The organism is Pseudomonas khavaziana, assembly GCF_019145205.1.
Taxonomy (GTDB): domain Bacteria; phylum Pseudomonadota; class Gammaproteobacteria; order Pseudomonadales; family Pseudomonadaceae; genus Aquipseudomonas; species Aquipseudomonas khavaziana.
This window is the reverse complement of record NZ_JAHSTT010000005.1, coordinates 400,855-513,728: the sequence shown is the minus strand read 5'-3', so window position 1 is coordinate 513,728 and position 112,874 is coordinate 400,855. Positions and strand designations below refer to the sequence as shown.

The following is a 112,874-nucleotide window of genomic DNA, read 5'->3' as shown; positions in this document are numbered from 1 at the left end:
TGGACGTGTTCGCCCAACACCTGGCGCAGTGCAGCGTGCAGCAAGTGGGTGGCCGAATGGTTCAGCGAGGTAGCGTGGCGCACGTCGGCGTCCACCTGGGTGTCCACTGGCGAACCGACGGTCAGGCTGCCCGATGCCAATACGCCATGGTGCAGAAACGCGCCACCGGTCTTGGTGGTGTCGCGCACGTCAAAGCGACCTGAGGTGGCCTTGAGGAAACCACAGTCACCGATCTGGCCACCGGACTCGGCATAGAAAGGCGTCTGGTCCAGCACCACTACGCCATCATCGCCTTCATTCAAGACGTCGACGGACTGACCGTCCTTATACAGCGCAACCACCTTGGCCGAGCCGCTGGTGGCCTTGTAGCCAGTGAATTCGGTGGCCACATCGACCTTGACCAGGCTGTTGTAATCCATGCCGAAAGAGCTGGCGGAACGCGCACGCACACGCTGGGCTTCCATCTCGCGTTCGAAACCTTCCTCGTCGAGGGTCAGGTCACGCTCACGGGCGATATCGCCGGTCAAGTCCATCGGGAAGCCGTAGGTGTCATAGAGCTTGAACACCACGTCGCCTGGCACCACGGTGCCTTGCAGGTTGGCGAGGTCCTGCTCGAGGATTTTCAGGCCCTGTTCCAGAGTCTTGGCGAACTGCTCTTCTTCGGCTTTGAGCACGCGCTCGATGTGCGCCTGGTTCTGCTTGAGTTCCGGGAAGGCTTCGCCCATCTCGGCGACCAGGGCCGCCACGATCTGGTAGAAGAAGCTGCCATTGGCGCCCAGCTTGTTACCGTGACGGCAGGCACGACGGATGATGCGACGCAGCACGTAGCCGCGACCCTCGTTGGACGGCAGTACGCCGTCGGCAATCAGGAAGCCGCAGGAACGGATGTGGTCAGCCACTACTTTGAGCGACGCCTGGTCTTCATTGGCGCAGCCGATGGCCTTGGCCGCGGCAGCCAGCAGGCTCTGGAACAGATCGATTTCGTAGTTGGAGTGCACGTGCTGCATCACCGCACTGATCCGCTCCAGGCCCATGCCGGTGTCTACCGATGGCGCTGGCAGCGGATGCAACACGCCATCGGCGGTGCGGTTGAACTGCATGAACACGTTGTTCCAGATTTCGATATAGCGGTCGCCGTCTTCTTCCGGCGAACCCGGTGGGCCGCCCCAGATGTCGGCGCCGTGATCGTAGAAGATCTCGGTGCAGGGGCCGCATGGACCGGTGTCACCCATGGTCCAGAAGTTGTCGGAGGCATACGGCGCGCCTTTGTTGTCGCCGATGCGCACCATGCGCTCAGGCGGCACACCGACTTGCTTGGTCCAGATGTCGTAGGCTTCGTCGTCAGTGGCGTAAACAGTGACCCAGAGCTTTTCCTTCGGCAGTTTCAATACGCCGGTCAGGAAGGTCCAGGCAAAGTTGATCGCGTCCTGCTTGAAATAATCGCCAAAGCTGAAGTTGCCGAGCATTTCGAAAAAGGTGTGGTGACGGGCGGTGTAGCCGACATTTTCCAGGTCGTTGTGTTTACCACCGGCGCGTACGCACTTCTGGCTGCTGACTGCGCGGGTATAGGCGCGTTTTTCCTGGCCCAGGAAACAGTCCTTGAACTGGTTCATGCCCGCGTTAGTGAACAGCAGGGTTGGGTCATTGCTTGGGATCAATGAGCTGGAGGCTACACGGGTGTGGCCTTGCTCTTCGAAGAAGCGAAGGAAGGCTTCACGGATTTCTGCGCTTTTCATTAGGTTATTCCACGGAGGCTGCGGCCAAAGGCCAGTGCGCAACATCATCAGACGGAGCGACGGCAAAGGGCCGCATTATATCGGCCCTTTGCCGGTGGTACAGCGTGTTTATGTGATAGATACACTCAATTAGACGGCGTGCACTGTCATTTTCGCGAAAACTCGACGAATGTCTGCACGACTTGCTCGATCTGCGCCCGACTGACATCCAGGTGCGTGACCATGCGCAACCGTGGCGCAGCACTCAACTTGACCCCACGCTCGGCAGCAAAGGCTTTCAGGGCCTGGGCCTGGTCACCGACCGGCACATACACCATGTTGGTCTGCACCGGCTCCACGGTGTAGCCGGCCTTGCGCAGCTCATCCCCCAGCCATTGCGCATTGGCATGGTCATCAGCCAGGCGCTGTACCTGATGATCCAGGGCATACAGCCCCGCCGCCGCCAGAGAACCGGCCTGGCGCATGCCACCGCCAACCATCTTGCGCAGGCGCCGCGCCTTGGCAATCAGCGCCGTAGAGCCGCACAACACCGAGCCGACTGGCGCACCGAGGCCCTTGGACAGGCACACCGACACCGAATCGAAATGCTCGGCGATCTTGCGCGCATCGACTCCCAGCTTGACCGCAGCGTTGTAGATCCGTGCACCGTCCAGATGTAAGGCCAAGCCGTGCTCACGAGTGAAGGCGCGGGCTTTGGCCAGGTACTCCAGCGGCAAAACCTTGCCCTGCATGGTATTTTCCAGCGCCAGCAGGCGTGTGCGGGCAAAGTGGAAATCGTCGGGCTTGATGGCTGCGAGCACATGGTCCAGATCGAGCGAGCCGTCCGCCTGCACTTCCAGGGGCTGTGGCTGGATCGAGCCAAGCACCGCTGCACCGCCGCCTTCGTATTTGTAGGTGTGGGCCTGCTGGCCGACGATGTATTCCTCGCCACGCTCACAGTGGGCCATCAACGCCAGCAGGTTGCTCATGGTGCCAGTGGGCACGAACAGCGCGGCGGCAAACCCCAGGCGCTTGGCCAACTCGGCCTCCAGGCGGTTGACGCTGGGGTCCTCACCATAGACATCATCACCGCTGACGGCACTGGCCATCGCGTCAAGCATGCCGGGGGTGGGTTGGGTCACGGTGTCGCTGCGCAGGTCGATCACGGTCATGAAGGGGGCCTCTAACGGAATGGATAAATCCTCTTGTGCGTGATTACTGCGGGCAAAACCGCGGAATATCAAGCCCCGCCTGCATTCAATCGAATACCAACCAAACAAACCGATATAGGTTATCGATACGGCACTCGTGCAGTTTCTGAAAAACCATGTTAAAAACTCTCCGCCGCCAGGGTTCTGGCGGCAACGTTCTCAGGGCGGGGTGTAATTCCCCACCGGCGGTAATTGCACGCAATGTGCATAGCCCGCGAGCGCTTGGCGCCTCGGACTGCTCACGCGGGACGGCGACAAGGTCAGCAGACCCGGTGTGATCCCGGGGCCGACGGTCATAGTCCGGATGAAGAGAGAACGGGATTGGCACCTAAGGGCCGCAAGCGCTGACTTCATGCCTGCATGACGTCGTTGTTCGTACCCTTAAATCCCATTCGATTCATAACGCCCTGTTTTTTTCTTAAACAGGAGTCAGAACATGCAACCCACCGCAATCGACAGCAAAAGCAAGAACCATCACGGCGAGCGCGTAGCGTTTATCCAGGCCTGCTGGCACAAGGATATTGTCGACCAATCGCGCAAAGGCTTCCTCGCCGAAATGATCGCCCAGGGCTACCAGGAGTCGGACATCGATTTCTTTGAAGTCGGCGGTGCCTTTGAACTGCCCCTGCACGCCAAGCTGTTGGCCAAGACCGGCCGTTATGCCGGCATCGTTGCCGCCGCCCTGGTGGTGGATGGCGGCATTTATCGTCACGAATTCGTCGCACAGTCGGTGGTCAGCGGGCTGATGCAGGTACAACTGGAAACCGAAGTGCCGGTGTTCTCGGTGTCCCTGACGCCGCATCACTTCCATGCCGGCAGCGAACACACCACGTTCTTCTACGAGCACTTCGTGCATAAGGGCCAGGAAGCTGCGCGTACGTGCGCCGATACCCTGCACAAAGTACGGGCGATCCATCGTAGTGAGCCGCGCGCTCTAGCGGTCTAAGTAACACTGCAAAGACAATGTGGGAGGGGGCTTGAACCCGATAACAGAGTGTCAGTCAGCTCATCTGGAACTGATACACCGTCATCGGGAGCAAGCCCCCTCCCACATTTGGATCCGGCTGGGCTTAAGATTTAAGCCAACCCGGCATCCGTGGCAGGCACGATAAGAATCCCGGCGCGCAGACCATTCTTCACCTTCGGGTTGGGGAAGATGATGCGGGCGCCCTCCTCCTCGATCACCCAGCGGGTCTTGGCCACGTCTTCGGCCAGCAGGTAGCCTTTTTCCAGTTCCGAAAAATTTTCCACATCTGCTGGCAGATGCATCAGGAAGGCATCGCTGTGCTTGATGACTTCACGGGACACGGCAAACAGTTGCAAGCCATCCAGGCTGTCAGTCTCCGGCTCGTTGCCCTCAATCATCTGCTTCAGGCGCGTTTCCAGGCGTGACACGTCCACGCCTTCGTTCTGCCCGAACGGCCGCGCCTTGCCCAGTTCGAGGGTGAAGGCCTCGGCTTCCAACTGCTCGTAGGTATAGGCGGTGAAGGTGATCGAGGTTTTGTTCTGCAACAACACCGCTTGCATCCCGGCTGCGCTCAGGCGTTCCAGTTCACGACGTGAATGCTGGCGCCCCTCCTTCCACGGGTAGAGGGCAAACTGCTCGATCTTCGAGCCGCGAATCGCGGTATGCAGGTCGTAGTGCAGGCGTGAACGGCCGGGCTGGCTGAAAAAGCTGCGGGCCAGCTGCTCAAGCTCGGCGGCACGCATGGCTTCGGGGCCGATGTTTTTTTCATGCCGGCCGTTGAACAGCCGGTTGACGTCCAGTTCGAGGTAACGCTCACCGCGACGCATGGCCTCGGGGTTGCCGAACAGGAACAGAATACGGGTACGGGGCTTGATCTCCCCGCGGGCAATGCCATGCAACAGTCGGTCGAGCAACTCGATCGGCGCGGTTTCGTTGCCATGAATGCCGGACGACAGCAGCAGGTCGCTGCCATTGTCACGCGCCTCAGGTGGGCGTACTTCAAGCGCGCCCTCACTGAGCCAGCGCATCTGCACGCCGTCGACAGTCAGTTGAATTTTTTGCGCCGGTTCACGACCGGCGAGGGTCAGTTCAAGCAGTTTGCCGAGGGCGAGCATAAGCAGCTTCCTTAGTGGTTGCAGCCAGGACCATGGACGTGATCGTCATCATCACCTTCAACGTCGGCCGGTTCCATTTCCAGTTGCAGGCTCATCAGGTTGGTAGCCAATGGGCGCATCAGCAGGTTGGCGTATTCGGCATCGCCCTCTTCCACATCCACACCGATCAGCAGCTGGCCGCGACCGTCGTGCTGGATCCAGATCTCCTTGCCCTGCCACACCACGGCAACGCGAGTGCAGGACGTTTCCAGCTGGGTGCCGTCGGTGTCTTCAAGGATCAGTTTCAGGGTGTCGGTGGTCATAAATAGTTCTCAGCCGTACGGCGTTAATTGATCTGGAAAAGATAAACCGAGCCCAGTTTAAGGATTTGCGTCAGTTCATCCAGTGCCGTCCGGCACTCAAGCAGCAACTGCGGATCAGCCAGGTCGGTTTCGCGCAGACTGTCGCGGTAGTGTTTGTCGACCCATTGGGTCAGCGTGTCGTACAACGGCGCGGTCATGATAACGCCTGGATTCACCGCTGCCAGCTCGGTTTCGTTCAACGCCACGCGCAGACGCAGGCACGCCGGCCCGCCACCGTTCTGCATGCTTTGCTTGAGGTCGAAGACCTTGACTTCGCGGATCATCCCACCGGAGGCGGTCAAGCCCTGCAGGTATTGCCACACGCGCTCATTGGCGCGGCACTCTTCCGGCACAATCAGCAGCATCGAACCGTCAGGGCGGGTCAGCAACTGGCTGTTGAACAGGTAGGAACGCACCGCGTCCTCGACACTGACCTGTGCACGGGGCACGCAGACGGATTGGAAATTACCGCCCAGCTTGCCCAACTTGCCGTGCAGCTCGGCGAGCATTTGTTCGGTATTGAGGAACGCGTCCTCGTGATAGAACAGCATTTCGCCGTTACCCACCGCGATGACATCGTTGTGGAACACGCCGGCATCGATCACCGCCGGATTCTGCTGGGCGTAGACCACACCGCTATCCTTCAGGCCGTGCAGGCGCGCGACGGCCTGGGACGCTTCGAGGGTCTGGCGCGCCGGGTATTTTTGCGGGGCCGGATAACGGGTGTCGAACGCACTGCGACCAAACACAAAGAACTCAACGCCAGCTTCACCGTACTCACGGCAGAAACGTGTGTGGTTGGCAGCACCTTCATCGCCGAACTGTGCCACCGCCGGCAAGGCGGCGTGGTGGGCGAAGTGTTTCTGATCGGCGAACATCGCCCCCAGCACGCGACTGGTGGTGGGGTGTTCGATGCTGCGGTGATACTTACAGTTGAGGTTCGCGGCGGTGAAATGCACGCGACCATCTGCCGTGTCGGCGCTCGGGCTGACGGTTGCGGCGTTGGCCACCCACATGCTGGATGCCGAGCAGCTGGCCACCAGCAACGGCATGGCCTGATTGGCCGCTTGCTGGATGACCTGGGCGTCGCTGCCGCTGAAACCGAGGTTGCGCAAGGCGATCACATCCGGGCGCTCCTGAGGCGCCAACACACCTTGCACAAAGCCCATGTCCATCAGGGCTTTCATCTTCTGCAGGCCCTGCAACGCCGCTTCCTTCGGGTTGGAAGACTGCTGGCTGTTGCTCTGGGACGCGACGTTACCGTAGGACAAACCGCCGTAGTTATGGGTCGGCCCCACTAGACCGTCAAAATTGACTTCATAGGATTTCATCGGCGAGGCTCCACGAACATCTGTTTTTATAGGCATCAAATTACTTGAATACACCCCTGAACCGGTGTGGGAGAGGGCTTGCTCCCGATAGCAGTAAGTCAGTCACCTGATTGATCAACTGATAGATAGCTATCGGGAGCAAGCCCCCTCCCACATTAGATCAGTGTAATGCCGGGGGTTAGCGTGGCTGGAACCACCAGGCTTGGAGTCTCCAGCGACGCCACCGGGTACGCGCAATAATCCGCCGCGTAATACGCACTGGCGCGATGGTTGCCCGACGCCCCTACCCCACCAAATGGAGCGGTGCTGGCGGCGCCGGTCAACTGTTTGTTCCAGTTGACGATGCCGGCGCGGCTTTCCAGCCAGAACTGCTGGTAACGCGCTTCGGAATCCGACAACAAACCAGCGGCCAAACCGTATTGAGTGTTGTTGGCCTCGGCGATCGCCCCGGCAAAATCAGCGTAGCGGATCACCTGCAACAGGGGGCCAAACAGTTCTTCGTCTTCGCGTTCGGTCACGCCAGTTACGTCGATAATGCCTGGGGTAAGCAGAGCCGCCTGATCCTGTGGCTGGGTCATCTCCAGCAGCGCCACCGCGCCATTGGCCAGCATCAGTTCCTGCGCTTCCATCAGCGCTTTGGCCGCCGCCAGGGAAATCACCGAGCCCATGAACGGTGCCGGTTGCTGGTCGAATGCGCCCACTTCAATGCTCGCGCTGACCGCCACCAGCCGTGCCAGCAACGCATCGCCCCAGGCGCCTTGCGGCACCAGCAAGCGACGGGCGCAAGTGCAACGTTGGCCCGCCGAGATGAACGCCGACTGGATGATGGTGTAGACCGCCGCATCCACATCGGCCACTTCGTCCACGACCAGCGGGTTGTTGCCGCCCATTTCCAGGGCCAGGATCTTGTCCGGGCGCCCGGAGAACTGCTGGTGCAGATGATTGCCGGTGCGGCTGGAGCCAGTGAAGAACAGGCCGTCGATGCCCGGGTTGGCCGCCAGGGCGATGCCAGTTTCCCGCGCGCCTTGCAGCAAGTTCAACACACCCGCCGGCAAACCGGCTTCGACCCAGCACTGCACAGTCAGCTCGGCGACTTTCGGGGTCAGCTCGCTCGGCTTGAACAGCACGGTATTGCCCGCCAGCAACGCCGGGACGATATGGCCGTTGGGCAAGTGCCCAGGGAAGTTGTAAGGACCAAACACCGCCACCACGCCGTGAGGTTTGTGGCGCAACACGGCAGTGGCGTCGCCCAGGGGGCCGCTCTTCTCGCCGGTACGCTCGCGGTAGCTCTGTACCGAGATCGCGATCTTGTTGGCCATGCTGGTGACTTCAGTGGCCGACTCCCACAGCGGCTTGCCGGTCTCCTCACCGATGCAGCGGGCGATTTCATCGGCGCGGCTTTTCAGAGTAGCGGCGAACGTTTCCAGCACACTGATGCGTTCTTCCAGCGGGCGCCTGGCCCAGGCCGGGAATGCCTGGCGCGCGGCCTGCACGGCGGACTCGACCTGTTCGACGCTGGCGCCATTGCCGGCCCACAGCACCGCCTGGGTCACCGGGTTGCGCGATTCAAACAGTTCACCCTGGCCGGCCAGCCAGCTACCTGCGATATACAACGAATTCATTATTTCGACTCCCGAGCAGCGGACAACGCAACAGCACGCACTTGATCACCCACCACCAGCTGCAGGCGCTTGGCGGTCTGCGGATCGACCACCAGGGTGCCTGCGGCCAGGCGAGCTGGAGCGGCGGTAATACGGCACTCTTCACGCTTGCGGTTATGAATCAGGAACGGCGTGGCGTCGTCCCCCGGCGTGCCGATGGCCAATACCAGTGACTGGCTGTCGCGCACCGCGCGGATTTTGCTGGTCTCACATTCCACCGCCGGGCCAGCGTCAAAAATATCGACATAGCCCTGGTAGCTGAAGCCTTCGCTTTTGAGCATGCTCAGCGCCGGTTCGGTGTCCGGATGCACCTTGCCGATCACATTGCGTGCGTCCTCGGAAAGAAAGCAGCTGTACAACGGAAACTTCGGCATCAGCTCGGCGATAAATGCCTTGTTGCCCACGCCAGTGAGGTAGTCGGCCTGGCTGAACTCCATCTTGAAGAAGTGCCGACCCAGGCTTTCCCAGAACGGCGAACGTCCGGCGTCGTTGGACACTCCGCGCATCTCGGCAATGATCTTGTTGCCGAACAGTTGCGGGAATTCGGCAATAAACAACATACGTGCCTTGGCCAGCATGCGGCCGTTGAGGCCGTTGCGGTAATCGGCATGCAGAAACAATGAGCACAATTCGGAATTGCCGGTGAGGTCGTTGGCCAGGAACAGCGTCGGAATCTCACGGTAGATATTCAGTTCCTGGGACGCGCTGACAGTCAGCCCCACCCGGAAGTTGTACCAGGGCTCACGCAGGCCAACGGCGCCTGCGATGGCGGAGATACCGACCACACGGCCTTCGTCGTTCTCCAGCACGAACAGGTAGTCGGCATCGCCGCGCCCGGCATCGCCGCGAAAGGTTTTTTCCGCCCAGCCAACCCGGTGGGTCAGGCGCTCTTCGTTGGCCGGCAAGGTGGTAAGGCCGGTGCCGGTGCTGCGCGCCAGATCAATCAGGGCCGGTAAATCGCTGCTGCGTACGGGACGAACGATCATGCTATCTCCTCGAACGGGTCGCTTTACAGCCACCCGCGAAACTCTGTTTATACCGGCGCTTAAACTGCAACCAGACGCACACTCGCGCCTTCGCCGACGCCCAGGGCCTCGGCGGTTGCAAGGTCCAGAATCACCGGTTTGCCCGGTGCGTAGTCCAGTTCCAACATCACCGCACGGTAGTCCTGCAACTGCGCGTTGCTCACCAGATACTGGCGGCCGACGCCCTTGATCATCTCGCCGACTTTCACCGGCACCACGCGGCTCTGGGCAATCGAGCGGATGCCCGAAACCTTTGCGTGCAAGGTCGGACCACCGTCGAAGATGTCGATGTAGTGATCGGTCTCGAAGCCTTCACGCATGAGGATATCGAAGGTGATCTGCGCACGCGGGTGCACCTGGCCCATGGCTTCCTGGGCCGCGTCCGGCAGCAGCGGTACGTAGATCGGGTAATGGGGCATCAGCTCGGCGAGGAAGGTCCGGCTTTTCAACCCGCACAGGCGCTCGGCGGCGGCGTAGTTGAGGTCGAAGAAGTTGCGGCCGATGGCATCCCAGAATGGCGAATCACCGTTCTCGTCGCTGTAGCCGACAATCTCGGTCACCACCGAATCGGCAAAGCGCTCGGGGTGGCTGGCGACAAACAGCAGGCGGCCGCGGGAATTGAGTTCCGACCACGGCGACCCCACCAGCTCAGGCACCACATAGAAACTGGTGAGCAGGCTGTTGCCGGTGAGGTCGTGGCACTGGGAAAGCACGTGGATCTTGTTGTGGATCTTCAACTCGCGGGAGGCGTGCACGAAGGTTTCATTACGGAAACTGTAGAACGGCTCGGAGTAACCGGCCGAGGCGACGATCGCAGAACAGCCGGCGAGCTTGCCGGTCTCGGTATCTTCGAGCACGAAAAAATAGCTTTCTTCGCCGTTGAAACTCACCTCGGCCGCGAAGGAGGCTTCGCTGGCGGCGATCTTGTCGCTCAAGCGTTCCACATCATCCGGCAAGGAGGTGACACCAATCGGGCTGTCCGCAGCCAGACGCTGTACCTCGCCCAGGTCAGCCATTTGCGCGGGGCGCATCACCAGCATGGTGTCACTCCTTAACTCGAAAACTCATAGGAAAAAATACCGGACAGGCCTGAAAACAACACCTATCCCCAAGTAAGGCTAATTCCAATGTGGGAGGGGGCTTGCCCCCGATAGCAGTGTGTCAGTTGATGAATCAAGTGACTGATCCACCGCTATCGAGGGCAAGCCCCCTCCTACATTTGGCCCGATCAGGCCAATCAGGCTTGCGTCAATGCTTTTACAGCACGCTCAAAACGATCCAGGCCTTCGTTGATATCCGCCTCTTCCACCACCAGGCTTGGCGCAAAACGCACCACGTCCGGGCCGGCTTGCAGAATCATCAGGTTCTGTTTCTCGGCGGCGTTGAACACGTCCTTGGCCTTGCCCTTGAACGCATCGCTCAGCACGCAACCGATCAGCAGGCCCATGCCGCGCACTTCGGTAAAGATGCCGTACTGCTTGCCTATCTGCTCCAGGCGCGCCTTGAACAGGTCGTGCTTGGCGTTGACGCCAGCCAGCACCTCGGGAGTGTTGATCACGTCGATCACCGCTTCGGCCACCGCGCACGCCAGCGGGTTGCCGCCGTAGGTGGTGCCGTGGGTACCGACCACCAGGTGCTTGGCCAGGTCTTCACGGGTGAGCATGGCCGCAATCGGAAAACCGCCGCCCAGGCTCTTGGCGCTGGTGAGGATGTCCGGCACAACACCGTAGTGCTGATAGGCGAACAGATGACCGCTGCGGCCCATGCCGGTTTGTACTTCATCGAATACCAGCAGTGCGTTGTTGGCGTCGCACAGCTCACGGGCACCTTGCAGGTAAGCCAGTTCAGCCGGCAGCACACCGCCTTCACCCTGGATCGGCTCCAGCACCACGGCACAGGTCTTGTCCGACACGGCGGCTTTCAATGCAGCGAGGTCGTTATAAGGAACGTGGGTAATCCCGGTAATTTTAGGCCCGAAGCCGTCAGAATACTTCGACTGACCGCCGACATTGACGGTGAACAGGGTACGGCCGTGGAAGCTGTTCAGCGCAGCGATGATCTCGTACTTCTCGCTGCCGAAACGGTCGAACGCCACGCGACGGGCCAGCTTGAACGCGGCCTCGTTGGCCTCGGCGCCGGAGTTGCAGAAGAACACACGTTCGGCAAAAGTGGCGTCGATCAGCTTATGCGCCAGGCGCAGGGCCGGCTCATTGGTGAACACATTGGAGACATGCCATAGCTTGTTGGCCTGTTCGGTCAGTGCACCGACCAGCGCCGGATGGGCGTGGCCCAATACATTAACCGCGATGCCGCCGGCAAAGTCGATCAGCTCGCGACCGGCCTGGTCCCAGACGCGTGAACCTGCGCCACGTACGGGGATGAAGGCGGCAGGTGCATAGTTGGGCACCATGACCTGGTCGAAATCGGCACGTTGCACCGGGGCTTGCTCAACGGACATCGGAGTCTCCTGAAGAGGAACGCCTGCCTGGAACTGGCGGGCGATGCAGGGATTGTAAGGACAGTTTTCAGCGCCACCTTGCCGCCAAGCGACAACTTCTTATAGCGCCAACCCCGGTTTTACGCGGGTTTACGGCAATGCGACATATTGCGTCGCAATGGCGCAGTGTAAACCAGCACAGCTTGTTTCGGCAGGACACCCAAAAAACAGATCACGCCGCGCTCGTTGCAATAACCCAGTAGCCCCCCCGCCTCCTCGTGCGCCGATTTACTGGTGCTTTACCACGCACAAGGATTGGCACCATGCCTGACTCTGCAGAACCTACTCCGCACACCAGTCCCTCGTCCCAGCCCGACAGCCACTATGAACCGCTGATAAATGCGATTCCGCGCTGGCTGGGCGAGACCTCTCTACGCCGTCGCGAAGCACTGGGGCTGGTGCCTCCAAGCCTGCCGCCAGCATTGCGCGACGCCTCCTTGGTCAGCCAGGACGAGCTCAAGCAGCTGGCCACCGCTCACTGGGAGGCGCAAAACAGCGTTGAAAAAGCACTGGCCGGCCTGTTGAGCGCCAAGGACTTTGCCGAGCCGATTCTCACCCTGGCCCTCAAGACCCAATTCGGCCTGGAGCTGGATGTACGCGAAACCTTCCTGCGCCTGTACATCCCGCAGACCATTCCCGGCTTTCCCATCCGTTCGGGGGCCGCCCGCACCTGGACCGTGTCCCTGCTGGACGCTGCGCTGCACAACTTCGAACACAAGGAAACCCAGGCCGACGCCCATGAAGCCGTTTCGACCTTTATCACCCGCCCTGATGCCAGAGGCCACTTCGACACCTTGCCGGCCATCAAGCGCGTACTGTCGATCAGCGCCTTCATCCAGTTGTGCCGGGATCTCGACATCGGTGCCCTGTATGCGGTTTACCTGCGAGAACAATTGGGCTTGAACGAACCGGTGGCCGAAGCCGCCTTGCGCCTGAAAGTCGAACGCAGCCAGAAAGCCCAACTGCAGGCCGCCCTGCAATGGGCATTGATCACAGGTGACATCCAGCCCGGCTACCAGCGCCTGATCCAAGGCCTGCTCGACGGCGTGAGCGGGCTACGCCTGAACGGCCAATTGCTGCGCTACCACGATCTGAAACTGATGGATGCAAGCCTGCCCGGCATCATCGTGTTCGCCCCTGACCTTGAGCTCTCGCGCACGGCGACGCGGGTGGTGGCGTATGTGCCGGGCGACCCCGAGCATCCGATCAAGGAATACTCCTCGTCCCAGGCGATGCAAAAAGAACTGGTGCGCCAACTGCGCGATGAACAGTACCAACGCTTTTTCAGCCGGTTTGTACCCCATGAACAACGCGGGCATTTCTTCGCCAACCTCAGCCAACTGCTCGGCCAGGTCACCTGGCATCCGCCCGAGGCCGGCAGCAGCCAGCCAAGCTGGCGCCAGACCCCAACCGACAACCCCCGCGTGCGCTTTGTCGCGACCCCTGGCGGCAGCGACTTTTGGCGACATCAGTACCAGCGTAGGCTCAATCAACTACTCAACGACGCGCGCAGCACCGCCGTCAGCACGGCAAGCGCCGACCGCAAGGCGCGCTGGGCGCTGTGGGATTCATTCGTGAATGTCGCGTCCTCGATCCTGAATGCGGCCGCGTTGATCGTCGCCCCCTTCGTGCCCTTCGCCGGTGAATTGATGATGGGCTACATGGTTTATCAACTGCTGGATGAGGTGTTCGAAGGCGTCATCGACTGGGCCGAAGGCTTGGGCACCGAGGCTGCAGGGCACCTATTGGGAGTGGTCGAGGCACTGGTGCAATTGGGCGCCTTCGCCGTGGGCGGCCAGATCGCCATCACTGAGTTTCGCAAGGCCCTGCCCCAGAGCGTCATCGCCTTCATTGACCGCTTTACGCCAGTGCGACTGCCCAAGGGCCAGGTCCGTTACTGGAAACCCGACCTCAGTACCTACGAACACGCCATCAGCGTGCCGCCTGGCAGCTACCGCGAGCCGACTGGGCTGTACCCCTACCAGCGCAAGAAGCTGCTGGCGCTGGATGGAAAAATCTATGCGGTGGAAAAAGACCCGGTGTCTTCCACGCTGCATCTGCAACACCCGTCCCGCCCCGAAGCCTATCGCCCGTGGGTACGCCACAACGGCCACGGCGCCTGGCACACAGAACTGGAAGCCCCGTTGCGGTGGGACCAAAAAACCCTGCTGCAGCGCCTGGGCCATCCGGTGGATGGGCTCAGTGACGCCGACCAGGCCCTGGCGCTGAACATCAGTGGTGTAGACCCGGACGTGCTGCGCAAAATGCACGTCAACGGCGAAGCACCTCCGGCGCTGCTGCTCGACACCCTGGACCGGCTGCGGGTCGACCGCGAGATTCAAAACCTGATCACGCGGCTCGCCAGCGATGACCCCGCGCAATATGGCCGCGTTGACCCGCAAGCCATCCTGCAATTGCTCACCAGCTACGGCGACTGGCCGCACCGTCACTGCCTGCAATTTATCGATGGGCAGGGCAACACAGCCTGGACCTTTGGCGACGAGCAAATGCCCGTCATCCGCATTCCTGAAAGCCAGTTGAACAACGGTGACCTGCTCAAGGCCATCCTCAAGCACTTGCCTGCCCAGGACGCCGCCGAGGCCTACGGTGCCCCTGTTGGCGATACAAGCCTGAGCCTGGAGACACGCGCCAGCCATCTGCGCAAGAAGCTCGCGGCCACCGCCAAGGAGAAACGTGCGGGGCTGTTCGAGTCCCACTACGGCACCCTGCAAGCCACTCATAACCCACGAGTCCAGCGCCTGATCGATGCCGCCCCTGGGCTGCCCGCTAAAGTCGCGCAAGCCCTGCTGGAGAACGCTACCGTCGAAGAGCTGCAAGCGCTGGGCAACCAGCAAACGCCATTGCGCCTCCGGCTACTGGCACGCAGTGCGCAGGCCGAAGTGCGGGTGTGCCGTGCTTTCGAAGCCTTGCACTTCGGCGCCTCGACCTGGGACAGCGAGCGCCTGGCCTTGCACTCCTTGACCCAACTGCCGGGAGGGTTGCAGTCATTGCGCCTGGAGGTACGCAACTACAGCGTCGATGGCCCCGTGCGCGACCGCATCGGCGACCCCGAGGCGTCGCAAGTACGCACCCTGGTACGCAACGATAATGGCCAATACACGCCCTACAACGGCAGCGACGCGTTGTCACCTCCGTCCGACCTGTACGCGGCCATCCTGAGCGCCCTGCCAGAGGCCCAGCGCAATACCATCCGGATAGAATCAGGCTCCGGTTCACGACTGCGCGAGCGCCTCCTGCGCCATCCCATCATGCGGAACACACTGCGCGAGCTGCTTGCCGCCGACCCCGTGCGCAAACCTTACTATGACCCGCAGACCATGAAGCTGCTGGGCGGTATGGACGGCTATCGCGCCCAGCCCGCCCTGGGCGACAGGTTGCCCACAGCCGCCGAACGATTGCGCGAGCTGTTTCCTCAACTGGACGATGACCAGATACAGGCCGTGCTCGAACATATGCAATCTCTGCCAGGCGGAGCCCCCAACCAACTCGGCCTGCTGCGCGCAGAGCGCCAGACGCTGCGCAACAACCTGCAGGCGTGGCAGGCCGCCATCCCGACGCATCTGCCTGCCGAGCAACGCTATTACGAAACCCATACGCGCCGTCTGATCGCCGACCAGCTGGAACAATGCTGGCGCCGGGAAACCGAGCGGGATGACTACTTCATGAACACCGAGCTGGACGGTTTTACGCTGAGGCTTCACGCCCCGCTATTAACCAGCCTGCCCGAACTGGGCACAGCCTTTCGTCATGTGTCACTGCTATCGGTGGCCGGCGGCAGCGGCCTGGAAGGCGTCGAAACTCTCTTGCGCAATTTCCCCTGGCTGCGCAGCCTGGAACTGCGCAATATCCCACTTGGCGACCTGCCGCCCCCGATCTTCACAATGCCCAGGCTGAACAGCCTGACTCTGGACGACTGCAACATAACCCTGACCGGGCAAAGCCATGCGCAGTTGAACGCGATGAAGGGTTTGAATTCGCTGGATCTGCACCAAAACCCCCTGGGTTTGATACCGGATGTCGAGGGCATGCCCGACCTGACACTGCTGGACTTATCAAACACACAGATCGAGCGCTTGCCCAACGGCCTGCTGAGCCGCCCTCGTCTGAAGGCCGCGTGGCTGAACAACAACCGCATCACCGAATTGCCCCTGGGCCTGTTCAGCCTGACGCCCGACATCGCACATGGTTTCGATCTGTCCGGCAACGAGCTGAAACCGCCGGCCCTGGAACAGATCAAGCGCTATGCCCAGAACTACAATGAGTCATTCACCGCTCAGGCGCCCAGCGCGGAGCGCGCCAGGGTCCTGCAGTTGTACCCGACCTTTCTCGAGGCCGAAGCCGATCACTTTCTCTTTCGCCTGCCCGGGACCATGGCCGACATCGCCCCTGCCCTGGCCCGCCTGGAAGCCGAATACGCGCAACTGGACACCGACCTGCAGCAGTGGGCCCTGGACGTACCGGCTCGCCACCCAATCCTGGACATCAGCCTCGACGAACAAACCGCCGCCGAGGAGCAACTGGCGCGCCGACGCTTCAAAAGCTTGCTGGAAGATGCCTGGCGCCGCGAAAGCGAACAGGACGAGGAAAACCTGGAGGAGCAATTCACCCACGCAGTGGTGATCGAGACCAGCACCATGGGCCCACTGCCGCAATTGCACGCCCGGTTTGATCATGTGACCTCCCTGGAACTCATCGGCAACGGCCTTACCAATGGTGTCGACGGAACCCTGCGCTGCTTCCCCAAACTGCAAACCCTGATACTCAGCCGGTGCACCCTGGGCAAGATCCCCGACGCCGTTGGCCAAATGCCCGGGCTCACCACCCTGAGCCTTGAGCACTGCGAGGTCACCCTGACCCCGACGGACGTAAACGTGCTGGATAACGTACCCAACCTGGGGTTTCTGAGCCTGCGAAACAACCGGCTGGTGGTCGCCCCGAATGTCAGTGGGCTCAACCACTTGGGCGCGCTCTACCTGGGCAACACGCAGATCAACGAAGTGCCACACGGGCTATTCCAACTCCCCGAGCTGCATACGATAGACCTGAGCAATAACCTGATCAGCGAAATTCCGGCCGATCTGCTGGAGTCGACCACACCCTACAGTGAAGACTGTGATTTCAGCGGCAACCCCTTGTCGCCCCAGAGCCTGGATTATCTGCGACAGCACTACGTGCGCACTGGCATAGACTTTCAAGTGACAGAAGCCACCGTCGACGCGCAAGGCGTGCCCCTGGTGGTAGAAACACCGCCGCCGATGGAGGAGTGATCAACCGCGCTCGGAAGGCACCGAGGACAGTTCGAAGGGGCTGCTGCTGCGGCGTTGGTTACGATCTTCACGCGGGGTGGCGCCGAAGAAATTGCGATAGGCGCTGGAGAAGTGCGGCCCCGAAGAGAAGCCACAGGACAGGCCGATCTGGATGATCGACTTGCTGGTTTGCATCAGCATCTGGCGGGCCTTGTTCAGGCGCAGCTCCAGGTAGTACTGACTGGGGACGCGATTGAGGTATTGCTTGAAGATCCGTTCAAGTTGTCGTCGCGATACACATACGTGCTGGGCGATTTCGTCGGTGGTCAACGGCTCTTCGATATTCGCCTCCATCAGCAGCACTGCCTGGGTCAGCTTCGGATGGCTGGAACCCAGGCGGTTTTGCAGCGGAATGCGCTGGCGCTCGCCGCCCTCACGGATGCGCTCCACTACCAGTTCTTCCGACACCGCACCGGCCAACTCGGCGCCGTGGTCACGGGCCAGCACCGCAAGCAGCAGGTCAAGCACCGACATGCCACCGCAGGCAGTAAGGCGATCACGGTCCCAGTCGAACAGATGGCTGGTAGCGATGACCTTGGGGAAGCGCTCGGCAAAATCGTCCTGCCAGCGCCAGTGCACGGCGGCGCGGTAGCCGTCGAGCAAACCCAGCTGGGCCAGCGGGTAGACACCGGCAGACAAACCACCGATCACACACCCGGCACGGACAAGCTGCTTGAGTGCAGTGCCGAGTTGGGACGCAATGACGGTAGGGGGTTCGTCCGCCAGCAGGAACAGCTTCTGGAAGCCCTCGAGCTTACCGGCCCATGGCTCGCCGGGCAGTTGCCAGGCCCCTGGGGCGGCCGGCTCGGCGAGCAGGAACGACAGCTCGTAGACCACGTCCGGATGCACCCGCTGGGCAACGCGCAAGGCCTCCTCAGCCAGCGCAAGCGTGAGTGCTTTTGTGCTGGGCCAAATCAGGAAACCAATTTTGTGGGCGGTCATGGAGTGCTATCCGAAGCGAAAACAGTGAAAGAAGCCGTGGGCCAATGCTAGCCCGTAAACCAACACAAATCTCAAAAACAATGAAGACCTGCTCTCCTGTAGGAGCGAGCTTGCTCGCGAAAAACCTTAGAACGCCGCCGGGTATCAGGCTTCCCGCGTTATCGTTGACGATCTTCGCGAGCAAGCTCGCTCCTACAGGGGTTGAGTGGCAGTCTTGATTATTTCAAGCTACCGGAGAGGAACTGCTGGAGACGCTCGGACTGGGGATTGACCAGCACTTCCCGCGGATTGCCGCGCTCTTCAACAATGCCTTTGTGCAAGAACACCAACTGGTTCGACACTTCACGGGCAAAGCCCATCTCATGGGTCACCACCACCATGGTGCGGCCTTCCTGGGCCAGGTCCTGCATGACCTTGAGCACTTCGCCCACCAACTCAGGGTCGAGCGCCGAGGTCGGCTCGTCGAACAGCATCACCTCCGGCTCCATCGCCAGGGCACGGGCGATCGCCACGCGCTGTTGCTCGCCGCCGGACATATGCCCAGGGAACGCATCCTTGCGATGGCCTACACCGACCTTGGCCAGATAGTGTTCGGCTTTTTCACGGGCGTCTTTCTTCGACATGCCGAGCACATGCACTGGCGCTTCCATCACGTTTTCAAGCGCGGTCATGTGCGACCACAGGTTGAAATGCTGGAACACCATGGAGAGGCGCGAACGCATGCGTTGCAGTTGCTTGGGGTCGGCTGCCTTCATCGCGCCGTCCTTATTGGCCACCAGTTTCAGCTCTTCGTTATTGAGCAGAATCTTGCCGGCATGGGGCTGCTCCAGCAGGTTGATGCAGCGCAAAAAGGTACTTTTGCCCGAACCACTGGAGCCGATGATGCTGATCACATCACCGGCCGCGGCGGCCAGGGACACCCCTTTGAGCACTTCATGACTGCCATAGCGTTTATGCAGGTCTTGGACTTCAAGTTTGTACATGCGGTCGGTTCTCACAAAAACAGGTGGTCAGTCGTTGAGCAAGCGCCCGTGACGCAGCGCTTCGCGCCCCGCCACCTTGGCCAGCCAGAAACCCGCTTGGGCATAACGTAGCCGTTCAACGGCAAACAACACCCCCGAGGTGCCAGCGCAGATAATGCTGACGCGGTCTTCCAGGGGATCAATCACTTCAAAAATCGGCTCGCCACTTTCCACCCAGTCACCGGCCTTGCGCAGGTAGCTGATCACCCCGGCGTGGGGTGCAAAGAGCAATTCGGTGCCTTCGAAGGGCACGCCTTCACAGGGTTCGTGTTGCGGCGCAGGCCACTCTCCCTTGATCAGCCCCTGTTCGGCGAGAAACGCCAGGATGCCTTCGGCGTGGAAGATGGCTTCATCGCGCCCGGTGTCGGCCTGGCCGCCCAGTTCCAAGGTCGTGGCCAGGCACGCCAACGGAATCTGCGCCTCGGGGAACGCCCGGGACAAACGCAGCCAAGGCAACGAGCACGCCTCATCAAACGAGCTGCCACCGGAATCTTCCGCCAGCAGGCCGACCTTTACATTCAAATGTGCCGACAACGAGCGCCACTGCGGCCAGTGCTGGGGCAGCGCGTACATGTGCAACGCCGCTTCGGCGTCGCAATGCAGGTCGAGCACTATGTCAGCGGTACAGGCGTGGCTGAGCAGGATGCGCTGCATGCCCTGCAATTGGCTGCTCGGCTCGGGCAAGGCGCTGAGCGTATCGCTCATGGCCTGGCGGATCATGCGCACGTTGGCGTGTGGGTCGTCACCCAGTTTGCCTTGCAGCAATGCGCCGACCGGCTCACTCAACTCAACGAAGTCGCGATTGAAGTTCTTGCCGCTGCCTACCTCGAAACGCCCCTGGTGGCTGCCCTGCAACAACTGGCCAAGGCCCATCGGGTTTGCCACCGGCACCAACTCGATCACGCCGTTAAGGGCGCCCTGCTGTTCCAGCTCTGTGAGGCGTTTTTTCAGCTCCCAGGCGGCGCGCATACCCGGCAACTCATCGGCATGCAGGCTGGCCTGGATATAGGCCTTGCGCTCGCCACTGCCGAAGCGGAACACGCTCAGCTGGCGCTCGCAGCCCAGGTGGCCCCAGGGCAACAGATGATCAATACGTTCCATATCAGTGCTTCCGTGGAGCCAGGTAGCTCAGCCAGCGGCGCTCGGCCAACTTGAACAGGCGCACCAGGATAAAGGTCAGGCACAGGTAGAACACACCAGCGGTGATATAGGCTTCAAACGGCAGGTAGTACTGGGCGTTCACCGTGCGCGCGGCACCGGTGATGTCGATCAGGGTCACGATGGAGGCCAGGCTGGTGGTCTGCAGCATCATGATCACTTCGTTGCTGTACTGCGGCAGCGCGCGGCGCAGGGCCGACGGCAGCAGGATCCGGCGGTACAGTTTGTAGCGCGACATACCCATCGCCTTGGCCGCTTCGATCTCACCGTTAGGCGTGGCCTTGAGGCTGCCGGCAATGATCTCGGCAGTGTAGGCGCTGGTGTTGATCGCAAAGGCCAGGCACGCGCAGAAGGTCGCGCTGGACAACAGCGGCCACAGGAAGCTCTCGCGTACCGCTTCGAACTGGGCCAGGCCGTAGTAGATCAAAAACAGCTGCACCAGCATCGGCGTGCCGCGAATCACGTAGGTGTAGAGCCAGGCCGCGCCGTTGACGATCGGCTGCTTGGACACCCGCATCAGGCCCAGGGGCAAGGCCGCGAGCAAACCGAAGAACAGCGAGATGGCCAGCAGTTTCAGGGTGGTCAGCAAGCCGCCAACGTACAGCGGCATGGCCTCCCAGATGACGTTGTAGTCGAAGATCATAGATCAGCCGCCCTTACGCCTACCGAGTAGCGCTTCTCGAGGTAACGCAAGGCCAGCAACGACACGCTGGTGATCACCAGGTACATCGCCGCCACTGCGAGGAAGAAGGTAAAAGGCTCGCGGGTGGCATCTGCCGCCTGCTTGGCCTTGAACATCATGTCTTGCAAACCCACCACCGAAATCAGCGCGGTGGCCTTGGTCAATACCAGCCAGTTGTTGGTAAACCCGGGGATCGCCAGCCGAATCATCTGCGGCACCATCACCCGGAAAAACACCTGGAAGCTGCTCATGCCATACGCCAGGCCGGCTTCGGCCTGGCCCTTGGGAATGGCCATGAAGGCGCCACGGAAGGTTTCCGAAAGATAGGCGCCGAAGATGAAACCCAGGGTGCCGATACCGGCGGCCAGGGGGTTCAAGTCGATATAGTCGTCAAAGCCCAGTAGCGGCGCGACGCGGTTAAGCAAGTCCTGGCCGCCATAGAAAATCAGCAGGATCAGCACCAGGTCGGGTATCCCGCGGATCACCGTGGAGTACAAGTCACCCAGCCAAGCCAGCCAGCGCACCGGCGACAGGCGTAACGCGACCCCGATCAGACCCAGAACAATGGCCAAGGCCATGGACGACAAGGCGAGCTGAAGCGTCAACCATGCGCCATCGAGGATAACGGCCCCGTAGCCTTTCAACATGATTCAGGTCCTCGAAAAGGGGGATGAAAAAATGGCGCAAACTTCAGGATGACTGTTGCTTGCGCCATTTCGGACAGACAGCTGCGACTATTTACTTGGCATCAGCACCGTAAATATCGAAATCGAAGTACTTGTCCTGGATTTTCTTGTATTCGCCGTTGGCGCGGATCGCGGCAATCGCTGCGTTGATACGCTCAAGGTTTTCCTTGTCGCCTTTACGCACGGCGATACCAATACCGTCGCCGAAGTATTTGGCTTCGGTGAACGACGGGCCTACAAACGCGTAGCCTTTGCCGGCGTCGGTTTTCAGGAAACCGTCCTGCAGCAAGGTAGCGTCAGCCACGGTACCGTCAAGACGACCGGCAGCAACGTCCAGGTAGATTTCGTTCTGGGTGCTGTAACCCTTGATATCCGCACCTTTTGGCGCCAGGACTTCACGGGCGAAACGGTCGTGGATGGAACCGCGCTGCACACCGATCTTCTTGCCCTTCAATTCATCCAGGCTGTCGCTGACGGTGGTGCCTTCCTTCATCACCAGGCGCGCTGGGGACAGGTAGTAGCGGGTAGTGAAGTCCACAGACTTCTTGCGGTCATCAGTGATGGACATGGACGACAGGATTGCGTCGATCTTGCGCACTTTCAGCGCCGGGATCAGGCCATCGAATTCCTGCTCGACCCAGGTGCATTTCACGTCCATCTGCTTGCACAGCGCGTTGCCGATGTCGTAGTCAAAACCGACGATGCTGCCATCCGGCGCCTTCGAGGCAAACGGAGGGTAAGCCGCTTCGATACCAATTTTCAGTGGCTTGCCTTCGGCGAAAGCCTGCATGGACAGCACGGACAGCGCCAGGGCGCCCAACAGCACGAGTTTCTTCATCTTGGGACTCCATCGGTATAGGGCAAAAACAGCAGTATGAGCCATGGCCCACGATGCGGCGAAGGTGTAACCGAATAGCGGTGCTGCGTCCTGCGCGGGCGACACCTGCGACGACGAGCGAGTGATCGGCATTCTAACGACAGGCCGGAAGCCGATATTTCCTCAATGCGACAACTATTTACAGAAGCACTGAGAAAGCGGTTCCAGCTCATTGACAGCCTCTGGATTTTGTGCAGAGACAAAAGATATTAAACCCATTGGTACTGCAAATTGCGGGCCTATTATTCGCAAACCCTTCTGGCACGGCAAGTGTGGCGTTTAATCTTATTTATTGGGGTGTCTAAAGCGCGGTTTTTAGGAGCGCAGGCGTGGTGCAATGCCCCAGGTTTGGCCGGGGGGTTACACATTTGCGCCTGGCGGTAACATTCTGAAACGTCCTACCGTGGAAATCGATATTTATTGGTTTGGTGGTTATGCGTCATCAACGCTCGCCATGGAGTGCAATCCAAATGTGGGAGGGGGCTTGCTCCCGATAGCGGCGGGTCAGCCGGTATATCTGGCACTGACCCACCGCAATCGGGAGCAAGCCCACATTGGTTTCTTGTTAGTTTCAAGACCTCATTAAAAAGCCCCACCCGGCTCACACCGAATGGGGCTGTGTCCCACCAACTACGCCTTACGCGACGTTCATGGTCTTGTGCGTCTCAATCAAATGCGCCACCACCCCTGGATCGGCCAGGGTGGAGATATCCCCCAACCCGTCATATTCAGCCGTGGCGATCTTGCGCAGGATGCGCCGCATGATTTTCCCCGAACGCGTCTTCGGCAGCCCCGGCGCCCACTGGATCACATCCGGCGAAGCAATCGGGCCGATTTCCTTGCGCACCCAGTTCTTCAGTTCCAGGCGCAACTGCTCGCTTGGCTCCTCGCCACCGATCAGGGTGACGTACACATAGATGCCCTGCCCCTTGATGTCATGCGGCACACCCACCACCGCCGCCTCGGCGACTTTCGGGTGGGCGACCATGGCGCTCTCGATCTCGGCAGTGCCCATGCGGTGGCCGGACACGTTCAACACGTCATCCACACGCCCGGTGATCCAGTAGTAACCGTCCTCGTCACGACGGGCACCGTCACCGGTGAAGTACATGCCACGGAAGGTCTTGAAATAGGTATCGACGAAGCGGTCATGGTCGCCGTACAGCGTACGCGCCTGGCCCGGCCACGAATCGAGGATCACCAGGTTGCCTTCGGCGGCGCCTTCGATCAGGTTGCCCAGGTTATCCACCAACGCCGGCACCACGCCAAAGAACGGGCGTGCCGCCGAACCCGGCTTGAGCGCATGGGCGCCCGGCAGCGGGCTCATCATGTTGCCGCCGGTTTCGGTCTGCCACCAGGTGTCGACGATCGGGCAACGGGATTGGCCGACGTTCTTGTAGTACCAGTCCCAGGCTTCCGGGTTGATCGGCTCGCCCACCGAACCGAGCAGGCGCAGGCTGCTGCCGTCGGCGCCTTCGCAGGCGGCAGTGCCGGAAGCCATCATGGCGCGGATCGCGGTCGGAGCGGTGTAGAGGATATTGACCTTGTGCTTGTCGACAATCTTCGCCACCCGGGTGATGTCCGGGTAGTTCGGCACACCTTCGAACAGCAGCGTGGTCGCGCCATTGGCCAGAGGGCCGTAGACAATATAGGTGTGGCCGGTGACCCAACCGACGTCGGCGGTGCACCAGTAGATTTCGCCTGGGCGGTAGTCGAACACACGCTCGTGGGTCAGGGCTGCATACAGCAAGTAGCCGCCGGTGGTGTGCTGCACGCCCTTAGGCTTGCCGGTGGAACCGGATGTATAAAGGATGAACAGCGCTTCTTCGGCGCCCATTTCTTTGGGCGCGCACACGGTGCCCGCCACTTTCATCAGGTCTTCATACCAGATGTCGCGATGCTGGTTCCACTTGATCGCACCATTGGTGCGCTTGCACACGATGACCTTCTGGATGCTGCTGGTTTCCGGGTTGGTCAGAGCGTCGTCGACGTTGGCCTTCAGAGGAATCTTCTTACCGGCGCGGATGCCTTCGTCGGCGGTGATCACTACCTTCGACTTACAGTCGATGATGCGACCGGCCAGGGCTTCCGGGGAAAAACCGCCGAACACCACCGAGTGGATCGCACCGATGCGGGTACAGGCCAGCATGGCGACCACGGCTTCGGGGATCATCGGCATATAGATAGTCACCACGTCGCCGCGGTGCACATCCTGGCCACGCAGTGCGTTGGCGAACTTGCAGACTTCTTCATGCAGCTCGCGGTAGGTGATATTGCGGCTCTCGGCAGGGTCATCGCCCTCCCAGATGATCGCGATCTGGTCGCCACGTTCGGCGAGGTGACGGTCCAGGCAATTGTAGGAAACGTTCAAGGTGCCATCGGCAAACCACTTGATGTCGACATGGTGGTCGTCGAACGAGGTCTGCTTCACCGCGGTGAAAGGCTTGACCCAGTCAAGGCGCTTGGCTTGCTCACGCCAGAAGCCATCGGGGTTGACCACCGACTGCTGGTACATGGCCTTGTAGGTTGCCTCGTCGGTCAGCGTGTTGGCTGCTACTTCGGGGCGAACGGGGTACAGGGAAGCCGCACTCATCTTTCTTACCTCGGTGACATAGTTGTTGTTGTATGGCCCCTGTTGTAGCCGGGGTGGGCCTATAGAACCATTCGACGATGGTAGTAACAAGACCCTACAAATTGCCCTGCTATGCCGGGTTACCGCTCTGGCCCGCAGCCTGTGGCGCTTTGCGGGTGACTGAAAAAACTTTGATCGACCGATTGTTACAAAAACCGCCAAAGGTGTTTATCAAAAGCACGGGTATATGAATATAACGCGCAGGCTTAGAATCACTTCCGCCAACCAAGGCACTGTGATTAACAACGTAACAGCCCCCACGAAGGCACGTTAATCCGAACTTCCCAACTTTTAAGTTACACACGCGGCCTCACAAGGGCCCCGTGACCCCTTTCGCCCTGAAGAAGGTAATGAAGAAATGAAAGCTCTATTAGTTATGGTCCTCAGCAGCTTGTGCGCCACCGCCGCCCTGGCCGACGAGGCCCCGACTGAGCTGGCTGGCCAGAATGCACCGATCGTTGAGGACTACACCTATAGCACTCACTTGGATGTGGCCAAAGTAGTGTCCATGAGCAACATCCCGGAAGTATGCGAAGTTGTACCGGTGAAGATGGAATATGAAGATTCGCAAGGTCAGCGGCATATTCTTAATTATCACGTGATGGGGAATGGTTGTTCTAACGGATAACAGCAATTCAAGTTGGAAGCTTATTCGCCGCAAGAAATCGCTCTTGCGGCAAAGGCTCGATTCCTGTCACCCCCGCGATCAAACTGTGGGAGGGGCGGTGAGACGATTCGACTTGCTCCCGATAGCGGCGCCAGCCGTACCGATGCCATCCGATCTTTCAGTGAACCCAGTCCTCGTAAGACAACCCCGCTACACGACTGAATTCCCGGACGTTGTTGGTTACCAACGTACATCCCGCAGCAATTGCATGCCCGGCTATCGCCGTGTCATTTTGACCGATGATCGACCCTTGCCCAGTCAAGCTTCGCTTCACCTCAACCGTCGCGTCCACCGCTGCCAAGCCCCAAGGCAATACCTCATCGAGCCGCTTCACAAACTCATCGACTAACGTCTTGTGTTTGGGCGAAGCCTTTTTCCCAATCTGTCCATATCGCATTTCGGCATAGGTTATGGCCGAAATCACGATTCGATTGCTCCTCGCGACCTCCAATGCCAGTCGCTCAAGCACACACTCGGGCCGTTCACGCATGATGAATGAGCAAATGCAGGTATCCAGCATGTATGTCGTCACAGATTGAACCTGCCTTCATCGCCAATAACGTCCTGACGCTCCTGAAGAAAATCTTCGTCCGCCTTGGGCAGTTCACGCAACGACCCCCAGCTAGGTCGTACAGGTCGCAACGTAATCGTATCTCCGTTGCGGGTGATTTCGAGTTCGCCGACTCCCTCATAGGCCATGTCGTTTGGGAATCGAATAGCCTGGTTCTTTCCGTTTTTAAAAATCGAGACTGTGCGCATGATTCAGCTCCTACCTATGCCTGACATATGCAATGTAGAGATACGTAGAAGCCTATGCAAGACATATGGCAATTCGCCGACAATCGGAGATGTGTGCCAGTTGCTAAAAAACTTGCGGCAGCAACACCCCGTAAACTCTCACCCCGGCTTAAAAAGCGTCCTTTTTGTTTCTGATCAGTGACCATCCGCCACAACACAAACCCAAATTTTTCCCTATAATGCGCGGGTAAATCGGGCCTGCAATATCCCTTTACACAGGGATGAACAGCCAGACCTGAGGCATCCCGCACCTACTGCTGCGCCCCTCAAGCCTCACGCAGAGCACCCGTAGCCCTATTCCGTTTAATGCGTGCGCTAGCTGCAACAAACGATTCCTTAAGATCCACCGCGGCCTTTGGGCCGTGTGAACACCCAACCATCCGGTTTCACACGGGCACCTTTGAGCCCTCACGCAGGAGACGACACGTCATGCTGAGCTGGGACGAATTCGACAAAGAAGAAGAAGGCGAAGTAGCCGCCAAAGGCGCCAACGCCGGCCACGCCACCGAAGCCAACATGGACCGCCTCGACGGTGCCGGCGCCGCCGCCGCCATCGAAGCCCGCGCCGTCACTGCCAGTGATTCGGCCGCCATCGTGCGCGCCAAGGCCGCCCTGGACAAACTCGACGTCGCCGAAGGCCTCGCCGAACTTGAAGGCGCCTCCGCCCGCGTCGCTGTTGACGAAAAACGCATGATCAACTGCCGCGCCGACCTCAATCAACTCGTACCCTTCAAGTACGACTGGGCCTGGCAGAAGTACCTCGACGGCTGCGCCAACCACTGGATGCCGCAAGAGGTCAACATGACCGCCGACATCGCCCTGTGGAAAACCCCCGAAGGCCTGACCGACGACGAACGCCGCATCGTCATGCGCAACCTCGGCTTCTTCTCCACCGCCGACTCGTTGGTCGCCAACAACCTGGTGCTGGCCGTCTACCGCCTGATCACCAACCCGGAATGCCGCCAGTACATCCTGCGCCAGGCCTTCGAAGAGGCGATCCACACCCACGCCTACCAGTACTGCATCGAATCGCTGGCCATGGATGAAGGCGAGATCTTCAACATGTACCACGAGATTCCATCGGTCGCCAAAAAGGCAGCCTGGGGCCTCAAGTACACCCGCTCGATCTCCGATCCGAAGTTCGAAACCGGCACGGTCGAGACCGACAAGGAACTGCTGCGCAACCTGGTCGCCTACTACTGCGTACTGGAAGGCATCTTCTTCTACTGCGGCTTCACCCAGATTTTGTCCATGGGACGCCGCAACAAGATGACCGGCGTGGCCGAGCAGTTCCAATACATCCTGCGCGACGAGTCGATGCACCTGAACTTCGGTATCGATGTGATCAACCAGATCAAAATCGAAAACCCGCACTTGTGGGATGCCGAGATGAAGGAAGAAGCGACCCAGATGATCCTGCAAGGGACTCAGTTGGAGATCGAGTACGCTCGCGACACCATGCCTCGCGGCGTGTTGGGCATGAACGCGGCGATGATGGAGGACTATTTGAAATTCATCGCCAACCGTCGTCTGTCGCAGATTGGTTTGAAGGAAGAGTACCCAGGCACGACTAACCCGTTCCCGTGGATGAGCGAGATCATGGACTTGAAGAAAGAAAAGAATTTCTTTGAGACTCGGGTGATTGAGTATCAGACGGGTGGGGCGTTGAGCTGGGATTGATTTCTGAGCCAAGCAACACCATGAAGCCCTGACTTGTTCAGGGCTTTTTTATGCACGATGAATTGCCACTTTTTGAAGTACATCACATCAAGCACCTGGCCCAGAAGGGTTCGGATCGCATCACCAATGCTGTAGCCTTGTGCCCCAACTGCCATCAGCGTTGTCACTGGTCGAGTGATCGGGACGCTTTCACCGAAGGGCTTTACGCCAAAATCGGAAGGTTGGCACGGGAGTAGACTCCTGCTGTCACACCTGATGCATGCACAAAAAATACTAGATAGGAACGAGGCCAACCCGTGAACCCAGACATGCTCGAAGCCGGCCCCGCAGACGCCAAAGTACTTTCCGTCTTTGACTTCGACGGCACCCTCACCCACCACGACAGTTTCGTGCCCTTCCTCAAGTTTGCCTTTGGCCCCGGTGAGTTTTATGGCCGGATGGTCAAACTGGCGGTACCGGGGCTGCGCTTTTTGGTGCGGCAGATCAGCCGGGATGAGTTGAAAGCGCAGTTGATCCGCACCTTTATGACTGGGGTGGAGAAGACGTGGGTGCAGCAGAAGGCCGAGGAGTATTGCCAGCGCAATTGGGCGCGGTTGATGCGCCCGGCGGGGGTGTTGTCGGTGGAGCAGGAGTTGGGCTCGGGAGCGGTGGTGACGCTGTGTTCGGCGTCGCCGGCGTTGGTGTTGCAGCCGTTTGCAGATCGGCTTGGGATCCGCTTGATCGGGACTGAGCTTGAGGTTGTCGACGGGGTGTTGACCGGCAAGCTCACCGGGAATAATTGCCGTTGTGAGAACAAGGTGCTGCGGCTTGAGGCGGTATATGGGGATTTGGGCGAGTATCGGCTGAGGGCCTGGGGCGATACGCGGGGGGATAGGGAGTTGCTGGCGGCAGCGCAGGACGCGCATTTTCGGCATTTTCATGCGAAGAAGAAACGGCGGGCTCGGTTGCAGCGGTGATGCGGGTGGGTGGGGTTGGCGGGGGGACCGAGGCGATCCCTTCGCAGCCTCGCTGGGGCTCGACAGCTCCCACAGTTGACCTGTGTAGCTCGGGAGAGCTATGTCGTAGCTTTGAGGTCCACGCCCAAGGCTGTTGCGAAGGCTTTTACCATCGGGCTTCTCGGCGCGTTGTGGCGCAGGATCAGATTGAAAGCGGTGTCCAGATGAACCTGCTCCGAGCACAGTGCGCGCAGGCGCCCTTCCCTTACCAGCGTTGCGGCGTAGTGTTCTGGCAGGAAACCGATGAAGCGGCCTGTAAGGATCAGGATGGCGACGGCTTCGACCTGGGAGGCTGAGGCGCACTGGCTGTCGTAGTGGACGAAGTTGGGCTTGTCGCGGTGGATCGCGTAGCGATGGTTGACCACTTCGTATTGGCGCAGCACGTCCGGGGTGATGTCGCTCGAGGTGAACAGCGGGTGCCCTACGGCGCAGTAGGCGTGGGCCTTTTCTTCGTAGAGCGGGAAGTAGTCGAATTCTTCGCGGCGCTGGTACACGGGGACGATGCCGACGATCAGGCGGCCTTCGACGACGCCGCGTTCAACTTCGTCCAGTTGCGAGGCATGCAGGCGTAATCTTATTTTTGGCGATTGGCGATGTAAGTTACCCAAAGCGGTAATCAGCGGGGAATTAACGTCAGAAACGGTGTTATCAATAACGCCGACACTAAGGTCGCCAATAAGCTCATTTTGAGCCGAACTAAGCTTGTCGCGAAAACTGTCCACCGAGGTGAATAACTCAATGGACGCTTGATACACCAACTTGCCTTCCTCGGTCAGCCCGAACCCTTCCCGGCCCCGTGTACACAGGCGCATGCCGATGCGGATTTCAAGGTCGGAGATCTGTTTGCTGATCGCCGCCAGGCCCACATTCAGTTCGTTTTGCGCGGCACTGAAACCACCGGCTTCGACCACGGCCATAAATACCCGCAGCAGTTTGAAGTCCAGCCCGCTCAGTTGCAGGGGCGGTCTAGTGCCGGGTTTGGGTGGCAGGTTTCCAGAAGTGGAAAGTGGAGTTTCCATAATACGCGTTGACCTCAAGTGCCATATTCAACAGGCTTCAACCCAATCCTTGAACATAGCCAGGCGGCGATAATGAACATAAACATCCGCCCTTGGCAACCTTGAATACGGCGCGTCAGACGCTGGTTCTGCATCGATGAAATTCTGTTGCTACTGCCTCCGACTCTTCTAAAAACAAGCGTGAGGAATATCCATGTCCCAGCCCACCGACCGCCTTTGGGGCGCTCGTTTCAAGACCGGTCCGTCTGCCGCCTTGGCGGCGTTATCCCGTTGCCCTGAGCGTTATTTCCGCCTGACACCCTACGATTTGGCCGGCTCCCGTGCCCATGCCCGGGAGTTGCAGCGCGCAGGGTTGCTGGATGAGTCGGAGACCCTGCGGACCCTCGAAGCCCTGGACCGTATCGGTGATGATTTCGCCGCCGGCCGCCTGCATCCGACCCTGGATGACGAGGACGTGCACACCTTCATCGAACGTGTATTGACCGAGCGCCTGGGCGCCCTGGGCGGCAAGTTGCGCGCCGGACGTTCGCGCAATGACCAGACGGCCAACGATTTGCGCCTTTTCCTACGCGACCATGCGCGCACCATCACCACCGAGGTGTTGGGTTTGCAGCAAGCATTGGTGGCGCAGGCCGAGCAGCATATCGAGAGTATCTGCCCCGGCTTTACCCACTTGCAGCAGGCGCAACCGATTGTATTCGCCCATCACTTGCTGGCCCATGCGCAGTCGATGTTGCGGGATGTGCAGCGCTTGGTGGACTGGGATGCGCGTACGGCATTGTCGCCGTTGGGTGCAGCGGCGATGGCAGGGTCAGCGATTGCCCGCCAGCCGGAGCATTCGGCCAAGGAAATGGGCTACACCGGACCGTGCGAAAACTCCATCGACGCGGTCGCCAGCCGTGACCATGTGGCGGAATTCCTGTTTGTCGCGGGCATGCTCGGGGTAAATATTTCGCGGCTGTCGGAGGAGTTCTGCCTGTGGTCATCGCGCCAGTTTCGCTGGGTGGTGCTGGACGATGCCTACGCTACCGGCAGTTCGATCATGCCGCAGAAGAAGAACCCGGATATTGCCGAGTTGGCGCGAGGCAAGGCTGGGCGCTTGATTGGCAACCTGACCGGGTTGATGTCGACGCTTAAATCCTTGCCGCTGTCGTACAACCGCGATTTGAGTGAAGACAAGCACAGCGTGTTGGACAGCGTAGATACGTTGCTGCTGGTGTTGCCGGCGATGGCCGGGATGGTGGCGACCATGAAGGTGCAGGTGGAGGAGCTGCGGCGCCAGGCGCCCATGGGCTTTACCTTGGCGACGGAAGTGGCGGATTGGTTGGCGACCCGTGGCGTGCCGTTCAAGGAGGCGCACGAGATTACCGGCGCCTTGGTGCAAGCTTGTGAGAAGCATGAAATTGAGTTGTGGGAAGCCTCACCGGCGATGTTGGCTGAGGTAGATGCGCGGCTCACGCCGGAAGTGCGCGACTGCTTGACCTTAGAGGCGGCAATTGCGGCGCGTAGTGGCTGGGGTGGCACGGCGCCGGAGCGAGTTCGCGAGCAGATTGGGCGGTTGAAGGTGGCGTTGGCGGCTCAGCAGAAATGGGTTGAGAGTTATCAGGGATTCAGGATTTAAGGCAGAGAGATTTGTGGTGTTTGGGCTGGCGCTTTCGCGAGCAAGCCCGCTCCCACATTTGGACCGCGTTACAGCCGTTAGAGCGTTAATAGTTTTGGAGAATCACCATGAACCAAACCCCGGCCGAGCGCTTGGAAATAGAGCGCAAGTTGTCCGAGAACCAGTTCGATATCACCCAGTACGAACACGTACCGCGGCGTTATTACGGGCGAATGTTTTTTGCCACGTTGATCGTGATCGCGTTGGCCGCGCTGTTACGCGCATTCGCCAATGGCCAGATCGAATGGTCCTACATCGGGCAGTTTCTGACGTCTGAGGCGATCCTGTGGGGCTTGGCCAATACCATCATCATGTCGATCCTGGCGATGGCGCTGGGCGTGGTAATCGGCGTGATCACGGCAATCATGCGCATGTCGGCCAACCCGATCCTGCGCTACGTAGCCATCACCTACACCTGGCTGTTTCGCGGCACACCGCTGATTCTGCAGCTATTGCTGTGGTTCAACCTGGCGCTGATTTTCCCGGTGATCGCGATTCCCGGCCTGTTCAGCATCGACACCGTCGACCTGATGACGCCGTTCGTAGCCGCCCTGCTCGGCTTGAGTATCAACCAGGGTGCCTACACCGCCGAGGTGGTGCGCGCCGGTTTGCTGTCGGTGGATACCGGCCAGTACGAAGCCGCCAAGTCCATCGGCATGCCGAGCCTGCAGGCGCTGCGTAGGATCATTCTGCCGCAGGCCATGCGGGTGATCATTCCGCCGGTAGGCAACGAGTTCATCAGCATGGTGAAAATGACCAGCCTGGCCAGCGTTATCCAGTATTCGGAGCTGCTGCACAACGCGCAAAACATCTACTACGCCAACGCGCGGGTCATGGAGCTGCTGATCGTGGCGGGTATCTGGTACCTGGCGGTGGTGACCGTTCTTTCATTTGGTCAAAGCCGCCTTGAGCGTCGTTTTGCCCGCGGCGCCGGCAAGCGTTCGTAAGCCTGGGTTGAGGAGATTTGCCCCATGAGAAGCATCGTCAAGGCCGTCAACCTGAACAAGTATTACGACCAGTATCACGCGCTGCGCGACATCAATATCGAGGTCGAGCAGGGCGAGGTAATGTGCATCATCGGTCCATCCGGCTCGGGTAAAAGCACGTTGCTGCGCTGCGTCAACCAGTTGGAAAAAATCGACAAGGGCGGCCTGTGGGTCGATGGCGAGCTAGTCGGTTACCGGGTGGTCGGCAACAAGTTGCATGAAATGAATGAGGTGCAGATCGCACGCCAACGCCTGGCGACCGGCATGGTGTTCCAGCGCTTCAATTTGTTCCCGCATATGACCGTGTTGCAGAACATCATCGAAGGCCCGTGCCAGGTGCTCAAGCGCTCGCCCAAGGAAGCCATCGAAGATGCCCTGGAGCTGCTGGCCCGCGTCGGCCTGGCGGACAAGCGCAATGCTTACCCGGTGGAGTTGTCCGGCGGGCAGCAGCAACGCGTGGCGATTGCCCGTGCGCTGGCGATGCGCCCCAAGCTGATGTTGTTTGACGAACCCACGTCAGCCCTTGACCCGGAACTGGTAGGCGAAGTGCTGTCGGTGATGCGCGACTTGGCTACCACTGGCATGACCATGATCGTGGTCACCCATGAGCTGGGCTTTGCCCGCGAAGTCTCCAACCGCATGGTGTTTATGGATGCCGGCCAGATTGTGGAAGCCGGCAGCCCGGAAGAAATTCTAATAAGCCCACAAAACCCGCGTACCCAAAGCTTTATTTCTGCCGTTCGCACTTAACTAAAAAACTAACGAGAACGCCCCCATGAAAAAATTGTTTATCCCCACCTTGCTCGCAGGCCTGATGGCCTCCTCGTGTGTATTCGCGGCATTGCCGGCGACAATCAAGGACAAGGGTGAGATCAGCGCGGCCATCGTGCCGAACTACCCGCCGATGGATTTCAAGGACCCGGCCACCAACAAGCTCACCGGTCTCGACTTTGACCTGGGCAACGCTCTCGCCGAGCGCTTGGGCGTGAAGATCAAGTGGCAGGAAACCGGCTTCGAGCAGATGCTTAGCGGACTGACCACCAAGCGCGTGGACATCGTGTTATCGGGCATGACCGACACCGCCGAACGCCAGAAGGCGGTGACCTTCATTGACTACTTCACCAGCGGCCCGCAGCTCTACACTTTGGCCAAGCGTGAAGACCTCAAGGAATTGACCGACCTGTGCGGTAAAAAAGTCGGCACCAGCCGCCGTACGACCTGGCCGTCGGAAATTACCGCGTGGAGCAAGGCAAACTGCGAAGCAGCAGGTAAGCCGGCGATTGTGGTGATCGGCACCGAAGGCTCGGCGGATGCGCGGGCGCAGTTGCAGCAAAACCGCTTGGATGCGGCGATGCAGGGCAGCGAGACCATTCCTTATCTGATGTCGCTGGATAAGGGTAAGTACAAGCCGGTGGGTCAGGCGATTTCCAAGCAATTCACCGGGCTTGGGATTGAGAAGAGCAATACCGAGTTGGTCACGGCGATCAGTGAGGCGTTGCAGGGAATGATTGACGACGGGACCTACGGCAAGATCTTGAAGAAGTGGGATCTGGAGCAGGGTGCGGTGGAAAAAATCACCATCAATTCTGGTCAGTAAAACCAAGGTCTAAAAAATGTGGGAGGGGGCCTGCTCCCGATAGCAATGGTTCAGTCACCTGATGCTTGTCTGAAGTACCGCCATCGGGAGCAAGCCCCCTCCCACATTTGACCTGTGTTGTCTTTTTGATCTGTGTTGTCTTCAAGTAATTACTAGGACTCTCGCACCTACCGTGGTCACCTATTCCCTGGTAATCCGCCGCCTGATGATTTGCTCGGTGACCATCGTGGTCAGCCGCGCCATGACCAGTCCGTTGCTGGCCCTCTGGCTGAGCACACGCCTGGGCCTCGACCAGCAGGACATTGGCCTGTTGATGGGCACCGCCGTGTTCATCGCCACGTTGCTGGGCTTGTACGGCGGCTACATCATCGACCGCCTGGAAAAGCGCAAGCTGCTGATCCTGGCCATGCTCTCCAGCTCCATCGGTTTTCTGTTGCTGACCTTTGCCAGCAACCTCTACCTCACCACCCTGACCCTGGTGATCACTGAAGCCGCGTCGGCGCTGTTCCTGATCGGCTCCAAGGCGATCATCAGCGAGAACCTGCCGGTGGGCGAACGCGCCAAGGTGTTCTCCCTGCGCTATACCCTGACCAATGTCGGCTACGCAACCGGCCCGATGCTGGGTGTGGTGATCGCCGGCCAATTACCCTGGGCACCGTTCCTGCTCGCCAGCGCCATTGCCTTTGGCAGCCTGTTCCTGATGATCGGCATTGCACCGACCCAGCGGGATGACAGCCATAAACCCCAGAGTTTCCTCAGCACCCTGCGCACCTTGCGCAGCGACCGCACGCTGATCCTATTTACCAGCGGCAGCCTGTTGAGCACCATTGTCCATGGGCGCTACACCCTGTATCTGTCGCAGTTTTTGCTGGTGGCCTACAAACCTGGGCAAGCGTTAAAGACTCTGTCGGCGGTGCTGGCCTGCAACGCCATCACGGTGATTTTGATGCAGTACCAGATCGGCCGCTTCCTCAAGCGTGAGCAATTGCGCCACTGGATCGTACTGGGCACCTTGCTGTTTATCGGCGGGTTGGTGGGGTTCAGCCAGGCCGACAGCCTGGTCACCTGGTGCCTGGCGATGTTCGTGTTCACCTTGGGTGAGATGATCATCTACCCTTCTGAATTTCTATTTATCGACACCATCGCGCCGGATGCACTACGGGGCAGTTACTACGGCGCGCAGAACCTGGCAGCGTTCGGTGGAGCAATGAGCCCGGTGATTTGTGGCTATTTGCTGATCAACGCTGCGCCGACCAGCATGTTCTATGCCCTGGCCGCCCTCACCGCCGTGGGCGGCACCCTGTGTTTCTTGAGTGGCCGACGCGTGGCAGGTTCTTGCTGATATTTAGCTAGGATCCCGCTATTAATAGCGAAACTTCTCACGGACCCGAGCCCATGAAATTCGACACGGCCTACAGCCTGAGTCTCGATGACAAATTGTCGATCTACGATGTTCGAGAGCTGAATTTCGACGAAACCGCCGATTTCGATTCCGACAAGGACAGCTTCCTCTGCCCCAACGATGCCTGCCGCGCCATGTTCGATGCGAACAATGTGTTGAGTACCTTCAACGCCAAGAACGTCAACTACCTGCGTACACCGCACTTCAAGAACAAACCCGGCACCCGGCATATCGACGGCTGCCGCTATGCCAGCAACCAAAAAACCGCGACCGGTGAAAATGACGACGAGCGCGAGGACAATTTCCCATCGGAATTTGTGCTGACACGCCGTCAGTACGCACGTAGGACAGCTGTTGTCGGCACCGATGCAAACGTCTCTCCAGAGCCAACGAAAGCGCCTTCAAACCGCATTACAACAGGCCATGACCACAGCGACACAACCCCGGACAAAACCAGCGTGTTCGCCCACCCGGTGGAGTGCTATGTGTCCAACATTGATGACAAGGACAAGCTCAAGGCCATGCCCTTGAAGATCGGTGAGCACACGGCGACCTACTGGACGTTTTTCAAGAAGATCGAATACCTGCAAGACAACAAGGGCCTGATCTACTGGGGCAAGATCAAGGCAATCAAAGACTACACCAGCAGCTTTCGTATCGATTTCGAAAAGAAGGTGTGGCTCGACAAGAAGCCGTACTCGGTCAACGTCTACCTGAGCAAAAAACTCATCGAGCATTATCGCAAGCGCAGCGCATTCCTGGAGCAGATCAAGGCGGCGGCCTGCAGCGAACGGCCGCTGTATTGCTTCTTCTACGGGGTTACGCCGCAATTCAAGCAGGTGCCCAGCAAGAACAACCCCGAGCAAACGTTCGGGGTATTCAGCGCGAATATCGAGAACCTGGATCACTTGATCATCCGGGAGGCGCCAGGGCTGGAGTGATCGGGGCTGAAACGCCCACGAAATAATCCAGATGATGAGCGGTACAAACAACTGTACAAAAACACAGTATAGTTGCGCCTCAACCGTCGAACCTGGAGAACCCCCATGTCCTCTCTGGCAATGAGCTCTTTCGTAGAACAGCAGATCGTGCTGCATCAATTCACCGCCAAACACTGCGCGCAGGCCCGCCTCATGCTGGGCTGGAGCCGCGAAGAACTGGCTCGCCAGGCGGGTGTGGCGGTGGCGGCGATTCAACAATTGGAAAGCCACGGCGACGTCGACGATCAAACCCGTTTGATCCTGGCGTTTCGCCTCGAGGCTGAAGGGCTGGTATTTTTCCCGGGGTTTGCGCCGGGCTGGGGCATGAGTGCACGCCGGTTTGACACACCAGCAGCCGAACCCACAAATCAGGGCCTTATGTCTCGGTTGCTGGGCACAACAACGGCAACAATTGACTCACCAACGCCTCAACCGAATGGTGCGTAGAGTCCAACCGTAGTACCGGGCAATGCAGTGGTTCCAACCAGGTTTCGTGCCGACGCAGGCTACGGAAACTGTGGTTTCCGGCATCGTAACGTGCCGCCCAGGTGAGGAAAGCGACGCTGTTTTGGTGACGGCTTCCACCTTCCAGGATCTGCTCGCCGTAGCGCTCCACCTCCCGCAAGCGCAGGCGGTGCAGGCGCACCTCAGGATCCAGGCGCAGGAACACTACGTGGGTGAACTGCGCGATCATGGCGTCGCCCCATCCGCACAAAGAGCCAGACAGCACCCAGCTTTCATGGCCGGCAGTGTGTTCCTGCAGTAGCTGAATGCGTTCGTCCCGGGGTCGGGCGATGGTGAAGGGTTCCGGGGTTTGCTGCCAGTAATAGAAATCCGAGTCGAAATAGGCAATGTTCAAATGTTCAGCCAGGGCCTTGCCCAAAGTAGTTGTGCCGGCTCCCGCAGCGCCGAGGATGTGGATTCTATAACTGTCCATGGCTTTTCCCCCCTGGCATAGAGTGTAGCCGTGGCCGCGTCATGCCTGCGATGGCGATACGGAGAAATTGAAGTCGCCCCTTAGGCAACCTCTGCGGGCATCAGCCAGCAGAGGTTGATTCAAACTCAAGCGCCAGTGGCAGAGACCTCAACGGTTTCATCTGCACTTACCGGGGCCGGCGTGAAGGGAGCCCCTGGCAGAAAAGCCGGTTTCTGAATCGCTTGCGTGGCTTGTTCATAACCATAGGCGACTGAGAGCAAGGTGGCTTCGCTGTTGCCCGAACCATGAAAGTAGAGCGCGGTCGGCATGCCTTCATCATCCATTCCAGAAGGAACCGACAGGCCTGGGTAGCCGGCTGCCGCACTGAAGAAATAATTATGGGATAGGAAGTTCGACACCATCGCGTCGAGTTTGTGTTCCCTCATTGGATCGTCGATGGTTTTCTGAAAGATGGGAAGGATCTCCTCCCACAACTTGTCGCGCTGTTCCTGAGTCGTTTCCAGGCTGTTGATCAGTTCCAACAGCTTCTGGTCAGGCTCACCCGGCTGCTGGTTGCGCTTGATAAAAGCAATCAGCTCCGAAAGTGATTTGACCGGCAAACCTTCTCGTCCAGCCAGGTAGTCTTCCAGTTGTTGCTTGACCTCTGCGAACAACACTTCGATGTAACGCTCGTAGGTCTCATCAGTGACGCCCTCCTCCAACCGCCTCACCGGCACCAGGATCGCACCTTGGTCCTTCAACACATCGAGCGCCTTTTCGTAATGCTTGCGATCTGCGCGTTTGGCCGGGTCCTTGGCTTCCTTCTCGGAAAATTCAGGCAAAGGCGTATAGCCAATTCGCTTACCTTTCAAGGCGTCGGCATGCAGGCCATCGGTGTAGGCATTGGTTCCGGTCATTGCGTTGAGGGCCTCTGCCGCATCACAGACATTACGAGTGAAAGTACCGATCGCATCCAGGCGCGTACTGGTCATGACGCCCTCGGTGCTGAGCAGTCCTACCGTGGTTTTCAGGCCAAAAACGCCGTTGTAGGCTGCTGGACTGATAATCGAACCGTTGGTTTCCAACCCCAAGGCCAATGGCACATGCCCTTGGGCAACCGCCACTGCCGAGCCTGAACTCGACCCTGCCACCTGCCCTCCCAGGCGATGCGGGTTCAGCGTCTGGCCGCCGCGGGAACTCCAACCGTCCGCTGGTGATTGAGAGCGAAAGTTGGACAATTCACTCATATTGGTTTTACCCACAATCACCACCCCAGCCTTCAACAAATTGTCGACAACCGTGGCGTTTCTAGTGGCAGGCGCTCCAACCAACGCCTTCGAGCCTGCGCTGGTCTGCATGCGATCATTGGTTTCAAATACATCCTTGAGCGCTATCGGTACGCCGTGCAAATGCCCACGCACATGGCCGTTGGCACGCTCCTGATCACGTGCCTTCGCATCACGCAGGGCGTCCGGGTTTGTTTCCAAAAACGCATTGCCGCCTTGTAGCCCACGATCAATGTTGGCAATTTGCTTGAGCGAGTCCTTCAACAGCGACTGCGCGGTGACACCGCTTCCCTGGGCCATTTCCACTGACATTTGACAGGCGCTCTTAAAGCCTTGTGGTGGGTTTGAAAGCTCCTGGAACAAGCCTGTCCCCCATCCGCCTGTCGACACGGGTCCGATCATGAAGTGCCTCTCTACTTGACTGAGTGCGAGGGTTAACGGTCGATAACCCCACACCAGTCTAAGAAACGCCGCCGCCGCACTATTTCAGGCGAATCCGGCCACGCCGTCCTATCATTCCCCGTCTGGCGTAGGCGCCAATACAAATTTTGGTCTTAGCTGGCGGTAAGCGCGCAACAGGGCCGTCAAGCGATCACCCGCCCAACGGGCGCCGTAAAACCAGACTTTCGATCCATCCTCCAGCGTTTCACAGACACTGGGGTATCCGCTTCTGCAGGCGTGCTGAAACCCTGCATTTGGATCGTCTGACACCAGAGCATCAAGGCGAAGACCAGCTACCAGCTCATCGATTTCGTGACAGGCCTGGACGCTGTCGCTGCCACGCTGCACGTCTACCGCCACCCATTGCGCGCCGGCCCGGCGCAGGGTGTCGAAGACTCGGCGCAAACCTGCACCGTGTTCGACGAGTTCAGCCTGCTTACCCTGTACATAACGTTCGGCGTAGCCCAGACGGTAGCCTGCCAGCTCTAGTGAAGCGGTGAACGTAGTGTTATTCAATACCAGGGGGACCCCCACCATCACGGGTTCGGTAGGGTCCATGCCACTGATGGCGATAAGGGATAGCGCGGGGTCACGCACCGGGTTTATCTGGGGGGCCAGGGCGTTATACCCGGGTATGGGCGTATTACCAGCGCGTTGCCCGGTGCTAAAAACGATAGAAACCGGAGCAACATTGAGCAATGGAGCAGGAACGTCGGCAGCGTTGACGGGCACGGGTGAGGGCTGGCCGAAGGCACAAGGCAAGCCCGTCTTCCAAAGATTCTTACAATGGCTGTCCATCGGAACATCCTCCCCGAAATAAAATTTCCGGAGATCATCGCACTCTAGTCTGACGTTTGTCGCAGGGCTGAAATCCTATGAAAAGCTCTTTTCCTTACGGGGCCTGGCTCAGCCTGCTGCCGGCTCCTGCACAGGTTGAGACTCCACCTCCAACCACCAGGCACACCCACGCTCGGGCTGGTTCAAGCGGAACGCCTGCCCCATCGCCGGGGTGGTGATCGATATATTGCGTTCCCAGGCCAGGGCCATGATGCGGTCGAAGGGTTCATGCCAGGCGTGGAATGCCAGGTCGAAGGTGCCGTTATGGATTGGCAGCAACCAGCGCCCCTTGAGATCGATATGCGCCTGCAGCGTTTCCTCAGGCTGCATGTGTACGTGGGGCCAATCGAGGTTGTAAGCACCGGTTTCCATCAGGGTCAGGTCAAACGGACCGTATTGCTCGCCGATACGTTTGAAACCGTCGAAATAGCCGGTGTCGCCACTGAAAAAGATTCTGCGCGCATCGTCAATCATCACCCAGGAACACCACAGCGTCTGGTTGCTATCAAACAGGCCACGCCCGGAGAAATGCTGCGCCGGGGTGGCGATAAAACGAATGCCTTCCACCTCGGTGCCCTGCCACCAATCCAACTGATGGACTTTGCTGGCGTCTACCCCCCACTTGATCAGTACGTCGCCTACGCCCAAGGGTGCCAGGAAGTAACGCGTCTTCTCAGCCAATCGAACCACCGCCTTGCGGTCAAGGTGGTCGTAGTGGTTGTGGGAAAGAATAACTGCCTCCAGGGGAGGCAACTCTTCAAGGCTGATGGGCGGCTGGTGAAAACGCTTGGGGCCGGCCCAACTGAACGGCGAGGCACGCTCGGCGAATACCGGGTCAGTGACCCAGAATTTACCGCGCATTTTCAGCAATACGGTCGAATGCCCGAGGCGATACACGCTGTGATCAGGGGCGGCCAACAACTGTCCACGGGTCAGGGGCTGAACCGGAATCTGCCCCACCGGCCGTGTGGTGCGCGGCTTGTTGAACAGCATGTTCCAGAAAATACGCAGGGTCTTGCCAAAGCCGCCATGCTGAATCGGGGCGTCATTGCTGAAATGCCTCTGGCCCTGCCTGGCAGGCTTGAGCGCTACAGGCGCAGGGGCGGGACGGTTTGAAATCGTGGCCATTACAGAGTGACTCCTACGGTCCGCACAAGAATTACACTGCACAGTGTAGTTTCTAGATTGCAACAAAAGCCGGAGCAAGTAAACTGCCGAGTGTAATTTCCATTTTGAGTCGAATGTTATCCATGACTGCCCCCAAGCGCCTCACCGTGCGTAAACGCGAAGCCATCGTGGCGGCGGCTATCGCCGAATTTCGCGAGAACGGCTTCGAGGTTACCAGCATGGACAAAATCGCCGCCACTGCCGGTGTTTCCAAGCGCACGGTGTACAACCACTTCCCCAGCAAGGAAGAGCTGTTCGCCGAGATCCTCCACCAGCTATGGGCCAACAGCGTCGCGCAACTGGACGTGAACTACGCCAGCGACCGCCCTTTGCGCGATCAACTGCGCAGGTTGCTGGAAGCCAAAATGAAGATGATGTCGGATGCCAACTTCCTCGACCTGGCACGTGTGGCTATCGCTGCCACCATCCATTCGCCGGACCGCGCGCAAGACATGGTCAACCGCCTGAGCGCACGGGAAGAAGGTTTTACCCAATGGGTACGCGCCGCACGGGAAGACGGCCGTCTCAACTGCGCCGACCCGGCTTTCGCTGCCCACCAGATCCAAAGCCTGCTCAAGGCTTTCGCATTCTGGCCGCAGATAACCCTTGGCCAGCCCACCCTCGACGCTGCCGCCCAGGCCGATGTCATCGAGTCGGCCATCGACCTGTTCCTCGCCGGCTACGAAGTCAGCGCACCACGCCCGCACTAAGTCCTGTTGCCTGGGCGACATTCCAGGTCGTATTTGGCGCATTCACCCGCTGTTTTGCGCAAATGGCCTGGAAGGACACTGATTATTCCCACAGGAATAATCGACAATCGCTCGCATTTACCGATCAGCGGTTCCGCCCGCTGATGCATGCGACTGTACCCGCACAAAACAGCTGACCCAGGACACTATGGAAAACAGACGAGGCAAAGGGCTTTCATTTGCCAGGCGTATCTACAAGCCAAGGATTATCGGCCTTGGCATCGGCAGCATCAGCGTGGTTGGCGCGTTGTACCCCTTGTCCATGCCCGCTTGGGTCTGGGCGTTGCTGTTGTTCAATGGCTTGGCCTGGGCGCATGTGGCGTACCAGCTCTCAACTCGCTCGCCGTTCCCCTACCAGGCCGAGCAACGCAACCTGTTGTATGACTCGTTGGCCGGCGGTTTCTGGGCGGCCGCCACCCAGTTCTCACCACTGACCACCGTCACCATTCTGTCGATGATGGCCATGAACAATGTCGCAGCCGGCGGCAAACGCCTGTTCCTGCTCGGGCTGCTGGCGCAGGCGGCCGGTATCGCGGTGGCCTGGGGCCTGTTCGGGGTCAAGTTCGACACTGGTGTCAGCCTCATCGAGGTCTATTCCTGTTTGCCGATGCTGACGCTCTACCCAATGGCCATCGGAATGGTCTGCTATCAGTTGGCGATTAAACTGTCGGACCATAAACGCGCCCTCAGCGCCCTGAGCCGCATCGATAGCCTTACCGGGCTGCTCAACCATGGTTCGTGGAAAGACCTGCTCAATCTCAAGTTCCATAAGTGCCAGCAGCAACAAGGCCAGGCGACCATCGCCTTGATCGATATCGATCACTTCAAAAACATCAATGACATCCACGGCCACACCGTCGGAGATACGGTACTGCGCCAGTTGAGCCACGAGTTGCGCCAACACTTGCGGGAAGACGACCTGGCCGGCCGCTACGGAGGCGATGAGTTCTGTGTGATCCTTCCGAGGATGCCGCTGGAAGAAGCGGCGCAAGTCATGGAGCGGCTCCGCGAAACTTTCGGTAACTATCGCCATCCGCACATCCCTGAGCTGCGCGTCAGCCTGAGCATTGGCCTGGCGGACTTCCATCCCTCTTTCAACGATGCGGTCGCGTGGCTCAACGCCGCGGACCTCGCGCTGTACGCCGCCAAGGACAGCGGTCGCGACCGCGTCAAGACCAGCGACTGGATAGCCGCCTATCCAACCTGAGTTGTCCGATAACACCTCGTCCGAATCCAGCCCCGCCTACCTGCCGCAATAGCATAATGCCGCCATTGGTCGCCTGCCCAATAATGGTCCTGCCCAACGGGCGAACTTCTTGGCAGGCTGATTACTCTGAAACCGTTGTTCCACCCCCTCTGTCAGCATCAGGAAGCTGGCAATGAGCAAGTCAACCGTACGGCCAGGAGCCCTACGGGGTCAGGCGCAAATACATGGATACCGCATATGCTTGCATGCCCGAGCTCTCTAACATGCTATTCAACGCCCACAAGAAAACCATCAACGCCCTGCAACACCGCATCGCCCAACAAACCAGCTTGCTGGACGCGATCGAACGCTCCATGGCCGTCATCGAATTCGACCTGCAAGGCAACGTGCTGCGGACCAATGACAACTTCCTCAAGACCATGGGTTATCGCGCCGAACAAATCCTGGACCAGCCCCATCGGATGTTCTGCACGCCCGCATTCGCCCGCAGCGCCGACTACAACCAGCTGTGGACGCACTTGCGCAACGGCCAATTCCAGTCGGGCACCTTCGAGCGGGTGGGCGCCGATGGCGCATCGGTGTGGTTGGAAGCCAGCTACAACCCGGTGCGGGATGAAGCCGGTCGCGTGATTAAAGTGGTGAAGTACGCCATGGATGTCACGCCGCGCCTGCAGGCCGAAAGTGAAGCCAACGCAAAGCTTGCAGCCATAGACCGCGCCATGGCAATGATCGAGTTCAACCTCGACGGCACTATCATCAGCGCCAACGCGAATTTCCTGCAGCGCATGGGCTACAGCCTGGCGCAGATCCAGGGCAAGCATCACCGCCTGTTCTGCAAACCGGAATTGGCCAACAGTGCCGCCTACAGCGAGTTCTGGAAACGCCTGAACCAGGGTGAGCTGTTCAACGGCCAGTTCGAGCGGGTGGATAAAAACGGCCAGGTGGTGTGGCTCGAAGCCAACTACAACCCGGTGTACGACGCCAGCGGGCGCCTGTGCAAAGTGGTGAAGTTCGCCTCGGACGTCACTGCCCGCGTGCAACAACATGCCACCGACGCACAGAGCGCGGCACAGGCTTATCACCTGTCCTTGAACACCCAGGACATGGCCGAAAAAGGCGCCGAAGTGATTCAGAAAACGGCCAGCGGCATGCGCGAAATTGCCCAGGATATCGACACCTCTTCGCAGCTGATCGCCAAACTCGGCGAGCGCTCGCAACAGATCACCGCCATCGTCAATACCATTCGTGGCATTGCCGACCAGACCAACCTGTTGGCGCTCAACGCCGCCATTGAAGCCGCCCGCGCAGGCGAGCAAGGCCGTGGCTTTGCCGTGGTTGCCGATGAAGTGCGGCAGCTGGCGGCACGCACCAGTGGCTCCACTGCGGAGATTTCCGGGATGATCGCCATGATCCAGGAAGAAACCCGCCAAGCCATCGACAGCATGGACGCCACTCGCGACCGCGCGGCTCAGGGCGTAGACCTGGCCAACCAGGCAGGCACCGTGATCCTGCAGATTCGCGAGGGCACCGGCGAAGCGGTGCAGGCGGTGAGCGCGTTTGCCAATGAGCGGGGCAATCGCTGACCGGTTATTCATGTGTGTGCCTGGGGGCTCGGTCTATAGTGTTGGCTGTTTTTACACCAAGGATCCGAGCCAGCCATGACCCCAGACAAGCCAGACGCCTCCCCCATTGACCACCTGCGCTTCCACCGAGGTCACGCGCACCTGGCACCGACCTTCGGCAACGACACTTTCGCACTCAAGGCCGAGGCTTTCGCACGCTTCTTTGGCACGCCAACCTTTCTCGGCGCTCAAACGGCGATCGTGGTGTTGTGGGTGGTGCTGAACATGACCGGCGTCACCCACTTTGACGTCTACCCTTTCATCCTGCTCAACTTGGCCTTCAGTCTGCAATCGGCTTACGCCGCGCCGCTAATCCTGCTGGCTCAGACACGCCAGGCCGCGCGGGACAAAGCCCAGTCCGACGCCGACGCGCAACACCGCGAAGCCCTCGCCACCGCCAATACCGAACGCCAGGCCCAGGCAGCACAGACCACCAAACAGCTGATGGAACTGCTGGAGCAGAACACCCGGTTGACGGAAATGACCAAGCAACTGACCGAGCGCATCGAAACCCTGACGTGTGAAATGCATGAACAGTTTGTGCGTAAAGCCTAAGGTCGCAACCCGCGCACATGCCGTCCCAACTCATCAAACAGCGTCACCACCGAACGCAACGCCCGGCAATCAGGGCGCGTCAACAGCCACAGCGAAGTGTCGTGCCCCGCCAGCGCAGGGCCCAGTGGTTGCAAGCCATCGCCCATTAGAAAATCCGGCAACGCCGCCACGCCCAGCCCGGCGCGCACCAGTTCAGTCACCGACTGCATGCTGTTGCAGCGGTAACTGGGGCGCACGCCCGGCAAATGCTCACGGCGCCAGGCCACGGTGGGGTGGTCGGGCAAAAAGTCATCCGGCGCGATCCAGGCCAGGTCGGTCAGGTCCTGGCCCGCATGCCGACGTGCATAGTCGGCACTGGCGCACACTTGGTACGCCACGGTCCCCAGGCAACGTCCGACCAGATGCTCTGGCGGCTTGCTGGTCAGGCGCAGGGCGATATCCGCATCACGCCGGCTGAGGTTGGCGAAGTCATTGGATGTGGTCAGTTCCAGGGTCAACGCTGGATAGGCCGGCATGAACTGCGCCAGGGCCGGCAGCAGCAGGCCTTGCAATACCGCGTCGGTGCAGGTCAGGCGCACGGTGCCGCTGATTACCTCACCGCCCTGCTCCACCCCAATGCGCGCAGCTTGCAGTGCGAGTTCTGCCCGTTCGGCCTGTTGCGCCAGGGTACTCGCCAGGCTGGTGGGCAAGTAACCGGCGCGGCTTTTTTCAAACAGGGTCTGGCCCAGGGCCGCCTCCAGCCGCCGCACTGCACGGAATACCGTGGACACGTCTACCCTCAACAACGCAGCCGCCCGCGCCAGGGTGCCGCCACGCACCAGGGCAAGGATCAATGACAGGTCGGGGTAGTCGATTTGATAGTGCGCGGCTGCATTGAGCATATGGGCAAACGCCAATATTGATTGCGTGAACGCCAATCTATAGTGCGTATCAGCCCACCGCAAGCCAAGGGACGTACACGATGACACCCCCCGCTCTGCACCTCGCCCTGATCGGCGACTACAACCCTGACGTGATCGCGCACCAGGCTATCCCGCTGGCTCTGCAGCAGGCCGCCGCCGAACTGGACCTGAACATCCATGTGCAATGGCTCGACACCGACACACTCACCTGCACCTCTGCCCTGCAGGGTTTTGACGGTTTCTGGTGCGTACCCGCCAGCCCCTATCGCGACACCGAGGGCGCATTGCGGGCGATCCGTTTTGCCCGCGAGCAAAAACGCCCTTTCCTCGGCACGTGCGGTGGTTTTCAACATGCCGTGCTGGAATATGCCCGCAACGTACTCGGCTGGGCAGATGCCGAGCATGGCGAGCTGGCCCCGGATGCAGAACGCGCCGTCATCGCGCCACTGAACTGCTCTCTTGTAGAAGTGAACGACACCGTGCGCCTGTGCCCGTACACGCGCATTGCCCAAGCCTACGCCAGCGTGGACATCCACGAAGGCTACCGATGCCGCTACGGCATCAACCCCAGGTTTGCCGACGCGCTGCTGGCAGGCAATCTGATTCCCAGCGGTCATGATTCGGCGGGCGATCTGCGTGCGGTGGAGTTGCTCGACCATCCGTTCTTCGTCGCCACCCTGTTCCAGCCCGAACGCGCCGCGCTGAAGGGCATCACCCCGCCCTTGGCACTGGCTTTGCTCAAGGCTTGCCGAGGGGCATCGGCATGATCGCCAAGACACCGGCCCCGCCTTATTACGCGGTAATTTTCAGCTCGCTGCGTACCGACGTCGACCAGGGTTATGGCGAGGCCGCCGCACGCATGCTGGAACTGGCACAGCAGCAACCGGGGTTTCTCGGCGTGGAGTCGGCGCGGGAAGAGGGGTTGGGTATCACCGTGTCCTACTGGGCCAGCGAGGCGGCGATCCTGGCGTGGAAGCAACAGGCCGAACATCGGCAGGTGCGTGAGCAAGGACGCGCCACCTGGTACAGGGCGTTTCATACACGGGTGTGCAAGGTGGAACGGGCCTACACCTTTTCAAATTGAGAGGTTTCCATCCGGTAGGATCGCCCGGGCAGGTTGATCGCTCAGCTCACCAAACTGCGCAACGCACTGATCTGCGGAATCTCCACCCGACGCATGTACACCCGCAACGGTTCGGTGACGTTGATACGGTCGTCGATATTCTGGTCCAGCAGCAACTGTATGCGTTTACGGCACAGGGTCATGGTGTGGTCGGCGGCGGGCAGCCAGACGAATTCGGCGGTGGGGATAATGCCGTCATCGGCCACGTCCATGCCGAAGGCATCTTCGCTGAAACGCACGATGTACTGGCCAGTCTTGCGATTGAGACCGACAAAGCCATGGAGTTGGTCGGCGGCCTGGCAGATAAGCTCGGAAGTGATGCGCATGGTAAACCTCACTGAAAAGTCCCACAGGGACTGGAAAGATGGTTTACACGCGTGGCAAAAAATACCGCCCTCTAGTGGGGCAGCTATGGCCAAGAATACTGCAATGCACCGCAAAAAAACCGACAAAATTGGCCCGTGCGCACGTTAATGTCGGTTTGGTGATAGCGCCTTTCGCAATCAATTGTTAAAAAGGACATCTTCTCAAAGTTACCTCCACGAAAGGACTTCGCATATGCCTGTCACGTTTACCAAGAGCGCCTTGCTGCTGGCGTTGATGCTCGGCCTCGGCCAGGCTCAGGCTGCCGACCCAGTCAGCCCGGCTGAATTGGCGACAAACGAAGGCATTCCCTACCCTGCCGTGATCGCTCACCGTGGCGCTTCCTACGACGCACCGGAGTCCACCGCCGCTGCCTACAAGGTTGCACGCGACCTGGGCGCCGACTACCTGGAACTGGACCTGCAACGCAGCAAGGACGGCGTGCTGTTTGCCCTGCACGACAACAACCTGCAGCGCACCACCGACGTGGCCACCAAGTTCCCCGAGCGCAAAGATGCGCCAGCCAACGAATTCACCTGGAAAGAACTGCAAAGCCTCGACGCCGGCAGCTGGTTCAACGCGGCCTACCCGGACCGCGCCCGCCCAGGCTTCGTTGGCCTGAAAATCCTCAGCCTGGACGACATCATCAAGATCGCCGAAGGCAACCCGTCGCACAAACCCGGCCTGTACATCGAGACCAAGGAGCCCAAGCAATTCCCGGGCATCGAAGCCGACCTGAAAAACAAGCTGCTGGACAAGGGCTGGCTGAGCTCCGCCGGGTCCAAGTTGGGCAAGAGCAACACCGGCGTCGGCCAGGGCAAGGGCCGCGTGGTACTGCAGACCTTCGAAGTTGCCAGCCTCAAGGAGCTGCAGAAGGAAATGCCGAACACGCCGAAGATCCTGCTGTTGTGGGTCGGCGAAGGCAGCATCGAACCCAAGTCCAAAGTGACCTTCGCCGAATCCGGCGAGCCGACCAAAGCCGCCTACTACGCCAAGCAAGAGCCGAAGGACACCGCCGAGTTCGAAAAATGGGTCGACCAAGCCAAGAGCCTGGGCGCTATCGGCACCGGCCCATCGGCTGAGCTGACCGACCACGGCGACCAGAGCTATACCGACCTGGTCAAACCTGAAATGAACAAGCTGACCCATGACAAGGGCCTGCTGGTGCATGTGTACACCGTAGATGAGCCGGTGGACTTCGACAAAGTGATGAAGGCCGGCGTCGACGGCATCTTCACCAACCGCGCCGCCGAACTGCTGAAGTTCTACAAGCGCTGGCCGTCGTCCAGCGTGCAGGACCTGCTCAACGACCATAAGTACTGAGTGAAGCCCGAATGGTCAGGCCGCCTGTGGTTGGGGCGTGACCACGGGCTGGTGCTTGGCGAGCTGGGGCGCACCGCGCCCCATGCACACTACGCACACCAATTGATGTTCTGCCCCGGCGCGCCGATCACGGTCAGCCTTGATGGTCATGTCACCACGGCCCATCGCCTGTTTATTCCTTCGCGTCACAACCACGCCATCCTTGAGACAGAAGGCGAGGTGTGGGCGTTGTATGCCGAGCCAATGATGTTTGACATCCTGGCGTTGCAGCAACTTTTGGCAAACGGCGATTTATCCCCGCAGGCTGTGCTCAGGCTGCCCCGACGACGCCTTGACGATCCACGTATCGACCGCGCACTGGCCGCCCTTGATCAGCAACTGGTCGGCAAGGTATCGGCCCAGGCGTTGGCCGCAGCGGCGCATCTGTCACTGAGCCAACTGGAGCGTCTGTTCACTGATCGACTGGGCGTTCCCATACGCCGCCTCGTAGTGTGGCGACGGTTGCGCATTGCCCTGCAACTGGCCCTTGCCGGCAGCACCCTGACTGAGGCAGCCCACGGCGCAGGGTTTGCTGATTCGGCGCATTTTTCGCGGACCATGAAGCACTTGTTCGGGGTGACGGCGGGCGCGTCCTTGCGCCAACTGCAGGTGCAGTTTCTAGTGTAGATCCTCAGGCAGCGGCGGCTCCTTGGCCAGGCGAACCGCCAGGAACGGGTCACGCAACTGTGCCGCATAGGCAACGGGGAATTGCGGTCGACTGCCAATACCCAAATCCCCCGGCCCTATGCGATAACCCTTACGATAAAACGCCGTACCCAACAGCCAATCCCACAAATTGAAGAACAGGCCGAAATTCACATCCCCTGCGCGGCCGTATTTCATGTGGTGGAACCGATGTACCGGCGCCCAGGCAAATACCCAGCGCAGCGGCCCCAGGCGCATATCCACATTGGAATGTTGCAGCAGTAACTGAATGGCGATTGCCAGGGCCAACAACTGCGCGACCTCCAGCGGGATCCCCAGCAGGATCAGTGGCATCAGGCCCGCCGTGGCTTCCAGCAGCTGGTGCAAAGGATGCTTCATCAAACCATTGAAACCATAAAGCCGCTGCACGCTGTGATGCACCGCGTGCAACCGCCACAGGGGCGCAATGCGGTGGCTGGCGTAATGCATCAAGGTGATCCCGGCATCGGCCAGGAAGATCGCCATCAACAGTTGCTCCCACAGCGGCCAGCCTCGCGGCCATAGCCCCTCGAATGCCAGCAGCGCCGTAAGCCCCGGCAGGACCAACAACCCCAGAACATTCAAGCTTTCATTGATCAACGCATGCAAGGTATCGCGCCAGCGATCGCCCAGGCTGCGATTCCACTGCGGCTCGTAGGGCAGCCATAGTTCCACCACAAACGACACCGCCACCGCCACCGCGAATATCACCAGTAACCATCGGGGCTGGTAGAGCCCCCATCCGACAAACCCCAATAAGCATGCAGGCGCATAGAGCCAACTGACTAACCGTTTCATCCGAGTTTCCCTTTTTTGGTGAGGCCTCAGCATGAAATCCTGCATCCGTCCTGAATTGAATAAACTGCGCAACTGTTTGAAATAATTAAGCGTGAGTTAAGTTGCACGGGATAACCTGAGGCCACTTAAACAGCTCAACCCAGAAGGACACACCATGAAAACTCTGACTGCCTTGTTCGCCGCCACTGCCCTGACCTTGACCGCCGGCCTGGCCCAGGCTGATGTTCGTCCGGATCATATCGAAGGCCTGCTCAAGTCCGGTGCAGTGATGCCTTTCGACAAACTCAACGCTGCCGCCGTGGCTAAACACGCCGGTGCCACCATCAACGACACCGAGCTGGACCACAACAACAGCGGCGTGCTGGTCTACGAAGTTGAACTGACCGATACCGCCGGCAAGCAATTTGAAGTGAAGCTCGACGCCAAGACCGGCACTGTACTGGAAGACAAGCTCGATACTTGAGACCACGCTCTACAAAACACACGCGCCACCTTCGGGTGGCGCGTTTTTTTTGCGCAGTACGAAACCGTCACATAAACGTCATCCCGCCTTGCAATGATTCTTGCCTGAGTGCCTGTGAAACGTCCTACAGGCCCTTTCTCTGCGAGCCGCCATGAACCACAGCATCGACCACGCCCATCAGGATCCTGACCTGTTTGGCCTGCTTTACGGTTTCCGTTTTCGCCCAGGCGAAAAAGGTCAGCAGATTGACTCAGCCACCGCCCTCGCCGCCTTGCAGCAGCCGCAAGACCCGGAAGAATTCCTGTGGCTGCACCTGAACCTGGCCCACGCCGCCTGCGAGCGCTGGATGCAGGCGCACCTGTCGCTGCCAGAGGAGTTTTTCGAAGCCCTGCATGAAGGCTCGCGCTCCACGCGGATTGAACATGTGGATTCGGCTTTGCTGGCCGTGGTCAACGACGTGGTGTTCAACTTCAGCAGCATGGTCTCGTCGGATATTTCCACGCTGTGGGTGTGTGCCCGCAGCCGCCTGCTGGTCAGTGCGCGCCTGCAACCACTACACTCGGTGGACAAATTGCGCTCGTCGGTGAAGGCCGGTGAGCACTTTCGCTCGCCGCTGGAACTGCTGGTGCACCTGCTGCGGGACCAAGGCGAAGTGCTGACCCAGATCGTGCGCAAGACCAGTATCAGCGTCGACCATATCGAAGATCAGTTGCTGTCTTCGCGCCTGTCCACCAACCGCGCCGAACTCGGAGCCGCGCGCCGAGTGCTGGTACGCCTGCAACGCCTGCTGGCGCTGGAACCGGGCTCGCTGCTGCGCCTGCTCAACCGCCCGCCGCAATGGCTGCAAAAGGAAGACGTGAAGGAATTGCGCAAATCCACCGAGGAGTTTGCGCTGATCATCAACGACCTGACGGCCCTGGGCGAACGCATCAAGCTGTTGCAGGAAGAAATCGCCGCCAACCTCAATGAGCAAAGCAACCGCACGCTATTCACCCTTACTGTGGTGACAGTGCTGGCGTTGCCGATCAATATCATTGCCGGTTTTTTTGGCATGAACGTGGGTGGAGTGCCGCTGTCCCAGGACCCGGAAGGCTTCTGGATATTGGTGGCGCTGGTCGCGACCTTTACTCTGATTGCCGGACGATGGGCCTTCCGAAAACGCAAAGACTACTGACCTGAAATGCGGTCAAAACGTGGGAGGGGGCTTGCTCCCGATGGCGGAGTGTCAGTCAATAATTTTTAACTGACACCCCGCCATCGGGAGCAAGCCCCTCCCACATTGGTTCTTCTGCGTTTGGTAGACCGGCGGTGCAGTCGATTTCCTAAAACACTGACCTGCCGCAGCATCGCTGTAATATTTTGCAATGATCATTAAGGCCATCCTCCTCACACTGGATGCTCCGGCATGGCCACCCCTTCCCTGACTGCCTCCCCCCACGCTTCCCCCCCCTCCCAACCCCGGCTGGACACAAAACCAGGCTTGTTGACGGTGATCATGTTCTTCGCCGTACTTGCCATGGGCCTGTTGTTCACCGCCTACAGCCTGATGCACGACATGCACGAAATGGGCGCCCAGCTCACCACTTGGACGCCATTCCTGATGCTGGGCGTAGCGCTGTTGATCGCCCTGGGTTTCGAGTTCGTCAACGGTTTCCACGACACTGCCAATGCGGTGGCGACGGTGATCTACACCAACTCGTTGCCGCCGCAGTTTGCGGTGGTGTGGTCGGGCTTTTTCAACTTTCTCGGGGTGTTGCTTTCCAGTGGCGCGGTGGCGTTCGGCATCATTGCCCTGCTGCCGGTGGAGCTGATTTTGCAGGTGGGTTCATCGGCCGGTTTCGCGATGATCTTCGCCTTGCTGATCGCCGCGATCCTGTGGAACCTCGGCACCTGGTGGCTGGGGCTGCCGGCCTCGTCCTCCCACACCCTGATCGGCTCGATCATCGGCGTCGGCGTGGCCAACGCCCTGATGCACGGGCGTGACGGCACCAGCGGTGTGGATTGGAGCCAGGCGATCAAGATCGGCTATGCCTTGCTGCTATCGCCGTTGATCGGCTTCGCGTTTGCCGCCTTGCTGTTACTGGCCCTGCGCGCCTTCGTGAAAAACCGCGCGCTGTACAAGGCCCCCAAAGGCGATACGCCACCGCCCTGGTGGATTCGCGGCATGCTGATCGCCACCTGCACCGGTGTGTCGTTCGCCCACGGCTCCAACGATGGGCAAAAAGGTATGGGCCTGATCATGCTGATTCTGGTGGGCACTTTGCCAATGGCCTACGCGCTGAACCGCACCATGCCGGCCGACCAGTCGCTGCAATTCGCAGCAGTCGCGGAAGTTACCCAGGTTGCATTGGTCAAAGCGGCACCGCAGCCGGCACCAGGTGACTCTCGCGCCACCTTGTCGACCTACGTACGCACCAAGGAGGCCACGCCGGAGCTGGTACCCGCCCTCGCCGCCATCACCGGCCATATCGGCGAAGAAGTGAAAAGCTACGGCTCCCTCGCTGCCGTACCTGCCGAAGCCGTCGGCAACGTGCGTAACGACATGTACCTGACCAGCGAAACCATTCGCCTGATGGACAAGGGCAAGGTCGGCAACTTCGACGCTGATACCCAAGGCAAGCTGCAACTGTTCAAGCAACAGATCGACAACGCCACGCGCTTTATCCCGCTGTGGGTGAAGATCGCCGTGGCCATCGCCCTAGGGCTGGGCACCATGGTCGGCTGGCGACGCATCGTAGTGACGGTGGGCGAGAAGATCGGCAAGACCCACCTGACTTACGCCCAGGGCGCATCAGCCGAGACGGTGGCGATGCTGACCATCGGCGCGGCGGATATGTTCGGGCTGCCGGTGTCGACCACCCATGTGCTGTCCTCGGGGGTGGCCGGGACCATGGTAGCCAACGGCGGGGGTTTGCAGATGAAGACCATCCGCAATTTGTTGATGGCGTGGGTGCTGACCTTACCGGCGGCGATTGTGCTGTCGGGTAGCCTGTACTGGCTGTTCACCCAACTGTTCTGACACACACAGCAGGTCAAAATGTGGGGGCTTGTTCTCTGTAGGAGCGAGCTCGCTCGCGAAAAACGCCAACGATAACGCGTGTTTTCTGAATGAACACGGCAACTGTGAGTTTTTCGCGAGCAAGCTCGCTCCTACAGGTAGTAGGGCGTGCCCCCTTGGTTTTGTGCTTCTTCAGGGTGTAAAGAGTCCAGCCATCACCTTCAGGCGCTTCTTATAGACCCGCCGCGCCTCCAGCGCTTGCTCCAACGTCACCGCCACAAACCCCGCCCGCTGGTTCGGCTGCATCTGCCCGATCAAGTCCAGGTCGGCGCTGATCACCGTGCCAATCATCGCGTAGCCACCGCCCGACACCGCATCGCGGTGCAGCACAATGGGTTCAAGCCCGGCAGGCACTTGAATCGAGCCAATCGGGTAACAACTGTCGACGATGTTCGATGGGTCGGAGCCGGCGCCAAAGGGCTGCTCCCGCGGCTGAAAGCTCAACGCGCTGCCACCCTTGAAGCGATAGCCAATGCGGTCCGCCTCGGAGCCGACCGTCCACGGCTCGGCAAAAAAGCTGCTTTTCGCACCGTCGGTCAAGCGTTCGTAATACAGGCCCGGCAACACGCGCAAGGTCACATCGCCGCCCACCGAACAACGCAACGCCATCGGCAAGCTGTTACCCGCACGCCCCGCACCGCTGGCGTTGCCGATAGGCAACAGATCACCTTCCTGCAAGCGCCGCCCGTGAAACCCACCGAGTGCGCCAAGGGTATAGGTGGAGCGACTGCCGAGCACCATCGGCACATCGATGCCTCCGGCAACGGCGAGGTAAGTGCGTGCGCCAGCCTTGGGAAACTCGAACCTCAGCACCTGCCCGGCACGCACGGCGAAGGCGGTGTCCTGGTGAACCACTTCACCGTCCAGGCGCGGCGACATCAAGGCGCCGCTCAAGGCCACCAATGCGTCCTGCTCGAACTCCAGCTCAGGCCCGATCAGCGTGCATTCCAGGCCAGCCGCGCCCACGGGGTTACCCACCAGGTGGTTGGCCGCGCTCAGCGCGTACTGGTCCAGCGCACCCGAGGGCGGAATGCCCAGGTGGTAATAGCCTTCGCGGCCCAGGTCCTGCACTGAGGTGGCGAGACCGGGTTTGAGGACCTTGATCATGCCAGCGCCTCCTGCAGGGTTTTCGGATAGCCGATGGGGTCGGCAAGAAACGCATCGAGGGAAAACTCCACCGGGCGGATGCGCAAATCGAAACGCCCTGCTTCCACCTCGGCGACGGCCAGGTCGTAAGCCTCACGGTCCATCGGCTTGAACTGCACGATGTCACCGGGCCGGAAAAACACCATGTGTTCCTTGAGGTACGCCAGTTGCTGGGCCGGGTCGTAGATCGGTGCAGGGGTGACGCCAAACATCTGGTAGCCGCCCGCGCCGCGCACCGAGTAGATACAGCCAAAGCAACCGCCATGGCCCAGGGTCAGCTTTGGCGTGTCGGTGCGTGGCCGCAGGTACTTGGGCACTTGCAATTGCCGCTCGCGCTCAACCATCTGGAACATGAACGGCAAGCCTGCAACAAAGCCGACCATCGATACAAACCACGGTGCGCCACTGTGGGCAGCGATAAACGCGTCCACGTCGGCCAGGCCATTGATGCGTGCGGCGTATTCCAGGTCGGTGCCGCTGGGGTCTTGGTGGCGGTCACGAAAGCGCATCAGGGTTTCGTGGGTCCAGGGGTCGTTATAGAGCACTGGGATTTCGATGATGCGCGTATGCAAAGTGCGCTCGGCTACAGCCTGGGCTTCGGCGCTCTGCACGGCGTCGAGCAACACATGGGGCGCGATGCGGTCGGGGTCGAAGCGAATCTGGAACGATGCATTGGCCAGGCACACATCCAGCACGCCTTCCAGAGCCATACGCTCCACGGCACGGGTTACCGCCATGCCCTTGAAAAAGGCCTGCAGGGACATGCTGTCACTGACCTCGGCAAACAGGTGTTCATCAGCGCCAAAGCTGTAGCGGATGGGGGACGTTTCAGCCATGTCTGTTCCTCTTGGAATCATTGTAGAAAGGCAGGCAAAAAAGTGATGAGACGATCTTATTGAGGTGGCCTGACGTCGATGCCCGCACGGTCCAAGACCTCACGGGTCGCTTCCACCAGTTCCAGGGCACCGGGAGTGTCGCTGTGCAGGCAGATGGAGCCGAATTCGATCGCCAAGTCTTCGCCTTCGACGGTACGCACAAGGCCGGTCTGACACGCACGCAAGACCCGCGCGGCCACTGTGGCTGGGTCCAGCGCCCGCACATTGCGGGTAAACACGATGGAGCCGCTCAGGTCGTACTCACGGTCGGCATAGAACTCGCGTACCACCGGCTGCCCCAGTTCCTTGGCAATGCGCCAGATCGCCGAGTTGGGCATGCAGTACAGCAACAGCGTCGGCTCGATGATCTGCAGGTTCTGCACCAGCAACCGTGCGGCTTCTTCATCGCGAGCCAGGTGCATGTAGAGCGCGCCATGGGGCTTGATATGTTGCAGGTTCACGCCTTGGGCACGGGCCATTTCACGCAGGGCACCGAGCTGGTAGAGCATGTCGTCCACCAGTTCCTGGGCCGGTGCGTTGATATGTCGGCGACCGAAACCCACCAGGTCACGAAAGCCTGGGTGCGCGCCGATGGCCACGCCCAGTTGCTTGGCGCGCTCGACGGTGCGGCGCATGGTGCCGGGGTCGCCGGCGTGAAAGCCGGTGGCGATGTTGGCCGAACTGATATAGGCCATCAGCTCTGCGTCGACGCCATCGCCGATGGTCCAGGGGCCAAAGCCTTCGCCCATGTCTGAATTGAAATCCACTGCCTGCATCGAGGTTGCTCCGCCAAAGGTGATGCCAGGAAAGTAGGCTGGGGCTTGACCCCTTGGGAAGATCTATTATCAGATGACCCATCTTCTGAAAATCAGATAGCCTTTTATCCTCGACCCCAGAGCGTGGAAACGATCAAGTAGCAGAGTGCGATATGTCTTTAACCTTGCGCCAGGTTCGCTATTTCGTCGCCACTGCGGAAATCGGCCAGATTTCCCAGGCGGCGATTCACTTGAATATTTCCCAGTCGGCGGTGACCACGGCGATCAAGGAGTTGGAAGCCATGCTCGGCGTGCAGTTGTTCGTGCGCTCGGCCCAGGGCATGAGCCTCACCGATGCCGGACGGCATTTTCTCAACCGCGCCTATGTGATTGTGCGCAGCGTGGATGACGCCCTCAACAGCCCATTGCCGGACTACCGCGCCAGTGGCGTATTGAAGGTGGCAGCCAGCTACACAGTGTTGGGTTATTTCCTGCCGCACCATTTACAGCGCATGGAACATTGGCATCCGGACGTGACCATCGAAGTGTTCGAGCAGGAACGCCAGGCCATCGAACAGGGCCTGCTCGACGGCCAGTTCGACATGGCGGTGGTGCTCACCGCCAACCTCACCCACGCGGATATTGTCTCTGAAATCCTGTTCAACTCCGAACGCCGCCTGTGGCTGCCCAGTCATCACCCGTTGTGTGAACGCGGTGCCGTGAGCCTGGCGGATGTGGCGCAAGAACCGTACATCCTGCTGACTGTCGACGAGGCCGAGCACAGCGCCATGCGCTACTGGGAACAGACCGGGCAAACGCCCAAGGTACGGCTGCGCACCAGCTCGGTAGAGGCGGTACGCAGCATGGTTGCCAATGGCAGCGGCGTGGCGATCCTGTCGGACTTGGTGCACCGGCCCTGGTCCCTGGAAGGCAAGCGTATCGAGACCCTGACCGTGACCGACCCGGTGACGCCCATGAGCGTCGGCCTGGCCTGGCACCGCGAGCGCGCATTCACCCCGGCGATGCAGGCGTTCCGCGATTACTTCCACGATGCGTTCCTGGCGCCGCAGCAGTTGTCGGCGCGCCGTTAAAGATGGGCCTGCAGGATCGCGGTCAACCAGTCCATGAACACCCGCACCCGCAGCGGCAAATGCCGTTGGCCGGCATACAGCAAATACACGTCCAGGGGCGGTGCCTGGTAATCCGGCAGCACAGCCACCAACTCGCCACTGGCCAATAGATCGCGGATCCCCAGTTGGGGCACCTGGGTAATGCCAAACCCAGCCAGGCACGCCGACTGATACGCATCGGTGCTGTTGACGGTCACCCTTCCTGCCATCGGCAACCGTTGCACCTTGTTGCCCACCATGTATTCAAACCCTGCCGAGCGTGCGCCCAGGGGACGTACGTAATGCACCAACTGGTGATTCGCCAGGTCAGCCAGAGTCAGCGGCACGCCATAACGTTGCAGATACGCCGGGCTCACGCAGTTGACCATCGGCATGCTGCACACCCGTCGCGCCACCACGGTTTGATCGGGCTGGGCACCGACGCGCACGACACAATCGAAACCTTCGGCGATCAGATCCACCTGGCGATCCGAGCCGCTGATCTCCATGTCGATAAGAGGATGGCGGGCCATGAACGTGGGCAAGTTCGGCAGGATCAGGCCCCGTGCCATGACATTGGGCATGTCCACCCGTATACGCCCGGCCAATTGGGCTTCGTCCTGGCGAAACAGACCTTCCAGCTCTTCCATATGCGCCAGCAGATCCTTGCTGCGCTCGTACAACACACGACCATCCTGGGTCGCCTGCACCTTGCGCGTGGTGCGTTGCAACAGCCGCGCACCGAGCAGTTCCTCCAACGCCTGCACATGCTCAGACACTGTAGAGCGCGGCAAGCCCAGGCTTTGGCCGGCCTGGGTAAAACTCGACAATTCAGTGACGCGCACGAAGGTGCGCAATAACTCAAGCTTGTTCATGGGATTGTTCGCCTTATCCGGCCAGTGATTCCGATATCAGCCTGTTTATCACGTTATGACCGGACAAATACACTCAGTCCCACTGACCCCACCTGAGGACTGCACCATGACCCGTAAAATCGCACTCATAACCGGCGCCAGCCGCGGCCTGGGCAAAAGCGCCGCGCTGCACCTGGCTGCGCAAGGCGTAGACATCATCGGCACTTACCACAGTGCAGCGGACGAAGCACAAGGGGTAATTGCCCAAGTACAGGCATTGGGTGGTCGCGCCGCCATGCTGCAACTGGACGTCAGCCAAAGCGCGAGCTTCGATGGGTTCGTAGGCCAGGTTGGCGCACTGCTCAAGGAGGTTTTCGCCCAGGATCACTTCAACTTCCTGATCAACAACGCCGGGATCGGCGCCCACGCCAGCTTTGCCGAGACCACCGAAGCACAGTTCGACCAGTTGGTGGCGATCCACTTGAAGGCACCGTTTTTCCTCACGCAGAAACTGCTGCCGTTGATCAGCGACGGTGGGCGCATCATCAATATTTCCAGCGGCCTGGCGCGGTTCAGCCTGCCAGGCTATGCCGCGTACGCGTCGATGAAGGGCGCCATTGAAGTGCTGTCGCGCTACCAGGCCAAGGAGCTGGGCCCACGCGGTATCACCGTGAACACCCTGGCACCGGGCGCGATTGCCACCGACTTCGGCGGCGGCGCCGTGCGCGATAACACCGATGTGAATGCGATGGTCGCCAACAATACCGCCCTGGGCCGTGTCGGCTTGCCGGACGATATTGGCGGAGCGATTTCGAGCTTGCTGGCCGATGGCAGCAACTGGATCACCGGCCAGCGGATCGAGGCGTCGGGGGGAATGTTCCTCTAAACGACTCCCCCTCCGTAGGAAAGAGCTTGCTCGCGAAAAAACTCAAGGGCGCCGCGTGTTTCCAGAGGCCTCGCGTTATCGTTAGCGATCTTCGCGAGCAAGCTCGCTCCTACAGTGGGCGGCGTTTTTTTCGCTGATTTTTTCCCGAATGACGTCATAACCCCAGTGATACACGTAGGTGTAGGGCAGGAAGAACAGCAGTACGCCTATGTCGAGCATAAACGCCTGCAACAGGCTGATATTGAGCCACATGGCGACCAGCGGCACGACAACCACAATCAGCCCCCCTTCGAACAACAGCGCGTGCAGTACGCGAGTCTGCCCACTGTTCGCCAGTTGCAGGCGCGCCTTGAGGCGGTCGAACAGGCCATTAAAGATAATATTCCAGCTCAGCGCTATCAGGCTGATCGCCAGGGCGACCAGGCCCATGTCCAGGGCGGGTTTATCCATGATCCACGCCATCAACGGGGTGCAGATCGACAACGCCAGCGCTTCAAAACCGATGGCCTGGCAAACACGTTCAGTAATCGACTTGGTAGGGTTCATGACCCGGCTCCGTGAGTGACGATGGTTGCCATAATCAGGCTTAGTCTCGATACTTCATAACCAATAACCATCGATCAAGGCGATAGTCATGGCCTCCTATGAAGTGCTCCAGGCGTTCGTCCAGGCCGCTACCCAAGGTTCGTTTTCCGCCGCGGCACGTAAGCTGGGCAAGAGCCAGTCCACCGTCAGCGCGGCGGTGGCCAGCCTTGAGATTGACTTGGATGTAGTGCTGTTTGACCGCAGCAGCCGCAAACCGACCTTGACCCCGGCAGGCCATGTACTGCTGCAACGCGCCGAGCAGGTGCTGGAGGCCAGCAGCCGCTTGGAATTGACGGCGAGCCAATTGGCCACGGGGTTGGAACCGAAGCTGACCATCGCCATGTCAGATACCTACCAGTCGCAGCGCTTCGAAACCACCATCATCGCGTTTGCCGAACGCTACCCGGACCTGGAACTGGAATGGCTGATTGCCGAGTGCGATGACCTGATCGACCTTGTACAAAGTGGCCGGGCGCAAATCGCATTTATCGAGCAGCAGGATGAGTACCCGCCGGACTTGACCCATTCACCGGTCGAGGAACGTACCGAAACAGCCCTGTTCGTATCGCCGCAACATGCCTTGGCCAAGCTGGAAAAAGTGGACCAGCAGGCATTGAAACAGCATCGGGAGTTGCGCCTGGCGAGCATCGTCAAACCCTATGACAATCGCGCTGCAGGGCGGGTCTGGTCGGCAGCCAGTTACCTGATGCTGATGGAAATGGCGCAGTTGGGTTTCGGCTGGGCGCCCCTGCCACGCTGGCTGGCGGAACGTTTCGGCAATGGCACCCTGCAGGAGCTGAGGGTGCGAGGCTGGCCACGCTCGGTGACGGTGGATGCGTTGTGGTCGCGCCAGCATCCGCCGGGGCCGGCGGGGAGTTGGTTGCTGGGGCAGATGCTCGAATGAGCCAGTGAGAACAATGATGTCCAAATGTGGGAGGGGGCTTGCTCCCGATAGCTGAGTGTCAGTCAGCTAATCTTTACCTGACACACTGCAATCGGGGCCAAGCCCCCTCCCACATTTGGAACTTCATTGTCTGGGGGGGAGTTCGGTCAGGCGTCGCTCCAGGAAGCGTTTTTCCGGGGTTTGCTGGGTCAGGGACAGGGCTTTTTCGTAAGCTGCACGCGCTTCCTCAATCCGCCCCAACTGCCGGCAGAACTCCCCACGCGCCGAATGTGCCAAGTGGTAATCCTGCAACTCACCACGCAGCAAAATGCTGTCCACCAACGTCAGTCCAGCCGTCGGTCCCTGTTCCATCGCCACCGCTACCGCTCGGTTCAACTCAACCACCGGCGATGGCATGGCCCTGAGCAATACATCGTAAAGCCCGACAATCTGCCGCCAATCAGTCTGCTCGGCACTCGGCGCCTCGGCGTGCACCGCCGCAATCGCCGCTTGCAGGCAATATGGCCCGAAGCGTCGCGTGGTCAGCACCTGCTCCACCCATGCGCAACCTTCAGCCATCAACGACGTATCCCACAGCCCACGATCCTGAGCATCCAACAGCACCAATTCACCGCTGGCCGAGGTGCGTGCCGAGCGACGCGACTCGTGCAGCAACATCAACGCCAGCAAGCCCATGACTTCCGGCTCCGGTAGCAACTCCACCAGCAAGCGGCCAAGGCGAATGGCCTCCGCGGTCAGGTCTTCACGGGTGAGATCGGTGCCTGTGGAAGCCGAGTAGCCTTCGTTGAACACCAAATAAATCACCCGCAGCACGCTGTCCAGGCGCTCGGGTAACTCGGCACGGGACGGCACTTGGTAGGGGATTTTCGCTTCACGGATCTTGCCCTTGGCACGCACGATGCGCTGGGCGATGGTGGTGGGTGTGACGAGAAAAGCGTGGGCAATGGCCTCGGTACTCAGGTCGCAGATCTCACGCAAGGTCAGCGCCGCCTGGGCGTCGGGCGCCAGCGCCGGGTGGCAGCAGGTGAAGATCAGGCGCAGACGGTCGTCTTCCACGTCTTCATCACTCCACTGCGCCGCTTCCAGTGTGTCGGCCTGCTCTTGCAGAAACGGGGTAAACCGCGCCTGGCGACGTAGACGGTCGATGGCTTTGAAGCGACCGGTTGATACCAGCCAGGCCCGTGGATTATCCGGCACACCGTCCTCGGGCCAGCGTTGCACGGCGACGAAAAATGCCTCGTGCAGCGCCTCCTCGGCCAGGTCGAAATCACCCAGCACACGAATCAGCGTCGCAAGCACACGCCGTGACTCGTTGCGGTAAACCGCTTCGACCTGGCCATTGAGCGTCATTAAGCTAGGTTCAATTCACGTACGGGGCGTACTTCCACACTGCCGACCCGGGCCGCTGGAATGCCGCCGGCCACTTGTAACGCCTCATTGAGGTCACTGGCTTCGATCAGGTAGAAGCCGGCGAGCTGCTCCTTGGTTTCGGCAAATGGCCCGTCGGTGATCGACACCTTGCCATTGCGCATGCGCACGGTGGTGGCAGTATTGACCGGCTGCAGCGGCTCGGCGGCCAGCATGCGTCCGCTGGCCTGGATGGCCTCGGCGTAGGCAAAACACTCCGGGTCCTTGGGGCTGTCGGGCGAGGTGTGCAACAGCTGTTCGTCGCTGTAGATCAGGCACAGGTATTTCATGATGTTCTCCGTTTTCGGTCTCCTGACTATAGTTCGCAGTGCTCAAGGTTTCAGGTCGAACAGCGCCGTGCCGCTTTGCATATCGAACGGCGCCGACCAGTGCTCATGCACCACTTTCCATTGACCATCGATACGCTGGTAGGCGGCAGTGACGCGCATCCAGCAGGTCTTGAGTACACCATCCGGACCAGTGCCACCGCAGTGCGCGAGCCAGTGGGCGAAGGCGCTGTCCTGGGCCTGGTTGATGCGCAACTCATGAAACTCAAAAACGCCTGGGCCCGGGCAATGTTCCATGCACGCCTTCCAGTGTGCACGATAGGCCTCCCTGCCCTTGAATTGCAGCGCGCCAACCGCATCGAATGCGACGATATCGTCGGCGTAAAAGCTGACAATCTTATCGATATCCTGGGATACCACGGCTTGTTTCCATTGCTCGATCAAGGTGTTGATTGCAGTGCTCATGGCGATGACTCCTGGGTTGTAAAATTACGGAAGACACCCTTAGTCGAATGGCCCTTGGGCAAATCGACAGGCCAGGGAAAAATAATTTCCTCCACCACAAACCCGATAGACTGCTGCATTCTTTGCAGCCGTTCGGATAATCCGATGCAAACCCGTCTTGTTGCCTATGAGGCGCTGAATGCTGTGCAACAACAGCAAGTCGGCGCCATCGAAGTTCATCCTGAACAACTGCCGTTTTCCGGCGATATGTATTGCGCCCTCAATACGCTGCTGGTCAATCCGAGCCCTGGCGTCAAAGGTTTTGCGCTGTTGGCCGACGACATTCCCGTGGCCTTCCTCCTGCTCAAGCGCCCACCCGCCCTGCCCCATTGGGCCAATGAACACAGTGCCACGCTGCATGCGTTGCAGGTGGATCGGTATCAGCAGGGACGTGGCTTCGGCAAGGCGTGTTTGCGGGCGTTGCCAGTCCTGGCGCTTGAGGCATGGCCGCAGATCAAAGGGCTGGAGCTGTCAGTGGACACGCATAACCTGGCGGCGATGGGGTTGTATCTGGGGGCTGGATGGGTGGACAGCGGCGAGGCGTACAAAGGGCGGGTTGGCTATGAGCGCCGGCTGTGCTGGCGGTTCAATCCATAACGGCAATGTCACGTAAACATGACTTTCACGGGTGCATGTCGTATTTACGTGACATCGGGTGCAACCTCAGCCTCTCTCTCCAACCGGCAACCAGATCTCCACCGTCCCCGTGCCCTTCCTGCCGTCAAAATCTGCGCTATAGCGCTCGAAATCCGCACCCATCACCTTATAGCCCGAGTGCGGCAGCCACTCGAACATGATGCGCTCGTAGGTTTGTTCAAGCGCCTGCACCGGCCCGTAATGGGGGAATACGGCATAGTTGAGCGGCGGGATTTCGATGAACTCGAAGTTGCTCGGCACATCCCCTTTGCCTGGGACTTCTACCCCGGCCATGTAATCAAACTCGCCGTGGTGAGGGTTGTGGCAAACGCCGTAGGTCACCCCGCCGATGCGTTTCTTGATGTCTTTGACGCACGTGTCAAACAACTCCCATAACTTGGGGATATCGCCCACGGTGGCCTTCGAATAACGCCCCTGTACACCGGCGATCACCAGGGCTTTGCCGGCTTCCATGCGTGGCTCCAACGATTGTTTTGTCTGCTGATCCATACGAACAGTCTCCTTCTTATGAGGGAACAAACCCGCATCGAGTATAGGGGCATATCCGTGCCGCGCTCCATGTACAAATTTTTCCCACACATCTGGACAACGCGCCATCATCGCCCGTATTGTCTGCCCCGCAGGCCACCGCAGTGGCCGACGTCGCTCGGACGGTTCCGGGCGCTTACGTACTCTCGAGGCAACAATGGCCGAACAAGGTTCGCCGCGCCGCTTTGCGCGCATAGATCGACTCCCCCCTTACGTTTTTAATATCACTGCCGAGCTGAAGATGGCTGCGCGCCGGCGCGGCGAAGACATCATTGACTTGAGCATGGGTAACCCCGACGGCGCCACGCCACCGCACATTGTGGAGAAAATGGTCACCGTCGCCCAGCGTGACGACACCCACGGCTACTCCACTTCCAAAGGCATCCCACGCCTGCGCCGCGCGATTTCGCGCTGGTACAAGGACCGCTATGAAGTGGATATCGACCCCGAGTCGGAAGCCATCGTCACCATCGGTTCCAAAGAGGGCCTGGCGCACCTGATGCTGGCGACCCTGGACCAGGGCGATACCGTGCTGGTGCCTAACCCCAGCTACCCAATCCACATCTACGGTGCCGTGATTGCCGGTGCCCAGGTGCGTTCGGTGCCGCTGGTGCCGGGCGTGGACTTCTTCGATGAGCTGGAACGGGCGATTCGCGGCTCGATCCCCAAGCCAAAGATGATGATCCTGGGTTTTCCGTCAAACCCTACCGCACAGTGCGTGGAGCTGGATTTTTTCGAGCGAGTGATCGCGCTGGCCAAGCAATACGACGTGCTGGTGGTTCACGACCTGGCCTACGCCGACATCGTCTACGACGGCTGGAAAGCCCCGTCGATCATGCAAGTGCCGGGCGCCAAGGATATCGCGGTGGAGTTTTTCACCCTGTCCAAGAGCTACAACATGGCCGGCTGGCGCATCGGGTTCATGGTGGGCAACCCGGAACTGGTCAACGCCTTGGCGCGGATCAAGAGCTACCATGACTACGGCACCTTCACCCCGCTGCAGGTGGCGGCGATTGCGGCGCTGGAAGGCGACCAGCAGTGCGTCAAGGACATCGCCGAGCAGTACCGCCAACGCCGCAATGTGCTGGTCAAGGGCCTGCATGAACTGGGCTGGATGGTGGAGAACCCGAAGGCGTCGATGTATGTTTGGGCGAAAATCCCCGAGCAGTACGCCGCCATGGGCTCGCTGGAATTTGCCAAGAAACTGCTGCTGGAAGCGAAGGTGTGTGTATCGCCTGGGATTGGCTTTGGCGAGTATGGCGATGATCACGTGCGCTTTGCGCTGATCGAAAACCAGGACCGGATTCGTCAGGCGGTGCGAGGGATTCGCGGGATGTTCAGGGCCGATGGGCTAGTACCCAAAGCCAGCGTCTAACTCGGTCAAAATGTGGGAGGGGCGGTGCGACGTTTCGACTTGCTCCCGATAGCAGAGTGTCAGTCACTACATCTGGTGACTGATCCACCGCCATCGGGAGCAAGCCCCCTCCCACATTTGATTGGGTTTTCACCCCAGACTGTGCGGTGTGGCTTACACCACCAACGACAGCAACATGATGAAGATCAGCGCCACGATCGACAGAATGGTCTCCATCGCCGTCCAGGTCTTGAACGTCTCGGCAACGGTCATGTTGAAGTACTGCTTGACCAGCCAGAACCCGGCATCGTTGACGTGCGACAGGATCAACGACCCCGCCCCCGTCGCCAGCACGAGCAACTCGCGGTTAACCCCCGGAATCATCCCCACCACCGGCACCACAATGCCCGCGCCGGTAATGGTCGCGACGGTCGCTGAACCTGTGGCAATCCGGATTACCGCCGCCACCAGCCATGCCAGCAGGATCGGGTTGATCTGGGCGTTCACCGCCATATGGCCGATCACGTCACCTACGCCGCTGGTCACCAGCATCTGCTTGAAGCCACCACCGGCGCCGATGATCAGGATGATCGCGGCGGTCGGCGCAAGGCTGGCATCGAGCAGCTTGAGGATCTGCTTGGAATGAATGCCTTGGCGATGGCCAAAGGTGTACAGCGACAGCAGCAAGGCCAGCAGCAAGGCGGTAATCGGGTGGCCGATCATGTCCATCCAGTTACGCACCACGTTGCCTTCGGCAAAGGCGATGTCGGCAAAGGTTTTCAGCAGCATCAGGAACACCGGCAGCAGCACGGTGACCAGGGTGATGCTGAAGCTCGGCAGGTCTTTGTTTTCAGGCTCGCGGGCCAGTTGATCGACCAGTTCCTGGGACGGGTTGCCCGGGATGTACTTGGCGATAAAGGTGCCGAAGATCGGGCCGGCGATAATGGCCGTTGGCAGCGCAACGATCAGGCCGTACAGGATGGTCTTGCCGATGTCCGCACCGAACACGCCGATGGCCAGCAACGGGCCCGGGTGCGGTGGCACCAGGCCGTGCACCGCCGAGAGGCCTGCGAGCAGCGGGATACCGATCTTGATCAGCGACACACCGGTACGCCGCGCCACGATAAACACCAGCGGTATCAACAGCACAAAACCGATCTCGAAGAACAGCGGGATACCCACCAGGAAGGCGGCGAACATCATGGCCCACTGGACCTTCTCTTTGCCGAAGGCGCGGATCAGGGTCTGGGCGATCTGATCGGCGCCGCCGGACTCGGCCATCATCTTGCCGAGCATCGTGCCCAGCGCGAGGATGATGCCGACAAAGCCGAGCACTCCGCCGAAACCGTCCTGGAATGCCTTGATGATCTTGTCCACGGGCATGCCCGAGGTCAGGCCCAGGAAGCCGGCCGCGATGATCAGTGCAATGAACGGGTGCACCTTGAACTTGGTGATCAGAACGATCAACCCGATGATAGTGACCACTGCATCTAGCAGCAGGTAAGACTCGTGGGACATGCCAAACATGGGGGGTCTCTCCTGTTTGTTGTTGTTATTAAAGCGGGTGTTGAATTTCCTGCCGGGGATAGCGCTATCTTTTCCGGCAAAAAATTAATGAGTTGGTTCAAAGCCGTGCTTGCGCCACCAGACGTTGGTCTGCTCGGCCAGCTCCTCAACGCTGTCTTCGCTGGCGTTGAGGGCCAGGGTCAGCGGTTCGCCCTTGGGCGATTCGAGGGTGGCGAACTGGCTGTCGATCAGGCTGGCCGGCATGAAATGGCCGGGGCGGTGGGACACACGGTCAGCGGCAACTTCGCGGGTCAGCTCCAGGAATACAAAGCCCAGGCCCGGCGCGGCTTCACGCAGGTGGTCGCGGTATTTCTTTTTCAGCGCTGAACAGGTGAGTACCGGATGCTTGCCGGCTTTCAACGAGCGGCGCAATTCATCGCACAGGATGTCGAGCCAGCCGGCGCGGTCGTCGTCGTTGAGGGGGTGGCCGGCGCTCATCTTTTCGATGTTCGCGGCGGGGTGAAAGCTGTCGCCTTCAATGGCGGTGGCGCCGTTCAGGCGGCACAGGGCTTCGCTGACGCTGGACTTGCCACAGCCGGAAACACCCATGATGACCAGGGCGGTAACAGGTTGACTCATGAAACACCTCAGGACGCAGATAGCGCTACCTTTGCACGCTATAAGGCTAGTGCAAAAGACAGGCTTTTCCCGCGCCGACTTGTCATTTTTATGGAGTGACGCGTGCATCTGCTCCAATCATTCGAACCGGATCAGGCAACCCTGGGTTCAATAATTTGCAGCCCTTTGGAGACAGCGCTACCTTAGTGCCTCGATTTTTGTTTGGCAAGCCGCCTGATGACCTCCAAGAACGATAAAAATACCCGCACGACGGGCCGCCCTACCCTCAATGAAGTCGCACGCCTGGCCGGGGTCAGCCCGATCACCGCCTCCCGCGCCCTGCGCGGTATCAGCACCGTTGCCACCGAACTGGTGGAAAAAGTCCAGCAGGCCGCCGCCGAACTCAGCTACGTGGTCAACCCCGCTGCCCGCGCCTTGGCGTCTGCACAGAGCCATTCGGTGGTGGTGCTGGTGCCGTCCTTGTCCAACCTGCTGTTTATCGAAACCCTGGAAGCGATCCACCAGGTACTGCGGCCCAAGGGCTTTGAAGTGTTGATCGGCAATTCCCATTACTCCCGTGATGAAGAAGAAAACCTGCTGCGCAACTACATGGCCTACCAGCCACGGGGGTTGCTGCTGACCGGATTCGATCGCACCGAAAGCGCGCGACGAATGGTCGAGGCCAGCAATGTGCCGTGTGTGTACATGATGGATCTGGACCCCAATGCCGGGGTGAACTGCGTGGGTTTCTCACAGCTGGCCGCAGGCGAGACGGCGGCGACGCATTTGCTGTCACGGGGGCGTAAGCGCCTGGCCTACATCGGCGCGCAACTGGACCAACGCACCTTGCTGCGCGGTGAAGGTTTTCGCCGGGCGCTGCAACAGGCGGGCATGTACGACCCGGCGCTGGAATTGCTGACGCCGCGCCCTTCTTCGGTGGGCCTGGGTGGCGAGCTGTTTTTGCAGCTGCTGGCCGCCCATCCGGATGTGGATGCGATCTTCTTTGGCAACGACGACCTGGCCCAGGGCGCCCTGCTCGAAGCCTTGCGCCATGGCATCAAGGTGCCGGAGCGGGTGGCGGTGCTGGGCTTCAACGACTTGCCTGCATCGTCATTCATGGTGCCACGCCTGAGCAGTATCAGCACACCACGGGAAGCCATTGGCCGCAGGGCGGCGGAGCATTTGTTGACCATCATGGCGGGCAACAAGATCGCCAAGCCGGTGATGGATATGGGGTTTGAGTTGCAGGTGCGGGAGAGCACCTGAGTGTACCAGTCAACCAAGCTATCGACTGATCCACCGCTATCGGGAGCAGGCCTCTCCCCCCCTGACCCTGCCCGCTTGAGAATACCTTCGCCCCCCTTTGCCTACAGTCGTGAGTGGGAACGATCAGACAAGCGTAGGACGCCCGTAGGAAGCGGCTGACATTGCGGTAAGCGCCTTGCTCCGTTGCCTACGCTTACGCCAGAATCTGCCGGCTTGTGTGCCTGGGTGGCGGTCTCTAAGGTTGGTCGGTCGCTGAATTCTCGGTGATCGGGTTTAGTAGCCTGAGCTTCCCCATACAAATGCATGAGCCTATCGATGCTTAATGGTGGCTGTGCGCAGGGCGCCTTCGGGTGCGCCGGGTTTGTGTGGGATACCGGTCTACTAACCTGCGTACAGCTGCCACCCTTCGTTTAGTAGCGATGAGGTATCGGCCCAAAACAGGTACTTCAACAATGCAAAGCACCCATCCCACGCATACGCTTTTCACCGTCATCCCTGATACCTCCACCGAAACCCTGCTGATCAACAGCTACGAAACCGTATGTTCCGTCAGCACCTTGCTGCTCGACCTGTCCGATGACCTCACCGGCAAGCATCGCGATGTGGCGCTGGCCATTCACCAATTGAGTGAACTGAGCGTCTTGCTGGTAGGCAAAGCCATGGACCAACACGCACCACGCTGCTGAGACTTTACTCGGTTCAAAAAATGTGGGAGGGGGCTTGACCCTGCCAAATTTATTAATCATGCCCACCATTCGTCTGGACTGGTATTTCTGACAGTAGACCTGCGACCGCTATAAGAATCTGATGATGAGCCAAGCTTTGAAATACCTCTTAAATCCAATAGTGAATACTAGGGTGGCGCCATGACAAACACCAAAGGTAAAAATAACGACCCCAAAAACCCCACCAATGGAACATTCACAGCACAACTCGTCAGAGGGCCTGTGATTCTTGATTATCGAGCGGATGAAATCAGCTTAAGAAAAACAGCCTTCCGCTATATATTGGACACCACTATGCGAGGTAACAACACTATTTACTTGGAGTTTCGTTTCCCACTTGGGATCACGGGAAACCGAGACAAATATACTATCCGCAATCCCGACGGCCCGGTGACTGCCACTTGCGAATTAAAGTACGCCACTGACCCTGAGCCTCTGAGCTTTGACGCCATATCAGGGCAGATTACGTTTTATGAGTTCAATACCAGCACTGGAAAAGTCCATGCTCGATTTTACATGGTCGCCGTAGGGAGAAACGGGGATCAGTTGGAACTCAACAGCGGGGAAATGCAATTAGTTGGAATTGGCCTGTGACACGATAAGCTAATCAGTACAATGTCTGAAGCCATTAACACTGCTGCTGACGGCAAGGACAATCCTTGCCATCGGTGCTCACCCCATGCCTCTGGCCAAATTCGGCGCACACTCGGTCATCGGGATGTAGCCCTTTCCAGATTTTTTAACCGTGCCCACTTTGCCCCTGCTAGATTAACCACTCTCCATCGCCAGGGAAGCACCATGGGACATTCACTGAAAATCTTGGGCCGCGCCTCCTCCATCAACGTGCGCAAAGTGCTGTGGACCTGCCAGGAACTGGGCATCGACTATGTGCGCGAAGACTGGGGCGTCGGCTTCAAACCCACCCAATCGGCCGAGTTCCTCGCCCTGAACCCCAACGCCCAAGTGCCGGTGCTGATCGACGATCACGGCGTGCTGTGGGAATCCAACACCATCTGCCGCTACCTCGTCGGCCTGTATCAACGTCACGACCTGCTACCGACCGAGCCCGCCCCCAGGGCACGTGTCGAGCAGTGGATTGACTGGCAAGCCACGGAACTCAACCGCGCCTGGGGCGACGCCTTTACCGCGCTGGTACGCAACAACCCAGACGGCCTCAATGCGACGCAAATCGCCGCCGCGGTGCAGCTCTGGAACGACAAGATGGGCATTCTCGAACAGCAGTTGGCCAAGACCGGAGCCCATGTGGCCGGCGATGAATTCACCCTCGCCGACATCCTGATCGGCCTCTCGGTACACCGCTGGCAGGCAACGCCCATGCAGCGCCCACCCTACCCCGCCATTGCCGCCTACTATCAGCGACTCAGCCAGCACGCCGGTTTCAAAACCTTCGCGCTCGACGGCCACAACTAAGCACAGGGATCACCACGTGAACGGACTCAACGTACTACTCACCGGCGCCTGCGGCAGAATCGGCAAGACATTTTTCCAAGCCTCGCAAGACCGCTACCGCTTCACGCTCACCGACCGCATCGCGCCGGATTTCGACCTGGGTGGACACCGCTTCGTACACGCCGACCTCAGCGATAAATCCAGCCTGGCGACCCTGCTCGAAGGCATCGACGTGATCGTGCACTTGTCGGGCATCCCCCACGCCAGTGCCTCGTTCGACGAATTGCTGCCCAACAACATCCTCGCCACCACCTACCTCTTCGAAGCCGCCGTGGCTGCCGGCGTGCAGCGCCTGGTGTTCGCCAGCAGCGCACAAACCATCGAAGGCTATCCGGTCGACCGGCAGATCATCCCCGGCATGCAGGTGATGCCCGCCAATATGTATGGCGTGAGCAAATGCTATGGCGAGGCGTTGTGTGGCTACTACGCGGCCAAGACACCGCTGTCGACCATCGCCCTGCGCATCGGCGCTTTTGAATTCCCCGAAACCCACGACCTGAACAACGCCCGCGACCTCAGCGCGTGGCTCAGCCCGCGGGATGCCGTGCAGTTGCTGCAGCGTTCGGTCGAGGTTGAGGGCGTGAAGCATTTGATCGCCCATGGCATATCCAATAATCGCTTCAAGCGTCTGGACCTGAGCGAGACCACACGTGTGCTGGGCTACCAACCGTTGGATGACGCATTCACCACGTTCGACATGCCTGATATCTACTGATAGGGCGAGTACCACATCGGCATCACCGAACCGCCACGGGTCAACGCCGCATCGCTAAGTGGCGCAAGCGTCCACCACACCCGCCTGTCGGAACAGAGCCGCGAACTGTGAAACCTGACAGTAGACCTACCCCTACCTTCCCCACACCATAAGCACACGCAATGCCGACGCATTGCTCATTCCCTGAATATGGAGAGATGACCATGGGTAAGGTACTTGGTGAAAACGATAAAATCTCGGGGCTGATAGCCAGCTGGGCAGTACCCTTCGAAACAAGCTTTGTTGCCCATTTGAATGGAGAGTCGGGCTTTAATTCGACGGTCGGGATCATGTCCGGCTTCGCACTGTTGAAAGTAAGCATCGACCAAGATATCCAGCCAGGCCAGACTTATGAGATTGGTGCACCGGGAAGCGACACTCACAAGGTCAGGCTTGAATTCGACGATACGCGGCCCGGCGAGCAGGGAACCTACTTTGCAACCAGCGGAGAATTCACCGTACTGCAACTGCAAGGCCAGGTTCTGAATGCATCCTTGCACTTCAAAGCGACAAAGACGGGTCACCGTCGGCAGGAAATGAGCTTCTCAAACGGCGCTTTTAAAGTTGAGGATTTCAAGCACAGCTGATTGACCTTGTCGTGGGCTGGCAGGTTTACGCGGCCTGCGTGAACCTGCGGCCGTCGACAAGTCATTTCACAAGCCACGACTTCCGTTAGCCAGCTAAGATTCCAGGTCACTGCCCCTGGAATCCATCCTATGCCCACACTCACTGCCTCACCCACAGACGGCCTCGACCCGCTCCGCGCCGCGCACATCAGCGCACGCATCGACCGCCTGCCCGCCGTGGCCACCATCTGGCGCCTGGTGGCGCTGCTGTCCATCGGTGGTTTTTTCGAGCTCTATGACCTGTTCCAGACCGCTTATATCAGCCCCGGGCTGATCAGCGACGGAATTTTCCATACCGGCAGCCAGGGCGTGTTCGGCTTCTCGGACCAGGCCGCATTTGCCTCGGCGACCTTTCTCGGCCTGTTCCTGGGTGCCAGCCTGCTCAGCCCCATCGCCGACCGCTTCGGGCGCCGGGCGATCTTCACCTTTGCGTTGGTCTGGTACACCGTCGCCACAGTGCTGATGGGTATTCAAACCTCCGCCATGGGCATCATCTGTATGCGCTTTCTGGTGGGCATCGGCCTGGGCATCGAACTGGTGACCATCGATGCCTACCTCTCGGAACTGGTGCCCAAGCGCATGCGCAGTTCGGCGTTTGCCTTTGCGTTTTTCATTCAGTTTCTGTCGGTGCCAGCCGTCGCCTTGATGTCGTGGTGGCTGGTGCCTCAGGCCCCGTTCGGCATCTCCGGCTGGCGCTGGGTGGTGTTGAGCAGTGCGGTATTTGCGCTGTTTATCTGGCAATTGCGCAAGCGCTTGCCGGAATCGCCACGCTGGCTGGCACAGAAGGGCCGTTTCGAAGAAGCCGGGGCGATCATGGACAAACTCGAAGCACGCTGCCTGAAAGATCACGACAAACCCTTGGACGAGCCGCAACCCGAAGCCGTCAGCGTTCAGGGCAGCGGCCGTTTTGCCGATATCTGGCAACCGCCGTACCGACGCCGCGCCTTGATGCTGATCGTGTTCCATGTGTTCCAGGCCATCGGTTTTTTCGGGTTTGGCAATTGGTTGCCGGCGCTGTTGTCGGGCCAGGGCGTGAGCGTGACCCACAGCTTGATGTACGCCTTTATCATCACCCTCGCCTACCCACTGGGGCCGTTGCTGTTTGTGAAGGTGGCCAACCGCTTTGAAAACAAATGGCAGATCGTCGGTTCCGCCATGGGCGCGGTGATTTTCGGCAGCCTGTTCGCCCTGCAAACCAGCGCATTGGGACTGGTGTTCTGCGGAGTGATGATCACCTTTTGCAATGCCTGGCTGAGCTTCAGCTATCACTCGTACCAAAGCGAATTGTTCCCCACCAATATCCGCGCCCGGGCGGTAGGGTTCTGTTATTCGTTCAGCCGCCTGTCCACGGTGTTCAGCAGTTTGTTGATCGGTTTTATCCTCGAGCACCTGGGCACGCCAGGGGTGTTGGCGTTTATCGCCAGCAGCATGCTGATCGTGATGATCACCATCAGTTGGTTCGGGCCGCGTACGCGTAACCTGGCGCTGGAAAATATCGCCCACTGACCACCGCCACCCCTCGATACCGCCCGTCAGCGGCGTGACTCTACTGTCAACGTTGACAGTAGATCGCACCGCCTCATTGCCGCTCTACTGATGACCAGGCGCTCCCGTGGTGGGCCGCCGTTGGAAGGTAACCCGGAGTGAACATGGAACAGAGCGAACACGCATCGGCAGGATGGCTTAAATCCAAAGGGTTCGAAGGTGAAATAGATACCAGCAACGTCGTATATCGCGAATCCAGTACCGGACGCTGGATAACCCTGGATGGACGCCAGCCCAGCCAGGGTGGCGACTTTATTGGCATTCAAATCGACTTTCCCAAGGACCAGCCCCCAGGTCCGATCACCGTGCCTCAACCTTGGCCAAGGGACGTTAACGTCAGCTATTTCCGAGAAACAGTCTTCGGCCATCGCACCTCCTACCGTGCAAAGAGCGGCATGCTCGACTTGCGCAGCTATGACGCGAGTACAGGCTCGGCAGCCGGCACTTTCGACATCACTGCTGATGTCGAAGGCACGGACCATTCGTTCAATGGCTCGTTTGATATTCGCACCGTACAAAACAGCTAGTCAGCGGCAACGATTGGTCTCTACGCGGTCATTGCTTGCCGCCTGAAGCACCTGCCTGCCCGCGGCTACTGTGTTTCATCGTCGGCACAGTTTTTGCTCCAGCTGTGGCACCGACCATTTGCACAGGTGACCGATCATGCTGATTAACAACAACACCCAAGCCGTGTCGACTGTCCAACAGATCAAGCGACCCGACATGGACCCCGCCAACGCCGCCGCCAGCGCGTTGTACAGCGGCGCCCTTCAGACTGCGCAGCAGAACATCACAGTGCCAGTTGCGCAGAAGGAACTGGACAAGGCCAGCGATCGCATTGACGAAGCGTTTGCCAAGACCCGTGTGCAGCTGCAAGCCTCTGCGCCGAACAGCGATGTGCCGGCCACCAGCGTCGCCGGTTCAGCACGCAGTGAGTTCACCGACTACATGACCAAGACCCCAGCCGAGCGCATCCGCGACCAACTGCTCAAAGAACGGGGCCTGACGCTGGAAGAACTGAACGCCCTGCCGGTGGAAGAGCAAAATGCCTTTGCCAAGGAAGTGTCCGAGCGGCTCCAGCAGCAGCAACAACAGCAGGTAGCAGCAAAGACCGCTGACCCACAGGCGCAGACGGTGAAAGAGACCCTGGCTGCGATCTAGTCGCGCAGGGAATCCATGAACTGATGTCGACCTGTAGACGCTATTGAGGCTTTAAGACGACTTGCTGCACATCGACTTTTTTCGGGATCAGGCCGTTGGCAAAAAACAGGTCGGCCGTGCGCTGCTGATTGGCGATGTCGATTGCCTGCAGCGGGCGGATCGGCGCAGGCGAGCGGTGCTCGAAGTAGCTTTTGACCACCGCAGGTGGCAGGCCAAGGGTGCCGGCCATCAGTGCGATGCTTTCATCGGGTTGGTCGAGTGATAGTCGCTGCGCCTTGCCCAGGGTCTGGATAATGGTGGCAATGGCCTGGGGATGTTGCTGGGCGAACGGGCCATTGACCACAAAGAAGCTGCCAGCCGGGTTAAGACCCTGGCCATCACCCAGGACGCGGGCAGAGCCATCGACCACTGCGGCCGAGTAGTACGGGTCCCAAACCACCCAGGCATCTACCTTGCCCTGTTCGAAGGCAGCACGGCCGTCGGAAGGCGACAGGTACACCACGTTCACGTCCTTCCATTGCAAGCCGGCACGCAGCAGGCTCTTGAGGAACAGGTTGTGTGCGCTGGACCCCTTGAGCAACGCCACGCGCTTGCCCTTGAGCTCGGCGACGCAGGTGTTTCCTGCTCTGTGCAGCGAGGCGCGCAAATCTTGCAGATTCTTTGGCTCTAAGCTTGTAACTCAGTGACCGAACAGGCCCGTCTCGGATTTCTTGGCTTTCTTGTCCGCGCGTTTTTCATCAGCGGTCTTTGCCGGTTTTTTCTTCGCGGCTTTCTTTGAATCCATACCTTTGGCCATGATGCATGCTCAACTGAAAGGGGATGTAGCAGTGGGTATACCACCTATTGCGCGGCAGAAGGCGCTTATAATCCACGCCCCCTGACATTGCTGCCCCAAAGACCATGCCCGAACTGCACATCGAACCGCTGGCAGAGCCCCTGTGGCCACTGTTGAACAAGTTTTACCGCAGCCACAATTCCTCGATGAAGGCCCTCAAGGGTGGACGCTTGTGGGTGGCACGCGACAGCGCGATCGTGGCAGGGCTGTGCCTGAGCCCGGTGGTGGGTGGGCAGTGGCTGACCGGCGTGTTTGTTGACCCGGCCTATCGCGGCCAGGGGCTGGCGGCGCTCTTGATTCAACAGGCGGTAGTCGAGGTAGAGGGTACGGTTTGGCTGCTGTGCCATCCGGATCTGGAGGGGTTGTATCAGCGTATGGGGTTCAGCAAGGACACAGTATTGCCGCAATCGCTCAGTGAGCGGTTGGTGCGCTACAAGCGCAACAAGCCGATGATTGCCATGGGGTTCTCAATCATCTGAATGATGCCGGGCAAAAATGTGGGAGGGGGCAAGCCCCCTCCCACATTGGAATCTCATTAGGCCTGGTGTTTATTCGTCAGCTGTTGGGGCCATTTCCGGGAACATCACTTCGATAAACCCGAATTTGCTGAAATCGGTGATCCGTGATGGGTACAACCGGCCGATCAAATGATCGCACTCATGCTGTACCACCCGCGCGTGGAAGCCATCGGCAAATCGTACAATCGGTTCGCCTTTGGGATCGAAACCTTCGTAGCGGATCTGCTGGTAACGGTTCACCGCCCCACGTAAACCGGGCACCGACAAACAGCCCTCGTAGCCTTCCTCCAGCACCGGGCTCAATGGGGTAATCAGCGGGTTTATCAGGATGGTCTGCGCCACCGGGGGAGCGTCCGGGTAGCGTTCGCTGGCTTCGAAACCAAAGATCACCAATTGCAGGTCGACGCCAATCTGCGGCGCGGCCAGGCCAACGCCACCCACATGTTCCATGGTCTGGAACATGTCGTCGATCAGTTGCCACAGCTCCGGGCTGTCGAACATTTCCGGCGGCACCGGCGAGGCGATACGCAGCAGGCGTTCGTCGCCCATTTTCAGGATTTCACGGATCATTGCTCTGGCACTTCATCGGGGGTGGGTTTGGAGTGGTCCCGGCCGAGGCCCGAGACGTGTTGTTTTTCACTGGCGTGACCGGGTTCGTCGAATTCCTTTTCACCGGGTTCCTTGCCTTCGGCCGACATGTGTTCGATCACGGCGTTCATCTCCGCGCCCAGCAGCAACACGGCGGCGGAAATATAGAAATACAGGAGCAGGACAATGATGGCGCCGATACTGCCATACATGGCGTTGTAGTCGGCGAAGGTCTTGACGTAATAGCCAAAGCCAAGGGAAGCCACGATCCACACCACCACGGCCAATACCGAACCTGGGGTGATAAAGCGAAACTTCTGCTCCACGTCAGGCATAACGTAGTACATGAGGGCTACGGCAAACATCAGCAGGATGACGATCAGCGGCCAGCGCAGGATAGTCCACAGGGTGACGACGAATTCCTGCATGCCAATCTGCCCCGCGAGCCATTCCATGACCTGTGGGCCAAGCACCATCAGCGCCGCAGCGGCCAACAACATGCCGGCGATGCCTACGGTGTAGAAAATCGACAGCGGGAAGCGCTTCCAGATCGGTCGGCCTTCGACCACGTCGTAAGCGGCGTTCATTGCGCTCATCATCAGGCGTACACCGGCCGAAGCGGTCCACAGAGCGATGACGATACCCACCGAAAGCAGGCCGCCCTTGGACTGCTGCAACTGGTCGATCACCGGGTTGACCTGTTCCAGCGCCTGGGGTGGCAACACCAGTTCCGATTGCAGGCGCAGCCAGGTGAAGAAGTCCGGCAGGTGGAGGAAACCGATCAGGGCAATGAGGAACAGCAGAAAGGGAAACAGTGAGAACAGCATCTGGTAGGCCAGTGCCGAGGCATAGGTAGGCATCTCGTCATCGACGAATTCCTTGACGGTGCGTACCAGCACCTTGTGCAGCTTGAGACCTTCGAGTACCGGAAAAATCATAGCGTCTCCTTTCGCCGCAAAGAGGTTGAGTTCGTGGGCGACTCAGGGTCCGTTTTCTACATCAAAGTAGCCCATTTGGCGACTTTGAAACAATTTCCAAAGTTTAGTTGCAACCGCTCACATAAAAACGGCCATCCGTGGATGGCCGCCATAATGCCGGGTAGAACCAACACTACGCCTTATTCAGTGGCTTTTTTCACCGCGTCTTTGGTCTTGCCCACTGCTTGCTGCGCTTCGCCTTTTTTCTCTTGGACCACGCCTTCAGCACGCAGCTTGTCGTTATCGGTGGCCTTGCCGACGCCTTGCTTGACGTTACCGACCGCCTCGTTAGCCATGCCTTTTACCTTATCGGAAGTGCTGCCCATGGTATTACTCCTGATAACAATCAATGGTTTTTGGTCACTACCAGAAGATTGACCCAAGGCCGTTCGGCAGAGTTTCAATTATTTTGCGCAGCCATTTCATCGCCCTTTGCAGGTTTGGCTTTATGTTTTGTCCCCAACCCACGAGAATGCCCGGCACATTCAGGCTACACGGCTGAATAACAGATCCCGTAGGAAGGTTATGAAACTCAATAAAGCACAGGCCATTGCCCGCAGAAACCAGGAACTGGGCGGTGCCGTACTCGGCGTCAACAACTGCCACTTCACCGACCTGGACCGCAAACGCAACATCTGGTGGTTCGACCTGCCAGTGGCGCGGATTGCCGTGGGCCAGTACGAGTGGATCCACCTGTTGATGCACAACGCCGAGACCGACCAGTTACTGCACTTGAAGGTGCCGACTGCGTTCCTGCGCGAGAAACTCGAAGGGCTGGTAGTGCGTAATGCGGGCAAGCGCAAGCCGGAAATCACCTTGGAACTGAGCGCGGACAAGGACTCGTTCCTTAAGGATGTGCGCCCGTCGGGTGCGGGTCTGAGCTTCGCGCAGTTCGCGCTGTAATCCACCAAGCAGGCAAAGGGCCGTGGGCGAGAGCATTACGCTCTCGCACCTTGGCCGACCTGATTAAGCGGGCCTGCCTCGCGCCTTTTCAGGCGGTGGCCACAGACCTGCTGGCAATGCGCTGCGCCAGGGCGATGGCGAACAGGCAGAACAACGCCATGACCAAAATCCCCAGCATCAGCCCCATCGCCGTGCTGGTATGCCCCTCAGAGAAAAAGTACAGCGCCAGTGCAGCGCCGGCCATCTTGATAGCACCTTGCAGTGCACTGCCGGTGCCGGCATGTTTGGCCTGACCATGCAAACTGATCCCCAACAGCAGCGGTGAAGACAGCCCACAGCCAAGGGCGACCAAAAAACCGTACACCACTATCGCCGGAGCCGTAACCAGGTTGAATGCCTGCAGAACCAGCGGCGCAAGCGCTGCCAACACCGTCAGCGCAACCAGCGAAGTCATCAGGATCCGCTCGGGCGAGTAGCTATTCAAAAAGCGCTTGGTCAGGTAGGAGCCCAGCACAATCCCCGCAGAGTAGCCAACGAATAGCAGACCGTTTTCCTGGCTCTCCAGATGAAACTGCAACTGATAAATAAACGGACTGGCGGTGAAGTAGCCGATGGTGATCGCAAACAGCACCGCGGAAACCAGGCTGTAGACCATGAAGTTGAAGTCCCGCAGCAGTACCTTGAAGCCCTCGAGCCGCTTGGCAGGCACACCTTGCAGTGGAGCCGTTTCAACCAATGTGGCTTTGATAAACACCGCCCCCAGGAGCGTGATCAAGGCCAGCGCGTAGAAGTTGTATTGCCAAGGTAGCGCGGCAGTAATAAAGCCACCCAGCACGGGCGCAATCGCTGGCGAAACCTGGGACGCCATGGAAAAAACCGTCAGAGACTTGGACAGTTCGGTTTTGTCCTTGAACGTATCACTCAAGATTGCCCGACTTATCACGGGGCAACCGCCAGCACCGATGCCGGTCAACAAACGAAATAGATAGAGCGCCTGGATACTGTCTGCCGTCGACGTCAAGTAATTACCCAAGGCACCAAGGGCCAGGGACACCATGATCACCGGCACCCGCCCCTTTCTATCGGAGATCGGCCCATACACCAGTTGCGACAGTGCAAAGCCTGCAAGATAGAAAACCACCAGGCTTTGGGACTGTGCGTCCGTCACCGAAAATACCCGTGCGATTTCTGGCAAGGCCGGGTTGTACAAGTCGATTGAAAACAGTCCCAATACCAGGATCAGGCAGGAGTTGGTGATGACCATTTTTGAGTTCACAACAGGCTCCTCACAGTAAGGGGTGATCTTTCAGGCGTGAGCTGTATTCGCTATTGGGCGTGGTATGTCGCCCGTCGCACTTGATTTCAATGAGATGAGGCCGAGCCACGCTCATGATGCTTTCAATACAATCGTGCAATGCCTCCGGGGTACTGACGCAGGTCGCGCTCACGCCCAGGCTCTGGGCAAACAGGCACCAGTTGTAGTCAGGGATTTGCGTCAGCGCGGGCAAGTTATCTTTGTTATTGAAGTAACTTGCCGAATACGACCTGTTGTTGAAAACGACAAAGACGATATTCAACCCATGTTTGGCGGCGGTGGACAGCTCAAGCCCTTGCATCAACATGCAGCCGTCGCCGGTAACCACCATGGTCTTGCCATGGGCACGGGCGAAGCTTGCACCTATGCCCGCGGGGATACTCCAGCCCATCGGGCCCAGGGTGGTTGCCGATAAATAAGCCGCGGGGCCGCGTGCGGTCCAATAGTGACCGAAGAACGAGCGGTGCGATCCCGAGTCGACACACACCACGCCATCACTGGGGAAATACGACTGCAGCACGGGAATATAGGCCGCAGGGTGGTCTGCGATATTGCCTGTGGCTTTGGCATCGATCGGATAATGCAAAGGCACCCGTTGAAGATCACCCGACCACTTGGAGCGACTTTCCTGGGTGGCGGCCAGTTCCTCTGCGTGAACCTCACAAACCAGGCGCAAGAACCCATCCCCCGTCGCCACCACGCCGTGATCAATATCGAGAAAACGCCCCAGGTAATCCGGGCTCTCGTCCACCTGGATAGCGCCACATGCCGGCCTTAACTCATGGGACCACAGCATGGTGCTCCATTGAGTGGTGTCGAGCCCGAGTAGAATCACGCCATCCACGCCGTTCTTGAAGGCTTCAATAGCGCGCTTATTTCCCGAGTAACCGTAAACCCCGAGCGCATTGGGGTGGTCTTCCGGAAACAGGCCTTTGGCGCTCAAAGTGGTGGCGACCGGGATCGAAAAACGTTCGGAAAACGCCACAAGCGCAGCTGCCACCTTGGCGTTTTTACAACGCAGCCCCGCGAGAATGACAAGATTGGTCGAGCGCTTGAAGACTGCCTTGATCGCGGCACTTTTGATCTTTTCGACGGCAAGCGCTTGATTGCTCCACGACTCCAGTACGCTTGGAGCGATATCAACGCGAGTCATGGATTTTTCATACAGCGCTTCTTTACTGACAGCCAAGTAAGTCGGACCTTTTTCCACGCCCCTCAATAGCCGGACCGATTCACGCAGAAAGGCCGGCAAGGGTTGCCCGGCCTTGACCTCGAGGGCACTGCGGGTGATGGGTTTGAACACATCGCACAGATTCACGCCCGTTTGGCTACCGTCCTGGAGCACGTTCTGCATTTCCAGGGAGGACGCAATCTGGCCTGACAACAGCAAGACCGGTTGGTGATCGGTATAAGCAGACGCTATCCCGGTCAGCGCATTGGTAACGCCCGGGCCGCCGATGACCAGGCACACCCCGATTTTTTCACTGGCCCGGGCGTAACCTTCCGCCATATAGGACGCACCTGTTTCGCAGGCAGTAACGACCGGTTCAATCTCCAGCGTTCCGGAACCATCACTGGGGTAACAACGCATAAAAGCATTGATCAGTTTGCCGGGCACCATGAAGAAGTGCGTGACGCCAAAAGACTGAAGTTGGCGAAGAATGTAATGTGCACCGGTTTCGCCAGCACTTTGCAAGTCCATTGCAATCCCCTGTTCAGATCTCAATAAAAGCGATGCTTTCGCGCTTCATCTTTAATACGGCATCCTGAGAGAAAGAGGATGGGTATCGCACATTGGGCATATCGGCAAAATACGGCTTGGGACTATTCGGCAAATAGTCGGACACGTGCAGACTACGTTCTGCCCGCGCGCGCAAGTAGGTAATATAGGACGCGTTATGTTTGGTCGAAGCGGAGACAGTCCACTGAATGGCCAACTTCGTTGCCACCGGTGTTTCATCGGGTGCGCTGCTGCGGTGAGTGACTCGATTATCCCAAATGACCAAGTCGCCGGCCTTACTCATGACGGTGCGCTCAAAGGCCGCCGGGTCGGCAAGCCTGAGTTTGACTTCATCTTTGCTGAGTTTATGCGAACCGGGCAATAACGTGATACCGCCGCCCGCGACAGGATCATTATCTTGAAGATAATAGGCACATTGCAAAAACTCAGGAGACGCATTGGGATCAATCACCTCTTCAGGCAGAAAATAAGCATCGTTATGCCAAGGTATATAAACACTTTCACGCACCGTAAAATTGGGCAACAAAGAGAAATCCGACTGGAATATCTCCTTGATAGCGTTGACGGCTCGCGGCTCGAACAACGCGTTGATCATGTCACTGAATTGTAGAAAGGACGTTGGCAGCAGCGTGCTTTGCTGAGTCTGCGCCAAACTGCGGGTATAAGTCTCACGCAATCTAGCCACTTGATCGCTGGAAAGGACTTGCGGAATAACGACATACCCTTCTTGCTGAAGCTTTTCTCGATAATTCATGTTTTATAGTCCGTTATAAAGAGGGTGACCCGGCCACCCTCAACTCAATTCATGGATGATCAATCAGACTTCAACATGTTTGGCGGCTGTCGAAGACTCTTCGAATGACACGCCCAAGCGTTCAAACTCCTGGAAGAAATCCGGAAAGGAGCAGTGGACATCCTGGTAACCATCCAACTCGTTGATCTGTTGGCACCGCAGCGAGGCGACAAACAGTGACATGAAGATCCGATGGTCACCCCAGGCCGATAACACCGCATCACCGGCGTAACTTGGTTCTCCACGAATGACGAAGCCGTCGTAGACGCCATTTTTAAATAACGGCTCTATGGCCACGCCCATTTTTACCAACTCAGTCACCATCGCTTCGATGCGTGGCGACTTGTGCAAGCGGGTAATGGAGCCACCAGTGACCTTGAACTCGCCCTGCACATAAGCACCGATCGCCGCCAGCGTTGGTACGATATTAGGATAATCACTGGCGTCAAAATGATATTCGCCTTTCAATTCGGCCAAGTTATTAATAATGCGCACTTCATTGGCAGCGTCATTGAATTCGACGTTTACCCCCAGTGCCTCGGCCACTTTAAGAATTGCACGCTCCCCCTGCAAACTCTTGCTGTTCATGTTTTTCAGGGTCAATGTACCGGGAAAAATTATTCCAGCCGCGATCAAATAGGACGAGGACGTGTAATCACCGACAATCGTATAGTTGGCACTTTGGTATTGGCCTGGGTATACCGTGATCCGCGAATAGTCCGAGTTCACCTCAAAGGCAATCCCCGCTGTACCGAGCGTTTCCAGGGTTTGCTTGATATACGACAGCGACAGAATTTCACCGCGGATATTGACCACCGTAGGTTGCTTGGCCAGAGGCGCACAGAAAAGAATAGCGGTGATGAATTGCGAGCTGATGTTGCCCTCAATCGTGCACTCCCCACCCTGATAGCCACCCCAATTGACAATAGGCGCCTTGCCACTGTGGTTAATGCATGAAATGTGTGCGCCCAGCCCTTCCAGCGCTACAAACAAGGGTTCCATGACACGTCCGCGCAGTACATCATCCCCGGTAATCACGGCTGGGGTCGTTGTAAAGCAGGTCAGCGCGGCAAACACTCGAAATACCAACCCAGAACCTAGCGCGTCGATCACCTTCTTTTCAGGCTTGATCAAGCCGCCGGTGCCCGTCACTACCAACCGTCCTGGTTGCTCCTCAATTACTGCGCCGATACTACGACAGGCCTTTTTCATTGTTTCGGTTTCGAGACAACGAAGGTCGTTGTAAATATAGGAAGTTCCTGATGCCAGGCTCGCGGCAATAATTGCCCGCTGTGTTTCAGGTTTTGAGGAGGGGATGGTAGCGATATTGCCGATCGATGCAGTAGGAAAGACTTTCAAGCGTTTTTGGGTCGACATGCGTTGCTCCCTAAGACTGTAGATCCAACTTGATCGGCGAGTGGGCGTAACACTCACCGGCTAGGCTGAAACATCTTGTTACAACCGCTTAAAAACCTAACCTAGGGATTGAGACGTTTCAAATAACAAAAAGGAATAAGATTGGATCCAATCTATGACTTTTTTTATTTTATTGTTTGATTTCAGTGCATTACGAACTCAAAAAAAACACAAAACCCATAAAAAAACCGCCATTGCTGGCGGTTTGATATTGGAAATCTTGATTAAATTAGATGGCACAACGCTACATATTGCTATTCATTAGAAGATCCCAGGGTATGCTCCACCATCAATAAGGAGGTTCTGACCCGTCATATAGGCAGCCTGGTTACTGCATAAAAATGCGCACAATGCAGCAAACTCAGAGGGGTCTCCAAAGCGCCCCATGGGAATGCTCGCCAGACGGCTTTCAGCCACCGCGTCGAAGGTTTTTCCTGAGCCCTCTGCTGTCGCTTGAAGCGTGTGCTCCAGGCGTTGCGTCTTGAACGCTCCCGGTAAAATATTATTGATCGTGGTGTTTTTTGCAGCGAAGTCCCGTTGGCGTGCCAGGCCGGCAACGAAGCCTGTAAGCCCACACCGTACCGAGGTTGAAAGCCCCAGGGCATCCAGAGGCGACTTGACCGCGCCAGACGTTATATTAATTATTCGACCGAAGCCTCGACTTGCCATTGAGTCGACCACCAACTTTATCAGCTCGATAGGCGCCAACATATTTGTGTCAATTGCCGAACGCCACTCGTCACTTGTCCACTCGCGAAAGTTTCCCGGCTTAGGTCCCCCGGCATTGTTAATCAAAATATCAACTTGCGGCGCGGCATCGACCAATGATTGGCGAATCGATGGATCGGTAATATTTCCGACAACCGAGATGACTTCGACCTCCGGATTTCTTTGCTTCAAGCGTTGCGTGGCGGCCTGCAAGTCAACCGACCCTCGCGCGTTGATCACAATGTTTACACCTTCGTCCGCCAGCGCCTGTGCACAGCTATAACCCAAGCCTTTACTGGCGGCACAGACGACAGCCCACTTGCCTCGAATCCCTAAGTCCATCATCACTCCTCGATCAGCCGTTCATCTTGCAAACCCGGGTATCAAACCCGCACTTGTCCATTCGATATCACAGATGTCCGCAGAGAAACAAGCAGGGTATTACACCTATAGAGAGGCAAAAAAATACCCCTCAGTGAGGGGTATCGTTCAAGTGCGGCTGGACGCTTGACTGAGCTATTTTTTAACGCCCAGCTTTTTCAACTCTTCATCACGCAGTTCGCGACGCAGGATCTTGCCCACATTGGTGGTCGGCAGCGCATCGCGGAACTCCACAGCCTTGGGCACCTTATAGCCGGTGACGTTGGCGCGCATGTGCTCCATCACCTGATCCTTGGTCAGGGTGGCCCCTGGCTTGACCACGATGAAGAGCTTGATGTGCTCTCCGGATTTTTCATCCGGTACGCCAATGGCTGCGCATTGTAGAACCCCCGGCAAGCCGGCCAGCACGTCTTCCAACTCGTTGGGATAGACGTTGAAGCCGGAGACCAGAATCATGTCTTTCTTGCGGTCGACAATACGCATATAGCCATCGGGCTGGATGATCGCAATGTCACCAGTCTTCAACCAGCCATCACTGTCGAGCATCTCGGCGGTGGCGTCTTCGCGCTGCCAATAGCCCTTCATCACTTGCGGGCCCTTGACGCAGAGCTCGCCGGTTTCGCCCAGCGGCAGCTCGGTACCGTCGTCGGCGATGACCTTGCATACCGTGGATGGCACCGGAATGCCGATAGTGCCAATCTGGATATGCTGGATCGGGTTAACCGTGGCCACCGGACTGGTTTCGGTCATGCCGTAGCCTTCGCAGATGCTGCAGCCCGTCACCGCCTTCCAACGCTCGGCCGCGGCCAGTTGCAAGGCCATGCCGCCCGACAGGGTGATTTTCAGCGCGGAGAAATCCAGCTTGCGGAAGGCTTCGTTGTTGCACAGCGCGACAAACAGCGTGTTGAGGCCGACAAAACCACTGAACTTCCACTTCGACAGTTCCTTGACCATCGCCGGCAGGTCGCGCGGGTTGCTGATCAGGACGTTGTGGTTGCCGATCAACATCATCGCCATGCAATGAAAGGTGAACGCATAGATGTGATACAGCGGCAGCGGCGTGATCAGGATCTCGCAACCTTCATTGAGGTTCGAGCCCATCAGCGCCTTGCACTGCAGCATGTTGGCGACGAGGTTGCGGTGGGTCAGCATAGCGCCCTTGGCCACGCCGGTGGTACCGCCGGTGTATTGCAACACCGCCACATCGCTGCTGGCCGGACTGGCGTCGTTGACCGCCTGACCGTGCCCCTTGGCCAGCACGTCGTTGAACTTGATCGCCTGGGGCAAGTGGTAGGCCGGAACCATCTTCTTCACGTACTTGATCACACTGTTGATCAGCAGCCGCTTGAACGGCGACAGCAGGTCAGCGACTTCAGTGACGATCACATGCTTGACGGCGGTCTTGGGCACGACTTTTTCAGCCAGGTGCGCCATGTTGGCCAGACAGACCAGGGCCTTGGCCCCGGAGTCATTGAATTGGTGTTCCATTTCCCGCGCTGTGTACAGCGGGTTTGTGTTGACCACGATCAGGCCGGCACGGATGGCACCGAACACGGCGACCGGGTATTGCAGGACGTTGGGCAGTTGCACGGCGATTCGATCGCCGGGCTTCAAGTCGGTATGCTGTTGCAGGTACGCGGCGAACGCGCCGGACAATTCGTACAGTTCACCGTAGGTAATGGTCTTGCCCAGGTTGCTGAAAGCCGGTTTGTTGGCGAAGCGCTGGCAGGACTGCTTCAATACCGCCTGAATATTCGGATACTCGTCTGGATTGATCTGTGCAGCAATCCCGGCGGGGTACTTATCCTTCCAAAAGTCTTCATTCATGGAAGCCCACTCCTCAGCGACGCGAATTCATCATCGCATTTGATGCGATTATTATTGGTGTATGTTTTTAGGTGAATCTGGCGCTTTCCAGCAGGCCGAGACGTCACAAAGCGCGCCGAGAGTAGCAGCTTTGCCAAGGGCCGCCTAGAGCCAAAAGAGGGCCCTACAGTCATAAACATGACTCAAGAATATCTAATGGTCATTTTTAGAGCAAAAATTCTATATCACTGAAATCCGCTCTGGATTGGGCCTCTCGGGCGACAAATAACAACTGTGGGAGGGGCGGTGCGACGATTCGACTTGCCCCCGATAGCGGTGGGCAAGTCAATCAACCAGGTGACTGACACTCCGCAATCGGGGGCAAGCGCCCTCCCACATTTTGAGCCTATTTCAATTCAGGCTATGTCGCGCAGCTCCCGCCGCAGAATCTTGCCCACTGGTGTCATCGGCAACGATTCCCTCAGCACAATATGCTTGGGCACCTTGTAGCCGGTGAAGTTGGCCTTGCAGTACGCCTTCAATTCCTCAAGGCTCACCCCCTGGGCCCGTGCCACCACAAACAGCTTCACCGCCTCCCCCGTGCGCTCATCCGGCACGCCGATCACCGCGCAGTTGGCTACGGCCGGGTGGGCCATCACTACATCTTCGATTTCGTTGGGGTACACATTGAACCCCGAGACAATGATCAAATCCTTCTTGCGATCCACAATACTGACGTAGCCATCGGTATCGATCACCGCAATGTCGCCGGTCTTGAGCCAGCCTTCAGCGTCCAGGGTCTCGGCGGTGGCGACCGGTTGCTCCCAATAACCCTTCATCACTTGCGGACCCTGGATGCACAGCTCGCCACGCTCGCCCAGTGGCAGTTCGTGCCCCTCATCATCAATGACTTTCATCGCCGTACCCGGCACCGGAATGCCTACGGTACCCAGGCGCGACAGGCCGCCGTAAGGGTTGGTGCTGGCCACTGGTGAGGTTTCAGTGAGGCCGTAGCCTTCACCGATGGAGCAGCCGGTCAGCGCCTTCCAGCGTTCCGCCGTGGCCTTGACCAGGGCGGTGCCGCCGGAGTTGGTGATCTTGAGGTGGGAGAAATCCAGGTTCTTGAATTCCGGGTGATCCATCAGCGCCACAAACAGGGTGTTGAGCCCCAGCAGGCAGGAGAACCGCCACTGCTTGAGTTCCTTGATAAAGCCGCCAATGTCCCGCGGGTTGGTAATCAGCACATTGTGGTTACCGGAGACCATCATGCACATGCAGTTCGCCGTGAATGCGTAGATGTGATACAGCGGCAGCGGCGCGATCATCACCTCCTGCCCTTCCTTGACCAATGGCTGGCCGTCCTCGCCCAATTGCGACATGCACGCGCGCACTTGCTGCATGTTCGCCACCAGGTTGCCATGGGTGAGCATCGCGCCCTTGGCCAGGCCAGTGGTGCCACCGGTGTATTGCAGCACGGCGATATCGTCCAGGCTCACCGGATGCCGCGTCACGCCAAGGCCGGCGCCCATGCGCAAGGCACGCTTGAACGACACCGCCCGTGGCAGGTGGTAGGCCGGGACCATCTTCTTTACCTTGTCGACCACGGTATTGACCAGCCAGCCCTTGGCGGCGGGCATGAAGTCACCCATCCTGGCTTCGATCAGGTAGTCGATCTCGGTATCGGTGCAAACCTCCTGTACCCGCGAGCCGAACAGGTTGAGGTAAACCAGCGCCCGCACGCCCGCGTCCTTGAACTGGTGGCGCATTTCGCGCGGAGTGTACAGCGGGTTGGTATTGACCACGATCAGCCCGGCGCGCAGAGCGCCGAATACCGCCACCGGGTAATGCAGCACGTTGGGCATCTGCACCGCGATACGCTCGCCAGGCTTGAGGTCGGTGTGCTGCTGCAGGTAACCGGCGAACGCCGCACTCTGGCGCTCGAGCTCGGCGTAGGTCAGGGTGATGCCCATGTTGCTGAATGCCGGACGGTCGGCAAAAGTCTTGCAGGAACGCTCGAAGACCTCAATTACCGACTTGTAGGTACTGAGGTCGATGGCATTGGGGACGCCCGCCGCGCGTTTGTCATTCCAGAAATCAGGTTGCATTATTCTTGTCCTCTTACCTGAATGTGTCCGGCCGCTCTATCCATTTATAAGAAGCGGAGCCTTGGGGACGTTAGCAGCTATGGCCAAACAGGCAAATATGCTTGATTGTGTCATTGATTGTATGAATCTTGCGGCTAACGTGTAGGCAGATACTGCGTCCCTCTGCCAATGAGCGATACACTGCAATGATTCTGAGCAAATGGAGTCGCCATGAACCACAGCACCTTCTGGCTGACCGCGAACGACCGCAGCCGCCTGTACGTCAATCAATGGATGCCCGACGGGCGGCCCAAGGCCGTGGTGATGCTCGCCCATGGCATGGCCGAGCACAGTGGCCGTTATGCTCGCCTGGCCGAAGCCCTGTGCGGCGCAGGCTATGGCGTGTATGCGCTGGACCAGCGCGGCCATGGCCGTACTGCTGACGAGGGTATCTTGGGGCTCTACGCCGAAAAGGATGGCTGGAACAAGGTGGTGGGCGACCTGGCCAGCCTCAACCAGCATATTGGACAGCAGCAACCGGGCCTGCCGATTATTTTGCTTGGCCACAGCATGGGCAGCTACATCGCCCAGGGCTATCTGCTGCACCACAGTGCCAGCTTGCATGGAGCGATTCTCAGCGGTTCGAATTTCCAGCCGGTGGCGTTGTACACCGCAGCGCGGTTGATCGCGCGTATCGAACGCCTGCGCCAGGGTGCGCGCGGCCGCAGTGCGCTGATCGAGTTCCTGTCGTTCGGCTCGTTCAACAAAGCGTTCAAGCCCACCCGCACGGCATTCGACTGGCTCAGCCGCGATCCGGACGCAGTCGACAAGTACATCAACGACCCACTGTGCGGTTTCCGTTGCACCAACCAGCTGTGGATCGACCTGCTCGGCGGCTTGCAGCAGATCAGCAAAGCGTCCAATCTCGCCCAGATCGACCCGGGCCTGCCGATCCTGGTGATAGGCGGCGAATGTGATCCGGTGAGCGAAGGCAAGCGTCTCAAGGATCTGTCCCATGCCCTGCGTGAAGCCGGCTGCCAGAACGTGCAATTGAATCTCTACCCGCAGGCGCGGCACGAAGTGTTCAACGAAACCAACCGCGCTGAAGTCACAGCGGATGTATTGACCTGGCTCGACCTGGCCCTGGCGCTGCGCAGGCCAGCCCGTTGTGAATAATTTTTCGTTTAAAATCAGTTAATTAATTACCGCTTAGCCACAGGATGCAGCTTTAGATGACCCAGGTAACCAACACCCCGTATGAAGCCCTCGAAGTCGGCCAGACGGCCAGCTACAGCAAGTTGGTAGAAGAGCGCGATATCCAGCTGTTCGCCGCCATGTCCGGCGACCACAACCCCGTACACCTGGATGCCGAATACGCCAAGGCGACCATGTTCAAGGAGCGTATTGCCCACGGCATGTTCAGCGGCGCGCTGATCAGTGCAGCCGTAGCCTGCGAGCTGCCTGGGCCGGGCACTATCTACATCGGCCAGCAGATGACCTTCCAGAAGCCGGTCAAGATCGGCGACACCCTGACAGTGCGCCTGGAAATCCTCGAAAAAATGCCGAAATTCCGTGTGCGCATTGCTACACGGGTGTTCAACCAGCGCGATGAGTTGGTCGTGGATGGCGAAGCGGAAATCCTGGCGCCACGCAAGCAGCAGGTGGTGACCTTGACCGAGTTGCCGCCGATCAGCATCGGCTGAGGCTGACTGCAATTTTAGAATCTGCACAATGCAAAAATGTGGGAGGGGGCTTGCTCCCGATGGCGGTAAATCAATCACCTATTGAGTGAATGACTCACCGCAATCGGGAGCAAGCCCCCTCCCACAGTTGTTACAGTGCAGGTCTTACGACTGAGCGCGAGCCTGGTTACGCAGGGCTTTTACCTGGTCATGGTTACGCTGTACGCCGTGGTACTGGCGCTCAACCAGATCACGAATGCCCAGCAGGTTGTGCTTGTTGATCTTCTCGATCGCTTCACGATAAGCCTTGAGTGCGTGGTCTTCACCGCGCTCAGCTTCGTTCAGCACAGCTTCTTCGTCCTTGCCGGTGACCATCGACTTCACGTCGACCCAGCCACGGTGCAGGGCGCCGGCCATGCTGCCGGAATCTTCCGGATCGCCGCCCAGGGCGCGCACGGCTGTTTTCAGTTCGGCGGCGGCAGTGGCGCAATCAGCAGAGCGCTTGGCGAACAGGGCCTTGAGTTCTGGATGCTTGATATCTTCAGCGCATTCCTTGAAACCCTTTTGGCCGTCGATGCTGGTCTCGATCAGGTCGTTCAGTACGGAGATCGATTCTTTATTGATGTCAGTCATTTTTCAATTCCTTATACGGGTTAGAAGGTTGCCTTAGTTATTGCAGCCCCCGTGCCAGGTTCTAAAAAACAAAAATAGTTTTAAATTTCAATAGGTTAAGATTTATTGAACCATCTGTATTGACGTTATTTGCATGATCTGTCATTTGGCCTTCATGCAGAATGCCTGTATTTTCGAAGATATCGCCCCAATCGCACGAAGCCCATGAACCCCGAAAAACTCGAATTGCTGATCACCCGCGAAATGCCCTTCGGCAAATACAAGGGCCGGATCATCGCCGACTTGCCTGGGCCCTACCTGAACTGGTTCGCCCGGGAAGGTTTTCCCCACGGCGAATTAGGTGGTTTGCTGGCCCTGATGCAGGAAATCGACCACAACGGCTTGTCTGAACTGCTCGAACCGTTGCGCGTTAAACACGGTAAACCCGCCCCTCGTCATTAAGAGACTCGCCATGCCAAGGAATGCTGATAACGAATCCCACTGGCGCGCCATTGCCGAACGTTTTGACTTGGAGCCTGGGCCGATCAACCTGGAAAATGGTTATTTCGGGCGCATGAGCCGTGCAGTACAGGCGCAGTACCTTGAACACATCAGCTATATCAACCGCAGCAACTCGGTGTATGTGCGCCAGCGCTTTGAGCAAGGTGAAAACGTTCAGATCCGCCGTCAGTTGGCCGCACTGATCGATGTCGATCCACAGGCGCTCGCCTTCACCCGCAACGCCACCGAAGCCTTGCAGTCGCTGATTCGCAACTACAACCGCCTGCAGCCGGGCGATCAGGTGTTGATCAGTGATTTGGAGTACGACACGGTCAAGGGTGCCATGCGCTGGCTTGCAAGCGTTCGTGGCGTGGAGGTGATCGAGGTATCACACACACACCCGGCCAGCTTCAACAGCCTGGTACAGACTTATCGCGACGCGTTCGTGCAGTACCCGCGCATCAAGCTGATGGCCCTGACCCATGTCACCCATCGCACCGGCCTGGTAATGCCTGTTGCAGCCATTGCCAAGGCTGCACGTGAACAGGCTATCGATGTGATCCTCGACGGCGCGCACGCGCTTGGCCAGATCGAGTTCAACCTGGCCGAACTGGGCATTCAATTTGCCGGTTTCAATCTGCATAAATGGATCGGCGCACCGCTGACCCTGGGCTTTATGTATATCGCCCCGGAGCGCCTGGCCGATATCGATCCGGACATGGGCGAGTTTCACTATCCCGCCACTGATGTGCGCGCGCGTACGTCCTACAGCACGCCGAATTTTCCCGCGCTGATGACCTTGCCCTTGGTGTTTGAAGAACATCGACAATTGGGCGGCGCTGCAGCCAAGGGCGCACGGGTAAATTACCTGCGCGATCTGTGGGTAAGCCAGGTAAGGCCATTACCGGGGATTGAAGTGCTGACGTCGGATGATCCGCGACTGTATTGCGGGATCACAGCGTTCAAGTTCATCGGGCGGGATCAGCAGGTGATGGTGGACAGGTTGCTCAAGGAACACGACCTGTTTGTCACCACGCGCACGGGGGCTGCGTTTGGCACCTGTATCCGGGTGACGCCGGGGTTGCTGACCTCGGCAGTGAATATCGGCGTGCTGGTCAACGCCATAACCGAGCTAAGCAAAGATTAAACTGTGGGAGGTGGCTTGCTCCCGATTACGGTGTGTCAGTTACCAGACGCAGTGGCTGATCTACCGCTATCGGGAGCAAGCCCCCTCCCACGGTTTGCGGTGAGCCTGGGGATTTTCTAGAAAAAAAAAGCGGCGCACCGACCAAGTGCACCGCAAAAATGCCGTTAAAGCACAGCAACAACGATTCGGTAAATCAACTCAGTCCAGCAGCGCCAGGGCCTCGGCGGTGACTTCCTGGATGCGCGCCCAGTCGCCGTTCTTGATCCACTCAGGGTCAAGCATCCAGCTACCGCCCACGCACATGACGTTTTTCAACGCCATGTAGCTCTTGATATTGGCCGGGCCGACGCCGCCGGTCGGACAGAACTTCACTTCGCCAAACGGGCCACCGAGGGCCTTGATGGCCGCGACACCGCCGCTGACTTCGGCCGGGAACAGCTTGAAGCGCCGATACCCCAGACCATAGCCTTCCATGATGCCGGAGGCGTTGCTGATTCCGGGCAGCAGTGGGATCGGACTGTGTACCGAGGCTTCCAGCAGGTCGCGGGTGATGCCGGGGGTAACGATAAATTGCGAGCCGGCCACTTCGGCCGCTTCGAGCATATGGCGGTCAAGCACAGTACCGGCGCCGGTGCACAACTCAGGCCGCTGCTCACGCAAGACCTGAATGGCCTTGAGGCCGAACTCCGAACGCAAGGTCACTTCCAACGCAGTCAAACCGCCGGCTGCCAGGGCGTCTGCCAGGGGCAGGATGTCCTGTTCGCGGGCGATGGTGATCACCGGCAGGATCCGCGCCTTGGCGCAGAGGCTGTCGATCAAGGCAACTTTATCCGCCATGGACACGGTCGATTGAGGGCTTTTCATAGCGGCTGATCCTTGGCTCATGGGCACCAGTAAATCTCTAGAGTAGGTTGCAAAAACGCGCGAATCGGCATGGCAGCAACATCGTCACTGGCCAGGGCGGCGCTCAAGGTGGTCAATTTCGAACTGCCGGAAATCGACAGCACGGTGTAGTTGGCCGTGGCCAGCAAGGCGCGACTCATGGTCAGGCGCTGGTGCGGCACGGTCGGCGCCAGCATCGGCCAGCAACGGCGGGTTCCGTCGACCTTAAGCGCCTCACCCAGGTTCGGGCTGTTGGGGAACAACGATGCGGTGTGGCCGTCATCGCCCATGCCCAACACCAGCACATCAATGGCTGGCAGTTCGGCCAGCAGGCGATCAGCCTGCTCGGCAGCATCTTCAAGATTAGCGGCAGCGCTGTACAGGCTGAGGAACCTGGCCTTGGCCGCCGGGCCTTGCAGCAGGTGCTGCTTTAACAGGCCGGCGTTGCTGTCGGCGTGCTCTACCGGCACCCAGCGTTCATCAGCCAGGCTGATGGTGACCTTGGACCAGTCCAGGCCCTGCTTGGCCAGGTTCTGGAAAAACGCCACGGGGCTGCGGCCACCGGACACCACCAAGGTCGCCTCGCCACGGGCACTGATGGCCGCGCGCAGTTGTTCGGCCACGTCATTGGCCAGGCCATCGGCCAACAGCGCGGGCGTACGGTACTCATGGGCAGTCACGCCCTGAGGCAGTTTCAATTCAGATATCGCCATACCACGACCTCCCATCCCGCGTAATCAGTGCAATCGAGCTCATCGGCCCCCAGGACCCCGCCGCATAAGGCTTGGGCGCATCGCCGGACTTCTTCCAGCCGGCGATCAACTGGTCGCACCACTTCCACGCGGCTTCGATTTCATCTTTGCGAACAAACAGGTTCTGATTGCCGCGCATTACTTCCAACAGCAAACGCTCGTAGGCATCGGGGATCCGTGCGCTGCGATAGGTGTCGGAAAAATTCAATTGCAGTGGCCCGCTGCGCAGTTGCATGCCCTTGTCCAGGCCCTGCTCCTTGGTCATCACCCGTAAGGAAATGCCTTCGTCCGGCTGCAGGCGGATGATCAGCTTGTTGCTGATCTGCAGGCGCTGCTCGGGAGCGAAGATGTAGTGGGACGGTTCCTTGAAGTGGATGACGATCTGCGACAGCTTTTGCGGCATGCGCTTGCCGGTGCGCAGGTAGAACGGCACCCCGGCCCAACGCCAGTTACGTATATCGGCACGCAGGGCGACGAAAGTCTCGGTGTCGCTCTGGGTGTTGGAATTGTCTTCTTCCAGGTAGCCCGGCACGGCTTTGCCGGCACTGTAGCCGGCGATGTATTGGCCGCGCACTACCTGGGTGGTCAGGCCCTCGGGACTGATCGGCGCCAGGGCCTTGAGCACCTTGACCTTCTCGTCACGGATGCTGTCAGCGGACAGGTCGGCCGGCGGGTCCATGGCAATCAGACAGAGCAGTTGCAACAAGTGATTCTGGATCATGTCACGCAGCTGGCCGGCCTTGTCGAAGTAGCCCCAACGGCCTTCGATGCCGACCTGCTCGGCCACGGTAATTTCCACATGGGAAATGTAGTTCTGGTTCCACTGGGTTTCGAACAGGCTGTTGGCGAAACGCAGGGCGATCAGGTTCTGGACGGTCTCTTTGCCCAGGTAGTGGTCGATGCGGTAGGTGCGGTTTTCCGGGAAAAACTGCGCCACGGCGTCGTTGACCTTGCGCGAGGACTCCAGGTCCGAACCGATGGGCTTTTCCAGCACCACACGGGTGTTGTCTGCCAGGCCGACCTTGGCCAGGTTCTCGCAGATCGCGCCGTACACCGCCGCCGGGGTGGCGAAATAGGCGATCAGGCGTTGTTCGCTGCCGACGTTCTCGGCCAGGGTGACGTAGTCGTCAGCCTTCATGAAGTCGACATGCACATAGGCCAGGCGTGCGAGGAAGCGTGTGGCCACGGCCTCGTCGAGTTCCTTGCCGACGTACTTACGCAATTGTGTTTCGATATGGGCCAAGTGTTGCTGCTCGCTACCGGCTTCACGGGCCAGGGCCAGGATGCGCGTGTCGTCGTGCAGCAACCCGGCGCCATCGAGTTGATAGAGAGCAGGAAATAACTTGCGCAGCGCCAGATCACCCAAGGCGCCAAACAGGGCAAAGGTGCAGGGTTCTACGGTTATCGAAGGCATGATGTTTGTTCTTTTATCAAGTTAAGCTACAAATACCTTTTTTCAAGGCATCACTCAAGGAAAAATGTAGTAATAACCACAACATTTTCCCGAAATACGCATTCCGAGTGGTGGTGTTCAGCTACCCTCAGTAGGATAGGCCACCGCAAAGGGCCATTCATCGATTGGTCACTGCCCCTTATTTGCATCGTCGCCCGAAGGAAAGACTGAATGGACCGCGTGCGAAATCTTCTGGAACAGATCCGGAACCGCCTCGAAGAATTGAACAAGGCCGAGCGCAAAGTCGCTGAAGTCATCCTGCTCAACCCGCAGCAGGCCACACGCTTCTCGATCGCCGCCCTCGCCCAAGCCGCCTCGGTCAGCGAACCGACGGTCAACCGTTTCTGCCGTTCGTTCGGTGTCAGCGGTTACCCTGAACTTAAATTGCAACTGGCGCAAAGCCTGGCCAGTGGCGCCGCCTATGTCAGCCGCGCCGTGGAGGCTGATGATAACCCCGAAGCCTACACCCAGAAGATCTTTGGCAGTGCCATTGCCTCCCTGGACAGCGCCTGCCAGGCACTGGACCCGGCCCTGATCAGCAAGGCCGTGGATTTGTTGATCCAGGCCCGGCAGATCCACTTCTTCGGCCTCGGGGCCTCGGCACCGGTGGCGATGGATGCGCTGCACAAGTTTTTCCGTTTCAACCTGGCGGTGACCGCTCATGCGGATGTGCTGATGCAGCGCATGATCGCTTCGGTGGCCCACACCGGTGAGTTGTTCGTGATCATTTCCTACACCGGACGTACCCGCGAGCTGGTGGAAGTAGCGCGTATTGCCCGGGAAAATGGTGCTTCAGTATTGGGGGTCACCGCCGAGAACTCACCGCTGGCCAAGGCGAGTACGGTAAGCCTGAACATTCCGCTGCCGGAAGACACTGACATCTATATGCCGATGACGTCTCGCATCATCCAGCTGACGGTGCTGGATGTGCTGGCAACCGGCATGACCCTGCGCCGCGGGGTGGATTTCCAGCCGCATTTGCGCAAGATCAAAGAAAGCTTGAATGACAGCCGGTATCCGGTGGGGGATGAGTTCAACTAGGCCTGGACTTGTGTTGGCTGCACTGGCCTCATCGGGAGCAAGCCCCCTCCCACATTTGAAGGTATTCACAAATCAAACTGTGGGAGGGGGCTTGCTCCCGATAGAGCCCTCAGCCATACACCTAAACCCCAGCCCTGGCCTGCAAACTCAAATGCGCCCTCTCCCCCGGTGCCAAGCTGGCCCCGGCCATGGCCGACTCCACGCACACAAACCCCGACGCCTCGTTAAAGCTCACGCCCAGCAGCGGCCGGCTACCCGGGTGCCACACCACCGTGTCGGCGCTGTCGCCGGTGTCGATGCACAGTTCGCGCTGCCAGGCGTGATCCTTGAGTTGCAATTCACCCTCGTGCTGGAACACCCGCTGGCAACCGCCATCGACCCTTAGCTCGCCTTCCTGCTGGCAAACCTGGCGATTGAGCTGGTCGTAGCCCTGCGCCCCGTCGAGCCCAGACAGCGCTACCTCATCAACGTGACCAATACGCCAGTAAGCGTGCAATGCATGGCTCAACTGGCACGGCAGTTCGTCCTGGTGCTCGGTGCTCAGGCGCAGGTCCAGGGTCTCGCCCAGATGCGCGTGCAAGTCCACCTGCCAGTCACACAGCTGCAATTGCCAGTGCAGGCGCACGCCGTCGTCGTCGGTGCTGCTGTCGAGCAGCTTCCAGTCGATCAAGCGCGCCCAACCATGGGAAGGCCAGGCGTTTTCGCTGGGATGGCGGCCATACCAGGGCCAGCACACCGGCACGCCACCACGAATGGCACCGACTTGCGGCCATTTGGCGGCGCACCACAGCCAAGGTTTCTGGCCCGAGGGTTGAAAGTGCAGCAATTGCGCGCCCTGGCGACTGAACACTGCCTGGCACAGGGGATGGTCGATCACCAACACGTCGCGCATCTGAAAGCGTTCCCAGGCGAACACTGGACGTTCGCGCAGGGATTTGAAAAAGCGTTGCAGCGGTTGCTCATGCATGTGCCCAGGTCCCGAATATCACAGTGCAAGCCAAAAAAAAGCGGATAGCCATGGCTACCCGCAAATGCGCACAGAGAGAGGAGCTTATCGCAACAGCGTTAGAACGTAGACTGAATTTTCAAGCCAGCGACCAGAGCGTTGTCGACTTTATCCACACCGCCAGGCTGGACAACGTATTGCAGGTTAGGACGCACGGTCAGCCAGTTGGTGACGTGGAAACCATAGTTGAGTTCGACGTTGTACTCGGTCTCACGAATCGGCGTGTACAGCGGGTTGTCATAGTCGCTCACACCATTGGCGGCGTTGAGCAGTTGGGAGTTCTTCTTCACGTCATCGTTGACATGCAGGCGAGCGACGCCAATGCCGACATCATCTTTTGGACGCGCGTCGAATGGGCCCTTGTACACCAGCATCAACGACTGGTAGTTGTCGACCAGGTTGGTTTCCTTGTCGTGGAAGGTCGCGTTGGCAGCGATGTTCAAGCCACGGGAAGCGTCGCCGTTATGCGTAGTCAGTTGCTGTTGGGCAACGAACCAGTAACCTTTCTTGCTGCTACGGGTGCGGAAGTCTGCGCCAGAAAGGACAGCATCGCCGCCGTTGACGTCTTCACGTACATCCGGGGCATCAGCGGCGCTCTTGTAGAAGCCCACACGGTATTCGCCCGGCAGGTTATTAACCTTCGGCGACCAGACCAATTCCACCGGAATCACAGTACCCTTGGTGCCGCTACCGCTGAGCTTGAAGCCGTTGCCGTGCTCCAATTGCGAGGGGTTCTGGTTGTAGGCGCCGATTTGCGCATACAGCTCAGGCGTGATGTTGTACTTCACACGGATCGCGGCCTGGGCGACCGGCCAGTTGTACCAGGTGTTTACGTAGTTACCCACTTGGGAGCCACAGAACGACAGGTTCTGGAAGTCGCACGGGAAGGTGTTGAAGTCTTCGCCTTCACCGAAGTAGCCGAGTTTCACGTCCAACTTGTTGTCGAACATCTGGTGCTGAATCCAGAACTGGGTCAGGCGTACCATGTGGCCGCGACCGTAGACTTCCTGGGACGAGCTCAAGGTGCCGGCACGCGGGTCACCAATGCGGTCATTGGAGATGTTCTGGCCATTACGGTTGGTCAACTGGATCTTGGCCTGGGTGTTATCCCAGCCCCACAGTTTTTGCAGGTCCAGTGCCACGCCCAGACCGAACTGGTCAGAGTAGCGACCGGTCTTGTCGTCGTTGTAGCCGCCGTGGGCGTTGTAGCCCATTTCCCCAACGTAGTCGGCCTTGATGTCGATACCTTGCTCGATCAGCTTGGTACGCTCACCGCCCCAATCGCCGGTCATCCACTTGGAATCGGCGCTGAACGCATCGGCCGCCATCGCATTGGCGGACAATACAAGGGCTGCTGCTGCTGACAGTTGGCAGATCAGCCGAGTGTTGTTGTGTTGCTTTTTCATCCCTACATCCTCGTCTTTATTGTTATTAAACTGTTTTTATCTAACGCGGGTTACATTTTTTTAGCCTAAACAACAAGTTAACCATTAGCCACATTACTGTAGGAGCGAGCTTGCCCGCGAAAAACCCAAGGTCATTGCGTTCATCCAGGATGCCCGCGTTATCGTTAACGACCTTCGCGAGCAAGCTCGCTCCTACACGATGCTTCAGCGACCCTTGAACTGGGTCACGTTGTCGGCATGCCCCTGTGCCGGCAGCGAAGCAGCGGTACCCAGTCGCTCACCGGTCTTGGCGTCAAACAGCAACACCTTGGCCGGGTCGAATTGGAGGGTCAGGGTCTCGCCGACCTGCGGCGCTACGTCCGGCGCCAGGCGGCAGCAGACCTTGGTGTCGTTGAGCTGCACGAATACCAGGGTGTCCGGGCCGGTCGGCTCGGTGACCTGGACTTCGGCACGAATGCTCGATGCGCTGTTGCCCTCGCCCGCCGCCAACATGATTTGCTCCGGGCGCAGGCCCAGGATCACATCGCGGTCCTCAAGGCCGGCGTCCGTCATGTTAAGCGCCAGCTCACAACGGGCCTGGCCGCTGTCGAGCAGCGCCACCAGGCGACCGTCCTTGCGTTGCAGGCGCAGGGGTACGAAGTTCATCGGCGGCGAACCGATAAAGCTCGCTACGAATTGGTTGGCCGGGTTGTTGTAGATCTCTTTCGGCGTGCCGAATTGCTGGATGATGCCATCCTTCATCACCGCCACCTTGTCGCCCAGGGTCATCGCTTCGATCTGATCGTGGGTGACATAGACGGTGGTGGTTTTCAGGCGCTGGTGCATCAGTTTCATTTCGGTGCGCATCTCGACGCGCAGCTTGGCGTCGAGGTTGGACAATGGTTCGTCGAACAGGTAGATCTTCGGCCGACGCGCCAGGGCACGGCCCATGGCCACACGCTGTTGCTGGCCGCCGGACAACTGGCCGGGCTTGCGGTTGAGCAGGTGCTCGATCTGCAGCAGCTTGGCCACACGAGCCACTTCGGTATCGATATCGGCCTGGGGCATCTTGCGGATCTTCAGGCCGAACTCGATGTTCTCGCGCACGCTCATGGTCGGGTACAGCGCGTAGGACTGGAACACCATGGCGATGTCACGGTCCTTGGGGCTCATGCCGCTGACGTCCTGGTCGCCGATCATGATCGCGCCGCCGCTGATGGTCTCAAGGCCGGCGATGCAGTTCATCAGCGTGGATTTGCCACAGCCCGACGGGCCGACCAGGATCAGGAACTCGCCTTCCTTGATCGACAGTTCGATGTTCTTCAAGGTGTCGGGCAGGCCGGCGCCATAGGTCTTGTTTACATTGCGAAGTTCAAGCGTAGCCATGATTACCCCTTGACCGCGCCGGCCGTAAGGCCGCGCACGAAATACTTGCCTGCGATCACATAGACCAGCAGGGTCGGCAGCCCGGCGATCATCGCCGCCGCCATATCCACGTTATATTCCTTGGCCCCGGTGCTGGTATTGACCAGGTTGTTCAGCGCCACCGTAATGGGCTGGGAGTCGCCGCTGGAGAACACCACGCCGAACAGGAAGTCGTTCCAGATCTGGGTGAACTGCCAGATCAGGCAGACCATGATGATCGGCGTCGACATCGGCAGGATGATCTGGCGGAAGATAGTGAAGAACCCCGCACCGTCCAGGCGTGCCGCCTTGATCAGCGCATCCGGAATGCTGACGTAGTAGTTACGGAAAAACAGCGTGGTAAACGCCAGGCCGTAGACCACATGCACAAACACCAGGCCGGTGGTGGTGCTGGCCAGGCCCATCTTGCCGAGGGTGAACGACGCCGGCAGCAGCACGGTCTGGAACGGCAGGAAGCAGCCGAACAGCAACAGCCCGAAGAACAGCTGCGAACCCCGGAAGCGCCAGAACGACAGCACATAGCCGTTCAAGGCACCGATGGCGGTGGAAATCAGTACCGCCGGCACGGTGATCTTGATCGAGTTCCAGAAGTAGCCATCCACAGTGGCCCAGGCCTTGACCCAGCCGATGCCGCTGACCACGGTCGGCCAGCTCAGCAGGTTGCCGGTGCTGATGTCTTCCGGGGTCTTGAAGCTGGTGAGCAGCATCACCACCAGCGGTACCAGATACAGCAGCACCGCCAGGATCAGCACCGCGTAGATCGCGATGCGGCTCAGGCTGATGGCAGGTTTGGCAACGAGACTAGTCATTACGCTTGGTCCTCAGCTCGGAATACAGGTACGGCACGATGATCGCGAGGATCGCACCGAGCATCAGGATTGCACTGGCCGAGCCCATGCCCATCTGGCCGCGACTGAAGGTGAACGAGTACATGAACATCGCCGGCAGATCGGACGAGTAGCCAGGGCCGCCTGCGGTCATTGCCGCCACCAGGTCGAAGCTCTTGATCGCAATGTGCGCCAGGATCATCACCGCACTGAAGAACACCGGACGCAGGCTGGGCAGCACAACGCTCCAGTAGATGCGCGGCAAGCTCGCGCCGTCGATCTGTGCAGCACGAATGATCGACTGATCAACGCCACGCAGGCCGGCGAGGAACATCGCCATGATAAAGCCCGAGGCTTGCCACACAGCAGCGATCACCAGGCAGTAGACCACGCGGTCCGGGTCGATCAGCCAATCGAGACGGAAGCCTTCCCAGCCCCAATCACGCAGGAGTTTGTCCAGGCCCATGCCCGGGTTGAGCAGCCATTTCCACGCGGTACCGGTGACGATCATCGAGAGCGCCATCGGGTACAGGTAAATGGTGCGGATAAAACCTTCACGGCGGATTTTCTGATCGAGGAAAATCGCCAGCGTCACCCCGATCACCAGGGTGATGCCAATGAACATGCCGCCGAATACGGCCAGGTTCTTGCTCGCCACCCACCAACGGTCGTTGTCGAACAACCGCTCATACTGAGCCAGGCCCGCCCATTTGTAGCTGGGCAGGAAGGTGGAGGTGGTGAACGACAGCACGAACGTCCATAGGATGTAGCCATAAAAGCCCACCAACACGATGAACATGCTCGGCGCCAGCACCAGTTTGGGCAGCCAGCGTTGCAGTGCATCGAACGGCGAGGCCTTGCTGAACACAGCAACAGAACTCATGGGGAAATCCAGTACAGGGAAAAAGAACTAACAGGTAGACCGAACCCTGTAGGAGCGAGCTTGCTCGCGAAGGACTTCAACGATAGCGCGTGCATACAGGATGAACGCGGTGACCTTGAGTTTTTCGCGAGCAAGCTCGCTCCTACAGATAGCTGCGTTACTTGGCCGACTTGATCGCCGCGCCAAGCTTCTTGGCGGTGTCGGCCGGGTCGGCTTTCGGGTCGTTGATGTAGTTGGTCACCACGTCAAAGAATGCACCTTGCACCGCCAGGGTGGTGGCCATGTTGTGCGCCATGCTTGGCTGCAGGCCGCCGGTCTTGGCGTCGGTCAGGAAGTCCTTGGCGGCAGTCTGGGCGCAGGAGTCGAAGCCGTAGGAATCCATCTTGGTCAGCATGTCGTTACGCACAGGGATCGAGCCCTTGTTGATGCTGAACACTTTCTGGAAGTTTTCACCCAGCACGACTTTGGCGATGTCCTGCTGACCTGCGGCAGTGCCTTTGTCTTTCTGCTTGAACACCGCCAGGGAGTCGATGTTGTAGGTGAAGGCTTTGTCGGTGCCCGGGAAGGCTACGCACTCGTAATCCTTGCCGGCGACTTTCTTGGCCGCAGTCCACTCGGACTTGGCCCAGTCACCCATGATCTGCATGCCGGCCTTGCCATTGATGACCTTGCCGGCTTCGAGGTTCCAGTCCTGGCCTTTGCCGTCGACGTCCATGTAGGTCGCGACTTTCTTCAGCTCGGTAAGGGCCTTGACCATTTCCGGACCGGTCAGCGCGCCGTTATCCAGATCGACCAGGGCTTTCTTGTAGCCGTCCGCTCCCATGACTGAGAGGACTACCGCTTCGAACACGGTGCTGTCCTGCCAAGGCTGGCCACCGTGGGCGAGCGCAATGAAGCCCGCAGCTTTTAGCTTGTCGCCGGCTGCGTAGAATTCTTCGAGGGTGGTGGGGTTCTTGGTGATGCCGGCTTTCTTGAATACTTCCGGGTTGATCCACAACCAGTTCACGCGGTGGATGTTGACCGGTACCGCAACGTAGTCACCGTCGTACTTGACGGTGTCGGAGACTTTCTTGTCGAGCAGGGAATCCCACTTTTCTGCTTTGGCGACGTCCTTGAGCACGTCGGTATCGAGCAGGCCGGTGGACGCCCATTCCTGGATGTCGGGGCCCTTGATCTGGGCAACGCCTGGTGGGTTGCCGGCAACCGCGCGGCTTTTCAGCACGGTCATCGCGGTGGCGCCACCGCCGCCTGCGACGGCACCGTCTTTCCAGGTGAAACCGTCTTTCTCAACTTGGGCCTTCAGCACATCCACAGCCGCTTTCTCACCGCCTGAGGTCCACCAATGCACCACTTCGACCGTGCCTTTGGAGTCGGCGGCAAATGCAGTGAGGGGAAACAACGAGGCAATGGAAATAGCGACGGCGAGGCGATTAATCGCGTTCATCTGAGTACCTTTTCTTGTTGTTATGCATGCAAGTCTAGAGCTTGCGCTGCACGGAGTTTAAACACGGATTTCCAGGGTGCAGGTAACAAAGGGACGTACAAATGTCACCACTTGGTGACATAACCACCCTGGGCTAAAGCGCTGGTCATGCTGGGCCACAAGGGTAGCGCAGGCAGCACCACCGCTTGCCAGGCGTGGTAGAGGTCCGGTTTGCCGCCCCAGATCTTGCTGCCGGGCTGGTTGCAAGGGCTGAGCTCGTGATGCCAACTGCCGTTGATGCGATCGATAAAGTGGGTTTCGCAGAACTCCCAGATTCGACGGTACCAGGTCTCGTAATGCAGTTCGCCGGTACGCTTGAGCAGGGCTTGCGCGGCGGCGCTGGCTTCGGCGTGGGTCCAGTGCAGACGCTCGCGCACCACCGGGCGATGGTTCCAGTCCAGGGTGTAGACGATGCCGGCAGCGCCATCTACAGCCCAGGCATATTCACAGGCACTGGCAAACAGGTTTTTGGCGTCGCCCACCAACCAATCGGGTGTGCTGAGCCCGGCTTGCAAGCGCGCGGCCTCCAGGTGCAACACCAGCCGCGCCCACTCAAAACCGTGGCCGGGAGTGATGCCATAAGGGCGAAAGCCATCGGCGGGGTTGTCTTGGTTGTAGCCCGGCAGCGGCTTCCACTGCGGATCGAAATGCTCGATCACCATGAACTGGTTGGCGGCGGCATGGGTGTGGATCACCCGTTCGACGATGCGCAGCGCGCGGTCCAGCCAACGGGTATCTGCAGTAACATCGGCCAGGGCCAGGAAGGCTTCGGTCGCGTGCATATTGCTGTTGGCACCGCGATAGGCTTCGACGCCGCTCCAGTCCTGGGCGAAGGATTCGAGCATGACGCCCTCCTCCTCGCTCCAGAAGAACTGGTCGATGATATGGATGGCGTCGTTCAATAAGGCCTGTGCGCCGGGCGCGCCGGCCACTGCGGCAGAGCTGGCGGCCAGGGCGACGAAGGCATGCAGGTAAGCAGCCTTGCCGGTGTTGCCATCAAGGGCGTTGGGAGTGGCGAACCAGCCGCCGTGCTCACGGTCGCGCAGCGGGCCGCTGAGGGCCTCGACACCATGGGCCACCAATTCGGCATAACCAGGTAGCCCCATGACATGGGCCATGGCGAAGCTGTGGGTCATACGGGCGGTGTTCATGGTTTCGGCGTGGGCATTGGCCGGCAGTTGGCCTTTATCGTCCAGGTTGCCGAAACCATCCGGCAGCCGCGATGCCTTGGCGAACGCCAGCAGGCGCTGGCCTTCGGCGGCGAGCCAGGTGTGATGGGCAGGTGCGTTCAGCCAACTGCTCGCAGGCAGTGGTCGGGTGGTCATGGGTGGCCCTTATTGTTTTATGTGGGATGACCGGAGTCTAAACAAGGGCGCAGGAGGGGCAAGTAACGAAGGGGAAAAGAAATGTCACCGAGCGGTGACAATCCATGTAGGAGCGAGCTTGCTCGCGAAAAACTCACAGGCGCCGCGTTCATTCAGCAAGTACCCGTCATCGTTAACGTTTTTCGCGAGCAAGCTCGCTCCTACAGAGAACGATTTCGCGTTCATTGACCCAGTGGTGTGGCCGCAGCAGGCGCATTGAGACGCTGATTCAAGTTCTGCACCTGGCTCTGCAAGGTGGTGATATTGCGCGTGGTCTGGATGCGGAACACGTCGAATTCCTTGTTGGTCGGCGCGTCGATATTGGCCGGCTGGTTTTCCTGAGCGCTCTTGAGCACCAGCAAGTCCTGCTCGAGACGGGCGATGGCCGCGCTTGGGTTGCCTTGTTTCTTCAAGGCCGCCACATCGGTGGCCAGGCCCTTGGTCTCGGCCTGTGTTGCCGTGAGGCTGGCGACAGCATCAGTAAGGGCCTGCACCTGGCCTTGCAGCTTGGTATTGGCCGCTGTCAGTTCGGTGGTGCTGGCGGTCATCTGGGCCAAACGGCTGTCCAGTTCGGTAGCTTGGCCAGCCACGCCCAGCTGTTGCTTGCCCTGCTCCTGCAGTTGGTCTTGCAACTGCTTGATCTGCAGTTTCAATGCTTCGCTGCCGTTGTTCACGTTGGCTTCGCTGGCCACCACCTTGCCGGAAATATCCTGCAGGCGCCCCGCCGCTTCCTCGCTGATCCGTGCAAAGCTTTCCTGGGTGGCGACCAACTGCTGACCCATCAGCGAGATTTGTTGGAAGCTCCACCAGGCCAGGCCGGCGAAGGCGATCAACAGTGCGCCGACCAATGCCCACAACGGGCCGGTGCTGGCGCTCTTGACCTTGACCACTGGCGTCGCTCGCGAGCGCACCGACGTGGCGGGCGTCGGCACGAAATCGTCGTCGTCCCCATGGTCGGCCCGCAGCGTAGGAACGTTGTCGAGATCGTCATTTGCATCGTTACGCATGAATCTACCCTGAATCAATGAGGTGGCTGACTGCGAAGCCGAGCGGCAGGAGTATAAACCGCACTCCCGGCGCATGGATCGACCCGGAACCTGGAATTCGGTTCCCGATGTGTTGCTGGTTATGAGCTTACTTGAGGCCCGGGTCCTGGGCCTTCCACCAGCTGCAGAACTCGTCGAGCGCGGCCCACAGGCTGACCTTGGGCTCATAGTCGAGATAATGCCTGGCGCGGCTGATATCGAGGGTGAAATCCTTGTTCATCACCTGCATGCCCAGGCGCGATAACGCCGGTTCCGGCCGCCCCGGCCACATGGCGCAAAATGCCTCATTCAAGGCTGCCACGCTGTAGGACAAACCGTAGGAACGATAACGGGTCACCTGGGGCAACTCCATTTGTCGCATCACATAGTTGACCACATCCCACACCGGCACCGGCGCGCCGTTGCTGATGTTGTAGGCCTTGCCCAACGCCGAGCCGGGGGCGAGCAGGCTGCTGAGCAACGCTTCATTAAGATTATGCACGCTGGTGAAGTCGACCTTGTTCAGACCGTCGCCCACAATAGCCAGGCGATTTTTGCGCTGCATCTTCAGCAGGCGCGGGAAGATGCTCATGTCGCCAGCACCGGTAACGAAACGCGGACGCAGTGCCAGCACTTCAAGGCCGAACTCCTGGGCCCCGAAGACCTTCTGCTCAGCCAGGTACTTGGTGGCAGCATAGGGATGCTTGAAACGCTTGGGCACTTGCTCTTCAGTGAGCCCCAGGTGGTCGCGGCCATCGAAGTAAATGGATGGCGACGACAGATGCACCAGGCGCCCGACACGCTGCTTGAGACAGGCTTCAACAACGTTTTCGGTGACCAGCACATTACCCTGATGGAAGTCCTGGTACTTGCCCCATAGCCCGACGGCACCGGCACAATGCACCACGGCTTCGACATCGCGGCACAGGTCGCGTACCAGGTCGGCATCATTCAAATCACCTTGGATAAACTCGGCACCACGCCGTACCAGGTGTTCCACACCTTCGGCGCGCCGCCCGTTGACCCGCACATCCAGGCCCTGCTCAAGGGCGAAGCGCGCAAAGCGCCCGCCGATGAAGCCGCTTGCGCCGGTGACCAGAATTTTCATGTAGTACTCCGTGTTCTTTCGTTTTTCATCGCTGTTGCCTTGACGCCTGCCGCTACTCCAACGGCACCAACCATTGGCCGCACGCCTGGGCCAGATGGTCGGTCAACAGGCCCAACAGCTGCCCGCCACTGCGCCAATGATGCCAGTACAGCGGCACGTCGATGGGCTTATCTGGCAATAACTCGACCAATGCGCCGGTTTCAAGCTGGTCACGCACCTGCAATTCGGGCACCAGGCCCCAGCCCAGACCGGCTTCCGTCAGGCGGATAAAACCTTCGGATGACGGGCATAAATGGTGTTCGAAACCACCATTCACCCCAAGAGAAGCCAGGTAGCGGTGTTGCAAGAAATCATCCGGGCCAAACACCAGCGCAGGTGTACGCGCCAATTGATCGGCCCGCACGCCCTCGGGAAAATGCCGGGCAATAAAAGCCGGACTCGCCAGCGCGCGATAACGCATGGCACCCAGCAACAGGCTGCGAGCCCCGGCCACCGGGCGCTCACTGGCGCAGATACAGGCAGCCACTTCACCGGCACGCATGCGCTTGAGGCCTACCGTCTGGTCTTCCACCACCAGGTCCAGCAGCAAGTGCTGTTCGGCGCAGAAATCACTGACGGCTTCGGCCCACCAAGTGGCAAGGCTGTCGGCATTCAGGGCGATGCGCAGGCGTTCGGGCATGCCCTCCTCGTCCAGGGCCGGCACCTGGCTTTGCAGATCACGCTCAAGCAATCGCACCTGCTGCACATGGTTGAGCAGGCGCCGGCCAATATCGGTGGGCGTCGGCGGCGAAGCGCGCACCAGTACCGGCTGGCCGATACGTGCCTCCAACAGCTTGATGCGCTGGGAAATGGCCGACTGCGACAGCCCCAGCACCTGGGCACCGCGTTCGAAGCCGGCCTGTTCCACTACCGCCGCCAGGGCAGACAGCAATTTATAGTCGAACATCAGTTTCTCTAATGAGCGATCAGCAATATTGCTTTTTCTTATACAGCCTCGACCGTGACAATGACCAGCATTGCTTCTTTCTCTTTTAAAGGAATCTCACATGGCTGGCGAAACCGCCCTGGCGACCTTGCTGCGCAGCATGAGCCCGTACTTGAACGACGGCGACTACGTGTTCTGCACCTTGCCCGATCACCGCATTCCCCACGGCTGCGAGGTCATCGGCAGCTTTCGTGAGCAGGAAGGGCTGACGTTGATTGTCGAGCGGCACCAGGCTGAACGAGCCGGGTTGAGCTTCGACTATGTCGCCGCATGGATCACCCTGAACGTGCATTCCGCCCTCGAGGCCGTGGGCCTGACCGCTGCGTTCGCCAGCGCGCTGGGCAAAGCCGGCATTAGCTGCAACGTGATTGCCGGCTACTACCACGACCACCTGTTCGTCGGTCGTACCGATGCCGACCGAGCCATGGATGTATTGCAGCAATTGGCAGCACAAGCGGAGTAAACCCTATGTGGCAAAGTTATGTGAACGGATTGCTGGTAGCCCTCGGCCTGATCATGGCGATCGGTACCCAGAATGCTTTTGTATTGGCGCAAAGCCTGCGGCGTGAACATCACCTGCCAGTGGCCGCACTGTGCATCGTCTGCGATGCCATCCTGGTGGCGGCCGGGGTATTCGGCCTGGCCACGGTGCTGGCGCAAAACCCGCTGCTGCTGGCGATAGCGCGCTGGGGTGGTGCAGCGTTCCTGTTGTGGTACGGCGCCCTGGCATTGCGTCGGGCATTTTCCAAACAGAGCCTGGAGCAAGGGGCCAACCTCAAGGTACGTTCATTGCGCGCCGTGCTGCTCAGCGCGCTGGCCGTAACGCTGCTCAACCCCCACGTATACCTGGATACCGTGCTGCTGATCGGCTCACTTGGCGCGCAACAAACCGAACCCGGGGCGTATGTCGCCGGGGCCGCCAGTGCATCGTTCCTGTGGTTCGCCACCTTGGCGCTCGGCGCGGCGTGGCTGGCTCCCTGGCTGGCACGCCCGGCCACCTGGCGCCTGCTGGACTTGCTGGTGGCGGTGATGATGTTCACCGTGGCCTATCAATTGATCAGCGCCTGACAAATATTCCAAAACGCTCTGGAACCTCTATCCCACACAGTTGTTGCGTGGTTATGCCGCACCCCCGGTGCTATGATCAGACCCCTGCGCCGCAAAGAGTACAAACTCCCCGGCGCATGTCTGGCCGCCCGTGATCGGCCTTGCGCTCACCGCAACTGACCTGATTAGGAGAATCATCATGGCTTTCGAATTGCCGCCGCTGCCTTACGCACACGATGCCCTGCAGCCGCACATCTCCAAGGAAACCTTGGAATACCACCACGACAAGCACCACAACACCTATGTCGTGAACCTGAACAACCTGGTGCCAGGCACCGAGTTCGAAGGCAAGACCCTGGAAGAAATCGTCAAGTCTTCCTCGGGCGGCATCTTCAACAACGCCGCTCAGGTCTGGAACCATACCTTCTACTGGAACTGCCTGGCGCCAAACGCCGGCGGTCAACCAACCGGCGCGCTGGCTGAGGCCATCAACGCTGCGTTCGGTTCGTTCGACAAGTTCAAGGAAGAGTTCACCAAGACGTCCGTTGGCACCTTCGGTTCCGGCTGGGGCTGGCTGGTTAAAAAGGCTGACGGTTCCCTGGCCCTGGCCAGCACCATCGGCGCCGGCAACCCGCTGACCAGCGGCGACACCCCGCTGCTGACCTGCGACGTGTGGGAACACGCTTACTACATCGACTACCGCAACGTGCGCCCGAAGTATGTGGAAGCGTTCTGGAACCTGGTCAACTGGAAGTTCGTGGCTGAGCAGTTCGAAGGTAAGGCCTTCACTGCCTAAACAGCTCGTTCATTAAAGAAAGCCCGGCGATTGCCGGGCTTTTTTGTGCTCGCCAGACAGACCGCCCAAAAATACCGGAACCCAACAGTAACAATTCACCACACAAGCAGCAGGAGGAATAAACCTCCTGATCAATTTTCAATGTGGAGAATGTCGATGGATCCTATTTCGATGGCAGTAGGTGCTGCGGGTGCAGTCCCACTGGTAGCGGGTATTGTTGATAAAGGTCTGGACTTGGCAAACGGCGCAATGGACCTCTGCAACAAAGCCATGGACATGGCCGGTGAAGGCTCGAAGATCGGTGGGCAAGAGCAACCGCCCCAAGAGCCGGTCAACTTTTAATCGTCGTCAACTCGAAGGCGGATCTCCTCCGCCTTCTCCCCTGCCGGGCTTTCAGCCCACTGCCCATTCTATAAGTTTGTCCAGCCAAAACCTCAATTGCGCTCAAGCCCCAATGTCCCTTTGACTGCCATCATCAGATTGCCAATACTCATGGCATATTGAAGGCCACCCGCATGAGACAAGGAATGCCCCTTTGAAGCTGGAACTCAAGAACAGCTTGTCGGTGAAGTTGCTACGGGTTGTGCTGCTGTCGGCCTTGATCGTGGGCGTGGCGCTGAGCCTGGGGCAGATCGTTTTCGATGCCTACAAGACGCGCCAGGCCGTGGCCGGCGATGCCCAACGCATTCTCGACATGTTTCGCGACCCCTCGACCCAGGCCGTCTACAGCCTGGATCGCGAGATGGGCATGCAGGTGATCGAGGGGCTGTTCCAGGATGATGCGGTGCGCATGGCCTCCATCGGCCATCCCAACGAGACCATGCTCGCGGAAAAGAGTCGCGCCTTGCAGCAATCCCCCAGCCGCTGGCTGACCGATCTAATTCTTGGCCAGGAGCGTACATTCACCACGGCCTTGGTCGGCAAGGGCCCTTACAGCGAATACTACGGCGACCTGAGCATCACCCTCGACACCGCCACCTACGGCAACGGCTTTATTGTCAGTTCGGTGATCATTTTTATTTCCGGCGTCCTGCGCGCGCTGGCCATGGGCCTGGTGCTGTACCTGGTGTACCACTGGCTGCTGACCAAGCCGCTGTCACGGCTTATCGGGCACCTGACCTCGATCAACCCCGACCGCCCCAGCGAGCACAAGATTCCTCAGCTCAAGGGGCACGAACGCAACGAACTGGGGCTGTGGATAAACACCGCCAACCAGTTACTCGAATCCATCGAGCGTAATACCCACCTGCGCCATGAGGCGGAATCGAGCCTGTTGCGCATGGCCCAGTACGACTTTCTTACTGGCCTGCCGAACCGCCAGAAGTTGCAGGAACAACTGGACAAGATCCTCACTGACGCTGGCCGGCGGCAACGGCG

The 112,874-nt window shown here is 59.1% G+C and carries 112 protein-coding genes, 1 pseudogene and 1 riboswitch (2 of these 114 only partly in view); of the genes and pseudogenes, 51 read left to right on the top strand and 62 right to left on the bottom strand.

Annotation, left to right across the window (positions count from 1 at the left end):
• Positions 1-1,736 carry the 5' portion of an alanine--tRNA ligase gene (gene alaS, locus KVH01_RS15905; RefSeq protein WP_217882022.1) on the bottom strand. Its footprint begins 883 nt before the window's first position, so 1,736 of the gene's 2,619 nt are visible here — the first part of the coding sequence; the start codon lies at positions 1,734-1,736; its stop codon lies beyond the left edge, outside the window.
• 146 nt (positions 1,737-1,882) lie between these two features.
• Entirely contained in the window at positions 1,883-2,887 is a 1,005-nt protein-coding gene (gene ltaE / locus KVH01_RS15900) for a low-specificity L-threonine aldolase (RefSeq protein WP_217882021.1), read from the bottom strand.
• Positions 2,888-3,077: 190 nt separating this feature from the next.
• Positions 3,078-3,247: riboswitch (FMN riboswitch) on the top strand.
• A 115-nt stretch (positions 3,248-3,362) separates the two neighbouring features.
• On the opposite strand from ltaE, the gene KVH01_RS15895 reads away from it, so the two are divergent.
• Entirely contained in the window at positions 3,363-3,872 is a 510-nt protein-coding gene (locus KVH01_RS15895; protein ID WP_217882020.1) for a 6,7-dimethyl-8-ribityllumazine synthase, read from the top strand.
• Between the two features lie 131 nt (positions 3,873-4,003).
• Here KVH01_RS15895 and astE read toward each other — a convergent pair whose 3' ends face one another.
• From astE to KVH01_RS15860, 7 genes are all read right to left on the bottom strand, one after another.
• Positions 4,004-5,008 carry a succinylglutamate desuccinylase gene (gene astE / locus KVH01_RS15890; protein ID WP_217882019.1) on the bottom strand — a complete coding sequence of 335 codons (1,005 nt, stop codon included), beginning with the start codon at positions 5,006-5,008 and terminating at the stop codon, positions 4,004-4,006.
• A gap of 11 nt (positions 5,009-5,019) precedes the next feature.
• Positions 5,020-5,310, bottom strand: a complete 291-nt coding sequence (locus KVH01_RS15885; protein WP_003214319.1) for a hypothetical protein — start codon at positions 5,308-5,310, stop codon at positions 5,020-5,022.
• A 23-nt stretch (positions 5,311-5,333) separates the two neighbouring features.
• On the bottom strand, positions 5,334-6,680 hold the full coding sequence (gene astB / locus KVH01_RS15880) for an N-succinylarginine dihydrolase (protein WP_217882018.1): 1,347 nt from the start codon (positions 6,678-6,680) through the stop codon (positions 5,334-5,336).
• A 155-nt stretch (positions 6,681-6,835) separates the two neighbouring features.
• The gene (gene astD, locus KVH01_RS15875) at positions 6,836-8,305 is read right to left on the bottom strand and encodes a succinylglutamate-semialdehyde dehydrogenase (RefSeq protein ID WP_217882036.1); all 1,470 of its coding nucleotides are present in this window, start codon (positions 8,303-8,305) and stop codon (positions 6,836-6,838) included.
• Positions 8,302-9,327 (bottom strand): arginine N-succinyltransferase, encoded by a 1,026-nt coding sequence (gene astA / locus KVH01_RS15870; RefSeq protein ID WP_217882017.1) that lies wholly within the window; start codon positions 9,325-9,327, stop codon positions 8,302-8,304. Before astA ends, astD begins: the two co-directional genes overlap by 4 nt.
• A gap of 59 nt (positions 9,328-9,386) precedes the next feature.
• A complete protein-coding gene (gene aruF, locus KVH01_RS15865; protein WP_043050346.1) occupies positions 9,387-10,406 on the bottom strand; it encodes an arginine/ornithine succinyltransferase subunit alpha in 1,020 nt (339 codons plus the stop codon).
• 197 nt (positions 10,407-10,603) lie between these two features.
• Positions 10,604-11,824 (bottom strand): aspartate aminotransferase family protein, encoded by a 1,221-nt coding sequence (locus tag KVH01_RS15860; protein WP_217882016.1) that lies wholly within the window; start codon positions 11,822-11,824, stop codon positions 10,604-10,606.
• A gap of 302 nt (positions 11,825-12,126) precedes the next feature.
• Between KVH01_RS15860 and KVH01_RS15855 the strand changes: the two genes are divergently transcribed.
• Complete coding sequence (locus KVH01_RS15855; protein WP_217882015.1) at positions 12,127-17,151, top strand: leucine-rich repeat domain-containing protein; 5,025 nt, start codon at positions 12,127-12,129, stop codon at positions 17,149-17,151.
• Here the strand turns inward: KVH01_RS15855 and argR are convergent, their stop codons facing one another.
• The 7 genes from argR to acs form a co-directional block, all read right to left on the bottom strand.
• The gene (argR, locus tag KVH01_RS15850) at positions 17,152-18,132 is read right to left on the bottom strand and encodes a transcriptional regulator ArgR (protein WP_217882014.1); all 981 of its coding nucleotides are present in this window, start codon (positions 18,130-18,132) and stop codon (positions 17,152-17,154) included.
• A 218-nt stretch (positions 18,133-18,350) separates the two neighbouring features.
• Complete coding sequence (locus KVH01_RS15845) at positions 18,351-19,115, bottom strand: ABC transporter ATP-binding protein (protein ID WP_003214336.1); 765 nt, start codon at positions 19,113-19,115, stop codon at positions 18,351-18,353.
• A 27-nt stretch (positions 19,116-19,142) separates the two neighbouring features.
• A complete protein-coding gene (locus KVH01_RS15840; RefSeq protein ID WP_217882013.1) occupies positions 19,143-20,255 on the bottom strand; it encodes a succinylglutamate desuccinylase/aspartoacylase family protein in 1,113 nt (370 codons plus the stop codon).
• Position 20,256: 1 nt separating this feature from the next.
• Positions 20,257-20,955 carry an ABC transporter permease gene (locus tag KVH01_RS15835; protein WP_124401645.1) on the bottom strand — a complete coding sequence of 233 codons (699 nt, stop codon included), beginning with the start codon at positions 20,953-20,955 and terminating at the stop codon, positions 20,257-20,259.
• The gene (locus KVH01_RS15830) at positions 20,952-21,641 is read right to left on the bottom strand and encodes an ABC transporter permease (protein WP_003193627.1); all 690 of its coding nucleotides are present in this window, start codon (positions 21,639-21,641) and stop codon (positions 20,952-20,954) included. Before KVH01_RS15830 ends, KVH01_RS15835 begins: the two co-directional genes overlap by 4 nt.
• A gap of 91 nt (positions 21,642-21,732) precedes the next feature.
• A complete protein-coding gene (locus KVH01_RS15825; protein WP_043050341.1) occupies positions 21,733-22,518 on the bottom strand; it encodes an ABC transporter substrate-binding protein in 786 nt (261 codons plus the stop codon).
• A gap of 676 nt (positions 22,519-23,194) precedes the next feature.
• Positions 23,195-25,150 (bottom strand): acetate--CoA ligase, encoded by a 1,956-nt coding sequence (gene acs / locus KVH01_RS15820; RefSeq protein WP_043050340.1) that lies wholly within the window; start codon positions 25,148-25,150, stop codon positions 23,195-23,197.
• A gap of 397 nt (positions 25,151-25,547) precedes the next feature.
• On the opposite strand from acs, the gene KVH01_RS15815 reads away from it, so the two are divergent.
• On the top strand, positions 25,548-25,817 hold the full coding sequence (locus tag KVH01_RS15815) for a DUF2790 domain-containing protein (RefSeq protein ID WP_217882012.1): 270 nt from the start codon (positions 25,548-25,550) through the stop codon (positions 25,815-25,817).
• Between the two features lie 157 nt (positions 25,818-25,974).
• Here the strand turns inward: KVH01_RS15815 and KVH01_RS15810 are convergent, their stop codons facing one another.
• Together KVH01_RS15810 and vapB are read right to left on the bottom strand one after the other, a co-directional pair.
• The gene (locus KVH01_RS15810) at positions 25,975-26,388 is read right to left on the bottom strand and encodes a type II toxin-antitoxin system VapC family toxin (protein ID WP_043050338.1); all 414 of its coding nucleotides are present in this window, start codon (positions 26,386-26,388) and stop codon (positions 25,975-25,977) included.
• The gene (gene vapB, locus KVH01_RS15805; protein ID WP_043050337.1) at positions 26,385-26,615 is read right to left on the bottom strand and encodes a type II toxin-antitoxin system VapB family antitoxin; all 231 of its coding nucleotides are present in this window, start codon (positions 26,613-26,615) and stop codon (positions 26,385-26,387) included. Before vapB ends, KVH01_RS15810 begins: the two co-directional genes overlap by 4 nt.
• 468 nt (positions 26,616-27,083) lie before the next feature.
• Here vapB and KVH01_RS15800 point away from each other — a divergent pair, with 468 nt between their 5' ends.
• The 3 genes and pseudogenes from KVH01_RS15800 (at position 27,084) to KVH01_RS15790 (ending at position 29,290) form a co-directional block, all read left to right on the top strand.
• Positions 27,084-28,334 carry a ribonucleotide-diphosphate reductase subunit beta gene (locus KVH01_RS15800; RefSeq protein WP_057023889.1) on the top strand — a complete coding sequence of 417 codons (1,251 nt, stop codon included), beginning with the start codon at positions 27,084-27,086 and terminating at the stop codon, positions 28,332-28,334.
• Between the two features lie 47 nt (positions 28,335-28,381).
• Positions 28,382-28,570 (top strand): annotated as a pseudogene (locus KVH01_RS15795) (HNH endonuclease); the annotation flags it as partial.
• A gap of 72 nt (positions 28,571-28,642) precedes the next feature.
• On the top strand, positions 28,643-29,290 hold the full coding sequence (locus KVH01_RS15790; protein ID WP_124380199.1) for an HAD-IB family hydrolase: 648 nt from the start codon (positions 28,643-28,645) through the stop codon (positions 29,288-29,290).
• 98 nt (positions 29,291-29,388) lie between these two features.
• Here the strand turns inward: KVH01_RS15790 and KVH01_RS15785 are convergent, their stop codons facing one another.
• Complete coding sequence (locus tag KVH01_RS15785) at positions 29,389-30,348, bottom strand: LysR family transcriptional regulator (RefSeq protein WP_217882011.1); 960 nt, start codon at positions 30,346-30,348, stop codon at positions 29,389-29,391.
• 193 nt (positions 30,349-30,541) lie between these two features.
• Here KVH01_RS15785 and argH point away from each other — a divergent pair, with 193 nt between their 5' ends.
• The 7 genes from argH (at position 30,542) to KVH01_RS15750 (ending at position 37,420) form a co-directional block, all read left to right on the top strand.
• Positions 30,542-31,969 (top strand): argininosuccinate lyase, encoded by a 1,428-nt coding sequence (gene argH, locus KVH01_RS15780; protein WP_217882010.1) that lies wholly within the window; start codon positions 30,542-30,544, stop codon positions 31,967-31,969.
• A 107-nt stretch (positions 31,970-32,076) separates the two neighbouring features.
• Positions 32,077-32,955, top strand: coding sequence for an amino acid ABC transporter permease (locus KVH01_RS15775; protein WP_124401649.1), 879 nt, complete (start codon positions 32,077-32,079; stop codon positions 32,953-32,955).
• Between the two features lie 24 nt (positions 32,956-32,979).
• Complete coding sequence (locus KVH01_RS15770) at positions 32,980-33,744, top strand: amino acid ABC transporter ATP-binding protein (RefSeq protein ID WP_034108897.1); 765 nt, start codon at positions 32,980-32,982, stop codon at positions 33,742-33,744.
• Between the two features lie 25 nt (positions 33,745-33,769).
• On the top strand, positions 33,770-34,591 hold the full coding sequence (locus tag KVH01_RS15765) for an ABC transporter substrate-binding protein (protein WP_217882009.1): 822 nt from the start codon (positions 33,770-33,772) through the stop codon (positions 34,589-34,591).
• Positions 34,592-34,763: 172 nt separating this feature from the next.
• On the top strand, positions 34,764-35,933 hold the full coding sequence (locus KVH01_RS15760) for an MFS transporter (RefSeq protein ID WP_217882008.1): 1,170 nt from the start codon (positions 34,764-34,766) through the stop codon (positions 35,931-35,933).
• A gap of 53 nt (positions 35,934-35,986) precedes the next feature.
• Complete coding sequence (locus KVH01_RS15755; protein ID WP_217882007.1) at positions 35,987-36,934, top strand: hypothetical protein; 948 nt, start codon at positions 35,987-35,989, stop codon at positions 36,932-36,934.
• Between the two features lie 105 nt (positions 36,935-37,039).
• Positions 37,040-37,420: a helix-turn-helix domain-containing protein gene (locus KVH01_RS15750; RefSeq protein WP_217882006.1), complete on the top strand. Its 381-nt coding sequence runs from the start codon at positions 37,040-37,042 to the stop codon at positions 37,418-37,420.
• On the opposite strand, the gene KVH01_RS15745 is transcribed toward KVH01_RS15750, so the two are convergent.
• The 4 genes from KVH01_RS15745 to KVH01_RS15730 all read right to left on the bottom strand — a co-directional run bounded on the left by KVH01_RS15745 (position 37,350) and on the right by KVH01_RS15730 (position 41,581).
• Positions 37,350-37,910 carry an AAA family ATPase gene (locus KVH01_RS15745; RefSeq protein WP_217882005.1) on the bottom strand — a complete coding sequence of 187 codons (561 nt, stop codon included), beginning with the start codon at positions 37,908-37,910 and terminating at the stop codon, positions 37,350-37,352. The two genes, KVH01_RS15750 and KVH01_RS15745, sit on opposite strands and share 71 nt — an antisense overlap.
• 125 nt (positions 37,911-38,035) lie before the next feature.
• The gene (locus KVH01_RS15740) at positions 38,036-39,487 is read right to left on the bottom strand and encodes an amidase family protein (protein ID WP_217882035.1); all 1,452 of its coding nucleotides are present in this window, start codon (positions 39,485-39,487) and stop codon (positions 38,036-38,038) included.
• Between the two features lie 201 nt (positions 39,488-39,688).
• Positions 39,689-40,414 (bottom strand): hypothetical protein, encoded by a 726-nt coding sequence (locus KVH01_RS15735; protein WP_225924203.1) that lies wholly within the window; start codon positions 40,412-40,414, stop codon positions 39,689-39,691.
• Positions 40,415-40,522: 108 nt separating this feature from the next.
• On the bottom strand, positions 40,523-41,581 hold the full coding sequence (locus KVH01_RS15730) for an MBL fold metallo-hydrolase (RefSeq protein ID WP_217882004.1): 1,059 nt from the start codon (positions 41,579-41,581) through the stop codon (positions 40,523-40,525).
• A 122-nt stretch (positions 41,582-41,703) separates the two neighbouring features.
• On the opposite strand from KVH01_RS15730, the gene KVH01_RS15725 reads away from it, so the two are divergent.
• The 4 genes from KVH01_RS15725 to KVH01_RS15710 all read left to right on the top strand — a co-directional run bounded on the left by KVH01_RS15725 (position 41,704) and on the right by KVH01_RS15710 (position 45,753).
• Positions 41,704-42,330, top strand: coding sequence for a TetR/AcrR family transcriptional regulator (locus tag KVH01_RS15725; protein ID WP_217882003.1), 627 nt, complete (start codon positions 41,704-41,706; stop codon positions 42,328-42,330).
• A 187-nt stretch (positions 42,331-42,517) separates the two neighbouring features.
• Positions 42,518-43,576 carry a diguanylate cyclase gene (locus tag KVH01_RS15720; protein ID WP_217882002.1) on the top strand — a complete coding sequence of 353 codons (1,059 nt, stop codon included), beginning with the start codon at positions 42,518-42,520 and terminating at the stop codon, positions 43,574-43,576.
• Positions 43,577-43,839: 263 nt separating this feature from the next.
• On the top strand, positions 43,840-45,159 hold the full coding sequence (locus tag KVH01_RS30315) for a methyl-accepting chemotaxis protein (RefSeq protein WP_217882001.1): 1,320 nt from the start codon (positions 43,840-43,842) through the stop codon (positions 45,157-45,159).
• A gap of 75 nt (positions 45,160-45,234) precedes the next feature.
• Positions 45,235-45,753 carry a DUF1003 domain-containing protein gene (locus KVH01_RS15710; protein ID WP_217882000.1) on the top strand — a complete coding sequence of 173 codons (519 nt, stop codon included), beginning with the start codon at positions 45,235-45,237 and terminating at the stop codon, positions 45,751-45,753.
• Here the strand turns inward: KVH01_RS15710 and KVH01_RS15705 are convergent.
• Positions 45,750-46,634, bottom strand: coding sequence for a LysR family transcriptional regulator (locus tag KVH01_RS15705; protein WP_217881999.1), 885 nt, complete (start codon positions 46,632-46,634; stop codon positions 45,750-45,752). The genes KVH01_RS15710 and KVH01_RS15705 overlap by 4 nt on opposite strands.
• A gap of 80 nt (positions 46,635-46,714) precedes the next feature.
• Between KVH01_RS15705 and KVH01_RS15700 the strand changes: the two genes are divergently transcribed.
• A complete protein-coding gene (locus tag KVH01_RS15700) occupies positions 46,715-47,422 on the top strand; it encodes a CTP synthase C-terminal region-related (seleno)protein (RefSeq protein WP_217881998.1) in 708 nt (235 codons plus the stop codon).
• Positions 47,419-47,739 (top strand): antibiotic biosynthesis monooxygenase family protein, encoded by a 321-nt coding sequence (locus KVH01_RS15695; RefSeq protein ID WP_043051141.1) that lies wholly within the window; start codon positions 47,419-47,421, stop codon positions 47,737-47,739. Before KVH01_RS15700 ends, KVH01_RS15695 begins: the two co-directional genes overlap by 4 nt.
• A 41-nt stretch (positions 47,740-47,780) precedes the next feature.
• Here the strand turns inward: KVH01_RS15695 and KVH01_RS15690 are convergent, their stop codons facing one another.
• Complete coding sequence (locus KVH01_RS15690; RefSeq protein WP_217881997.1) at positions 47,781-48,104, bottom strand: DUF2025 family protein; 324 nt, start codon at positions 48,102-48,104, stop codon at positions 47,781-47,783.
• Positions 48,105-48,336: 232 nt separating this feature from the next.
• Between KVH01_RS15690 and KVH01_RS15685 the strand changes: the two genes are divergently transcribed.
• Both KVH01_RS15685 and KVH01_RS15680 read left to right on the top strand, forming a co-directional pair.
• Positions 48,337-49,464, top strand: a complete 1,128-nt coding sequence (locus KVH01_RS15685) for a glycerophosphodiester phosphodiesterase family protein (protein WP_217881996.1) — start codon at positions 48,337-48,339, stop codon at positions 49,462-49,464.
• The gene (locus KVH01_RS15680; RefSeq protein ID WP_217881995.1) at positions 49,465-50,130 is read left to right on the top strand and encodes a helix-turn-helix domain-containing protein; all 666 of its coding nucleotides are present in this window, start codon (positions 49,465-49,467) and stop codon (positions 50,128-50,130) included.
• Here KVH01_RS15680 and KVH01_RS15675 read toward each other — a convergent pair.
• On the bottom strand, positions 50,122-50,985 hold the full coding sequence (locus KVH01_RS15675; RefSeq protein ID WP_217881994.1) for a sterol desaturase family protein: 864 nt from the start codon (positions 50,983-50,985) through the stop codon (positions 50,122-50,124). The genes KVH01_RS15680 and KVH01_RS15675 overlap by 9 nt on opposite strands.
• A gap of 154 nt (positions 50,986-51,139) precedes the next feature.
• Between KVH01_RS15675 and KVH01_RS15670 the strand changes: the two genes are divergently transcribed.
• The 3 genes from KVH01_RS15670 (at position 51,140) to KVH01_RS15660 (ending at position 54,467) form a co-directional block, all read left to right on the top strand.
• Complete coding sequence (locus KVH01_RS15670) at positions 51,140-51,448, top strand: PepSY domain-containing protein (RefSeq protein WP_217881993.1); 309 nt, start codon at positions 51,140-51,142, stop codon at positions 51,446-51,448.
• 151 nt (positions 51,449-51,599) lie between these two features.
• A complete protein-coding gene (locus tag KVH01_RS15665; RefSeq protein WP_124379202.1) occupies positions 51,600-52,622 on the top strand; it encodes a transporter in 1,023 nt (340 codons plus the stop codon).
• 231 nt (positions 52,623-52,853) lie between these two features.
• Positions 52,854-54,467 (top strand): inorganic phosphate transporter, encoded by a 1,614-nt coding sequence (locus KVH01_RS15660; protein WP_217881992.1) that lies wholly within the window; start codon positions 52,854-52,856, stop codon positions 54,465-54,467.
• 171 nt (positions 54,468-54,638) lie between these two features.
• Here the strand turns inward: KVH01_RS15660 and KVH01_RS15655 are convergent, their stop codons facing one another.
• From KVH01_RS15655 to KVH01_RS15645, 3 genes are read right to left on the bottom strand one after another with little or no spacing between them, the layout of a single operon-like run.
• Positions 54,639-55,613, bottom strand: a complete 975-nt coding sequence (locus KVH01_RS15655; protein ID WP_217881991.1) for a 5-oxoprolinase subunit C family protein — start codon at positions 55,611-55,613, stop codon at positions 54,639-54,641.
• Complete coding sequence (locus KVH01_RS15650; protein WP_043051297.1) at positions 55,610-56,488, bottom strand: 5-oxoprolinase subunit B family protein; 879 nt, start codon at positions 56,486-56,488, stop codon at positions 55,610-55,612. The genes KVH01_RS15655 and KVH01_RS15650 overlap by 4 nt, the downstream gene beginning before the upstream one ends.
• Positions 56,489-56,544: 56 nt before the next feature.
• Positions 56,545-57,303, bottom strand: coding sequence for a 5-oxoprolinase subunit PxpA (locus KVH01_RS15645; protein WP_217881990.1), 759 nt, complete (start codon positions 57,301-57,303; stop codon positions 56,545-56,547).
• Positions 57,304-57,455: 152 nt separating this feature from the next.
• Between KVH01_RS15645 and KVH01_RS15640 the strand changes: the two genes are divergently transcribed.
• On the top strand, positions 57,456-58,373 hold the full coding sequence (locus KVH01_RS15640) for a LysR family transcriptional regulator (RefSeq protein WP_217881989.1): 918 nt from the start codon (positions 57,456-57,458) through the stop codon (positions 58,371-58,373).
• Here the strand turns inward: KVH01_RS15640 and KVH01_RS15635 are convergent.
• Positions 58,370-59,266 carry a LysR family transcriptional regulator gene (locus KVH01_RS15635; protein ID WP_217881988.1) on the bottom strand — a complete coding sequence of 299 codons (897 nt, stop codon included), beginning with the start codon at positions 59,264-59,266 and terminating at the stop codon, positions 58,370-58,372. The genes KVH01_RS15640 and KVH01_RS15635 overlap by 4 nt on opposite strands.
• A 106-nt stretch (positions 59,267-59,372) precedes the next feature.
• On the opposite strand from KVH01_RS15635, the gene KVH01_RS15630 reads away from it, so the two are divergent.
• Positions 59,373-60,131 carry an SDR family NAD(P)-dependent oxidoreductase gene (locus KVH01_RS15630; RefSeq protein WP_043051293.1) on the top strand — a complete coding sequence of 253 codons (759 nt, stop codon included), beginning with the start codon at positions 59,373-59,375 and terminating at the stop codon, positions 60,129-60,131.
• A gap of 81 nt (positions 60,132-60,212) precedes the next feature.
• Here KVH01_RS15630 and KVH01_RS15625 read toward each other — a convergent pair whose 3' ends face one another.
• Positions 60,213-60,677: a multidrug/biocide efflux PACE transporter gene (locus tag KVH01_RS15625; protein ID WP_217881987.1), complete on the bottom strand. Its 465-nt coding sequence runs from the start codon at positions 60,675-60,677 to the stop codon at positions 60,213-60,215.
• An 88-nt stretch (positions 60,678-60,765) separates the two neighbouring features.
• On the opposite strand from KVH01_RS15625, the gene KVH01_RS15620 reads away from it, so the two are divergent.
• A complete protein-coding gene (locus KVH01_RS15620; RefSeq protein ID WP_217881986.1) occupies positions 60,766-61,620 on the top strand; it encodes a LysR family transcriptional regulator in 855 nt (284 codons plus the stop codon).
• 123 nt (positions 61,621-61,743) lie between these two features.
• Here the strand turns inward: KVH01_RS15620 and KVH01_RS15615 are convergent, their stop codons facing one another.
• The 3 genes from KVH01_RS15615 to KVH01_RS15605 are packed head-to-tail and all read right to left on the bottom strand — an operon-like array spanning position 61,744 to position 63,779.
• Positions 61,744-62,970: an RNA polymerase sigma factor gene (locus tag KVH01_RS15615; protein ID WP_217881985.1), complete on the bottom strand. Its 1,227-nt coding sequence runs from the start codon at positions 62,968-62,970 to the stop codon at positions 61,744-61,746.
• On the bottom strand, positions 62,970-63,317 hold the full coding sequence (locus KVH01_RS15610; RefSeq protein WP_217881984.1) for a YciI family protein: 348 nt from the start codon (positions 63,315-63,317) through the stop codon (positions 62,970-62,972). The genes KVH01_RS15615 and KVH01_RS15610 overlap by 1 nt, the downstream gene beginning before the upstream one ends.
• 42 nt (positions 63,318-63,359) lie before the next feature.
• Entirely contained in the window at positions 63,360-63,779 is a 420-nt protein-coding gene (locus tag KVH01_RS15605; RefSeq protein ID WP_043051286.1) for a YybH family protein, read from the bottom strand.
• A gap of 144 nt (positions 63,780-63,923) precedes the next feature.
• Here KVH01_RS15605 and KVH01_RS15600 point away from each other — a divergent pair, with 144 nt between their 5' ends.
• Positions 63,924-64,415 carry a GNAT family N-acetyltransferase gene (locus KVH01_RS15600; protein WP_217881983.1) on the top strand — a complete coding sequence of 164 codons (492 nt, stop codon included), beginning with the start codon at positions 63,924-63,926 and terminating at the stop codon, positions 64,413-64,415.
• A 66-nt stretch (positions 64,416-64,481) separates the two neighbouring features.
• On the opposite strand, the gene KVH01_RS15595 is transcribed toward KVH01_RS15600, so the two are convergent.
• Positions 64,482-64,964, bottom strand: a complete 483-nt coding sequence (locus tag KVH01_RS15595; protein ID WP_217881982.1) for a GyrI-like domain-containing protein — start codon at positions 64,962-64,964, stop codon at positions 64,482-64,484.
• Between the two features lie 196 nt (positions 64,965-65,160).
• On the opposite strand from KVH01_RS15595, the gene alaC reads away from it, so the two are divergent.
• Positions 65,161-66,378 (top strand): alanine transaminase, encoded by a 1,218-nt coding sequence (gene alaC, locus KVH01_RS15590; RefSeq protein WP_217881981.1) that lies wholly within the window; start codon positions 65,161-65,163, stop codon positions 66,376-66,378.
• A gap of 153 nt (positions 66,379-66,531) precedes the next feature.
• Here the strand turns inward: alaC and KVH01_RS15585 are convergent, their stop codons facing one another.
• Together KVH01_RS15585 and KVH01_RS15580 are read right to left on the bottom strand one after the other, a co-directional pair.
• The gene (locus KVH01_RS15585) at positions 66,532-67,884 is read right to left on the bottom strand and encodes a GntP family permease (RefSeq protein ID WP_032902782.1); all 1,353 of its coding nucleotides are present in this window, start codon (positions 67,882-67,884) and stop codon (positions 66,532-66,534) included.
• A gap of 84 nt (positions 67,885-67,968) precedes the next feature.
• Positions 67,969-68,502, bottom strand: coding sequence for a gluconokinase (locus KVH01_RS15580; RefSeq protein ID WP_217881980.1), 534 nt, complete (start codon positions 68,500-68,502; stop codon positions 67,969-67,971).
• Between the two features lie 213 nt (positions 68,503-68,715).
• Between KVH01_RS15580 and gntR the strand changes: the two genes are divergently transcribed.
• The 9 genes from gntR to KVH01_RS15535 all read left to right on the top strand — a co-directional run bounded on the left by gntR (position 68,716) and on the right by KVH01_RS15535 (position 76,028).
• Entirely contained in the window at positions 68,716-69,747 is a 1,032-nt protein-coding gene (gene gntR / locus KVH01_RS15575; protein WP_217882033.1) for an HTH-type transcriptional regulator GntR, read from the top strand.
• Positions 69,748-70,199: 452 nt separating this feature from the next.
• Entirely contained in the window at positions 70,200-70,433 is a 234-nt protein-coding gene (locus tag KVH01_RS15570) for a DUF6124 family protein (RefSeq protein WP_217881979.1), read from the top strand.
• A 180-nt stretch (positions 70,434-70,613) separates the two neighbouring features.
• On the top strand, positions 70,614-71,066 hold the full coding sequence (locus KVH01_RS15565; RefSeq protein ID WP_217881978.1) for a hypothetical protein: 453 nt from the start codon (positions 70,614-70,616) through the stop codon (positions 71,064-71,066).
• A 204-nt stretch (positions 71,067-71,270) separates the two neighbouring features.
• Positions 71,271-71,903, top strand: coding sequence for a glutathione S-transferase family protein (locus KVH01_RS15560; RefSeq protein ID WP_217881977.1), 633 nt, complete (start codon positions 71,271-71,273; stop codon positions 71,901-71,903).
• A 16-nt stretch (positions 71,904-71,919) separates the two neighbouring features.
• Positions 71,920-72,657 (top strand): NAD-dependent epimerase/dehydratase family protein, encoded by a 738-nt coding sequence (locus KVH01_RS15555; protein WP_217881976.1) that lies wholly within the window; start codon positions 71,920-71,922, stop codon positions 72,655-72,657.
• A 203-nt stretch (positions 72,658-72,860) separates the two neighbouring features.
• Positions 72,861-73,283, top strand: coding sequence for a hypothetical protein (locus tag KVH01_RS15550; RefSeq protein ID WP_043051236.1), 423 nt, complete (start codon positions 72,861-72,863; stop codon positions 73,281-73,283).
• Between the two features lie 129 nt (positions 73,284-73,412).
• On the top strand, positions 73,413-74,828 hold the full coding sequence (locus KVH01_RS15545; protein WP_217881975.1) for an MFS transporter: 1,416 nt from the start codon (positions 73,413-73,415) through the stop codon (positions 74,826-74,828).
• Positions 74,829-74,971: 143 nt separating this feature from the next.
• Positions 74,972-75,394 (top strand): hypothetical protein, encoded by a 423-nt coding sequence (locus KVH01_RS15540; RefSeq protein ID WP_043051234.1) that lies wholly within the window; start codon positions 74,972-74,974, stop codon positions 75,392-75,394.
• A gap of 136 nt (positions 75,395-75,530) precedes the next feature.
• The gene (locus KVH01_RS15535) at positions 75,531-76,028 is read left to right on the top strand and encodes a hypothetical protein (RefSeq protein ID WP_043051233.1); all 498 of its coding nucleotides are present in this window, start codon (positions 75,531-75,533) and stop codon (positions 76,026-76,028) included.
• Positions 76,029-76,068: 40 nt separating this feature from the next.
• On the opposite strand, the gene KVH01_RS15530 is transcribed toward KVH01_RS15535, so the two are convergent.
• Positions 76,069-76,683, bottom strand: a complete 615-nt coding sequence (locus tag KVH01_RS15530; RefSeq protein ID WP_264083636.1) for an aliphatic sulfonate ABC transporter substrate-binding protein — start codon at positions 76,681-76,683, stop codon at positions 76,069-76,071.
• A gap of 245 nt (positions 76,684-76,928) precedes the next feature.
• On the opposite strand from KVH01_RS15530, the gene KVH01_RS15525 reads away from it, so the two are divergent.
• Entirely contained in the window at positions 76,929-77,342 is a 414-nt protein-coding gene (locus KVH01_RS15525; RefSeq protein ID WP_217881974.1) for a GNAT family N-acetyltransferase, read from the top strand.
• Between the two features lie 69 nt (positions 77,343-77,411).
• On the opposite strand, the gene def is transcribed toward KVH01_RS15525, so the two are convergent.
• The 3 genes from def to KVH01_RS15510 all read right to left on the bottom strand — a co-directional run bounded on the left by def (position 77,412) and on the right by KVH01_RS15510 (position 79,272).
• Entirely contained in the window at positions 77,412-77,951 is a 540-nt protein-coding gene (gene def, locus KVH01_RS15520) for a peptide deformylase (RefSeq protein WP_043051229.1), read from the bottom strand.
• Positions 77,948-78,907: a YihY/virulence factor BrkB family protein gene (locus KVH01_RS15515; RefSeq protein ID WP_043051228.1), complete on the bottom strand. Its 960-nt coding sequence runs from the start codon at positions 78,905-78,907 to the stop codon at positions 77,948-77,950. The genes def and KVH01_RS15515 overlap by 4 nt, the downstream gene beginning before the upstream one ends.
• Positions 78,908-79,086: 179 nt before the next feature.
• On the bottom strand, positions 79,087-79,272 hold the full coding sequence (locus KVH01_RS15510; protein ID WP_043051227.1) for a CsbD family protein: 186 nt from the start codon (positions 79,270-79,272) through the stop codon (positions 79,087-79,089).
• 199 nt (positions 79,273-79,471) lie between these two features.
• Here KVH01_RS15510 and KVH01_RS15505 point away from each other — a divergent pair, with 199 nt between their 5' ends.
• Positions 79,472-79,849 carry a hypothetical protein gene (locus tag KVH01_RS15505; RefSeq protein ID WP_043051226.1) on the top strand — a complete coding sequence of 126 codons (378 nt, stop codon included), beginning with the start codon at positions 79,472-79,474 and terminating at the stop codon, positions 79,847-79,849.
• Positions 79,850-79,937: 88 nt separating this feature from the next.
• On the opposite strand, the gene KVH01_RS15500 is transcribed toward KVH01_RS15505, so the two are convergent.
• From KVH01_RS15500 to aroA, 4 genes are all read right to left on the bottom strand, one after another.
• A complete protein-coding gene (locus KVH01_RS15500) occupies positions 79,938-81,125 on the bottom strand; it encodes a multidrug effflux MFS transporter (RefSeq protein WP_217881973.1) in 1,188 nt (395 codons plus the stop codon).
• Between the two features lie 10 nt (positions 81,126-81,135).
• Positions 81,136-82,866, bottom strand: a complete 1,731-nt coding sequence (locus tag KVH01_RS15495) for a thiamine pyrophosphate-binding protein (protein ID WP_217881972.1) — start codon at positions 82,864-82,866, stop codon at positions 81,136-81,138.
• A 13-nt stretch (positions 82,867-82,879) separates the two neighbouring features.
• A complete protein-coding gene (locus KVH01_RS15490; RefSeq protein ID WP_217881971.1) occupies positions 82,880-83,659 on the bottom strand; it encodes a phytanoyl-CoA dioxygenase family protein in 780 nt (259 codons plus the stop codon).
• Between the two features lie 63 nt (positions 83,660-83,722).
• Positions 83,723-85,075, bottom strand: coding sequence for a 3-phosphoshikimate 1-carboxyvinyltransferase (gene aroA, locus KVH01_RS15485; protein ID WP_217881970.1), 1,353 nt, complete (start codon positions 85,073-85,075; stop codon positions 83,723-83,725).
• A gap of 154 nt (positions 85,076-85,229) precedes the next feature.
• Between aroA and KVH01_RS15480 the strand changes: the two genes are divergently transcribed.
• The gene (locus tag KVH01_RS15480; RefSeq protein WP_217881969.1) at positions 85,230-85,379 is read left to right on the top strand and encodes a hypothetical protein; all 150 of its coding nucleotides are present in this window, start codon (positions 85,230-85,232) and stop codon (positions 85,377-85,379) included.
• On the opposite strand, the gene KVH01_RS15475 is transcribed toward KVH01_RS15480, so the two are convergent.
• The 3 genes from KVH01_RS15475 to fadD2 all read right to left on the bottom strand — a co-directional run bounded on the left by KVH01_RS15475 (position 85,376) and on the right by fadD2 (position 90,114).
• Positions 85,376-86,164: an SDR family oxidoreductase gene (locus KVH01_RS15475; RefSeq protein ID WP_217881968.1), complete on the bottom strand. Its 789-nt coding sequence runs from the start codon at positions 86,162-86,164 to the stop codon at positions 85,376-85,378. The genes KVH01_RS15480 and KVH01_RS15475 overlap by 4 nt on opposite strands.
• Before the next feature lie 174 nt (positions 86,165-86,338).
• Complete coding sequence (gene fadD1, locus KVH01_RS15470) at positions 86,339-88,030, bottom strand: long-chain-fatty-acid--CoA ligase FadD1 (RefSeq protein ID WP_217881967.1); 1,692 nt, start codon at positions 88,028-88,030, stop codon at positions 86,339-86,341.
• Between the two features lie 395 nt (positions 88,031-88,425).
• Positions 88,426-90,114, bottom strand: a complete 1,689-nt coding sequence (gene fadD2, locus KVH01_RS15465) for a long-chain-fatty-acid--CoA ligase FadD2 (RefSeq protein ID WP_217881966.1) — start codon at positions 90,112-90,114, stop codon at positions 88,426-88,428.
• A gap of 210 nt (positions 90,115-90,324) precedes the next feature.
• Here fadD2 and KVH01_RS15460 point away from each other — a divergent pair, with 210 nt between their 5' ends.
• Positions 90,325-91,269: an alpha/beta hydrolase gene (locus KVH01_RS15460; protein ID WP_217881965.1), complete on the top strand. Its 945-nt coding sequence runs from the start codon at positions 90,325-90,327 to the stop codon at positions 91,267-91,269.
• A 56-nt stretch (positions 91,270-91,325) separates the two neighbouring features.
• Entirely contained in the window at positions 91,326-91,796 is a 471-nt protein-coding gene (locus tag KVH01_RS15455) for a MaoC family dehydratase (RefSeq protein ID WP_043051217.1), read from the top strand.
• Positions 91,797-91,940: 144 nt separating this feature from the next.
• On the opposite strand, the gene KVH01_RS15450 is transcribed toward KVH01_RS15455, so the two are convergent.
• Positions 91,941-92,408 (bottom strand): ferritin-like domain-containing protein, encoded by a 468-nt coding sequence (locus KVH01_RS15450; RefSeq protein ID WP_034139096.1) that lies wholly within the window; start codon positions 92,406-92,408, stop codon positions 91,941-91,943.
• 204 nt (positions 92,409-92,612) lie between these two features.
• Between KVH01_RS15450 and KVH01_RS15445 the strand changes: the two genes are divergently transcribed.
• Positions 92,613-92,849 carry a DUF3820 family protein gene (locus KVH01_RS15445; protein ID WP_017139191.1) on the top strand — a complete coding sequence of 79 codons (237 nt, stop codon included), beginning with the start codon at positions 92,613-92,615 and terminating at the stop codon, positions 92,847-92,849.
• 10 nt (positions 92,850-92,859) lie between these two features.
• Positions 92,860-94,035 (top strand): aminotransferase class V-fold PLP-dependent enzyme, encoded by a 1,176-nt coding sequence (locus tag KVH01_RS15440; RefSeq protein WP_217881964.1) that lies wholly within the window; start codon positions 92,860-92,862, stop codon positions 94,033-94,035.
• A gap of 198 nt (positions 94,036-94,233) precedes the next feature.
• On the opposite strand, the gene KVH01_RS15435 is transcribed toward KVH01_RS15440, so the two are convergent.
• The 3 genes from KVH01_RS15435 to zwf are packed head-to-tail and all read right to left on the bottom strand — an operon-like array spanning position 94,234 to position 97,083.
• On the bottom strand, positions 94,234-94,899 hold the full coding sequence (locus tag KVH01_RS15435) for a bifunctional 4-hydroxy-2-oxoglutarate aldolase/2-dehydro-3-deoxy-phosphogluconate aldolase (protein WP_217881963.1): 666 nt from the start codon (positions 94,897-94,899) through the stop codon (positions 94,234-94,236).
• 17 nt (positions 94,900-94,916) lie between these two features.
• Entirely contained in the window at positions 94,917-95,630 is a 714-nt protein-coding gene (pgl, locus tag KVH01_RS15430; RefSeq protein WP_217881962.1) for a 6-phosphogluconolactonase, read from the bottom strand.
• Entirely contained in the window at positions 95,617-97,083 is a 1,467-nt protein-coding gene (zwf, locus tag KVH01_RS15425) for a glucose-6-phosphate dehydrogenase (RefSeq protein WP_043049028.1), read from the bottom strand. Before zwf ends, pgl begins: the two co-directional genes overlap by 14 nt.
• A gap of 219 nt (positions 97,084-97,302) precedes the next feature.
• Between zwf and KVH01_RS15420 the strand changes: the two genes are divergently transcribed.
• Entirely contained in the window at positions 97,303-98,163 is an 861-nt protein-coding gene (locus KVH01_RS15420; RefSeq protein WP_169856377.1) for a MurR/RpiR family transcriptional regulator, read from the top strand.
• Positions 98,164-98,284: 121 nt separating this feature from the next.
• Here KVH01_RS15420 and KVH01_RS15415 read toward each other — a convergent pair whose 3' ends face one another.
• From KVH01_RS15415 to KVH01_RS15370, 10 genes are all read right to left on the bottom strand, one after another.
• Positions 98,285-99,130: a D-hexose-6-phosphate mutarotase gene (locus tag KVH01_RS15415; RefSeq protein ID WP_217881961.1), complete on the bottom strand. Its 846-nt coding sequence runs from the start codon at positions 99,128-99,130 to the stop codon at positions 98,285-98,287.
• 98 nt (positions 99,131-99,228) lie between these two features.
• Positions 99,229-100,575, bottom strand: coding sequence for a carbohydrate porin (locus KVH01_RS15410; protein ID WP_043049030.1), 1,347 nt, complete (start codon positions 100,573-100,575; stop codon positions 99,229-99,231).
• 204 nt (positions 100,576-100,779) lie between these two features.
• Positions 100,780-101,940 (bottom strand): ABC transporter ATP-binding protein, encoded by a 1,161-nt coding sequence (locus tag KVH01_RS15405; protein ID WP_043049032.1) that lies wholly within the window; start codon positions 101,938-101,940, stop codon positions 100,780-100,782.
• Between the two features lie 2 nt (positions 101,941-101,942).
• Entirely contained in the window at positions 101,943-102,788 is an 846-nt protein-coding gene (locus KVH01_RS15400; RefSeq protein ID WP_056847651.1) for a carbohydrate ABC transporter permease, read from the bottom strand.
• Positions 102,781-103,689, bottom strand: coding sequence for a carbohydrate ABC transporter permease (locus KVH01_RS15395; RefSeq protein WP_034115703.1), 909 nt, complete (start codon positions 103,687-103,689; stop codon positions 102,781-102,783). The genes KVH01_RS15400 and KVH01_RS15395 overlap by 8 nt, the downstream gene beginning before the upstream one ends.
• A 157-nt stretch (positions 103,690-103,846) precedes the next feature.
• Positions 103,847-105,133 carry an ABC transporter substrate-binding protein gene (locus tag KVH01_RS15390; protein ID WP_043049036.1) on the bottom strand — a complete coding sequence of 429 codons (1,287 nt, stop codon included), beginning with the start codon at positions 105,131-105,133 and terminating at the stop codon, positions 103,847-103,849.
• A gap of 104 nt (positions 105,134-105,237) precedes the next feature.
• Complete coding sequence (locus KVH01_RS15385) at positions 105,238-106,497, bottom strand: D-mannose isomerase (RefSeq protein WP_217881960.1); 1,260 nt, start codon at positions 106,495-106,497, stop codon at positions 105,238-105,240.
• Between the two features lie 221 nt (positions 106,498-106,718).
• Positions 106,719-107,543: an ATPase gene (locus KVH01_RS15380; RefSeq protein ID WP_217881959.1), complete on the bottom strand. Its 825-nt coding sequence runs from the start codon at positions 107,541-107,543 to the stop codon at positions 106,719-106,721.
• Between the two features lie 127 nt (positions 107,544-107,670).
• Positions 107,671-108,669, bottom strand: coding sequence for an NAD-dependent epimerase/dehydratase family protein (locus tag KVH01_RS15375; protein ID WP_217881958.1), 999 nt, complete (start codon positions 108,667-108,669; stop codon positions 107,671-107,673).
• A gap of 52 nt (positions 108,670-108,721) precedes the next feature.
• On the bottom strand, positions 108,722-109,615 hold the full coding sequence (locus KVH01_RS15370; protein WP_043049041.1) for a LysR family transcriptional regulator ArgP: 894 nt from the start codon (positions 109,613-109,615) through the stop codon (positions 108,722-108,724).
• Between the two features lie 100 nt (positions 109,616-109,715).
• Here KVH01_RS15370 and KVH01_RS15365 point away from each other — a divergent pair, with 100 nt between their 5' ends.
• The 5 genes from KVH01_RS15365 to KVH01_RS15345 all read left to right on the top strand — a co-directional run.
• Positions 109,716-110,117 (top strand): ACT domain-containing protein, encoded by a 402-nt coding sequence (locus tag KVH01_RS15365; RefSeq protein WP_043049042.1) that lies wholly within the window; start codon positions 109,716-109,718, stop codon positions 110,115-110,117.
• Between the two features lie 5 nt (positions 110,118-110,122).
• Entirely contained in the window at positions 110,123-110,722 is a 600-nt protein-coding gene (locus KVH01_RS15360) for a LysE/ArgO family amino acid transporter (RefSeq protein WP_217881957.1), read from the top strand.
• Between the two features lie 178 nt (positions 110,723-110,900).
• Entirely contained in the window at positions 110,901-111,497 is a 597-nt protein-coding gene (locus tag KVH01_RS15355; RefSeq protein ID WP_043049045.1) for a superoxide dismutase, read from the top strand.
• Between the two features lie 156 nt (positions 111,498-111,653).
• A complete protein-coding gene (locus KVH01_RS15350) occupies positions 111,654-111,839 on the top strand; it encodes a hypothetical protein (protein WP_217881956.1) in 186 nt (61 codons plus the stop codon).
• Positions 111,840-112,032: 193 nt separating this feature from the next.
• Positions 112,033-112,874: the start of a putative bifunctional diguanylate cyclase/phosphodiesterase gene (locus KVH01_RS15345; protein WP_217881955.1), read on the top strand. 1,210 nt of this gene lie beyond the right edge of the window; 842 of the gene's 2,052 nt are visible here — the first part of the coding sequence; it begins with the start codon at positions 112,033-112,035; the stop codon falls past the right edge of the window.

Bases quoted from the DNA above. Each gene is read 5' to 3' on its own strand.
- ltaE (WP_217882021.1), bottom strand. From the start codon at position 2,887: ATGACCGTGATCGACCTGCGCAGCGACACCGTGACCCAACCCACCCCC.
- KVH01_RS15895 (WP_217882020.1), top strand. From the start codon at position 3,363: ATGCAACCCACCGCAATCGACAGCAAAAGCAAGAACCATCACGGCGAG.
- astE (WP_217882019.1), bottom strand. From the start codon at position 5,008: ATGCTCGCCCTCGGCAAACTGCTTGAACTGACCCTCGCCGGTCGTGAA.
- KVH01_RS15885 (WP_003214319.1), bottom strand. From the start codon at position 5,310: ATGACCACCGACACCCTGAAACTGATCCTTGAAGACACCGACGGCACC.
- astB (WP_217882018.1), bottom strand. From the start codon at position 6,680: ATGAAATCCTATGAAGTCAATTTTGACGGTCTAGTGGGGCCGACCCAT.
- astA (WP_217882017.1), bottom strand. From the start codon at position 9,327: ATGATCGTTCGTCCCGTACGCAGCAGCGATTTACCGGCCCTGATTGAT.
- aruF (WP_043050346.1), bottom strand. From the start codon at position 10,406: ATGCTGGTGATGCGCCCCGCGCAAATGGCTGACCTGGGCGAGGTACAG.
- KVH01_RS15860 (WP_217882016.1), bottom strand. From the start codon at position 11,824: ATGTCCGTTGAGCAAGCCCCGGTGCAACGTGCCGATTTCGACCAGGTC.
- KVH01_RS15855 (WP_217882015.1), top strand. From the start codon at position 12,127: ATGCCTGACTCTGCAGAACCTACTCCGCACACCAGTCCCTCGTCCCAG.
- argR (WP_217882014.1), bottom strand. From the start codon at position 18,132: ATGACCGCCCACAAAATTGGTTTCCTGATTTGGCCCAGCACAAAAGCA.
- KVH01_RS15845 (WP_003214336.1), bottom strand. From the start codon at position 19,115: ATGTACAAACTTGAAGTCCAAGACCTGCATAAACGCTATGGCAGTCAT.
- KVH01_RS15840 (WP_217882013.1), bottom strand. From the start codon at position 20,255: ATGGAACGTATTGATCATCTGTTGCCCTGGGGCCACCTGGGCTGCGAG.
- KVH01_RS15835 (WP_124401645.1), bottom strand. From the start codon at position 20,955: ATGATCTTCGACTACAACGTCATCTGGGAGGCCATGCCGCTGTACGTT.
- KVH01_RS15830 (WP_003193627.1), bottom strand. From the start codon at position 21,641: ATGTTGAAAGGCTACGGGGCCGTTATCCTCGATGGCGCATGGTTGACG.
- KVH01_RS15825 (WP_043050341.1), bottom strand. From the start codon at position 22,518: ATGAAGAAACTCGTGCTGTTGGGCGCCCTGGCGCTGTCCGTGCTGTCC.
- acs (WP_043050340.1), bottom strand. From the start codon at position 25,150: ATGAGTGCGGCTTCCCTGTACCCCGTTCGCCCCGAAGTAGCAGCCAAC.
- KVH01_RS15815 (WP_217882012.1), top strand. From the start codon at position 25,548: ATGAAAGCTCTATTAGTTATGGTCCTCAGCAGCTTGTGCGCCACCGCC.
- vapB (WP_043050337.1), bottom strand. From the start codon at position 26,615: ATGCGCACAGTCTCGATTTTTAAAAACGGAAAGAACCAGGCTATTCGA.
- KVH01_RS15800 (WP_057023889.1), top strand. From the start codon at position 27,084: ATGCTGAGCTGGGACGAATTCGACAAAGAAGAAGAAGGCGAAGTAGCC.
- KVH01_RS15790 (WP_124380199.1), top strand. From the start codon at position 28,643: ATGCTCGAAGCCGGCCCCGCAGACGCCAAAGTACTTTCCGTCTTTGAC.
- KVH01_RS15785 (WP_217882011.1), bottom strand. From the start codon at position 30,348: ATGGAAACTCCACTTTCCACTTCTGGAAACCTGCCACCCAAACCCGGC.
- argH (WP_217882010.1), top strand. From the start codon at position 30,542: ATGTCCCAGCCCACCGACCGCCTTTGGGGCGCTCGTTTCAAGACCGGT.
- KVH01_RS15775 (WP_124401649.1), top strand. From the start codon at position 32,077: ATGAACCAAACCCCGGCCGAGCGCTTGGAAATAGAGCGCAAGTTGTCC.
- KVH01_RS15770 (WP_034108897.1), top strand. From the start codon at position 32,980: ATGAGAAGCATCGTCAAGGCCGTCAACCTGAACAAGTATTACGACCAG.
- KVH01_RS15765 (WP_217882009.1), top strand. From the start codon at position 33,770: ATGAAAAAATTGTTTATCCCCACCTTGCTCGCAGGCCTGATGGCCTCC.
- KVH01_RS15755 (WP_217882007.1), top strand. From the start codon at position 35,987: ATGAAATTCGACACGGCCTACAGCCTGAGTCTCGATGACAAATTGTCG.
- KVH01_RS15750 (WP_217882006.1), top strand. From the start codon at position 37,040: ATGTCCTCTCTGGCAATGAGCTCTTTCGTAGAACAGCAGATCGTGCTG.
- KVH01_RS15745 (WP_217882005.1), bottom strand. From the start codon at position 37,910: ATGGACAGTTATAGAATCCACATCCTCGGCGCTGCGGGAGCCGGCACA.
- KVH01_RS15740 (WP_217882035.1), bottom strand. From the start codon at position 39,487: ATGTCAGTGGAAATGGCCCAGGGAAGCGGTGTCACCGCGCAGTCGCTG.
- KVH01_RS15735 (WP_225924203.1), bottom strand. From the start codon at position 40,414: ATGGACAGCCATTGTAAGAATCTTTGGAAGACGGGCTTGCCTTGTGCC.
- KVH01_RS15730 (WP_217882004.1), bottom strand. From the start codon at position 41,581: ATGGCCACGATTTCAAACCGTCCCGCCCCTGCGCCTGTAGCGCTCAAG.
- KVH01_RS15725 (WP_217882003.1), top strand. From the start codon at position 41,704: ATGACTGCCCCCAAGCGCCTCACCGTGCGTAAACGCGAAGCCATCGTG.
- KVH01_RS15720 (WP_217882002.1), top strand. From the start codon at position 42,518: ATGGAAAACAGACGAGGCAAAGGGCTTTCATTTGCCAGGCGTATCTAC.
- KVH01_RS30315 (WP_217882001.1), top strand. From the start codon at position 43,840: ATGCTATTCAACGCCCACAAGAAAACCATCAACGCCCTGCAACACCGC.
- KVH01_RS15710 (WP_217882000.1), top strand. From the start codon at position 45,235: ATGACCCCAGACAAGCCAGACGCCTCCCCCATTGACCACCTGCGCTTC.
- KVH01_RS15705 (WP_217881999.1), bottom strand. From the start codon at position 46,634: ATGCTCAATGCAGCCGCGCACTATCAAATCGACTACCCCGACCTGTCA.
- KVH01_RS15700 (WP_217881998.1), top strand. From the start codon at position 46,715: ATGACACCCCCCGCTCTGCACCTCGCCCTGATCGGCGACTACAACCCT.
- KVH01_RS15695 (WP_043051141.1), top strand. From the start codon at position 47,419: ATGATCGCCAAGACACCGGCCCCGCCTTATTACGCGGTAATTTTCAGC.
- KVH01_RS15690 (WP_217881997.1), bottom strand. From the start codon at position 48,104: ATGCGCATCACTTCCGAGCTTATCTGCCAGGCCGCCGACCAACTCCAT.
- KVH01_RS15685 (WP_217881996.1), top strand. From the start codon at position 48,337: ATGCCTGTCACGTTTACCAAGAGCGCCTTGCTGCTGGCGTTGATGCTC.
- KVH01_RS15675 (WP_217881994.1), bottom strand. From the start codon at position 50,985: ATGAAACGGTTAGTCAGTTGGCTCTATGCGCCTGCATGCTTATTGGGG.
- KVH01_RS15670 (WP_217881993.1), top strand. From the start codon at position 51,140: ATGAAAACTCTGACTGCCTTGTTCGCCGCCACTGCCCTGACCTTGACC.
- KVH01_RS15665 (WP_124379202.1), top strand. From the start codon at position 51,600: ATGAACCACAGCATCGACCACGCCCATCAGGATCCTGACCTGTTTGGC.
- KVH01_RS15660 (WP_217881992.1), top strand. From the start codon at position 52,854: ATGGCCACCCCTTCCCTGACTGCCTCCCCCCACGCTTCCCCCCCCTCC.
- KVH01_RS15655 (WP_217881991.1), bottom strand. From the start codon at position 55,613: ATGATCAAGGTCCTCAAACCCGGTCTCGCCACCTCAGTGCAGGACCTG.
- KVH01_RS15650 (WP_043051297.1), bottom strand. From the start codon at position 56,488: ATGGCTGAAACGTCCCCCATCCGCTACAGCTTTGGCGCTGATGAACAC.
- KVH01_RS15645 (WP_217881990.1), bottom strand. From the start codon at position 57,303: ATGCAGGCAGTGGATTTCAATTCAGACATGGGCGAAGGCTTTGGCCCC.
- KVH01_RS15640 (WP_217881989.1), top strand. From the start codon at position 57,456: ATGTCTTTAACCTTGCGCCAGGTTCGCTATTTCGTCGCCACTGCGGAA.
- KVH01_RS15635 (WP_217881988.1), bottom strand. From the start codon at position 59,266: ATGAACAAGCTTGAGTTATTGCGCACCTTCGTGCGCGTCACTGAATTG.
- KVH01_RS15630 (WP_043051293.1), top strand. From the start codon at position 59,373: ATGACCCGTAAAATCGCACTCATAACCGGCGCCAGCCGCGGCCTGGGC.
- KVH01_RS15625 (WP_217881987.1), bottom strand. From the start codon at position 60,677: ATGAACCCTACCAAGTCGATTACTGAACGTGTTTGCCAGGCCATCGGT.
- KVH01_RS15620 (WP_217881986.1), top strand. From the start codon at position 60,766: ATGGCCTCCTATGAAGTGCTCCAGGCGTTCGTCCAGGCCGCTACCCAA.
- KVH01_RS15615 (WP_217881985.1), bottom strand. From the start codon at position 62,970: ATGACGCTCAATGGCCAGGTCGAAGCGGTTTACCGCAACGAGTCACGG.
- KVH01_RS15610 (WP_217881984.1), bottom strand. From the start codon at position 63,317: ATGAAATACCTGTGCCTGATCTACAGCGACGAACAGCTGTTGCACACC.
- KVH01_RS15605 (WP_043051286.1), bottom strand. From the start codon at position 63,779: ATGAGCACTGCAATCAACACCTTGATCGAGCAATGGAAACAAGCCGTG.
- KVH01_RS15600 (WP_217881983.1), top strand. From the start codon at position 63,924: ATGCAAACCCGTCTTGTTGCCTATGAGGCGCTGAATGCTGTGCAACAA.
- KVH01_RS15595 (WP_217881982.1), bottom strand. From the start codon at position 64,964: ATGGATCAGCAGACAAAACAATCGTTGGAGCCACGCATGGAAGCCGGC.
- alaC (WP_217881981.1), top strand. From the start codon at position 65,161: ATGGCCGAACAAGGTTCGCCGCGCCGCTTTGCGCGCATAGATCGACTC.
- KVH01_RS15585 (WP_032902782.1), bottom strand. From the start codon at position 67,884: ATGTTTGGCATGTCCCACGAGTCTTACCTGCTGCTAGATGCAGTGGTC.
- KVH01_RS15580 (WP_217881980.1), bottom strand. From the start codon at position 68,502: ATGAGTCAACCTGTTACCGCCCTGGTCATCATGGGTGTTTCCGGCTGT.
- KVH01_RS15570 (WP_217881979.1), top strand. From the start codon at position 70,200: ATGCAAAGCACCCATCCCACGCATACGCTTTTCACCGTCATCCCTGAT.
- KVH01_RS15565 (WP_217881978.1), top strand. From the start codon at position 70,614: ATGACAAACACCAAAGGTAAAAATAACGACCCCAAAAACCCCACCAAT.
- KVH01_RS15560 (WP_217881977.1), top strand. From the start codon at position 71,271: ATGGGACATTCACTGAAAATCTTGGGCCGCGCCTCCTCCATCAACGTG.
- KVH01_RS15550 (WP_043051236.1), top strand. From the start codon at position 72,861: ATGGGTAAGGTACTTGGTGAAAACGATAAAATCTCGGGGCTGATAGCC.
- KVH01_RS15545 (WP_217881975.1), top strand. From the start codon at position 73,413: ATGCCCACACTCACTGCCTCACCCACAGACGGCCTCGACCCGCTCCGC.
- KVH01_RS15540 (WP_043051234.1), top strand. From the start codon at position 74,972: ATGGAACAGAGCGAACACGCATCGGCAGGATGGCTTAAATCCAAAGGG.
- KVH01_RS15535 (WP_043051233.1), top strand. From the start codon at position 75,531: ATGCTGATTAACAACAACACCCAAGCCGTGTCGACTGTCCAACAGATC.
- KVH01_RS15525 (WP_217881974.1), top strand. From the start codon at position 76,929: ATGCCCGAACTGCACATCGAACCGCTGGCAGAGCCCCTGTGGCCACTG.
- def (WP_043051229.1), bottom strand. From the start codon at position 77,951: ATGATCCGTGAAATCCTGAAAATGGGCGACGAACGCCTGCTGCGTATC.
- KVH01_RS15515 (WP_043051228.1), bottom strand. From the start codon at position 78,907: ATGATTTTTCCGGTACTCGAAGGTCTCAAGCTGCACAAGGTGCTGGTA.
- KVH01_RS15510 (WP_043051227.1), bottom strand. From the start codon at position 79,272: ATGGGCAGCACTTCCGATAAGGTAAAAGGCATGGCTAACGAGGCGGTC.
- KVH01_RS15505 (WP_043051226.1), top strand. From the start codon at position 79,472: ATGAAACTCAATAAAGCACAGGCCATTGCCCGCAGAAACCAGGAACTG.
- KVH01_RS15495 (WP_217881972.1), bottom strand. From the start codon at position 82,866: ATGGACTTGCAAAGTGCTGGCGAAACCGGTGCACATTACATTCTTCGC.
- KVH01_RS15490 (WP_217881971.1), bottom strand. From the start codon at position 83,659: ATGAATTATCGAGAAAAGCTTCAGCAAGAAGGGTATGTCGTTATTCCG.
- aroA (WP_217881970.1), bottom strand. From the start codon at position 85,075: ATGTCGACCCAAAAACGCTTGAAAGTCTTTCCTACTGCATCGATCGGC.
- KVH01_RS15480 (WP_217881969.1), top strand. From the start codon at position 85,230: ATGACTTTTTTTATTTTATTGTTTGATTTCAGTGCATTACGAACTCAA.
- KVH01_RS15475 (WP_217881968.1), bottom strand. From the start codon at position 86,164: ATGGACTTAGGGATTCGAGGCAAGTGGGCTGTCGTCTGTGCCGCCAGT.
- fadD1 (WP_217881967.1), bottom strand. From the start codon at position 88,030: ATGAATGAAGACTTTTGGAAGGATAAGTACCCCGCCGGGATTGCTGCA.
- fadD2 (WP_217881966.1), bottom strand. From the start codon at position 90,114: ATGCAACCTGATTTCTGGAATGACAAACGCGCGGCGGGCGTCCCCAAT.
- KVH01_RS15460 (WP_217881965.1), top strand. From the start codon at position 90,325: ATGAACCACAGCACCTTCTGGCTGACCGCGAACGACCGCAGCCGCCTG.
- KVH01_RS15455 (WP_043051217.1), top strand. From the start codon at position 91,326: ATGACCCAGGTAACCAACACCCCGTATGAAGCCCTCGAAGTCGGCCAG.
- KVH01_RS15450 (WP_034139096.1), bottom strand. From the start codon at position 92,408: ATGACTGACATCAATAAAGAATCGATCTCCGTACTGAACGACCTGATC.
- KVH01_RS15445 (WP_017139191.1), top strand. From the start codon at position 92,613: ATGAACCCCGAAAAACTCGAATTGCTGATCACCCGCGAAATGCCCTTC.
- KVH01_RS15440 (WP_217881964.1), top strand. From the start codon at position 92,860: ATGCCAAGGAATGCTGATAACGAATCCCACTGGCGCGCCATTGCCGAA.
- KVH01_RS15435 (WP_217881963.1), bottom strand. From the start codon at position 94,899: ATGAAAAGCCCTCAATCGACCGTGTCCATGGCGGATAAAGTTGCCTTG.
- pgl (WP_217881962.1), bottom strand. From the start codon at position 95,630: ATGGCGATATCTGAATTGAAACTGCCTCAGGGCGTGACTGCCCATGAG.
- zwf (WP_043049028.1), bottom strand. From the start codon at position 97,083: ATGCCTTCGATAACCGTAGAACCCTGCACCTTTGCCCTGTTTGGCGCC.
- KVH01_RS15415 (WP_217881961.1), bottom strand. From the start codon at position 99,130: ATGCATGAGCAACCGCTGCAACGCTTTTTCAAATCCCTGCGCGAACGT.
- KVH01_RS15410 (WP_043049030.1), bottom strand. From the start codon at position 100,575: ATGAAAAAGCAACACAACAACACTCGGCTGATCTGCCAACTGTCAGCA.
- KVH01_RS15405 (WP_043049032.1), bottom strand. From the start codon at position 101,940: ATGGCTACGCTTGAACTTCGCAATGTAAACAAGACCTATGGCGCCGGC.
- KVH01_RS15400 (WP_056847651.1), bottom strand. From the start codon at position 102,788: ATGACTAGTCTCGTTGCCAAACCTGCCATCAGCCTGAGCCGCATCGCG.
- KVH01_RS15395 (WP_034115703.1), bottom strand. From the start codon at position 103,689: ATGAGTTCTGTTGCTGTGTTCAGCAAGGCCTCGCCGTTCGATGCACTG.
- KVH01_RS15390 (WP_043049036.1), bottom strand. From the start codon at position 105,133: ATGAACGCGATTAATCGCCTCGCCGTCGCTATTTCCATTGCCTCGTTG.
- KVH01_RS15385 (WP_217881960.1), bottom strand. From the start codon at position 106,497: ATGACCACCCGACCACTGCCTGCGAGCAGTTGGCTGAACGCACCTGCC.
- KVH01_RS15380 (WP_217881959.1), bottom strand. From the start codon at position 107,543: ATGCGTAACGATGCAAATGACGATCTCGACAACGTTCCTACGCTGCGG.
- KVH01_RS15375 (WP_217881958.1), bottom strand. From the start codon at position 108,669: ATGAAAATTCTGGTCACCGGCGCAAGCGGCTTCATCGGCGGGCGCTTT.
- KVH01_RS15370 (WP_043049041.1), bottom strand. From the start codon at position 109,615: ATGTTCGACTATAAATTGCTGTCTGCCCTGGCGGCGGTAGTGGAACAG.
- KVH01_RS15365 (WP_043049042.1), top strand. From the start codon at position 109,716: ATGGCTGGCGAAACCGCCCTGGCGACCTTGCTGCGCAGCATGAGCCCG.
- KVH01_RS15360 (WP_217881957.1), top strand. From the start codon at position 110,123: ATGTGGCAAAGTTATGTGAACGGATTGCTGGTAGCCCTCGGCCTGATC.
- KVH01_RS15355 (WP_043049045.1), top strand. From the start codon at position 110,901: ATGGCTTTCGAATTGCCGCCGCTGCCTTACGCACACGATGCCCTGCAG.
- KVH01_RS15350 (WP_217881956.1), top strand. From the start codon at position 111,654: ATGGATCCTATTTCGATGGCAGTAGGTGCTGCGGGTGCAGTCCCACTG.